Raw genomic sequence first — 115,343 nt, 5'->3', positions numbered from 1 at the left:
CTAATTTATCATACTTACACTGATGAAGTGTGATCAGGTTGTCGAGACGTTCAAAAAACTCAATAATTCTATTTTGTTCCGACTTAGAAGGAATAATGAGTGTTCGCTTTTTCCAATCGTCAATATTAAAAACCATCTTTTCAATATCAACGCCGTAAGAGCTAAGTAAGAACATTCTATACATGTCATGACGTTTTGATATGAGTGCCCAAAATTTGGAGGAAATAATATCATTACTAACTACCACTAAATATTCATTGGAAACTACTGATTTATCTAGGTGTTCGGGAACTAGTCCGTTTGCGCCATGTATCACTTGACGCTTCGATATAATATAATCACCAGTCCTGATCTCGAAATAGTTCTTTACTAGAATATCCCTACCTTTTAAAAATCCACGAGACACTACGCCTTCGTTGCGGCGTTTCACAGTAACCAACTGGTATACCTCGTCATCCTTCAATATGATAGGCCGTTCTACATCGGTCACGATCTCACCAACTTTACGTTGTTCCCAATCATTGAAAAAGCAAATGAAGCGAATCTCTGGTTTTTTATCTATTTCAGTCATATAATTCACCCTTTAACAGCCTCCGAAACTCGCTAAGACCTTTCATATCATACTCGTTGCCAACGAGTTCATCCATGAGTGCCGAGAGAGTAGACTTTGTTTCCTGTATCTCTGATACGACCGCTGAGTATGTAACAGCATATTTTTTAGAAATCGCTTTGATTTTTCCAACAAGTTCACCAATAACCGCATGGGGAAGTTGGTTAATGCTCTCGATAAGTGGAAGTATCCATTTCTGTTCGAGCAATTTAAGCGCTTGTTCATCAGAAAGCGATTCAATAGTTTCCTTTGTTTTCATATGCAGTGCCGCGGCATCAGCTTTTACTTGGGATTTTACTTCCTTTTCCTCGGTCATTAACTTACTCACTTTTACAATTTTTGCTTCAAAGGATTCTTCTGGAAATTCAATAGCGGACTGAAGCTTTTCTAAATAAGCATTTACTTCTGGTTTGCCATAAGTGCCATCTTTATTTGCTTCCATATTGGACCAAACTACATCATCATTTGCACTGATAAAGGAAAGTTTGTCTGCTTTTTTGGTTAGTTCGATATATGCTTTCAAGGCCCGAATTTCTTTGGTATCCACATCGGTATAAATTGCTTTGAGTATATTACTAACCTCTTTTGCGACAAAGGCATCGTTGTCATCGTTTGTTACTAAATTACGATCCTCCTCAGAAAGTGACTCGAGTATTTCATCATATTCTGCTGAGATTTCGGTAAGGCGGCCTTCTTTTTGTTTAAGTGCTTTATATTCTTCCGAAAGTAGCGTCCGCTGAACAAGCTCAAACGGAATAACACGACCGATCCAGCCATCCTGTACCTCTTCTTCCCTACCGTCCTTCTTCTTTATAACCATATTGGGATCAACTTTTTTTACTGCATTGAAACCCTCAGTCTGAATTATTTCAAGATCAACAGATGTTTTTATCCACTCATCGTTTAGCAATTGATATGCTTCATATTTATCAATGAGCGGAATTGAATTAAGACGGGCAAAAATGTCGTCACTTAAAACGGCCTCTTCCTTTGAAATATTGAGGTTAGACATTTTCGTTATAAGCTCGTTTTTCAAAAATTGATCGAAATCTCCGAAAGCACTCCTAAAGTTGGAGAAAAAGGACAATACAGCAGGATGTTCATTAACAGTCTGTTCAATATCTTCAGTTGCCAGTTCAGTGTAAGGTTCCGAAACTTTTTTAAATAATGCCTCTTGTAATCCTGGAAAAGAAATCCAGTACTCACGAAGTTCATCAATCTCTCTTACAGGAATACCTCCAAACATAGAAGCATAAATGTCCCATTTTTCTGCTCCTTCAGAGGAATCTATATATCTTGGGATATTTAAATTGTATTCATTTTTCCTGATATCATCGCGGCTGACTTTTTTTGAGAAATTGTCAATATCGTCTCTAGCAATAACGGCATCAACGATCTTTTTAATGTCAGAGGCTCTAAGTTTATTGTTCTTGTTAACTTTAATAAAACCTTTCGATGCATCTACAATCAACACATCAGTATTTTCTCGTTTTTGCCTCAGTACCATAATAATCGTCTGAATACCTGTCCCAAAAAAAATGTTAGCAGGGAGTCCAATGATTGCATCAATGTGATTACCTTCAATCAGATTTTTGCGTATCTCTCCCTCTTCACCGCCGCGGAATAAAACACCATGTGGAAGTACGATTGTCATAATACCATCTGGCTTAAGATGATATAAGTCATGAAGTAGGAAAGCATAATCAGCTTTTGATTTCGGAGCGAGACCAAAACGTGCATACCGAGGGTCTGTTGCTTTATCACCTGGGTCCCAATGCTGAGAGTACGGGGGATTAGATACAACCGCATCCACATAAAGTGGATTATACGTTTCCACCGGATTAGTTTCATCAAAGTAGGGCCAATCTTCTTCTAAAGTATCACCATTGCGAGTTACTATATTATCTGGGAGTATGCCACGCATAACTAAGTTCATACGAGTAAGATTGTATGTATTCTGCTTCAGTTCCTGTGCATAGTATTTGATGTTTTTTTCACCATCAATATGCTTTGAAACAGAACGACCAATATTGATTAAAAGAGAGCCTGAACCACTCGTAGGGTCGTATATTTTTATTTCCGTCCTGTCCTTTAAATGGTTTGCAATAATTTCGGACATAAGCAAAGATACTTCATGTGGAGTATAAAACTCCCCTGCTTTTTTCCCAGCGTTGGCAGCAAACATACTGATCAAATATTCATAAATAAAACCAAGGACATCATAGTCCTGTTTTCCATCCATAGGAATATCTTTAATCAGATGAATCAGATCGTTAATCGCTTTTGTTCGTGAGGCGGAGCTATCACCAAGCTTGCTTAAACCAGTCTGCAGAGTATCAAATATGCCTTCAAACACCTTCTTATGGGAAGCGTTAATCAGACGATTGAATGCCGATAGGGCATCCGTAACATTTGACACATCAAAATCTCTGCCCATATTAAGCCAAGTTGAGAATAAGTCCTTGTAGGCAATAAAGTATCCGATATTTTCTCGGACAAACTTCACTGTTTCTGCATCATCTTCAGAAAGTCCCTCGATATCTTCCTGAGTAAAGCTGTTGTCCTTTAAAAACTTTAACTCTTTGTCGGACAGGTATTTGTAAAAAATAAATCCTAATATATAATCTTTAAATTCGTTAGCCTCGATCTTTGAACGCATTTTATTAGCGGATTCCCATATTTTCTTTGCAAGTTGTTGCTTATTCATAAACTTTTATCCTCTCTACAAACATATTTAATAAATTACATTGTATCTTCTAGAAAAGTAAGGAATTCACAAACGATCATATCACCCTTTTATATCCACACATCATTTATTATACAAAATTTATTGACCGAATTCCGTAGAACAATCTGTCCGCCCCCCTTAATAAGAGGCCCAGCAATGATCAGTTTTGAACCTATAATCCAGTATATCTCAGCTTTTCAGTTCTATATTATACTCTTGAATGGGGCTGTCCAATAAGTCCCCAAAATAAAAAATGGGCGGAAAACCGAAAGGTTCCCGTCCATTTTTTAGTTCCTTCGTCTCTTTATTGATGAAGGCAGTCAGGCGGATGCTCGCCACCTTCAGTAGATTGTGGGCTAAAGCCACAATCCCAAACTCTGTATGAACCTTATCCAACCCTCGCAAGGAAAATCGGCGGAACGACCGATTGCCCTTGATGTGACCGAACACGCTTTCGACTTCGACTTTACGCCGAAAATAGATAGCGGACTTCTCGTCATCCTCAAGGGCTCCTTTGGCTTTTGCTTTCAACTCTTCCCAGATCGTATTCCAGTGTACCTGGCGGTTTCCTTTTGCTTTCGTACAGGCTGACTTGAGTGGGCAATCCCTGCAATCCTCACATTCATAAATCTTGAAGCTCTGTTCCAGACCAGAATGTGTTTTTTTCGTTTGATATTTCTTAAATGGAACATTTCGGCCGTTAGGGCAAATGAATCGATCATCCAACTCTTCGTACGTCCAATTCGATGCATGTCGTATATCTTTTTGGTAACTTCTCGTTTTCTCTTTCATGTAGTTGCTATAGGGAATGAGAAAATCAAAACGCGGCTCTTTTTCTTCTCCAACTGCATACAAATAGTTTTCCTCACTGCCATAGCCCGCATCGGCAATGACCGTTTTTGGCATCGGTAAAGAAGACGCAGCCAGTCGTTCCATATGTGGAATGAAGCATCGCGTATCCGTTGGACGTTGATGAAGGCTGTAAGACAAAATAAACTGGTTTTCCGTGGCTATTTGCACGTTGTATCCCGGCTTTAACTGCCCATTTTTCATGTGGTCTTCCTTCATTCGCATAAACGTGGCATCCGGGTCTGTTTTGGAATAACTGTTGCGCTCACCGAAGATGACCTTTTGCTGTTCATACTTCGTCAGGCGGGGAAGAAAATCCTCACGGATTTGTTTTAGGGGTTGCTTCAGGGCACTACGCTCTTGGCGCAAGATTTTCCGTTCGGCACTCTCACTTGTGTTAGCGATTTGTTCCGTCAATTCTTCGACTTTTTCCTCCAATGCGGCGGCGGCTTCTTCGAGCTTGGCAGGGAGTTCCTCTGAATGGACAGCGACATACTCTCCAGCCTCTTGTCGGGTAAGGCTATGAATATGGGCAAGGGTCTCCTGGATCTTTTCCTTCAGCTTCTCTTCAAAGCGAAGTACGGACTTTTTCCATACAAAGGAATACTTGTTTGCATTGGCTTCGATCTTCGTGCCATCGAGAAAGTAGTTTTCCATCGTGATGTAATTGTCCGCAATCAGCTTTTGAATCATGGTTTCAAACAACTCGTCTATGAGAGCTTTCATGCGTACACCACGGAACTCGTTTATGGTCCGAAAGTCGGGCTGTTGCATCGCAGCCAGCCACATGGCAGGGATGTTCTCTTGCAACAGCTTTTCGATTCCACGGCAGGAATAGACTTTCTGCGAGTATCCGTAAAGAATGACTTTCAGCAGCATTTTCGGATGATAGGAGCTGCGACCGCCCCCTGTATAATGCGCGAACAACTGCTTGTCTGGAATGGCCTCGATCATCTCATCAATGACACGTGCCACATGATGGGGCGGGATATACAATTCCAAATCCAGAATCATTTGGATTTGCTTGTTGTCGTAAGATTTGAATGTAGGAGCAAGTTTTCGTTTGGCAATCCTATTCTTTTCTATATCCCCTAGAGGAAGTGAAAGTTCCGTGATATACTGTTCAGTAGTAGTCGTTCGATTACGCAAAAAAATCGCCCTTTCTGAGTTGGTGGTGTGGTAACTTCCATTCTACAGGATGTGGCGATTTTTTTGTGCCTAATTTTCACATTTCAAATAAAAACGGGGCCTCCAGCAGTCAGTTTACACTGACTTTCTGGACAGCCCCATTTTTATTTCCAGTAAAAACACGCTAATAGGCTGTTTTAATAAACCAATCATAAGGAGATGATTTCATGGCACACGAAGTTGAATCCATGTTCTACACAAGGGAAGCCCCATGGCATGGACTAGGTAATCGAGTCGACCATGCCCTAAGCTCTGAAGAAGCGTTATGCGCGGCTGGGCTAAATTAGGAAGTAATTCAAAAGTCAATTCAGACGGATGACGGTATTGAGATATCTGGTTTCAAAGCTAACATAAGGTCAATAGATGACCAAGTGCTTGGCATCGTAAGTAACCGCCGCTACTCCATCGTGAACAACCACGAAGCCTTTGCCTTCACTGATGATTTGCTCGGAGAAGGCGTTCGCTACGAAACAGCAGGAAGTCTGCAAAACGGAAGGAAAGTATGGCTGCTTGCCAAATTGCCTGATAACTACATTATCGCAGGAGATCACATCAGTCCATATCTAGTTTTCTCCAACAGCCATGACGGAAGTGGAAGCATCAAAGTAGCAATGACTCCAATTCGTGTGGTCTGCCAGAATACCTTAAATCTTGCTTTAAATAAAGCCAAAAGAATCTGGACAACTATTCATACCGGCGATATCAAATCTAAACTGAATGAAGCGAAAAAGACACTTCTGTTAGCTGAGTACTACATGGAAAAGCTAGGGTCTGAATTGGATCAGTTGCACCGTATCAAGATGCCCGATCACAAAGTCTTAGAATATATTGAACTTCTGCTACCTATGCCAGACAATGCGACAAAAATCCAGCAGAAGAATGTCGAATTTTTACGTTCCGATATGAAACTTCGGTATTTCGAGGCTCCTGATCTTGAACACGTTGGGAAGAATGGGTATCGCTTCATCTGCGCCTTATCTGACTTTGCTACCCATGTGAAGCCGTTAGTTAAACTCTGCTGGACATAGGTACTATTAAAAATTTTAGTTTTTTACCTTTGCAGCTTTAGCTTTAGAAAACGATTCAAATGCCTATGGTCTCTCCAAATTTCAAGTATATTCGACACCATTAGCGTTGCATAAAAAATGAATCCATCTATTGTCAAATTATTCTGAATGACATTTTCAACTTCACAACCAAAAACGAGAACAGCCAAGCAAAAGGTAGCCACTATCCATTTGGCAGTTTTATACATTTATTACAACATCGACAACAACAAACAACACTTACTTCCTTTTCTGTCGCCCTCTGGATGTTCGTTTGGATTGGTAATCCATTCTGCCTATCCATTGTTCAAAGGTCTGCCAGAGAAACACTTTGAGCCATCTACTGATTTGCAGCAGACTGTGCTGACTGTTTCTTTCCAGCTTTACAAGAAGCAACAAGCAGTAAGCAATGAGAGCGAGAAAAACTTGATTCCAGACCGCATTTTCACTTGTTCCATAGAACGTCTTGATCTTTGCGTGTTGTTTCATCCATTTGAAAAACAGTTCTATTTGCCAGCGCCAACGGTAGATGTCGCTCAATTCTTCTGCTTCTAAGTCGAACCTATTGGTGATGATTCGAATACGATTTCCTTTCGAATCATGCGTTTCAATCAGTCGTAACACATTATCCACCCGTTTTTGTGGCGTTCCAAGAAGGATCATGGAGTCGGATAAAACGGAGCTTTCTGGTGGTACTTTGAAAGTATACAAATGACGAGTTTCCGCGTTATCCTTGAGACGTGAAGCAAAAAAGATGCCCTGATCGGTATACTCATCGAACTTTTCATAATCCACGTACCCTCGATCAAAGACGTACATGGCTCCGATCTCATCAATCAGCGACTCCATTTGGGTGCGGTCATTGGATTTGGCACAAGTTAGGGAAATCTTTTCAGGATAGACATCCTCCTGGCTTGCGAAAACGAGACGAAGATGAATTTTGATTCCTGCCTTTGTTTCGCGAAAGGTTGCCCACTTATACTTTTGCAAACATAATCCAATTGTAGTGGAATCAATGATCTTTATGTGTTTTCGAAGAGAGCAGGCTTTTCCAGAAACGCGTTGAATTTGCTGGACAAGGTCGACAAAAACTTCTTCAAGCAAAGCAGGTTCTACCCGATTGTTTTTTCGACTAAGCTGTGCGGGGCTGATCGATGACAGTCCTAATTCTTGCTGAAATTTCTTTGATAGAACATCGTCAGCAATGGCTCGAAGCCCTTCGCGTTGCTGAAGTTGGGCATGTAAAAATAGGAGAAGATACGCTTTTGTCGTCAGCTTCTTCACGTACTTGTCTTGATCCGTTTCGTCAATTCGTTGTTGAAGTTTCATAATATTGATGGGTGCAACCCATTTACCAAATGAAGAAAATAGGGTATTCTTGTCCATGAGCTATCCTTTGCGTTGGATTTGGACAGGAACTACCTGACCTTTCCAGTGTAAAGGATTTTTTTGTTCCCTAGACAACCAAATACCAAAGATTATGTGTATTTTGAATGATGGGAAAAGATTAATGCAACGCTAGTGATTCGACACTTACACATAAGAAAAAACAGGAAAAAGTTCGTGAGGACTTGGTATCTTTCTCATGATATTTTACTCTGGAGTTTCATGACTTTCGTCTTTTTGTTGTCATAAAGGGGGAAACGTAAATCTAAACCACTCATTCAAAGAAAAAGTCGGTACAAGGTCTTATATCCACTGATTTCGCGGCACTAAACTGCCGTATCCATATGTGTCTCGTAGCAGAGAGACATTTCCGTCTTAGTAGAGATGAAAAAACACAATGAGGATGAATTTGTCAGCAATTCAAACTAGGAGTACGAACGAGAACTAGATATTGCTCGAAAGGAAGTTTTAAGGATGAAAATTATCGGGATTTTACTTGTTATCATTGGAGTAGTCGGAATAGCAATGGGCAGCGTTATGTTCGGGGATATAGGAATTGCAGCGATGATTGGCGCCTCTTCCGCATTACTTTCCGGCATCGGTTTTCTTATAAGAACATCCAAAAATAAACAGACGTCATAATTGGAGGACTGAAATGAAAGTCATTGGTATTTTGCAAATTTTGATAGGCATTAGTGGTTTAATTTTTGGCAGTATGATGGTAGGAGATATCGGCATTGCAGCTTTGATCGGCGCGGTAACTTCCCTTTTGTCCGGTACAGGATTCTTGTTGCCAGAAAATGAACCACGCAAAATGGAGCAAAAAACGAAATTAGGACTAACTCTTTCAGGAGTAGCTGCATTGTTACTTTTAGTCATTGGATTAGCTGTAAGCAATGGGAACGATAATACGATGAGCCAAGAAACATTTTTAACTGAACAGCAATTTGACCAACTCTATACAGATGCGAAATCGTTTAAAGGCTATCAGATTGATTTTTACGGGCGAGTGTTCCAAATACCCGAAAAAACAGAAAGGTATCAATCCTTCCAAGTATACGCCCAAGACGACAATAACAAGAACACGATTATTCGTCTGGATGACACTACCTTTGACATTCAAAAAGGAGACATACTGCATATTGTAGGCGAAGTTCAAGATATGGTTCAGGGAAAAAATGCCTTTGGAGCCATATTGAGAATTCCTTCCATTGTAGCCAAAAAGGTAGAAAAAACGGATTACGCTACAGCGTTTGCCCCTGCCATAAGGACGATTCAAGTGAATCAGGAACAAAATCAAAACGGAAACGTCATGTCAGTAACCAAAGTTGAACTGGCAAAACAGGAAACTCGTGTACACCTCAAAATAAAGAACGAATCGGCAGATACAATTGATTTTCATACCTACTCATCCTCATTGATTCAGAGTGACAAGCAATACGAGAGAATCACTAACTTTCATGCAAATTATCCTGAAATAAACAGCGACAATATCCGTTCAGGCGTTACTACTGAAGGAGTACTTGTTTTTCAAGCTATTGACCTCAACGGTGATAATTTTACTGTTATATTCGAGGGCAGTAGCGATAACTGGAAAGTGAATATCGAGCCGTTTATGTTTGAAATCCCATTGAAGCACGAAATCCCTGCTACAAAGGATAAAAATGCATCTGCTGAATTGAATCAATCGAAAGGTAAGAAAACTACGGACAAACTACTTTCTTCCGTTCAATTACAAGATCATGATAACAGTCTTTCAGCATCTGAAACTTCAAAAAGAGCGTTGCCTAGCAGTTTATATGGCGGAAGAATCCCAGGAATTCCGTCCGGCATTGGTGACAGTACGATCACTTTAAGCGATTTAAACGGTGAAATGGAAGAAGAAATCGATACAGGAACTGGATTTGCATTTGTTTTTTCCAATGCCATTTACTATACAACTTCGCAACTGAACATAAATGGAAACATTACAGAAGGTGAAATTACAGCCATTCGTTTTGTAAACGGTCATTCCGTGCTTGGAATTACAATTGGAGATCTACCTGAAAGTATTATTAAAAAACTTGGAGAGCCGGATTATAGAGGGTACGATAATCTTGAAGGTTGCTATGTCATCCAATATTCCATGGGCGACTATAATCTTGACTTTTTTTCCGCGGATGAAAACTCACCGACTGTATATGCTTTATATTATTCAATTTTATAATTTTCTGCTCTGCAGCAAACGACGCCATACACAAATATAACAGTGAAAGTCGAAAAATCACAGCAACCCATTGGGCGAATTAAAAGAAACTGGCTAAAACATCTATCACTCTAACAATGAAAAATGAGATAATTTAACCTTGGCATGTTTCAAAGCAGTCATTCTGTGAAGGCTATACCGATCACCAAACGGTCAATTGACCTGGACTTAACAAATCTTGCATCAAACGAGCTCTTTCTCAGATTCATGCCCAAGGAAAAACTTATAAATAACTATAAAAAAAGGGGTTCTCTCGATGAGGAAAACGATTCTCAGCTTGATTTTCATCATTACTCTGTCCCTCACCATGAATCAATCAGCATTTGCAGCAGAAATAGCTATAAAACTAGTCGGTCAAAATGAAGGATGGATACATGCTCCAATTGAACGAAATGGAGTAGAAATTTTCCCTATTGGCCAAATCCTAAATTTCCTTGATATAAGCGGAACAGAGACAGTCTATTACAACGAATCCCCTGCTTATTCTTTTGTCACATTTCAAGGTCAATGCTTCAAAATTACACACGGAAAACCCGAAGTGCAAGAATATGAGCTTGATGAGTCTGGAAGCTGTTTAGTACAAACCGGCGATAGTTACCGAATGGAAGTTGAAGCAGGATATTTGGACTCTTACAATCTCGGCATTTTTGTACCGCTTAGCTTTATTAGCGATATTCTCCAGAATCCGAAATTTGGAAATAAATTTACCACACATTATAATCCAAAGGGACACACCCTAGAGTTCACGATGGTTAATAATAATGGATCTGGAAAAATAGAAGCAGTTAATCCGGTCACACTAGCCATGAAAATCAATAGCCCTTGGTTGCTTACTAAGGACGACGGTAACTTATTCGACGAAAACGACCATAGCGTTACACCGATCATTCGAAACAGTAGCACTTTACTTCCAATCGCCCCCATTATTAAACAGATGGGAGGAACTGTTCACTGGAACGGAACCGAAAGAAAAGTAACAATAACATTAAATCAGAATTCAATTGACCTTTGGATAGATAGTAAATCAGCACTTGTGAATGGCGTTATCAAAAAACTCGAAGTCCCTCCAACTATAATTAAAGGGAAAACGATGCTTCCTGTGCGCTTTGTAACAGAAAATCTCGGAGCAAAATTGCTTTGGGATGGAAATTCACAAATGATCCTAATTTATTATGGCGGAGCAGAACCTCAACAAATGGATTTGTTAGAATACAACTATAAAATCTCCATGCTTGATGCTTTTCAAAAACAGGAAGACAATCGCCAAACCCTTGCGGATGTTGTAGAACAAAATAAGAAAAAACATGAACAAGTGCAATACAACAATACTGATCCATTAGACTATTATGGAAAATGGATTCATATTGGAGATCGAGTTGCATTAGGTACATTTAGCGGATATGTAAAAGATATTCGTGGAACGAAAGTACTCGTATACTGGGACACTGCATCATTCCTAGTTGATCCAGGTAAAGAGCGAGAAATGTCTAAAATTTATGGCATTACATGGCTAGCAGATCAGTGGATGGATGCTAAAGCAGTTGTACTATCCGAATAATTATCCAAAGAAAGGCATGAGGTTATCAGATAATTCAATCCTCCTGCCTTTCTTTATTTTGGCCTCAAAATACACCCACATGTTTCTTTGATTTATATCACTAGCGTTGCATTAATATAACCAGAACAAACATAATATTCAGTATTTTTATGTTGAATATGGAAGACACAAAAAAATCCTTTACAATGGAATGGTCAGGTAGTTTCTGTCCAAATCCACTGAAAGGATTACATGTATGGACAAGAATACCTTATTTTCGTCATTTGGTAAATGGGTTTCGCCTATTTTTTCGAAACGTTTTTTTGAAGATTTGGCTTCTAGTGATCACGACAAGTACGTCAAAAAGCTGACGACCTCCGCCTATCTCCTGTTGTTTCTGCATGCTCACCTTCAGCAGCGAGAAGGATTACGGGCGATTGCAGATGACGCGTTAGGAAGGAAATTTCAACAAGAACTTGGCTTTACCTCGATCAGTCCTTCCCAACTTTCACGCAAGCATCAGCAGTCTCATTCCAACCTGTTACAACGTGTGTTCAGGGACTTGGTTCAACGGATTCGGCTATGCTCTCTTCCCCCAGCGATGAAACGTGATTTTCGCATCGTAGATGCGACCACGATCCCTTTGTGCCTCCATACATACAAGTGGGCGACCTTTCGTGAGACAAAAGCGGGAGTAAAACTTCACTTCCGGGTCGCATTTGCTTCTTCAGAAGACGTTTATCCGGAAAGGGTACAACTGACGCCAGCACGTGTTCATGACCGGACTCAACTCGATACGCTCGTAGACCATCCGGGTACAACGTATGTGTTTGATCGAGGATTTGTAGACTACGCCAAGTTTGACGCGTTCTGCGAACGCCGGATCTTCTTCGTTACGCGAGTAAAGAAGAAGGCAGCTATCCGGTATCTGTTTGATCGTCCGGTTTCCGAAGGGAGTTCCATCAAAAGAGATGGTTATGTACAAATGGGGACACAGCAAAAGCGAATGAAACATGTCCTTCGCCTCATAGAGACAACCGATTCACAGGGAAATCCCCTCCTGCTGATCACGAATCGATGGGAGTTATCTGCCGAAGAAATCAGCGAGATGTATCGGAGTCGCTGGGCCATTGAAATCTTCTTTAAATGGTTGAAGCAACACGTGAAAATCACTTCGTTTTACGGAAAAAGCCAAGAAGCGGTTCTGAACCAAGTGTTCATTGCCCTGATCGCCTTTTGCTTACTTCTCTTGGCCAAAATCTTCTCTGCTTGCCAAGAAAGCTTGTTGCAAATCTATCGGTGGTTACGTGTGATGCTCTGGGAGGATAGCCGAATCTGGTGGGAGCGATTAACCTCGAAACGAAGAAAGCCTGATCCATAAGCAGGAAGGAAACGGTTGTGTAGCATCTGGTTTAAGTGTATATAAATGCCAAATGGACGGAACTACCTTTGTGGGTCACTCCGTTCTTTAGCCATTTGGAAGTGGAATTCAGTTCAGAAAAATCAGTTTATTAATCCTGGCGATTTTTATGCAACGCTAGTGAGATTTATGTCAGTTCATTCATGATCATGTCCTATAAGATTGAACTCAAGAAGCACTTCAATAAAGAAAAGGAGTTGGAAAAAATGTTTAAAAACGAATTCCTCGAAAATCTTTCCGAAAAGGAGCGGAAGCTTCTTCACTCCCTGACAAAGAAAAGAAAGGACATACAGCTCTTAGGTTGTAGTGCGGATGATTCAGGTGTCATAATCGACCATACTAATTTAGAGCCATACAACCTCGTCATGGGAGTAATCCGAAATGATGAGAAGTTGTGCATGGGCCGATACGGTAACAAACATTTTTCTTTCCCTAACAATCAATCCTCCAACATCACAAGAGTTTGGATAGATCATAAGGGACAGGACAACATTACATTTCATATTAACTGCTGCGGTCAGTATTACGAACTTTCTGATGATGACGAAAGCAGTAACGAAATTTTGATTATTCTTCTTCATTGTCCGGATTTCACTCAATTTTCACTCTACGACGGACGATTACCTTATAGGAAGTTTAGTCATATCTTTACTACATCAAAGACTGCCAGTGAAAATATCGTAGCCATTGCTTACAGTATGATGATCCAGTACTTCCCAAATCTTTCAAAACATCTGATCCAGCTGGAAGGTATAGAAAATGAAGATGAATAAACCAATACCACCCCACGAAATAGATGCCGATGACATTTTTTCAAAAACTCTGGATCAGTTAACAGCTGGTAAACTGAGTAAAAAAGGTCTTGAATCAAGAAACATGAATTTTGAATCAGTAGAATGCTCAAGCTTTAAACCCATGAAGAGTATAAACAAGTCTTATATTCAAAATTACGAAACAGTTATCGATGAAATAAGCATTCCATCTTCCCTTAATCAAGGACGAATACAGCCAAATTACTTGAAACAACATTCTCTACCTATTGATGTTCCCATGACAAAAAAAGTTAAGGGTTCTCCAGACCAACTTAACCATGAAGAAGAAAGTAGTGTATCTAAAATACCTATCGATGTTCAAGTCAAGATGGAATTCCTAGATAAAAATATAGTTCGATGCTGCGGAACAACGGTATTCATATACAATTCTGAGTTCGGTTACTTTGAGGAACAGACCGAAACGAGTCTATATGTAGCAATACGTAAAAGTATTAGTTCGGAATTGGATCTAAGACTCGGGAAGCAAAAGATTGCTGAGGTCGTACACCGTATTGTCAGTAGCCCTGATCTCCAAACATCCTATACTGAGTTCGACAAACATACTCACTTAATTAACTTCAGAAATGGAGTATTTGATATCCGCAACAATAATTGGTATCCGCACAATCCAGTTTTTTATTCACTAGCTACATTGATGCCAATTATGGGACCCCCCCCTCTCGTGTTCAAGTCTATAACCATCGCAGAATGGGGGAACCATCTAATCAAGGATACTTTTTCAGAAAATTTCTTGAAGAATGCACTGAAGGAGATGTTCAAAAAAAGAAGTCTTTGCAGCAACTGACAGGCTACATTATTAGCAATGAATGGCGAGCAAAAAAATTCTTCGTTTTGATCGGGTTACCGCATACAGGAAAAAGTGTATGGCTATCACTCTGGCGTTCGCTAGTTGGTTCCAAACATACGACTGCTATGACGTTGAAGCAATTGAGCGAAATAAGATTCATGACTGCCGAATTGTATAAATCTAAGCTAAACATTAGCTCTGAGATGGACGAGACCGGAACAATAAAAGGCACTGATATCATTAAAGCTCTCACTGGCGGAGACTTAATCACAGCTGAGAAAAAAGGAAAAGACCCTTTCCAATTTTACGGAAAGACGAAACTCGTCGCTTGCGGTAATCATATGCCTTTACTAAGTAAGTTAGATGGAACAACGGCTTTTACCGACAGAATCCACTTCATTATTTTCAACAACACCATACCTGAGGGACGAAGAGATAAATCTCTACTGGATAAATTAATCGAAGAGAAAGATTACATTGTAACTTGGGCAATCGAAGGTCTTCGTGAACTAATCGACAATAATCTGATTTTTACTGAGAGTAACGATGCCCATACTTTCAAATCACGCTATATCTCAGAGCTAAACAATGTAACCGGATTTGTACGAGACCGTTGTTTAATCGAGATCGACAACGAAGAATGCAAAGTTCATCGTAAGGAGCTCTTCTCTGCATATGCAAAATATTGCAGAGAAAACGATTACAAAAAACTAAGTAAACGAGAGTTTTTCGCCGAAATTGCTAAATTAAATGTAAGACCAGGAAAAATGAGAATCAATGGTTCTACCCCGTTGGAAGGATTTGGGAATGTAAATTTTTTTGTGTAACAGGTGAATGGCTACTTCAACGGCTTTACATGGAGGGGCGGGCATGATAGGCTCGTCAGCCATGCGATGCATGATTTACAGGCATCGCCCAATCGCAAAGAATCATGCCCGCAGAGGCTCCATGTCAAGCCGACCCAACAGCCCCTTTATGCGGACAGTTCCCCTTGCAAGCGGTCTCCAAAATGGATGGCCAGTTGCGATATACATTCTTTCCAACTTCGAAGGGGCATGGTCCATTTCTTTGAAGCCTCCATGGTTGCCAGATAGATGATTTTCCGTAAGGCATCGTCGGTTGGATACGCCGTTTTTGTTTTGGTGACCTTACGAAGTTGCCGATGATACCCCTCAATAATATTCGTTGTATAAATCATCTTACGGATTTCTGGGGGATAGCTGAAATAGGCGGTCAATTCAAGCCAGTTGCTTTCCCAGGAGCGAATAATGATGGGATACTTCTTCCCCCACTTGTCTTTGAACATAGCAAATGCTGATTCGGCCTCTTCCAGCGTAAGAGCTTGATAGACTTTTTTTAAATCTGCCAAAACGGCCTTTTCTTCCTTGAACGGTACATATTTCATCGAGTTGCGAATCTGGTGAATGACGCACAATTGAATCTGGGTTCTTGGGAACGCTGCGTTGATTGCTTCGGAGAAGCCCGCCAGTCCATCCTTGCAGGCAATCAAGATATCTTCTACACCACGACTTTTCAGATCTGTGCACACATTGAGCCAGAAGCTCGCACTTTCGTGCTCGCCGATCCAGATGCCCAAAATGTCCTTATGACCAGACATCGAAATGCCGAGAACGCTGTAAGCTGCTTTGTTGACGATTCGATTTTCTTGACGGACTTTAAAATGGATGGCATCCAGAAACACGATGGGGTAAACCCGATCCAGCGGTCTGCATTGCCATTCTGCCACCATTGGCATAATCTTGTCGGTCACCTTGCTAACCATCGCAGGAGATACATCGATTCCGTACAGATCCTTCATGTGTTCCTCAATGTCTCGTGTAGACATTCCTTTAGCATAGAGTGCGATAATTTGCTCCTCCAAGCCATTTGTGGTAGTTTCATGCTTCTTCACAATGTGAGGTTCAAATTCGCCGTTACGGTCACGAGGCACACGAATTTCTGTGTTCCCGAACTTTGTCTTTAGCGTCTTTTTACTATACCCATTCCGACTATTTCCTGAATGATCCCCATCGGTACTATGTTTGGTATAGCCCAAATGGGCATCCATTTCAGCTTCAAACAACTGCTGGATGGTGTCACGGAACAAATCTTTCAGCATGGTGTGCACGTCTTCGATGGTACGGCAATCCTTCGCTAACTCCTTGATCGTCATGTCTCTTTTGTCTTGCATAAATGATCATCTCCTTAATGGGAAGTTTAACCATTTACACAAAACTTTTTACGCTCTCAAGAATTCAAAACGAAAGGTTGCCCTTCCTCCTTCCGTACTTGCTGAATTGCGAGATTACTACATTTATCGCATGAAAGAACGAGATATGATCGGTGATCGATGGCAAGGCGGTGAATACTTCTTTGTCTTCTCCCATGCGGACGGTAAAGCATTTCATCATGAAAGCCCCTACCTGTGGTTTCGGCAATTTATCAAGAAAAACGGTTTCCGGTATATCCGCTTCCATGATCTACGCCACACATCCGCTACACTTCTCATCAATCAAGGCGTTCATGCTAAATTGATTTCGGAACGGCTTGGACATGGCAGCATTACCACCACCATGAACATATACGGACATGCCCTGCGTTCCGCTGATCAATCGGCTGCTGAAAAATTTGAAAATCTGCTCACTTTTGATGCTACGAAGCATACAAGCAAAAAGACTGTCACCGCCGGGATATAATTGACCCAGGTTCGCCGGAAAGAAAATGACCCACTTTTAGCGAATATATCCCCTTCGGTATTAACGGCCAAGTTAATTTTCGGAGGGAGACACATGCTAAGGAGTGGGATAGTGATATCGTTACATACCATGAGGGCAGAAGGCAAGAGTATTCGTGAAATTGCCCGTCTAACTGGGCATTCTCGAAATACAGTTCGCCGATATCTCCGGGGTGAATTCATTCCCGAAAAGGGAACCCGTAAATCTCGTGGTTCCAAGCTTGATCCATTCAAACCGTTCCTGCAGGAACGTCTTCAAGAAGGTATCTATAACTGCGAGGTTTTATTCGATCTTCTACAAGAAAAGGGCTATACCGGGGGACGTACCATCTTGAAAGACTATGTGAAGGATTTCCGTCCTCCCAAACAAGTTCCCGCTGTTCTTCGTTACGAGACAAAACCCGGTGAATATGCACAGGTCGACTGGGGACTGTGTGATTACGTAGATTTGGACGGTACCGTCCGAAAAGTGCCGGTATTTGTCATGGTACTGGGGTACTCTCGTTCCACCTATATCGAGTTCACAAAGCGTTGTGACATTCACAGTTTTCTTCGTTGCTTGATTCATGCCTTTGAATATTTTGGAGGTATCCCAAAAGTCATGCTGACCGACCAGATGAAAACCGTCGTACTGGGCATGGGAGATGATCGAAAACCTCGCTGGCACCCGCTTTTTGCTGACTTTGCCGCAGCGATTGGGCTTGTTCCAAAAGTATGCAAAGTTCGTCGCCCCGAAACAAAGGGAAAAGTGGAACGAGGCGTTCAATACGTAAAAAACAACTTTCTTCCTGGCAAACGCTTCGTTGATTTACAGGATCTCAATCAACAAGCCCTACACTGGTGCGAGCGGATTAACCGCCGTATTCATGGAACAACTGGCGACCGCCCCTTTGACCGACTCCGTGAGGAAAATCTGTCGCCCATCCCTTCAACTGAACGGTGGGAAAAATACTTACATGAACCAAGAAAGGTCAGCCGAGACGGATTTGTTAGCTACGATGGTGTACGATATGGCGTTCCATGGAGGTACAGTGGACGTGAGAGTACCGTTCGCGAAGTGAATGGGTGGGTGGAAATCTGGGCCGACGGCACATGTATTGCTCGACATCAAAAGGTCTATCGATCCCGCACCACTGTTTTTTGCGAAAACCAGTACGCAGGTCTTTCGACCGCTCAAGGATATGCCTATCCACGTCCACAAGCCCGACAGATTTCACCGCAACAAGTGGAAGTACGTTCGCTGGACGTCTATGAGCAGCTGACGGAGGTGGGAGCATGATTGAACTGGAACAGGCGCGACTACGCCTCGAGGAACTTGGGCTTCAACAAGCGGCTCTCCTTTTGGATGCTCACTTGGAAGCGGCAAGTCATGGACAGCCCACTTATCTGTCCTTTCTCAACACGCTCCTTGATGCCGAGATAGCGGAACGTCAAAAGCGGAATATGGAGGTACGCACCAAACTTGCCCATTTGCCTTACCGCAAAACACTAGAGGAGTTCGATTTTGCTTTCCAACCTAGTATTGACGAACGATTGATTCGAGAGCTGGCCACGATGACTTTTGTAACCCGACACGAGAATGTCTTGTTCTTAGGACCTCCCGGAGTAGGAAAAAGTCATTTGGCGGTGGCGTTGGCTGTAGAAGCCATCTCGCAAGGGATATCCGTTTACTTTGTCAGTCTGTCGCATCTCATCGAGGATCTGCGAAAAGCTTACATGGAGAACAGACTGGATAAACGCATCCGTATCTATATTCGACCTAAGCTCCTCGTGATTGACGAGATTGGCTACTTACCGTTTGACAGTTTGGCAGCTAACCTCTTTTTCCAGGTAGTAAGTGCAAGATACGAGAGAGGGAGTATTCTGTTGACCAGCAACAAGAGCTTCGGTGAATGGGGGGAATTGATGGGCGATCCGATACTTGCTACAGCTATTCTGGATCGACTCTTACACCATTCCCACATCGTTAACATTAGGGGGAATAGTTACCGACTTCGTGAAAAAATGAGGACTGGAGCCTACGGCTCTCCCTCTACCACCTAACCAACAAAATCGCCGGGTGGGTCAGTTCTAAACCGGCGAGGGTGGGTCAAAATAAAGTCGGCGTTGACAAAGACATTGGGATAACACTCCCAACGTCTTTTTTTCGTTCATTTCAAGAAAATATAGCTTCAATTTTATACTGAAACCTTCCTTAATAATCCCAAAAATTGCACTATAATCTTATAACAAAACCTGAATGAGGTGTATATAAATGGATCATTACTTTAGGATTGAAGGTTGCAGGGAGACTGGCACTTACTTTGTTTACGAAATTACTAATGGTATAGCCAAAGAAATTTCTGAACCAGTCGTTGGTATGCGTACTGGTGGTTTGAAGAAGGCCAGACAAACAATTGGGCAATATTTATTGAAAAATGGCCATAGTTTAAGTTCATCATTTACCCATTATTGCATTAAACCCAGTAGGAAGAAAAATTATGTTCATAATTGGACAGTAGAGCAATATTTAGTCGGTGTTCCTATAGTTAATTCAATGGATTAACTGATTCTTTGCCCAATAAACTAGCGGTAGTATAGGACTTGGTTTTCCATCCTAATCTACCGCTGATTCGTTAATACTTGTTGCTTTATGCTCTGTTATTTTTATTTAACACACATTTTTACGGCAAATTTACGGCAACGTGTTAAACCCCTTTTGTTATACCAAAAATGAAGGTTCTGTATCAGTCTGCAACCCCATATAAATCATCACTTACAGACAGCTGTTTCTTTCTGCACCAACAACCCCACACACTCCACATGCACCGTATGCGGAAACATATCCACCGGCTGCACTTCCTTCACCTCATACCTCTCCGCCAGCACTTTCAAATCCCTTGCCAACGTAGACGGATTACACGACACGTACACCACGCGCTCCGGCTGCATCTCCAAAATCGTCGTCAACAGCGCCTCGTCGCAGCCCTTGCGCGGCGGGTCGACCACAATCACATCGGCGCGGATGCCCCGCTCCTTCCACGCCGGAATCACGACCTCTGCCGGGCCAGCCTCAAACGTCGCGTTGTCCACGTCGTTCAACTTGGCGTTGCGGTTCGCATCCGCAATCGCTTCCGGAACGATCTCCACGCCGTACACATGCTTCGACTTCTGCGCCAAAAACAGCGAGATGGTGCCGATGCCGCAGTAGGCGTCGATGACCGTTTCCGTGCCTGTTGCCCCGGCGTATTCCAGCGTTTTGTTGTACAGCACTTCCGTCTGTGCAGGGTTGACCTGGTAAAACGACCGCGCCGAGATCGCGAATTTGATCGGGCCGATGTAATCGTAAATGACGTCGCTGCCCCAGAGTGTCACGGTCTTTTTGCCGAAAATGACGTTAGTCTTGTCCGGATTGATGTTTTGCACGATGCTGGTGACGCCTGCCACCTCCGTGCGGATCGCTTCCACGAGCTTGTCCCGCTGCGGAATGGCTTCCTCTGTCGTCACAAGCACGACCATGACTTCCCCCGTCTTAACCCCTACCTTGACGACCACATGGCGCAGCAGACCTGTGCCGCGCACCTCGTCGTATGGCTTAATGCCAAGGGGAGCAGCGGCTCGCTTCACGGTGGCGACTGCCTCGTCGTTCTTTTGGTGCTGGATGAGGCACTCATTCATGTCGATGATGGAGTGGGATTTTTCCGCGTAAAAGCCGCCGACCAAGGCGCCGTTTTCCTCGCCGATTGGCACCTGTGCCTTGTTGCGGTAGCGCCATGGATCGGTCATGCCGAGCGTCGGGTGCACCGTAATGGCCCCTTCTCCCTCCACCTGAAAGCCGCCGATACGGCGGAGATTGTCGCGGACGATCTGCTGCTTGTGCCGCAGTTGTTCCTCGTAGGCGAGGTGCTGCAGCGAACAGCCGCCGCAACGGTCGTACAGCGGACAGGGTGGCTGTGCGCGGTGGGTGCTTGCTTCCAGCACTTTCGTCAGCTTCGCGAAGCCAAAGTTCTTTTTGACATGGTCGACACGCGCAAGGACTCGCTCGCCTGCGAGTGCGCCGTCTACAAACAGCGTATATCCTTCAACCCGGCCGACTCCAGCGCCCTCGTGGTTCAGTCCGGTTATCTCCACTTCCACGGTTTGACCGACACGTACCGGGACGTCCAGCTCCACCTTGGCGGTCTGCTGCGGTCCGCGCCGCTTTTTTGTTGTTTTTGCCACGATTCTTTTGCTCCTTTTGTCTTGCGCTCTTGCTTCCCGGCTGCTTTTGGCTTTTGGCCAAAAGGAAGCAGGCAGGGATGCACAGCGAACGCGGCATCCCTACAGCTATTGCTATTCATTTTACTATCTTCCTACGGGACGAACAACTCGATATGTCCCGGCAAGGCCTCGACGACACAAGGCAACTGTCCGCCAAGCTCGCCGTCCAGATTGAGCTGGACCACCTCGCCTGTGGGAGAGGTCGCTTTGATGTAATCTGCCTGGAAATACAGAATGTTGGGGTCGCGCAGATGCTCGCCGCGAACCGCCTGTGCGGCGAGGCGAATGAATTCGGCGATATTCGTCTTTTTCACGACGATGACGTCCAGCTTGCCGTCTGACAAATCTGCTTCCGGGGCGAGCTTGTCGAAGCCGCCGACAGCATGGCTGTTGGCAATGAGAAAAACCATGATCTCCTCATCCAGCAGCACTTCCTTGCGATTTTCCAGGCGGACGCGGATCGGGTGCAGAGAGGGCAGCTTCTCCAGCCCTTTGACGTAGTACGCCATTTGTCCGAGCAGCGTCTTCAGCTTGCTCGGGACTTCGTAGGTCAGGTTGGTGAGGGAGCCGCCTCCCGCAATATTCATAAAATACCGGTTGTTGATCCGGCCCAGGTCGATGCGCTTCTTCTTGCCTTTGGTGATGATCTCTGTAGCGCGTGTGATTGACTTCGGTATGCCTAGCGCCCGGGCAAAATCGTTGCTGGTTCCGCAGGGGATGATTCCAAGGGTGGGGCGTGCTTTTTGCTCCGCCATCCCGTTCACTACTTCGTATATGGTTCCGTCTCCGCCAGCAGCCACGATGACATCGAAGCCGCGGGCCACGGCGCGGGCCGCTTCCTCGGTTGCATCGTCTTCCCCTCTGGTTGCATGGCAGGAGGTCTCGTATCCGGCCGATTCCAGCAAATCGAGAATATCCGGCAATCGCCGCCGTACGATCTCCCGGCCGGAGCTCGGATTGTAGATCAATCTGGCTCGTTTCAAGGCAGATCCCTTCTTCCTTCCCTCGCTCACGGGTATACTTCCTTCCATCATATCCTGTATAGCCATTTTTGGGAATCGCTATGCAGGAGACAGCGTGATAATATAGAAAAAGATGGCAAAATGGAGAGCGAGGGGAAGAATGATGAAAAAAATCATCGTTGGTGTTGATGTAGGTGGAACAGCAATCAAAATGGCGTTGATTACCCCGGATGGCGAGCTGGTGGCTAAAACTCATGAGCCTACACCAGTCGCAGATGGGGAGGATGGCGTCCTGCAAAAAATCGCGGAGATGACCCGCGTCCTGCTACACAAGCATGGCTATGCGCTGGAGCAAGTAAGCGGGATCGGCGTAGGCATCCCCGGACCTATCGATGCAAAAGACGGCATTGTCATGCAAGCAGTCAACCTGCACTGGACCAAGCCTGTCTTTTTGAAGCAAAAATTGGAAGCACTTACAGGGCGGCCTGTCGCTGTCGAGAACGACGCCAATGCGGCGGCACTGGGCGAAATGTGGCAGGGCGCAGGCAAAGGCGCACAAGACCTCGTGCTGGTGACAATCGGAACGGGAGTCGGCGGCGGCGTCATCCTGGATGGAAAGATCGTTCACGGCATGAACGGGGTCGGCGGGGAAATCGGGCACATCACCATAACGCCAGACAGCGGCGCACTCTGCAATTGCGGCAAAAAAGGCTGTCTGGAGACGTACGCCTCCGCCACCGCAATTATCCGTGAAGGGCGACTCGCTGCCGAAAACGGAACAAGCCCATACCTTGCTTCCGTGCTGGCCGAAAACGGCAAGCTCGGGGCAAAGGACGTATTCGAAGCAGCCGTAGCAGGCGACGCCGCTGCTCTTTCTATCACCGATCAGGTGGCGCTCTACTTGGGACTTGCCCTCTCCCATCTGGCGATTGCGCTGAATCCGGCCAAGTTTGTCATCGGAGGCGGCGTGGCGGCGGCAGGCGATTTCCTCTTTTCCCGCATTCGCGATTCCTTCGCCCGCTTCGTGCCCTTTACGTACGTCGTGGAAGCAACCGGGATTGTCCCTGCCACGCTGGGCAACGACGCCGGCGTATACGGAGCGGGCTGGCTGATCCGCTCGCAGATGGAAGAGTAGCTGGCATTTTCGTGCGTAAACGATTTGTTTATCCTGAAAATTTCCACTTTTCCCATCCGTAAAAAAAGCGCTTCTGCCAGCAGCATAACTGCCTCGCAGAAGCGCTTTTTCCCTTGGATTACCATTCAATCGTCCGCGCAGTCGCTTTCCCTTCCTCCGCCCGCCCAGGTTTCGGCTCCTTCCCCGCGACAATCAGCGCTGCTCCTGCCAGCACCGCACAGCCGCCAAGCAGTTGAAGCAGGCTGAATGCTTCCCCAAACAGCAACGCCGAACACCCAATCGTCACGACTGGTTCGAACGTGCTGAGCACGGAAGCTTTGGTCGAACCGATCAGTTGCAGACCACGGAAGAAAAAGCTGATCGCCAGGACCGTAGAAAAAACGACGATTCCGCCCAACGCCAACCAGCCTGCCGGAGCAAAGGACAGATCGACGCCGCCTTCTTTTTGCGCGATCAAAAAGGTCGTCGCAGCCGCGAACAGCGCGATATAACCCGACGTTACGTACGAGGACAGACCTTTTACAACCCGGTTGCCCACGATGATGTACACCGAGTAGAACAGCGCAGCCGCGAGCGCCAGCACGACTCCGAACGGCTGAATACCGTCAAACGACAGCCCAAGCACCAGCCCCAATCCCAGCAGTGACAGCAGCATCGCGAAAACGGTCTTTTTCGTCAGCGGCTCTTTCTCCACAACATAGCTCAGAACCGCCACAAACACGGGAAACGTGTACAAGAGCAGAGCGGCCAGCGAGGTCGAAATGTACTGAACCGCGGAAAAAAAGCTGAGCGATTGCAGCGTGTACAAAACTCCCCCCAGACAAAACAGGGCGAGCACCTGCCGCCGATTGAGCCGCAACGACTCCTTGCGCCAGGCCAGCAGCCCGAAAAACAGCACAGCCGCGAACAAAAAGCGTAAAAACAAGAGCGTCGATACAGAAACACCTGCGCCATAGGCGTACACGGCAAAAATGGACATCACGCCAAAGCCGGCAGCCGAAGCAAGCACGTACAGCACTCCGATGGACAACGGATTCACGATATTCACCAGCCCTTTTCAAATGACAGCGATACAGAGACAAATCAGTTTTTCAATCCAGCCCCTTCTCTGCGGAACAGTCGCGAGGCGAAAAATATCGTGATCGCCACGTACACCAGCGAAGAACCGATGCCGACCAGCGCATGCAGCGGGTCAACCTTGCCGTAGAAGACTTCCTTGCAGAGCGCCACGCCATTGAACACAGGCAGCGCGTAGTAATGCTCCGCGATGTCCACCGGGCTTTGCGGCATCAGCATGTACGACGGCACCATCGCCAGGAAGATGACCCCACTCATGTACGTCTGCCCTTCTTTGAAAGTCTTCGCGATGGTGCTGAGCATCAGCTCCAGTCCGGCAAAAGTCGCCGCCATGAGCAGGATAACGACAATCAGCACGAGCAAGGTTGCAGGCGAGAAAAACGCGAGCGAAAAATGGTCGCCCGCCCCTCCAAACGGCCCCACACTCATCACCAGCGAAACCGAGATGAACGAGGCTCCCGCACTCATGATACTCATGACCATGACCGCCAAAAGTTTCGCCGTGAGAATGTGGTTGGCGGCAATCGGTGCCGTCAGAAGCGACTCCAGCGTCCCTCGCTCTTTTTCCCCTGCGACAAGGTCGTTGGCGGAAGCGATTCCTCCAGAGGCGAGCGACACGACGAGCATGAGCGGAATGAAGCCTGCGAGCATCCCGCCCGACTGCCTTTCCTCCGACGCTACGTTTTGAAAGTCAGGGGTGATCGGCTGAATCGCCTGCTCGGACAGGCCTGCCTGCCTGAGCCGCTTCGCCACAATCTCCTTGCTGTACCTCTCAACGGTCTGCTCGATCAGATCGCGGGCGTAGACCGACTTGGAATTGGTCGAGTCAAATGCAACATGCAGTTTGGCCGTTTTCCCCGCCTGAATCTGCTCGTCAAACGATTCCGAAATCGTAATGATGGCGCGCAGTTGCCCCGCTTGCAGCGCTTGCTCCGGGTCGGCCGGCTGGAGCAGCTTGACCCCCGGATTTTCTTGCAAAAGCGCAATCAGCCTGGAGGAGCCATGAACAGCCAGCGGCACGTATTCCCGCGCTTCCTTTTCCACGTTACTGTAAGAGTTGCCCAACAGGAAAAACACAAAAGGAATAATGACCAAAGGCACCAGAAACGTCCCCAGCCACGCCTTCCGGTCGCGAAACAGGTCGAGCAGCTCCTTTTTCAAAACGATCCAGATGACTTGCCAGCCCATCAGAGCTTGCCTCCTTCCACGACCGCCATGAAGATGTCGTCCAGATCGTCTGTCCCGAACTGCTTGCGCAAGGCGTCCAATCCTCCTGAAAAGCGCAGCTTGCCTTTGTGGATCAGCGCAACCCGCTTGCACAGCTTGTTGATCTCGCCCATGTTGTGGCTGGAAAACAGGATCGTCTTTCCTTCCTCCTGCAGTCTTGCCACCATCCGGCGAAAAATGGTCGCAGCCGTTACATCCAGCCCCGTCGTCGGCTCATCCAGCAAAATGACGTCAGGATCATGGACCAGCGTGCGGGCAATCGCCACTTTTTGCTTCATTCCCCGGGAAAAAGCGACGACGCGCCTGTCGATAAACGATTCCATCTCCAGAATGCGGCTCAAGCTGTCGATTCTCTGCTGCACCCGCGACGCCGTCAAGCCGTAGAGACTGCCGAAGTAGGCGATATTTTCCCTGGCTGTCAGCCGACTGTACAATCCGACTTCCCCGCCAAACAGGATGCCGATCCTGCGTCGCACCTCCAGCGGCTCGTGCCGTACCGAAAAACCGCTGATCTCGATGTCTCCCGAAGTCGGAGTGAGAATCGTCGCCATCATGCGCATCGTCGTCGTCTTCCCTGCGCCGTTTTCGCCCAAAAGGCCGTACACCTCGCCCTCTTCCACGCGAAACGTCAAATCGCGAACCGCTGTGATCGTCCCGAACTGCTTGCTGACTTCTTTTACCTCAATCAACAGCAGCCCTCCTCTCCTAATCCTTCCCAGCCGGATGGCCACCTTTTTTCCATAGCCATCCAGACAACAGATGGCGTCCTGCCGTCAAAATTGCACCTTGAGCAAATAGGAAGCTCTTTTCTCTCCGGAAAACGTCACCTGTACGACTCCTGTGCGGCCTTGCAGCACGCGCGGGATCGCCGCCGCCACGCGGAACTGCCTGTGCCTGTCATCGACTCGCGCGACATGCACCGTCCCTGGCGGAGAGTAGATCCTCTCTCCGTCCAGCGAGTAAAACACGAGCGAGATTTCCCCTGCGGCACCGTGCGCCTCTCCGGAAAAAATGATCGTATTCACAGCTCCGGCAACACCGCCCGATACCCGCGTAAGGTCAAACAGCGGATGGCGAAGCGAGGCAAGCGCAAGCCCGCCTCTCCAATCCTGCAAAAAGGCGTCGAACTCCTGAACCGCTGCTGGCGCAAACATCGCGGTGGCATGCGACCATGCTGCGCCAGGCGGGCTTGCCGGACTGGCAGAAGTCATCAGCAAAAGCATCATCCAAACAGAAAGCATGCTAATCATCTCCAGGTAATGGTTGTCCTTAGCATGCCCTTTTGCAACGTTTGCGCGATGTTCCGGCGGCAGATCAGAATCTTTCGACTTTTACACACAGGCGCTGTCGCGGCGCTCTTTTCATACCAAGGTCAGGGCACTCGCGTAGCGTTCCTTCCATTTGGACAGGGAAAAGCCGTCAAACAGCGCCACAAATTTTTCGGTGTCATTAATGTAGTGACGCGTTTCTTTTTGTCCGGGGTACTTTTCTTCAAACAGCGGAGCGACCAGATGCGTGACCGGAACCCCTTCCGCCTCCTGGTCGTAAATGCCCCGCTCGGCCAGCACCTTGCCGAAGTAGCGACAGTAGGTCACAGTCACCGTTTTTTGCTGCCCGTTGTCTTCCCACGTCGCAATCGAACGGTCAAATGTATCGGATGGCGAGCCGCCCTTGCCCGGCGCTACACTCTCTCCTTTGACAGAAATCAGCTTCATGTACTTTCCTTCCCCCTTTTTGTTCGTGTAAGTTCATTATAGGGGAGAGCGGAATTACTTACAAATCCGGCCAACCCGCAGCAAGTTCAGCAGACGTTTTTTTAAAAAAGTTTTTGCGCATCTGTCAGAAAATCCTGCATCCGGTAGTCTATGCAGTAAGTCAACGAACAACGGGGAGTTTTGGTAATCAAGCCGGTCAGTCAAAGAGAAAAGGAGCAGGACGAGGCGTTTGGCGGGCTGGTCGACAGCCGCCGAGAGCAACGGTACCCCCGAGGAAGTCTTGATGCGCCGCGAGCTGTTTACGACGATCAAAAGCTTGTGTACTGCCTCAGCCCGCATGAACAACGGCGCATCGTAGAAGTGCACGGTGCAGCGAAGCGCGCTATCCAGCCCGTCCGTGTAAAAAAACAAGCAGCACTCTCCCCAAGCGGAAAGTGCTGCTTCTTTTTATGCCTTACAGGCTGTTCAATACTTCCTGGATCAGCTTGTTGACCATTGGCGGGTTTGCTTTGCCTTTGGTTTGCTTCATGACCTGACCGACGAAGAAAGCGGCTGCTTTTTCGTTTCCGGCCTTGTAGTCGGCGACTGCCTGCGGGTTGGAGTTGATGGCGTCGACGACGATTTGACGCAGGGCGCCCTCGTCGCTGATTTGCACCAGTCCTTTTTCCTCGACGATCTTCTTCGGATCTTTTCCGGTCTCCACCATCTCCTTGAAGACGGTTTTGGCGATTTTCGAGGAGATCGTGCCGTCTGCGATCAGCTTAATCATGTCGCCCAAGCCCTGCGGCGTCATTTTCACATCGGCAAACGTCAGGTTGTTGGCGTTCAGGTGAGCGAGCAAGTCCACCATCAGCCAGTTGGCGACTGCTTTCGGGTCTGCGCCTGTCTTGACGGTTGCGTCGAAGAAATCGGCTGTTTCCTTGGAAATGGTGATGACCTCGGCATCTGCTTGCGACAGGCCGAACTCGTTTACGTAGCGAGCCTTGCGGGCATCCGGCAACTCCGGAATCGTCGCGCGGACAGCCTCAATCCATTCCTCGGAAATTTGCATGCGCACAAGGTCAGGGTCCGGGAAGTAACGATAGTCGTGCGCCTCTTCTTTGGAACGCATGCTGACCGTCTTTTTGTTCGCCTCGTCCCAGCGGCGGGTTTCCTGCACGATGGTACCGCCGGAGTTCAGCACCTCTGTCTGCCGCTGCACTTCGTATTCCAGCCCCATTTGCACGTTGCGGAAGGAGTTCATGTTTTTCAGCTCGGTCTTGGTGCCGAACTCTTTTTGCCCATACGGACGAATGGAGACGTTGGCATCGCAGCGCAGCGAGCCTTGCTCCATGCGCACGTCGGACACCTCTGTGTACTGGATGATCGCTTTCAGCTTTTCCAGATAGGCGCGCGCTTCTTCGGGTGAGCGAATGTCCGGCTCGGAAACGATCTCGATGAGCGGTACGCCTACGCGGTTGAAGTCTACCAGCGATTCGCCGCCGAAGTCGCTGTGCGTCAGCTTGCCCGCGTCTTCTTCCAGATGGAGGCGGGTGATGCCGATGCGCTTCGTCTCTCCGTTCACTTCAATGTCGATCCAGCCGTTGTAGCCGATTGGCTGATCGTACTGGGAGATTTGGTACGCTTTCGGGGAATCCGGGTAAAAGTAGTTTTTGCGGTCGAACTTGGTCTCGCGGGAAATTTCGCAGTTGAGCGCGAGCGCCGCTTTCATCGCAAACTCTACCGCTTGCTTGTTCGTTACGGGAAGCACGCCCGGATGTCCCAGACAAATCGGGCATGTATGTGTATTCGGCGGCGCGCCGAACTCAGTCGGGCAGCCGCAGAAAATTTTGCTCTTGGTCGAAAGTTCGGCGTGGACCTCCAGGCCGATGACGGTTTCGTACTTGCTCATGCCTCTTACCCCCTCACCCATTCCGGCTTGCGCTCGCTGTAGCCTGCTGCCTGCTCGTACGCATGTGCTACGCGCAATACGGTGGATTCGTCAAACGCGCGACCGACGATCTGCATACCGATCGGCAGACCGTTTTGGGCGAATCCGCACGGTACGCTGATCGCTGGCAGTCCTGCCAGATTGACAGGAACGGTGCAAATATCTTCCAGATACATTTTGACCGGATCGTTGACGTTTTCGCCGATTTTGAAAGCGGTCGATGGCGTTGTCGGATGCAAAATCACATCGAAGTCGGCGAAAATGTTGTTGAAGTCCTGGATAATCAGCGTGCGCACCTGCTGCGCCTTTTTGTAGTAGGCGTCGTAGTAGCCGGACGAAAGCGCATAGGTTCCGAGCATGATCCGGCGTTTTACTTCCTGGCCGAAGCCTTGGCTGCGGGATTCCTTGTACAGCTCGATCAGGTTGGACGCATTGTCTGCGCGCACGCCGTAGCGCACGCCGTCAAAGCGCGCCAGGTTGGACGACGCTTCCGAGGAAGACAGCAGGTAGTAGGCTGGAACCGCGTATTCGGTATGCGGCATGGAGACTTCGCTCCAGGTTGCGCCCATGCTCTCCAACTGCTTCAAGGCAGCGAGCACAGCCTCGCGCACCTCGGCATCAATGCCCTCGCCGATCAGCTCTTTTGGCACACCGATGCGCAGACCTTTGACATCGCCAGTGAGCGCGGACAGGTAGTCCGGCACTTCCACATTCGCAGAGGTGGAATCGTACTCGTCATGTCCGGCAATCGCTTGCAGCACGTATGCCGCGTCTTCTACGTTCTTGGTCAGAGGTCCGATCTGGTCGAGAGAAGAAGCGAAAGCCACCAGACCGAAGCGGGACACGCGGCCGTATGTCGGCTTCAGGCCAACGACACCGCAAAAAGCGGCTGGCTGGCGAATGGAGCCGCCTGTATCCGAGCCGAGTGTGAAATAGAAGTGGCGGGCAGCCATCGCCGCGGCAGAACCGCCAGAAGAGCCGCCTGGCACGTAATCGGTGTTCCACGGGTTTTTCGCCGGGAAGAACCCGGAGTTTTCATTGGAGCCGCCCATGGCGAACTCGTCCATGTTCAGCTTCGCCACGATTACGGCGTCTGCTTCCTTCACCTTTTTGGAGACAGTTCCGTCATGGACAGGATCGTAGTTCGCCAAAAATTTGCTGGCGCAGGTTGTCCGTACGTCTTTTGTAATCATGTTGTCCTTGAGTCCCGCCGGCAGGCCGAACAGGAGTCCAAGCTCCCCGTTTTCCTTGACCAAACGCTCGTCCAACTGGCGAGCATGGGCGAGCGCCCCTTCCTCATCCACGTGCAGGACGGACTTGATTTTTTCATCATGCTCCTTGATGCTGGCGATGGAAGCCTGCACCAGGTCTGTGACCGAAAGCTCTTTTGCGCGCAAGGCACTATGTATTTCCGACAATCGCTTGTCAAACAGCGACACAGTGGGTTCCTCCCTTCTCGTTCTCCTGACAGATTATTCGAATACAGCCGGTACTTTGAATTGCCCGTCCTCGTGATCGGGTGCGTTTTTCAGCACGTCCTCGCGCGGCAGCGACGGTCTGTTCACGTCCTCGCGCATCACGTTTTTCACATCCGTAGCGTGACTGGTCGGCTCAACGTTGGACGTGTCAAGCTCGTTCAGCTTCGCGGCAAACTCCAGGATGGCGTTCAAGTCCTTTGTGTATTGCAAAGCCTCGTCTTCCGTCAACTGCAAGCGGGCCAGATTGGCTACATGCTCTACTTCTTTGCGAGTGATGGCACTCATCTCTTCCACCTCCGAATCGTCTCACATAACTTTGATCTTACTTGAAAACAGCAGGTTCAGTCAATTTTCGCGCGGATTCGGCCGTGTAGAAACAAAAATTTTTCGAGTGAAAATGCTTTACAGGCGAGGCAATAGGCGGGACGCGGTCCCAGTGTTAATCGCAGCTTTTTATTAGAAAACATCCAAATATTCCATAGAAAAAAGGAATCCCTGTTTCCAGCGGGACTCCTTTTTCATTCGGCTTTTATTTTTCTGGCAACGAGCCGCTAAGCTTGTTCCTTTTCTACCTTCGCCAGCACCTGCCCCATGAGCAGTGACTTGCCTTTTTCCACACCCTCTGCCCATTTTATCTGCGACGATTCCAGCAGCAAAATGACGGTAGATCCAAACTCAAACCAGCCCAGTTCGTCGCCTTTTTCGTAGTGTGGAATGCCTTCGATTGGCTCGGTGGTTTGCCGGCCGTGTTTGATATTGGTCGTGGCCGTATTGTACACGACCTTGACGCTGCCGACGAACAGTGCGCCAACCTTGACCAATGCCATGTCTCCCAGGCCTTTCGTCTTGATGTAGGTGACTAGCCGTTCGTTGCGGGCAAACAGTCGGTCCACATTTTCAATCCCGAGCCGGTTCACCGGATAGAGACGCCCCGGCAAATAGCTGTAGCGGACCAAATTTCCCGCCACTGGCATGTGGATGCGGTGATAGTCGCGCGGGCTCAAATAGATCGTGATGAACTTTCCGCCGTAGTAGCGCTTCGCTTCTTCCTCCGAGCCGCCCAATAGCTCTGTCACGCTGAACTCTTTGCCTTTTGCCTGAATCAGCGTGCCCTCACAGATGTCGCCAAGCTGGGAGACGGTCCCGTCCACCGGGCTTACGATCACATCGTGTCCGGGAGCGATTGGCCTTGCTCCTGCCTTCAGACGGCGGGTAAAAAATTCCTTGAGCGTCCGGTATTCCGTTACCGGCTTTTCTATGATGGAGGCATCAATTTTATAGTGACGAATGTATCGTTGGATCGCTAATCGACTGAATCGAGAAGCGGTGATTTTCCCCATGGTCCGCGACATTGCATTTTGCGGAAGTCGATGAATCAGACCTGGCAACAGCTTTTTACGCATAAGTGGAACTCCTTAATCGTTTTCGATTAGACAGCAAGTAGCGAATACCCTTACTTTACCACTTCCACTTACAGCCAGTAAACCCTGCACTATTACCAACGCCTCATCATTTCCTTGACTGGGCTTGCTATACTATAATAATGGGACAAGCCTACAATCAGGAGACTACACATATGGCTAAGCTTGATATTACAACAATCATCAGTCAGCACAGCAACATTTTGACCAGCTTATTTCATCACATGTCGGACATGTTTTTCCTCATGGCGGTAGAAAAAAACGCCAATGGGGATTATCAGTTCCGGTATGTCTTAATGAATCCAGCCGCTATGAAGGGAGCAAATCTGGGTGAGGACACCTACGGAAAATTGATAGAAGAAGTATATCCTCCGGACAAAGCGGACCTGCTCAACAGCATGTACAGACAGACAGTGGAAGACGCAAGCCCCACCCACTTCACAACAAAAGGCGACATGATCGGAGAGTCGATTCTCTCTCCCGTCTTCAACTCCGATGGGGTATGCACTCACGTTTTTTCCGTGACCAGGGATATTACCGAGCGCAAAAAACTGGAATGGCAATTGGAATACATGGCCTACCACGATGTGCTTACCGGCTTGCCAAACAGACGTCTGCTGTACGAAAATCTCCAGCAATCTTTGGAAAAGGCCAAGGAATCTGGCGAAATGGTCGCCGCCCTCTATCTCGATTGTGACCATTTCAAGCAAATTAACGATACGTTGGGGCATGATGCCGGGGATACTTTTCTGCAAATGCTCGCCCAGCGCCTTCAGGCTTGTGTCCGCGAACAGGATATGGTCGCTCGCTTGGGGGGAGACGAATTCGTCGTCATTCTGACAGGCATCCAGAACGAGCGTCAGGCGGAAAAAGTCGCAACCCGGATTTTGCATTCGCTGCAACAGCCGTGGAGCTTTCGGGGCCAGACTTTCTCCGTTACGTCCAGCATCGGTATCGCGCTTTACCCTGTTTCCGCAAGCGAAGCGGACCAGTTGCTGAGCAATGCGGACAAGGCTTTGTACAAAGCGAAAGAGACGGGACGCAACCAGTTCTTTTTCTTCGATCCCGCACAAAACTGAGCCGTTCGCCGTTTTATGAATCGTTTTCGGCTGCGCCAATTCATTGGCGGCCGCTCTTTTGCCAAAGGCTTCATCACGTTAAGGCAATAGCAATCTACCCGTATAAAAACAGAAATACGGACAGAATGGAAAATAGCAAGCTCACCAGGTACAGGACGACGACCGTCTGTTTGGCCGACAGGCCAAACGACATCAGCCGATGGTGAACGTGCCTGCGATCTGCCTGGTACATCGGTGAACCGGCCAGCAGCCGGCTAATTATCACCTGAAGCGTGTCCACGACGGGCAAGCCAAGCGCCAGCACCGTCACGACCAGCGAGATGAGCGTCGCGCCTTTCATTGTGCCCTCCAACGAGATTACCCCCAGCGCAAACCCCAGAAACATAGCCCCTGCATCCCCCATGAAAATTTTCGCGGGATAAAAATTAAACCGTAAAAAAGCAAGTGCAGCTCCCGCCAGCGCAACCGCAAGCAGAGCAGTCACTTCCTGCCCCTTTGCCATGGACAGGAAAAACAAGGTGATTGCGGAAAAGGATGTCGCCCCGGCCGCAAGCCCGTCCACCCCATCCAAAAAGTTCACCATGTTGATAAGTCCCACAATCCACAGCACCGTCGCCAGCAAGGAAACCAGTACAGGAAACGAAACGTATGTCCCTTCCTCCGCTCCGAGCCAGGTCAAGCTGATCCCGCGAAACCGGATATCGAAGAGAAAAGCCAGAACGGCAACCGCCAGCTGAACCAGCAGCTTCGGCAAGGCAGGAAAATCTTTTTGCCGGGCTTTGAAGGCGTCGTCCACCCAGCCGATTGCCACCAACAGCAGACCGCCAACTGCCAAAACTGCCACCGTTTTTTGCGCCCCTGCAAAAAAAGTTGTCACCATCAGCAGCCCAACAAACATCGCCAGCCCGCCGGACAAGGGCATAGGCCTGCTGTGTCCTTTCCTTCCTCTGGGAATATCCAGCAGCTTCGTTTTCCACGCCAAACGGTATGCTAGCGGCATCAGCAAGTAGACGAGAAAAAATGTCGAGAGCCCTGAAGCAATGTAAGTAAACAGCTGCGCTCACCTGCCCGAACATCATTTTCTACCCTTTAGTGTGGACAAAATGAGCGCAAAAAAGCCGCCCCCGTTTGGAGAGCACTGCAAAACACTTCCTTTATATGGAAAGTGAAGGCGTTTCTTTGCTTCGCTTCGTTGCCAGCCCACTATGGGGCTTATCTGTCCGTTCCGAGACGTTTCACGGGGCGGGGGCTCAACATCTGGGTTTCACAATGAAGTGAGACTAACGCCCCCTTCATCCCCGTGTCCACGTCTCTACGCTGGAAGGCTGGCAAAGGCGCTCCGCAAATAAAACGCCTCCTATTCCAAACTCCATCAGCTTTTTGGCTTTGAATGATTGCCAGCACCTCGCGGTGCTGGTTTTTCGCTATAATCAATATTAAGAAAATGTTCAAAGGACATGTTGCCATGCTATCTGCTGACAGACAATTGAAAGCCTCATTTCATTCAGAACTTTACAATTTAATTCCCGAAGACCATCTTCTTCGAAAAATCAACGAAGCTGTGGACTTTTCGTTCATTTACGAGTTAGTTCGTCCATCTTATTGTGAATATTACGGAAGACCAGCGAATGAACCGGAACTTCTGTTTCGTCTTTTATTTCTGCAGTATCTTTATGGCTTATCCGATGAGCGAATGATTCAAGAAGCACAAGTAAACCTCGCGTATAAATGGTTCTTGGGGTTGAATCCTGAGGATACTTTGCCCGATCCGTCACAATTATCCCGATTTCGGAATCATCGCTTAGGTGCAAGCCAGATTAACGAAATCTTACAAGTGCTTGTAAAACAGTGCGTAGAAGAAGGCTTGATTAAGTCAAAAACACTCATTGTCGATGCAACACATACTGTTGCTTCCACTCAAAAGAAACGGCCTTTGGACGTGTTGCAGGAAGCCGCCAAACGGCTCGTACGAGCCGTACTTAAAAAGCATCCAAAGCTGGAGAAGAAACTTCCTCGTCCTCCGAAGTGTATGCAAGGCGATGTCGATGCGGCAAAAGTGATGCTACATTACCTCGCTGAACTGGGAGAAACGGTAGAAAATCTCCTTCCTGATCATGAAGGGGCCATCTCCGAAAAACTCAAGCACGCAAAGCAAATCGTGGAAGATGAACGGTTACTAGCAAACAAAGGCATCATGTCTGCGATTGACCCAGACGCGCGTTTTGGCTGGAAAAGCAATACCCTCTCCTTTTTTGGCTACAAAGAGCATGTAGCGATGACAGAAGAAGAGATCATCACTGCGATTGAAGTTACGGGTGGAAGTGAAGATGATGGCAAACAACTGCCAAAGCTATTAGAGCAAACAGAAAAGACAGGTATGAAGATTGAGGAAGTCATCGGAGACACTGCTTACTCTGGAAAAGACAATTTAAATCTCCTTGCCTCAAAAGACATTCAACCGATAGTCCCCTTAAACCCAATTGTCCATTCCGGAGGAATGAAACAGGAAGGCTTTACATACAACAAAGACGCCGACTTTGTCATTTGCCCAACCGGAGAGCACAGTATACGAAAAGCGGTACAAGGGAAGAAAAAATCCGGGCGCAGCCGTTCTCTTGTCTTTTACTTTGATGTGGAGAAGTGCAAGACATGTCCACTTCGCGAAGGATGCTACAAGCCTGGTGCCAAAGCAAAGACTTATTCCATTCGTATGGTGGCGGAGCACTATCAAGAGCACATGAGGTTTGAGGCAAGCACCACCTTCAAAGAGCGATCGAAGCGTCGCCGGATCATTGAGCACAAAAATGCTGAATTAAAAAGATTTCATGGATTGACCAGGGCAAAATACCGTGGTTTATTTGGTATGCGGATACAAGCATACTTAACGGCATTCGTTGTAAACGTAAAGCGAATGGTAAAGCTAATAAAGCAAATGCAGCCAGCTTCGTAAGAAGTAAGGCTGCATTCTTTTTGATGCCGTCGGCATCAATTATTGACATGAACCCATTATTAAAAACCGAGAGAGCACTTTTGCAGTGCTCTCCGTTTGGAGGCAGCTTTGCGGTGCGTTTTTTTACAGTTTTTCCGAAACCAGTTTTGCCTGGGTGAACAGCAGCAGGTAGTCTGGGCCGCCCGCTTTGGAGTCGGTACCGGACATGTTGAAGCCGCCGAACGGATGCACGCCAACGAGTGCGCCTGTGCACTTGCGGTTGAAGTACAGGTTGCCCACGTGGAACTCTTCACGAGCGCGCTCCAGGTTTGCACGGTTGCGGCTGATCACTGCGCCAGTCAAGCCGTACTCGGTGTTGTTCGCGATTTCCAGTGCATGGTCAAAATCGTCGGCTTTGCAGAATGCTACTACCGGGCCAAAAATTTCTTCCTGCATGATGCGCGCTTGCGGATCTACGTCAGCAAATACGGTTGGCATGATGAAGTAGCCTGTTTCTGGACCTTTTTCGCCACCTGCAACCAGTTTGCCTTCTGTTTTTCCGATCTCGATGTATTCGAGAATTTTGTTGTACGCTTTCTCATCCACAACCGGACCTGTGTAGAAATCGTTTGTTCTCACATCGCCTACAGTCAGTTGCTTGGTCAGCTCTACTACGCGGTTCAGCACTTGATCGTACACGTCCTGGTGAACGATTGCGCGAGAGCAAGCGGAACATTTTTGACCGGAGAAGCCGAATGCGGAAGTAACGATGGATTGGGCAGCCAACTCGATGTCGCAGTCGCTGTCAACGATGATGGAGTCTTTACCGCCCATTTCCGCTACCAGACGCTTCATCCATTTTTGGCCTGGGCGATGTTTCGCAGCCAGCTCGTTGATGCGCAGACCTACGTCACGGGAGCCTGTGAAGCTGATGAAGCGAGTCAGCGTGTGCTCTACGAGGAAGTCGCCGATTTCGCTGCCGGAGCCTGGAACGAAGTTCACAACACCGGCTGGTACGCCAGCATCTTCGAGAATTTCCATGAATTTCGCTGCAATAACCGGTGTAGTGGAAGCAGGCTTCAGCACGACGGTATTACCCGCTACGAGCGCTGCTGTTGTCATACCGACCATGATCGCCAGAGGGAAGTTCCATGGCGGGATGACTACGCCTACGCCGAGTGGAACGTAGTACAGCTCGTTGTCCTCATCCGGAATGCGTGTCAGTTCATGGCGTTGGGACAGTTTATCCATTTGACGGCCGTAGTATTCCATGAAGTCGATAGCTTCTGCTGTGTCCGCGTCAGCTTCTGCCCAGCTTTTTCCGGCTTCTTTTACCAGCCAGGCAGAGAATTCATGCTTGCGGCGGCGCAAGATGGCTGCTGCTTTATAGAGATAGCGGGAACGCGCTTGCGCAGGAACCTTTTTCCAGGTTTCGAAAGTGCTGGCTGCGGTTTGGATCGCTTTTTCAGCCAACGCCTGGTCTGCCTGGGAAACAACGCCCACTACTTGTTCTTTGTTGGAAGGGTTGATGGATTTGGATTTTTTCTCGGTTGTGATGCGCTCTCCACCAATGATGAGAGGGTACTCGCGGCCAAGCTCGCTTTCTACTTTGGCGAGTGCTTCTTCAAATGCCTTTTTATTTTCCGGCAGGCTAAAATTGGTAAACGCCTCGTTTTTGAATTCAACTTGCATTTGGTGACGCCTCCTTATCAATTTCTTCCTGAGATCACTCATAAAACATATGCAAGGATCATACCAACCTCAAACTGAATAGCTCGACTTCGATAGTGTTTGCTTTTTTCGCGAAAAACAACAGCCAAGTTCAGAAAGCGATAATCGACACTTTTGTTTACAATCTGCTCAAATCATATACACTTTTGTTCACATCTTGCACAAAAAGCCCGATTCGCACTTGGTTGGTGCAAATCGGGCTTCTCTCCCTCTATTGGCGATAAAGATGCATATACGGATCGCCGGATGTCGGGCGAATATAGATCGCCAGCGGTTTGTTCATCGACTGGACGTACAGGTTGACGTGAACACTTTTGTCGAACAGTTGGTTGATACTTCCGGCGGCATACTGCGTAAACTGGAGAACCTCCGTCCGCGAGTCGTACTCCGCCGTGGCCGTAATCGTCAGCTCGGTCAGTCTGCCGTCCATAAAGCGTCCAACGCCTGTCATGCCGACGTACTCCCCGAAATAAGCCTGCGCTTGCCGCATCAGCTTGTCGTACTGCAACGATTGCTGAGCGTATTTTTTTTCGACATCCGCGCTCGGAAACAGGAAAAATTCCTCGTTGATCGGCTGCCACTTCGATACAGCCGACTCGTTGGCCGCCACCGTTCCCGACATGATGAAATGACCCGGCACGAGCGATGAATTGGCCTCTGGCACCTGATACAGCAAAATCAGCATCGGCACATTCGGCGCGCTCACCCGCAACGCCGAAACGATGGTGGAAGCAAGCTGCTGGCCTTTTGCTTGCAGTTCCTGCTGGGTGTACACCATTTCTTTGCCCGTCGCGTCCTGATAGTTCGGCGAGACAGACAAGCCCAGCACCATCCCGGCCAACTGTTTGTCTTTTTTGTTCAGGTAGTCATGCTCCAGTACGTGTACGAGGATGCCGTTTTTCTGCTGCCCGTTTGTGCCGCTCGCTTTTTCCTGGGCAATCCATTGTGTCACCTGTTCTTTTTTCACCACTTGACCTTCCTGGAAATAATACTCGGAGGTCGGGAACGTATCGCGGGCAAACTCCATCAAGCCCAGTTCCAGGTGGCTGAAATCAATCCGGTATCTCGTACTGTTGAGCATGCCGCGCGTCAAATTCTGTTTGTACGGCGTGATGCTGCCGTAGTAATCCTCGGATACTTCCACTACTTCAGACAAGGATGGCGCGGTAGGCTCGGGCGATTGAACCTTGCCCCCTGGCAACAACGAACAGCCAGCGGTCGCAATCGCGAGCACAATCGCAGCTATGTACCTGCATCCTGTCGAAAACTTCGCTTTCATACGCTACTCCTTTTGTCTTGAAAAAATGGGACTAGTTCCATTTGGTCCAGCGATTGTCGCTGAGCTTGTAGATCAGCGCCGATTCGCCGATTCCCACCCATTTTGTATCGCCGCCGCCTGAGGCGATGACGATCAGCTTTTCCGGTGAGCGCGCATCAAGCAAACGCCACTCTCCGCCGATTTTTTCATAGACGCCTTTTTCCGTTGCGACAGCGAGAACGCCAGTGCGTCTGTTCACAGAGAGCGAATAGATTTGCTCTGCTTCCGGAATCTCCTCTGTCTTCCACTGCCCCTCTTCATTATAGAGCAAGCTGAATTGTGCGGCTACATAGAGACGGTTCTCGTTCGGGTCGAAATCCATGGCATATACTTCCTGGTCCATCGGCTGCCAGAGACTCCATGTCTCTCCCTTGTCCGTCGACTGGTAGATGCCTTCGCCCGATACAAAAGCGAACAGGCGAACTTTTTCCCCCTGACGCGTTCCGGCAAAGCTGCGAATCTGGGCAGGCTCAGGCAATCCGTTGCTCGCCGCAGTCCAGTTTTTGCCGCCGTCAAAAGAGCGCCGCACTCCTTCGTTTCCGCCGACATAAATGTGCTCGGAATCTTCCGGGTCCACAAACCAGCCGACGACGTCAAACTGCTCCAACTGCGGAGAAAGCAGGCCCCACAAGCCTCCGCCAGTGGAGCTGTACAGTCCCGCATGCGTGCCCACCCATACGTATGCAGCATCCGGGGTCATCGCCAGCGTGTGAATCGTCTCTCCCTTTTCCAAAACGTCCTGATAGGTCAAGTCACCTTGCAGAGCAGCCGCCATAACCGAAGAGGGAACCGGCTTTTCCTGCACGTTGTCGACGTCGCTGCAGCCGCCCAACAGCAGCACTGCCAATGCTCCTATTCCCCATCGCTTAAAGCTATCCATGCTCCTCACGTCCCTTCCCTCGCTCATCCGTCTGTCGCCACTGTTTTCTCTACAGGCGCTTGTTATTTGAGAATCTCCAAAAATCCGGCTTCGTCCATGACAGGAACGCCCAGTTTTTCAGCCTTCTCCAGCTTCGAGCCGGCTTTTTCTCCCGCAATGACCAAATCGGTCTTTTTGCTGACGCTGCTCGTCACCTTGCCGCCCAGTCGGACAATCGCTTCCTCTGCCTCCTGACGAGACATTTGCGAAAGCGTTCCTGTGAGGACGATCGTCTTTCCGGAAAACGGCAAATCTGCGCCGGCTTCAACGCGCACGCCTTTGTACTCCATGTTCACTCCGGCCGCCTTGAGCCGCTCGATAACCGCCTGTGCCTGCGGCTGGGCGAAGTAGTTGATGAGACTTGCCGCCATTTTCGGCCCGATCTCGTTAATTTGCGTCAGCTCTTCCTCGGAAGCTTGCATGATCGCGTCGATATGGCCAAAATGCTCGGCCAGCACACGCGCTGCCTTGGCTCCGACCAGGCGAATGCCAAGTCCGAACAGTACGCGTTCCAGCGAGTTTTGCTTGCTCGCTTCAATCGCCGCCAGCAGGTTGTCTACCGACTTCTCGCCCATGCGCTCCATGGAAAGCAGGACATCGCGCTTTTGATGCAGGTAGTACAGGTCTGCCACGCTGTGAATGATGCCGTCGCGATACAGCTGCGCCACCACTTTTTCACCCAGTCCGTCGATGTTCATCGCGGCACGGGACACAAAGTGGATCATGCCTTCGCGGATCAGCGCCGGACACATCGGATTGATGCAGCGCAAGGCGACCTCTTCCTCCAGCCGCACCAGCTCGCTGCCGCACTCCGGACAATGCGTCGGCATGGCAAACGGCGTCTCGTTCCCGGTTCGGCGTTCCGGCAGCACTGCTATGATTTCGGGAATGATGTCGCCCGCTTTTTTCACGACGACGTGGTCGCCAATCAGCAAGCCTTTTTCCCGGATGATGTCCTCGTTGTGCAAAGAAGCGCGCTTGACCGTCGTGCCCGCCAGACTGACCGGCTTCAAAAGGGCAGTCGGTGTCACGCTCCCGGTTCGTCCTACCGACACTTCAATGCCTTCGAGAATCGTGATCGCTTCCTCCGCAGGAAACTTGTAGGCAATCGCCCAGCGCGGGCTTTTGGCTGTGTAGCCCAGTTCCTCCTGCTGTGCGTAGCTGTCTACCTTGATGACCATGCCGTCGATTTCGTAAGGCAGGCTTGGGCGCTTTTGCGTCCAGCTGTCGATAAAAGCGAGCAGCTCCTCGATGTCGTCGAAGACGCGGCGCTCCTTGTTCACCTTGAATCCAAGCGATTCGAGCAGGTCAAGCCCCTCGCTGTGGGACTCGACAGTCTCGCCTTGCAGCTCGCCGATGCTGTAAATGAAAGTGTCGAGCTGACGGGAGGCGGCAATTTTCGGGTCGAGCTGGCGCAGTGAGCCTGCCGCCGAGTTGCGCGGATTGGCAAACAGCGGCTCCCCGCGCTCTTCCCGCTCCCGGTTCAGCTTTTCAAAAGCAGCCTTGGGCATGTACGCCTCGCCGCGCACTTCCAATGTCAGCGGCCTGGTCAGTTTGAGCGGAATCGAGCGGATCGTTTTCAGGTTTTGCGTAATGTCCTCGCCTGTCGTCCCGTCTCCGCGAGTCGCTCCGCGGACAAACATCCCGTTTTCGTAGTGAAGGGAAACAGCCAGCCCATCGATTTTCAGCTCCGCCACGTAGCGCACAGGCTGGTTGCCTACTGCCTGGCGGACGCGGCGGTCGAAATCTCTAATATCCGCTTCGCCAAAGGCGTTGCCAAGACTGAGCATCGGCGTCTTGTGCACGACCTTTTCAAAGAATGGCAAAGGCTCCCCTCCCACGCGCTGGGTAGGAGAATCCGGGGAAGCCAGCTCCGGGAACCGGGTTTCCAGCTCGATCAGCTCCCGCATCAATTGATCGTATTCCTGGTCGGTAATCTCAGGCCGATCTTCTTCATAGTAAAGACGATTATGCCGTTCAATTCGTTTCGCCAATTCCTTGATTTTTGTTTCCGCCGTCAATCGATCCATCTTGTTCATCCTTTACTTTAGCGATAGTTCTCCCTTATGCCCGCTGTATCGGTGCGAATTTTGCAAGCAGCTTCTTGATGCCAGTCGGGCTTGGAAACGCGATGTCAAGCTCCATGTCGTCGCCTGTCCCTTTGACCTTGACGACAGTGCCTGTGCCCCATTTGCCGTGCTGCACCCTGTCTCCGACCTTCCAATCCACTCCGGCACCCTGGCCGTGGCCAGGCAGCTTGTCGCCAGCCTGCATGCCCGGACGGGAAAACGTTGCCTGTGAGCCTCCGGCAAAGCGCTGCGCCATGCCCGGCTTTGTCATGCCGAAGCTGCCGCCGCCCCCTCGCGAAGTCGCAGAGCCAAATGCTCTCGCCCCTGAATCGCGTTGCCCGAAAGCCCCGCCGCGACTGCCGGCAAAGCTCTGATCGGCGCTTGCAGGATTTCCTTCCAAAAGCTCCGATGGAATTTCCTGTAAAAAGCGCGACGGCACGCTCACATTCGTCCGGCCGAACAGCGTCCGCATCCGTGCGCACGTCAAATACAGCCGCTCCTCTGCCCGGGTAATGCCCACATACGCGAGGCGGCGCTCCTCCTCCATCTCGACGTCGTCAAACAACGCACGGCTGTGCGGGAATACGCCTTCCTCCATACCGACGAGGAACACGACAGGAAACTCCAAACCTTTGGCGCTATGCAGCGTCATCAGGACAACCTGCCCGTTTTCCGCTGCTTCTTCTTTTTCCCCGTCTTCCCCAAGCGAGTCGATGTCCGCGACCAGTGCCAGATCGGTCAAAAACGCAAGCAAGCTCTTGTCTTCGTTTTTGCGCTCAAACTCCTGCGTCACCGAAAGAAACTCCTCGATGTTCTCCAGTCTCGCCTGCGCTTCGAGCGTTTTATCCTCTTTGAGCGAATCGCGGTACCCGGAGCGCGTCAGCACTTCCTCTACCAGCTCTGTCACGCTCAGGTAGTCGGTCATCTGCATCAGGTTGGTAATCAGGTCGTTAAACGCCAAAATGGCATTCGTCGTACGCGCCGGCAGCCCCATGTAGGCAACCTCCTGAATCGCCTGATAAAGTGACTGGCCGTTTGCATTGGCGTAGGCTTGCAGCTTCTCGACCGTCGTGTCCCCGATATTGCGCTTGGGCACGTTGATGATCCGCTGCAGGCTGATGTCGTCATCCGGATTGGAAATGAGGCGCAGGTACGCCAGGATGTCCTTGATCTCTTTGCGGTCGTAGAACTTCGTTCCGCCGACGATGGTGTACGGAATGTTCGACTTGATGAACACATCCTCCACCACGCGGGACTGGGCGTTCGTCCGGTACAGGACGGCAAACTTGTCGTAGCGCTTGTACGTCGGCAACTGCTTGCGGATCGTATCGACGATGAAGTACGCCTCGTCGTGCTCGGATTCGCCCTGGAAGCACGTGATTTTGTCTCCGCCCGGATTTTCCGTCCACAGCTTCTTTTCCTTGCGCAGCTTGTTGTTGGCGATCACCTGGTTGGCTGCCTGCAAAATCGTTTTCGTCGAGCGGTAGTTTTGCTCCAGCTTGATGAGCTTCGCTTCCGGATAGTCTTTTTCAAAGTTGAGGATGATGGAAATATCCGCTCCCCGCCATTTGTAGATACTCTGGTCGGCGTCCCCCACGCAGCATACGTTGCGGTATTTGTCCGCGAGCATGGAGATCAGCATGTACTGGGCGCGGTTCGTATCCTGGTACTCGTCGACGTGAATGTAGCGGAATTTTTTCTGGTAAAATTCCAGCACTTCCGGCACTTCCTTGAACAGGCGAACGGTCGTCATAATCAAGTCGTCGAAGTCCAGCGACTGGTTGCTTTTCAGCTTTTTCTGGTACGCCTCGTACACCTTCGCCACGACCTGCGCAAACGGATCGCCTGCGAGTCTGGCATAAGTGGCCGGGTCTGTCAGCTCGTTTTTCGCTCCGCTGATGGCCGCCAAAATCGAGCGAGGCTCATACTGCTTCGGATCGATGTTCAGCTCCTTCAGGCACTGCTTGACGACAGACAGCTGATCGCCCGCGTCAAGAATGGTAAAGTTGCGGCTGATGCCCATTCGGTCAATGTCCCTGCGCAAAATTCGCACACACAGGGAGTGAAACGTCGACAGCCACGTATCCTGCGCTGCCACGCCGCCAATAATTGCCGCCACGCGATTTTGCATCTCCCGCGCCGCCTTGTTCGTGAAGGTAATGGCAAGAATGCTCCATGGCGCCACCTGTTTTACGCTGATGAGATACGCAATGCGCTGCGTCAGCACCTTGGTCTTGCCGCTGCCCGCTCCGGCCAGAATCAGGACAGGGCCTTCTGTCGTCAGTACGGCTTCCCGCTGCTGCGGGTTCAAGCCTGCTGTAATTCGCTCTGCTAAAGACATATGTATAAGTCCACCTTTCCACGTTCCCTAGACGAGTGCATATGTTCCTATTTTCGCACAGAATGGAGTCGAGTGCCAGTTGGGATCGTGTACAGGAAACATCATCCTCCCGACTTTTGTCCGTCCGCAGCAGATGGGCCTTCCTGCAGCAGAGGCTCATACATCATCATCGCGCGATTATCCGCTACCCATTCCTCGCCGATCCACTCCCCCTCCAGCGTGTATACGTGGCGGTACAGCCGATTGGAGCGCTCGTATCCTCCCCAGATGGCAGGCTGGATGGCGTGATCTTTTTCCACGATCTCATACTTTCGTGTCGGCGGCATGTCGGATCGCCACTCTCCGACCAGATGCGTGTCCGTCACTCGCACATGAAGAGAAAAGGTCTGCTTGGTCTCGTTTGCGATCTGCAGGTCGAGGTAATTGTAAAAGCAGGTCGCTCCGCTCCCGAACGGCTGTGTGCGCCCGGCGTCGGGAAAGACGTCGTAGCTGTGGCGGTGCCGCTCGATCACTGTAAGCGGGGTGTGCAGTGTCATCCAGTAGAGCAGATTGGACAACTGGCAAAGCCCGCCGCCGACGCCAGCAGTCACCCGGCCGTGCGACAGCACCATTCCGTCCACGTATCCTTTGCGCCGGGTCGGCTTGCCAATCGTCCGCCAATAGGAAAAAGTCTCGCCTGGCAGAATCTTCAGGCCGTCCAGACGGCGGACCGCCAGCCGCAGATTGGTCACTTTGTTGTGCTGCATCCACATCTCCACATCTTTCAACTCACGCAGCAGGATCGTCTGGTGGCGCATGTGGACATACGGCAGCGGCTCACTGCACCTCTTCTTCGCATAGCGCCTGCCCCCAAACCACCACTCGCACCACCGCTTCAGCCGGTAATAGCTGATGCCTGCCGCGAGCCTCCATTTGCCTCGTGTTTTCGGTCTCATTGGGTTCCTTCCTTGCTTTCCTAGAGATTTGTTTGCTCCATTGTAACCGGAGTTGCGACACTTTTCCATCCACTGGAAAACAGCGTATCCAGACTTCGCGGCACATGTCATGCCCGCCCGATAAAAGGCTGGTGCCCCGCCACGCAAAACGCCCCCGACTCCGCCATAGCGCGGACGGATCGGGGGCTTTGAACGTTATTTTTTCGCCAAATATTTGCGGATGTCAAAAGCGACGGCCGCCACGATAATCAACCCTTTGATAATCAGCTGCCAGTACGGATTGACGCCGATGAACGTCAGGCCGTAGTTGATGACCCCAAAGATGAGGACACCTGCCAGGACGCCGGGAACGGTACCGATCCCGCCCGAGGTGGACACGCCGCCCACCACGCACGCCGCGATGGCGTCAAGCTCGTACATGTTGCCGTAGTTGTTGGTCGCGCCACCTGTGCGCGCCGCCTCCAGCACGCCGCCCAGACCGTAGAGGCCCCCGGCGATAGCGTAGATGATTATCAGATTCAACCCTACGTTGATTCCTGACACCGTCGCCGCCTGAATGTTTCCGCCGATGGCGTACATGTTTTTGCCGAGCCGCGTCTTGTTGAAGACGACCCAGACGAGTATGGAGACGACGATCGCGATGATGACGATGTACGGGATCGAATACGGGCCGCTCGGTCCAATAAAGCCGGTGCCCAGTTGCCCGAAGTCCTGGCGCAGCCCGCCTATCGGCTGGGACTGGTTCGGCTCCATGTCAAAGTAGATGGAGTTGACCCCGTAGACGATGACCATCATACCCAGCGTGGCGATGAACGGAGGGACGCTGAAACGAGAGACGATGATTCCGTTGATGAGCCCGACAAGCAGGCCAGCCGCGATGGCGATCAGGATCGGCACCAGCAGCGGCAGGTCCGGCAAATCCGGGAAGAAGCGACGCGGGTAATTGGGGTCCTGCAGCAGGGAGGCTGAGATAACGGCGGTCAACCCGACGACGCGCCCTGCAGACAGGTCTGTTCCTCCTGTAATCAAAACAAATGCCGCTCCCAAAGCGATGATTGCCCGCGTCGACGACTGCAGCAAAATATCCCGCAGCGTCGTGATCGAAAGAAAATTGGTGTCGTAGATGGCAATCCCCGCGATGAGTACGACCAGAACGATATAGATGGCATTCTGTGTCACGAAGCTCTGTATTTTCTTTTGTGTAGTAGCGTTCATATGAGTCCTCCCTCTCCGGTCATCCCAAATGCATGGTAGCCAGTCTCATGATTTCTTCTTCGGTCGCTTCCGCTCCATCAATGACCCCGGAGAGCTGCCCGTTGCTCATGACCATGATGCGATCAGACATTCCGAGCAACTCCGGCATCTCGGAAGAAATCATGATAATGCTTTTGCCTTGCTTGGCGAGGTCCGCAATGATGGTGTAAATCTCGTACTTGGCCCCGACGTCTACGCCGCGGGTCGGCTCGTCCAGCAGCAAAATATCCGGCTCCGTCAAAAGCCACCTGGCAAGCAGCACCTTTTGCTGGTTGCCGCCGGACAGGTTTTTGATGAGCGCCTTCATCGACGGCGTCTTTACCCGGAGCTTCTCGATGCTCTGGCTCACGTCCTCCCGCCGCTTGCGTTCGTCAAGCAGAAAAAAGCGATTCTCGTACTTGGCCAGATTGGCAATGACGGTGTTTTCCAAAACGGGCAGCACGGGGATGATACCCGTCACCCGCCGCTCCTCTGTCAGCAAGGCCATTTTGTGATTTTTGGCCTCCCTGGGCGAACGGATTCGCACTTCCTTGCCGTGCAAATACACCTTCCCCGCGCTGATTGAGCGCAGCCCGAACAACGCCTCGATCAGCTCTGTCCGTTGCGCCCCGACCAACCCGCCGACGCCGAGAATTTCCCCCTTGCGCAGCTCGAAGGAGACGTTGCGGAACGAATTAGCGAATGCCGACGTCAGACCCTCGACCTTCAGCAATACATCCCCTGGTGTATTGCTCCGCTGCGGGTACCGCTGCGTCAGATCGCGCCCGACCATTCTTGAGATAATCAGATCGGTCGTCAGTTCGGCCGCTCGCCAGGTGCCGATCAGCTTGCCGTCGCGCATGATGGTCACGTCATCGGAAATTCGCAATATTTCTTCCATTTTGTGCGAAATGTAGATGATCGCGACGCCCCTGCTCTTCAGTTCGTGGATGATGGTGAACAGCTGCTCCACTTCATTTCCGGTCAGCGAGGAGGTAGGTTCGTCCATCACAATGACCTTGGATTGATACGAGACAGCCTTGGCGATCTCGATCGACTGTACCTTGGATACCGAGAGATTGCGCACGATTTCATACGGATCCAGATCCATCCCCAGATCGGCAAACAGCTTTTTCGTATCGCTTGCCATTTTCTTTTCATCCACAAACGGAAAAGGACCAATCTTTTTGACGGGAAACCGGCCGAGCCAGATGTTTTCCATCACATTGCGAAAAGGAACGGGATGCAGCTCCTGGTGGATCATGGAGATGCCGTGCAGCAGCGCTTCCTTGGAGCTGTTCAGCGTCACACGCTCGCCGTTGAGCTTGATTTCGCCGCCGTCCGGCTTGTAGATGCCAAACAGGCATTTCATCAACGTAGACTTGCCTGCCCCGTTTTCTCCCATCAAGGCGTGCACCGTTCCTGGCCGCACTTTCAACGTGACGTTGTCGAGTGCCTTCACGCCGGGAAATTCTTTGGATATGTTGTTCATCTCTAGCAAATAAGCGCTTTGAACCATGCCGATGCCTCCTCGCTTACGGAAAGTCGAACCCTCAAAGCCTCCTCACTCCGGCAGGATGCGGGTGCGGCCCTGTAAGCAGGAAAAAGCAAGAGAGACAGATCGATTTCGTTCATCAACCGACTCTCTCGCTTTTTCTCGTCCCCTGCTGCCAGCTGAAAGCTCTATTTCGCGTCGTTTATGTTTTCTTTGGTGATTTTTTTGTACGGCACCCAAACGTACTTGCCGTCCGTAATGTCGAAGCCGATCATTTCCTTGCTCGGCGTTTCGCCTTTCGCCAAGGCTGCCGCGATGTTCAGCGTCGCCCGGCCCTGGCTGTTCGCATCGTTGAGCACCGTTCCGAGCAGCGTGCCTGCTTCCAGCTCCTTGAGCGCCGGAGCCGTAGCATCTACGCCGACGACCGGTATGTACTTGCCGTTCGTGAAGTATCCGGCTGCCTTCAGCGCTTCGATCGCGCCAAGCGCCATGTCGTCATTGTTGGCCAGCACAGCTTCGATCTTGTCACCCGCTGCCGCGAGGAACGCCGCCATCTTTTCCTGCCCTTTCACGCGGTCCCACATCGCGGTATCTTCCGCCACTTTCTCCACCTTGATGCCTGCGTCCTCGATCGCCTTGACGGAGAATTTCGTCCGCAGTTCCGCATCCTGGTGTCCGGGCTCGCCTTTCAGCATGACGTACTGCATCACGCCGTCCTTGTTTTTGTCCGCTTCCGGATGAGAGTTCCAGTAGTCGACCAATAGCTGGCCCGAGATCGTACCGGACTCTTCGGCCTTCGCTCCCACGTAGTACACTTTGTCCCATTTTTGCATATCCTCTGGCATCGGCTCGCGGTTGAAGAAGACGATCGGAATGTTCGCCTGTTTCGCCTTGTCGATGATAACCCCTGCCGCCGTCCGGTCTACCGGGTTGATGGCGAGAGCGCTTACTTTTTTGTTGATGAACAGATCGACCTTGTCGTTTTGCGTAGGCTGGGCATTCTGGCTGTCGACAATGTCCACCTCGGCCTTGCCCTCCGCCGCTTTGGAAATGGCATTGCGCACACCTGTCATAAAGGTGTCGTCAAACTTGTAGATGGCAACACCGATTTTCGGATTGCCCTCGGAAGCTGCGGGCGCCTGGGCAGCCGGTGCAGTGGAACTGCCATCTCCCCCGGAGGCAGGCTGCGAACCGCCTGTCGATTGGGAACAACCGACTACCGAGAGAGTCATCGCGGCGACCAGCGTACTAGCAACTAGCTTTCTCATGAAAACTTCCCCCTTTATTCCCTATGTGTACATCTTATATATACAGAATGTAAACGTTTTCCATTTCGGATTCCATCGAAAATCCTGCGCATTTTTATGAAAATTCTCATCATTTTTCCTTCGTTATTTGACGAAAGGAAACAGGAGCTTCTGGTTTTCGGACCAGAACATGTTTTCCCGGTCGATGACTTTCGTACCCGTATCCACCCGGCTCGGCACCGGGCGTCCTTCGCTTGCGTCCAGCGCGTATTTGACCCCAAGGTAGCCCATGGAAAACGGCTTCTGGATGATCGTCGCGGAAATGACCCCTTCCTGCAAATATTCCAGCACCTCTGACGGGTTGTCGATCGCCACGATCTTGATCTTTTCCTGCAAGCCCATTTTCTCGATCTCTTCCGCCACGTCGACTGCCGTGCTCGCATCCAGCGCAATGATGCCCTGGATCTCGGGATAGTGCTGGAACAAGTCGCGGGTCAGCTCGCCAACCAGCTTTTTGTCCAGCTTGCCGTATTCGGCGGACACCAGCTCCACGTGCTTTTCGCCTGCGATCACATCGCGCACGCCCCTTTCCCGGCTCACGGCATTCGCCGTGCTCCTGCCTGTGCCCATCAAGGCGATCTGACCGCTTTTTCCGATCAACTGAATCATCTTTTCGCACGCCTTTTTGCCCATATCGTAGTTGTCGGTGCCGATGTAGCTCTTCACGGCTGTCTGCTGCCCCTCCGTGTCGAGCGTGATGATCGGGACGCGCGGATTGGTCAGCGCGATCGCCTCCTGCAGCACCCTGTCTCCGCTCGGCGCCACCACCAGGGCGTCGTAACCGTCGAGCGCCGCCTGCCTGAGCAGCTCCATCTGGGTCTGCGTGTCTTCCTCGTAGTCCGGCGCGTAAAAGTTGAGGTTGAGATCGTACTCCTTGGCCGCCGTCTCCGCCCCCAGCTTCACGGTCCGCCAGTAGTCGCCATGCTTCATGCGCACGATCAGCGCCACGGTCTTTTTCCGGCCCGGATGCGCCTCGTCCAGCCGGGAATCGCAGAAGGTAAAGGCCGCGACTGCGACGGCCAGCAACAGCGTGTATATGACATAACGTTTGATTGTCTCCATATGGTCAGCCCTCTTGTTCGTCATCGCGCAGGTACGGCAGCCATACCTTGACTGTCGTCCCGACTTCCAGCTCGCTCTCGATCTCAAGTCCGTACTCTTCGCCGAAGGTCAGTCGGATGCGCTCGTTAACGTTTTGAATGCCTACTCCTGATCCGCCCTCGCTTTTATACCCTCCCGCCAGAACCTGTTCGCGCACATGCGGCGGCATCCCAAGGCCGTTGTCCTGGACCACAAAGAGCAGCTTGCCTTCGCACAGGGAAGCGGATATTCGGATATGCCCCGGATCAGCCATCGGCTCGATTCCGTGGTAGATCGCGTTCTCCACGATTGGCTGCAGAAGCAGCTTCAACGTTTTACAGGCGAGCACTTCCTCCCGGGCTTCGATCTCGTACTCGAACTTTTGCTTGTAGCGCATTTTTTGAATGATGAGATAATTTCTGACGTGTTCGATCTCCTCCTGTACCGTGATGATGCTCTTGCCTCGGCTCAGGCTGATGCGGAACAGCTTGGACAAGGACGTAATCGTCGTGATGACGTCTTCATTTTTCCCGATGCCGACCATGCGCACGACGGAGTTCAGCGTATTGTACAAAAAATGCGGATGGATTTGCGCCTGCAGCACCTCCAGCTCGCTCTTGCGCTTGGCTTCCTGCTCCCGGATGATCTGGTTCATCAGCTCCCGAACCTTGGCCATCATCAGGTGAAAGCGCGCAGACAGCTGCTCGACCTCATGACACCCGCGGATCGGCTCGTTGACGGTAAAGTCGCCTTGCTCCACCCGTTCCATCGACCGCTCCAGCAGCTTGATCGGCCGCGAGATTTTCGCCGAAATGTAGGAGAGCAAAAGCAGCACGATGACGAACACAAAGCACAGCAGCCAGATCAAAAAGCGGCTGATCTCGCTTTTCATCGTCGCAATCTCGTCCATGTAGGAGACGCCGATAATTTTCCAGCCCAGCTGATCGACGGTCTTGATCGTAATCAGGCGCTGCTCTCCCCCGGAATCATCCACGTAGCTGCCGTAGGAATAGCGAAGCGGCAGCGAGCGATTTTCGTTCTTCAGGCCTACGAAAATAAGCTGCTGCTGCGGATGGTACACGATGTTGCCGACCAGGTCGATGATGTAGACGTACCCCTTTTTGCCCAGTCCGACCCGCTGGCACAGGTCGTCGATCTCCTTGAAGTTCACGTCGACCAGCAGCACGGCGGGGATGTCTCCTCTGTCCCCCTTGATCGTGATGCCCCTGCTCATGGAGACGACCCAGGTGTACTCGCCCTTGAACAGGTTTTGAATGTGCGGCAAGGAAAAGGACAGGTTGTTCGGATCAGCGACAGCCGACTGAAACCAGCTCTGCTCCGCAAGCTCGCTGTTTTTGCGCAGCGGCTTGGCAGGCGTTCCGATCAACAGCTCGCCCGTGCGGCTGAACACGGCAATCGAGACGATGTCCTTGCGTGTCTCTACGATGGCTTCCAACTGCTCAGTCAGCTTCTCCAAGGCTACGCCCTGGCTGCGCCTGATCTTGTCGTCCACCAGCTCGAAAATTTGCGTCGTTCCGTTCAAATAGCTGTCCAAATTGTATTTGACCTGCTCCAGAATCTGCTGCGTATTCAGGTAGGCATTTTGCTCCGCCGTCTCTGTAAATTTGCTGTACAGCATCACGCCGACAAACAGCACCACGAGCACCGTGACGAGAGTGAAGGACGTCGTGATGATAAACTGGATGCTCTTGGCCTTGATCGCGTCTACCACGCCCGACAGAAGCCTTTTCATGGCGCTTCCTCTTTTCCGCTATTTCCTCTGCTGTTGCGGTATTCTTTGGCCGACAGCCCGACGTGCTTGCGGAAGCAGAAGCTGAAGTAGTTGGCATCCGAATAGCCGACCCGCTCGGCGATCTCGAAGGTCTTCAGATCGGTCGTGAGAAGCAGTTCCTTTGCCTTTTCCATGCGCAGTTGCAGAAGATAGGACACGAAGGTCATCTTGGTTTCCCGTTTGAAAATGCTGCTGAAATAGCCGGGGCTGATGTGCAGCTCGGCGCACACCTTGTGGATGGAAATGTCCGGTGACTGGTAATGCTGGTGCGTGTAGGCGATCGCCTGGTCGACGAGCCGCTTGTATGTATTGTTGCGCCCGCTGGCGATGCTGTTCATGATTTTCCGGCATATGTCGATGATCCAGCTTTTCGCCTCCTGCACGCTCGTAAACGTCGTGATCTCCGCAAGCAGGTGCGTCTGTCCGCCAAGCAACCGATCCATATCCAGTTCAGCGCGCTGGGCAGTTTTCAGAATCGTCGTCATGATCTCCAGCAAATAAATGCGGTAATCGTGAATCGAGACATTCCCTTCGATGACGTCGGCGAACAGTTCGTCGACCACCGCGTGCAGTTCGGTCTTTGTCCCCATCTTGATGCAGCGGACCAGATCGTGCTCCTTGCGTTCATCGAAGCGCACGCTGGCTCGCGGCTGCGATTCGACGTCATCAATAAAAATGAGCCGGTTGTTGCCGAGAATTCCGCGATAATCGAGCGCAAGGCCGGCGTCCTCGTAAGAATAGGATAGCTGTGTCACATCAGGGACGACCGTTCCAACCCCGACCGTCACGGTCACGCTCAAATATTTTTCGACCAGGCGTCGGATTTCCTCTGCCAGCCCTTGCATGAGGTGCTCCAGCCGCTCTTGTTCGCCCGTTTCCTTGCGCAGAAGCAGCACGACCAGATCGTTGTGCAAAAAGACGAGCCCCGCATACGATCCGAGCTGAAGCTGCTCCTGGGCGATGTTTTTCACGGCGAACTGGAGAATCTCTGCTTCCTCTTTTTTCTTCAGGTCCAGCGAGATGACCGCCACGAGAAATTCGCTGCCTTGCAGGGCCACACCGTATTCCGCTGCCTTTGCCCAAATGGCCTCGCGCGTCAGCCGGCGAGTCAACAGCGAGGACAAAAAAACTTCCCGCAAGACCGGCAAGCTTTTTCGGTAGCGCTCCCGCAGCAGCTGATTGTTCTCCCGTTGCGCTGCTTCCTCGTCCATCCGGTTCTTCACCTTGACCAGCGCGTCGATCAACTCGACGGCGGAAAACGGCTTGAGCACGTATTCATCAATGTAGAGCTTGACGGCCTTCTGGGCGTATTCAAACTCGTCAAAGCCCGTGAGAATGATAATGCGGGTCGCGGGAAACTGTCTGCGCACGGTTTCCGCCAGCTGCAGGCCGTCCATAAACGGCATCCGGATATCGGTCACGACTACATCCGGCCTAAGTCGCTCCACGAGGTCGAGCGCTTCTTTGCCGTTCTCGGCCTTTGCCAGCACTTCAAATCCGTATGCGTGCCAGTCAATCTCCTGACTGACCCCTTCTCTTACATCTTCTTCGTCATCTACCAAAATCAATTTGTACATAAGCACCCCCCGCTGATTTACATGTACAACGAGGGCCGAGGGAACTCCTGCCGGTCAGGGCTTGTCGAAGCTGGTTGCGTAGGTAAAATTTCCCTTATCGTCCACCTTCAATCTCGATACGTGGAGGGAAAGATCCACCCGGGATTGCCCAAATTGAGGACGAGGGGGAGCAAATACGAATAAAAGCCCGGCATCACGGCATCGAGCGAGGAAATCTCCAGGACGGTCGGGACTGCATAGCAGCGAATGTGGGGCATCAGCTCCAGCGCATTGTCAAATGTGACACCGTAAGTGCTTCTGACGATTGTCTGTGCCCGATTTGGCAAATTACTTTCAACTCCTCGTCGTCAACGATTTTGTCCGGGGCCAGTTTAAACGCGAAAAATAGGGGCTTGTCTTGTGCCTATCTCTTGCGTGGCATTCAGGTCTGAGAGCCTCTTCCATCGTCTGAAATAGATACGCTCTATTCAATAAACTTGTCTTAATACGACAGAGGTTAAAAATGCCAACAACTATAAATTCTTTTTTTATATTAACTATTATTTGACATATATCCAGATTTCATTTATTTTGATTATATGGAATTAAAATACAAAAATACAAATAGGAGGGATTTTGGTATGTTTGGATTAAGAAAAAATTTCATGAAGATTGCTTCAACGGCTGTTATTACCACTTTTACTTTTACTGCCATGCTCGCTCCGATAACCGCAGCTAAGCAAGCAAACCTAGAATATGTGAAGACACTGAACGAAGAACTCCAAAAGCTGGATGGGTTTGCTGATGAGAATGTTCAAATCGAGTATATTACAGAAGATGAGCGTGTCAGGGAGACGAAAGTTACAACAGATAATGAAGTGGTAATCACCCGACTACACAAAGAAACCAATGTATTAGAAATCGAAACAAATGGCGATATTACAAGCATCGATATAGACGATTACGCCGAAAAGAAAAGGTCTGTAAAAGCATTGGCTATTTCCCCAGATGTCGAAAACAGTGTAGCATCTTACGAGGGAAGCTATGAAATTTACTACGATTATTATAAAAATCAAGATTTTTGGGCTCTCCAATGGGAGGGTGAAACTATGACAACATTTGAAAATAACAGTAATGATGATGATTTGGGGGATTTTGCTGAAGCTATCGACAATCTAAGAAATCTTGAAGAAAATTTAGCAACTGCAATTGCTTGGGGTGTTCCTGGCGTTGGGTTTTCTGCCGTAATCGCAGCGATATGTGTAAATCCCCCTCTAGCACTTACCGTTGGTATTATGGCAGGTATTGCTGCTGCCTTCGCTTTGACAAGTGTATGCTTAAATATCATGAATGACATGATTCCTCATGAGAAAAAAGCCGCTCGAGCATTTAATAGTATTGACCCTTCCGAACCTTCAAAGTGAATTTTAAAAAAAACGAGCAATCCATACTTTTGATGGATTGCTCGTTTCACATATATCAGATATCCTAAATAAACGAGGTGAAGATAATGACAATTTTGGAAGTCTTCTACATGCCTGTAATAGTGGCTCTTCTGCTAGCTGTTGCGTTTAATTTAAGGAGCATAGTCAAACAAAACGACAAAATCATTAAGTTGCTAGAGGATTTAAAAAAATAAGAATAAGCAGCCTAAACCGCCAGAATATATACAAATTCGGCGGTTTCTTTTCGACCATCATCCCTTCATTGTCGCCGTCGCCGGTTCGCACACGAAGCTGCGGTCCAACCCAGTTTTCCAAACCGTGTCCCCACAAAAAAGAGAGAGCCTCCCCTCATTGGTGGCTCTCGTCTTCTGTCTGCTATTGTTAACCCTTCACGGCAGCCACCGTCGCCAAAGCTGCTTGCAAATCATCATAAATCACGTTCCCCACAACGACCGTGTCGGCAATCGCCGCCATTTCCGCCGCTTGCTGCGGAGTGCGAATGCCGCCCCCGTAAAAGACATGGGCTTCGTCCGCTCCAGCCTTGCACGCCTTGACGATCGCAGGATCGCCGTACGTGCCGCTGTACTCCAAATAAACGACAGGCAGACGGCAGATTTTGGTCGCGACTTGCGCGTATGCTTTCGCTTCTGCGGCGTCCGCAATCGGCCGCGCGCACGTCAGCTTGGCCGCACCTGCTGCGGGATTGGCGATGAGATAACCTTCCGTAATAATCTCGTCCCAGTGAATATAGGCGCCATATGTTTTCAATCCGGTGACATGCGGCGTAAACATCCAGTCGGGATCACCCGCATTCAGCACGAGCGGAATCAGATAGGCATCAAAACCGGGGACAACTGCGTCGAGCGAAGAAATCTCCAGCACAGCCGGAACGGCGTAGCGGCGGATGCGGGACATCAGGTCGAGCGTGTTGTCGAATGTCACGCCGTACGTACCGCCGACAATAATCGCGTCTGTACCGGACTCGCAAACAAGCTCCAGCGCCTCGTCGTCAATGGTTTTGTCCGGGTCCAGCTTAAACGTATGGCGCCAACTGCGATAGTCAATCAACGTTGCCTGCCTCCTAGCTATTTTCCAATGCGCTCCAGCGCCATCTGATAACCGTCGTTGCCGTAGTTCAGGCAGCGCTTGACGCGGGAGATGGTGGCTGTGCTGGCCCCTGTCTCCGCCTCGATCTGGTTGTAAGTAAAGCCCTTGCGGAGCATGCGCGCTACCTCCAGCCGCTGCGCCAGCGACTGCATTTCGTTTACCGTGCACAAATCGTCAAAAAATTGATAGCATTCTTCAATGGTTTCCAGAGACAGAATCGCTTCAAAAAGCTGTTCAATCCCTTTCCCCTTCAGTTTTTCCAGTTGCATGTTCGTCACCCCGATTATGATCTCCGCCTTTTGGACGGTTTCTCGCTGTACAATTTTCAAGCACTAAAGCTTTCTCATTAATCTTAGAAGAAACCGCCTTCATCCGCAAGACCCAATCCCTACTGGAACTTCAACGTTTGCGACAGATCCGGGGTAGTCGGGAGAATTTCCACCCATGTATTTCCTGGCAAAAGCGGCACCTCCTGCGTCAGTGCAGCATCCTCGTAGGCGCGAATGACGCCGTTGCTGCGCTTCCACTTGATTTTTCGTGCTTTGCCCTGCTGAAACAAATAACCGTCTCCAGGACCGACTACATCGACCTGCCTGCGGCCCTCGCTGTCGAGGACGCGGTGTTTGGCCGAGATGACCAGCAAATTCGTCGTCGAAAGCTGCCTGTTGTCGCTCAGGTCGACATGCGGCTTGCCAGCCGTGTAGCGCATGTATTTCTTTTGTTCGGCATCGTATGTAAAGGCAGCCTTGTTCAACGAGTGAAACGTCAAATCCACCTGTGTCGCCGGCTCGCCTTCCTTGATCTCCGCATCTGCGGGCAAGAAGGTGAAGCGAGGCACTTCAGCGGTTGTACGCATGCCTTTGTCCTGCATCGCCTGCTGAATCAGCTCTGGCTTCGTGTATAGGTTGTGCGGCATTTTGCGGGTTTTGTCCCGCCAAAAGTATCGGCCGTTCGGGATTTCATCCAGATGGCTGTAGTTGGACCGCGCCAGCGTCTCCAGCGCTTCCTGGCTGCCGCCTGCATGGACGAGCACAGCATCAAAGCCGATGCCTAGCTGAATGAAATACGGGCGAATACTGCGTACAGGCCCGATGACCTCTGGCTGCTGGCTTTGGTAAATTGTCAAAAAGCGGGTCATCTCCCCTTCTGCCAGCACTTCGTAGATGATGTCTGCCTTGTTCAGTCCAGTCTGTGGCCGGGCAGGCGGCGCATTGTTAATCATGACCATGATCGGACGCTTGCTGTCCAGTTGTTCCTGACTGCCAAGTCCCGTCAACGGGGCGGTATACGGATATTGGACCGGTTGGTTCGTCTCCGTCGGCGTTTGCACAATAGGAGCGGTCGGCTGCTCTGGAGCCGGAGTGGGCTGCGTGTCCACCTGCTGCGTGGTGCAGGCTGTAACAAACAGCAGCAAGGATAGTAGCATGAGTGACGTTTTCGTCTGTCGTTTCATGAAATCGCTCCTTTCCATCTGTCAGTGACGTGTTTCCCCTACTTCTTTTTCGTGAGACTGGAGGGGATTCCTGCTTCCACACGTTTTCCACGATTCTCTTACGCGGCTCCCACACATCCCGTTTTTGGCTATGCTACAATAATGGAAAACAGATGCAAAGCGAGGGCGAAACCATGAACACCCCCTACCTTGTCTATCTGGTGGACGATGAAACCAACCTGCTAGAATTGCTGCAATCGTACCTGGAAAGCGCCGGATTGCAGGTCAAGGCATTTTCCAGCGGTGCCGAGGTGCTGTCACTGCTTGATGAAGATACACAGCCCCATTTGTGGATATTGGACATCATGATGCCAGACATCGACGGCTACGAGCTGCTCCGGCTCATCCGCCAAAAATCGAACGTTCCGATTATTTTCATCTCGGCCCGCGACCAGGATGTCGATAAAATCATCGGGCTGGAGTTGGGCAGCGACGACTATCTCGCCAAGCCGTTTTTGCCTCGCGAGCTGGTCATTCGCGCGCAAAAGCTGTTGCAGCGCACGTACGAAAAGCCAGGCGTTGCTGTCGGGGCGCCGCAGACTTTCCAGGACTGGGTAACAGTTGGTCCTTATATGATCTCGGAAAAAGGGCGGCAAGTAAAAGAAGGCGACGAGCTGATTGAGCTTACGACCAAAGAGTTCGAGCTGATCGTCTACCTTTTGCACAACCAGGGACTGGCGCTGAATCGCGAGCAAATTTTGACCTCGATCTGGGGCGAGGACTACATCGGCTCCGACCGTGCCGTCGATGACCTGGTGAAGCGGATCCGCAAAAAAATGCCCAAGTTCCCACTCGAAACCGTCTATGGCTTCGGCTACCGGATGACGCGCGTATGAGCAAATTCCGACTGAAAAACTTGCCGCTCTCCCGGCAAATTCTCATTTTGTTCATGCTGTTGACGAGTGTGCTGGGCATTGGACTGGGCATCGTTTATCCGCTGGCCGTCAAACAGTATCTCGTCTCCAACACGTATGCGCTGTTGGAGGATGAATTTTACACGCTGTCCGAGCATATTTCCTTCAATGAACACAACGAGCTTTTGCCCGTTCCGGCTGCGGCCCCCTACTTTTTGCAATTGCTGCTTTCCCGCTACGAATACTCGTTTGACATGATCGTCTACGCCGAAAACGGGCGAGAGCTGGGCAGCCGCAGCAGCAGCGGGCGGATTCCGTATGAGGAAGCGCGGGAGTTGTTCCGCAAGGCTGCCGCGCACCCGAACGACCAACTGCAACACGGCACGTTGAGCCGCGGCGACGAAAACTACCTGTTCGTCAGCAAGCGCATGGACTATCACGGCTTTCCGTACTACATGGTGCTGTTCTCCAAGGAAAAAGAGCTGAATCAGATCAACGCGATCCTCACCCGCCAGTTTTTGCTGATTTTCAGCCTGCTTTTGCTCGTAAGCTGGCTGCTCGCCGTCTGGTTCAGCGGATATTTGAGCAGGCCGCTGCGCAGTCTGGAAGAGCTGTGCAAAAAAATCGCCCGCCGCCAGTTCGACATTCCACTCGTGATGGATCGCGGCGACGAGATCGGCCAGCTTGCCCGCTCATTTGACACGATGAAAAACCAGTTGAAGGAATACGACGAATCACAGCGCCATTTTGTGCAAAACATTTCCCATGAGCTGAAAACGCCGATCATGGCCATTCAAGGCTATACGCAAGGCTTGATCGAGGGCGTCTTCCAGGGACCGCAAGCGGAAAAAGGGCTCGCGATCATCATGGAAGAGAGCAAACGGCTGGAAAAAGTCGTCGGACAGCTTCTGTATTTGACCAAAATCGAATCCGTCTCCCAGATGATGCAGGTAGGACGCGTCGATCTGTCGGAAATGATGCATATGCTCAGGCAACGGCTCTCCGTGTTAAACCCGCAGGTGGAATGGGAAGTAAACGTACCGCCCGAGTTAATCGTGGAAGGCGACGGCGAGCAACTCAGCACTGCTTTTGTCAACATCATGGAAAACCAGCTCCGCTACGCCAAAAGCCGATTGACTGTCACTGGCCGACAGCTTGGGCAAAACGTAGTCGTGAGCATCTCCAACGACGGTCCGCCCATCGAAGAGGCGTTGCTGCCGAACCTGTTCCAGCGCTTCCGCAAAGGCAAATCCGGCAAGCACGGTCTTGGACTGGCGATTGCCCGCGCCGTCTTCGAAGCCCACAAAGGCACGATTGACGCCCGCAATGACGCAGACGGACCTTGCTTCACCATGACGATTCCCGTCTCATTCAAAGGCTGACAGAGCCAGTAATAAAAAGAGCGATTTCGCCCAATGCAACCAATGATTGTAGCGGAATCGCTCTTTTTCGCGCCTTTTACAAAGCAAACTCGACAAAAGCATAGCGGGACACTGTCTCGTAACCGAGCTTTTCATAGACCCGAATCGCTTGCGGATTGTCGGCAAACACCATCAAATAGACGTTGGGCGACTTTTTCAGGCCCAGTCGGCTGATGTCAGACGTAATCTGCGTCCCCAGCCCTTTTTGCCGATGCTTTTCGCTCGTTCCGATATTCCCGATCTCCACAAATGCCTCTTCGTACACGTGAAAGCCTGCCATGGCCAGCGGCTTGTCCTGCTCGGAAAAAAGCGCGATATGCGGCATCTCGGCCACTTCTTCTGCGCGAAAGCTAATCATGCCAATCTGCTGCGCCAGCCCAACAGCTACCTCGGCCTCAGACGCCGCGAGCAGGCGAGAGTCTCCTTGTGCAAGCAGCTTCTCTGACCGGACCAGCTTCATCAGCAGCATCTCCCTTTGCGACAGCGTCCCCGGAATCGTCATCCGCCTGAGACAGTCGTGCGGCACCGCGCACACCCCCTTCTGACCGACAGCCAAATTGAGGGCAGGGTGCTGACGAAAATAGTTCAGCATCTCCGTCACGTCGTAGTCTTCTTCTGCGGAAAAAAGCTGCATGGAAAACGCATGGAACGGCATCCCCTGCAAATACGAGCCAACTGCCAGCAACTCTCCTTCCTCCACATCAGCCGCAAACAAACTTCGCTCTGCCCGCAGCGTCACATTGCCGTACAAAATGTAGGATTGCTCCAACGAAATAGGCGCAAGTGCGCTGACTTGCTCATGATTCATCGGTAAAATCAAGGCGAAAACACCTCTTCTTCTGATTCCCTATTGACGTTCTTACGCCTGGCGGTTAACATGATAAAAATTTCCCAAATTTAAGATCATTCCAGGAGGAGAGTCTTGTGGCAATTTATTACACAGAACCATCTCGGACGTTTAATGAGTTTTTGCTGCTTCCGAACCTGACCACAAAAGAATGCACCCCGAACAATGTGGACTTGTCCACCCCGATTACCAAGTTTAAAAAAGGGGAAAAACCAGCGATCAAGCTCAACATACCGTTCTCATCCGCAGTCATGCAAGCAGTTTCCGACCATCACATGGCGGTCGCATTGGCTAGATGTGGCGGTATTTCCTTTATTTTCGGCTCCCAATCCATCGAGAGCCAGGCGAACATGGTTCGCAAAGTGAAAACCCACAAGGCAGGTTTCGTCGTAAGCCGCTCCAACCTGACACCAAGCCACACATTGAAAGACATTTTAGAGCTGAAAGAACAGACAGGCCACTCTACCGTAGCAGTGACCGAAGATGGCTCCGCCAAAGGCAAGCTGCTCGGAATCGTTACCGGACGCGACTACCGCATCAGCCGCGATTCGCTGGACAAGCCTGTGAGCGAGATTATGACGCCGTTCTCCTCCCTGATCTACGGCAAATCCGGCATCACGCTCTCGGAAGCGAACGACCTCATCTGGGAGCACAAGCTCAACTGCCTCCCGATTGTGGACGACAATCAACATCTCGACTTCCTCGTTTTCCGCAAGGACTACGACTCCCGCAAAAACAACCCGCTGTCGCTTTTGGACGCCAATAAAAGCTATATCGTAGGCGCGGGCATCAATACAAAAGACTATCAGGAGCGCGTTCCTGCCCTGGTGGAAGCAGGCGTCGACGTCCTCGTGATCGACTCCTCCGACGGCTTCTCCGAATGGCAGCGCGACACCGTTCAGTATGTCAAACAAAACTTCAACGTGCCAATCGGCGCCGGCAACGTCGTCGACAAGGAAGGCTTCCGCTACCTCGTCGAAGCAGGCGCAGATTTCGTAAAAGTCGGCATCGGCGGCGGCTCGATCTGCATTACCCGCGAGCAAAAAGGGATTGGTCGCGGCCAGGCTTCCGCTGTCATTGAAGTGGCGGCAGCCCGCGACGAATACTTCAAGGAAACCGGCATTTACGTACCGATCTGCTCCGACGGCGGCATCGTGCACGACTACCATGTGACGCTCGCTCTGGCAATGGGCGCAGACTTCGTCATGCTGGGCCGCTACTTCGCCCGCTTCGACGAAAGCCCAACCAAAAAAGTGAAGATCGGCAACAACTTTGTAAAAGAATATTGGGGAGAAGGCTCCAACCGCGCCCGCAACTGGCAGCGCTACGACACAGGCGGCAAAAGCAGCCTCGTCTTTGAAGAAGGCGTGGACTCCTACGTGCCATATGCGGGCAGCCTGCGCGAAAACCTGGACCGCACGCTGAGCAAAATCAAGTCGACCATGTGCAACTGCGGCTCGCTGTCCATCTCCGAACTGCAGCAAAAAGCGCGCATCACGCTCATCTCCGCTACCAGCCTCGTCGAAGGCGGGGCGCACGACGTCATCCTCAAGGAAAGCACCATGGCAGCCGAATAGAACAGCATATCGGCAGGAAAAAGGGGGGCTGTCTCAAAAGTCGTATTTTGACTTCGAGACGCCCCTTTTGTCTGCCAGAAACGTTCATATAGCCATGTTTCTGCTTGGGAAACTGTCTTCTTGGACAGGCCCTTTTTCTGTTTCAGACAAGCTACGACAGACGGTACACCGCAAACGGCTCTCCGTGACGGAACGGTTCGCTCAGACGGTCCAGCTTCTTCATCGTCTCCGCATCGAGCACAAGCGAAGCGCTCTGCACGTTATCCGTGAGCTGGTCTACGCTGGTCGCCCCCACGATCACAGTCGAGACAGCCGGCTTGTGCATCAGCCAGGCGAGCGACAGCACGCTCGGAGATACGCCCAGTTCGGCTGCTACCGCACTTACCCGCTGCCCGAGCGCCACATTTCCCACACTCAGCCGCTGGACGAAGCGCGGCTCTTTATCGGCGCGAGATCCTGCCGGAGCTTGGTCCACGCTCGTATATTTTCCAGTCAAAATGCCCCCCGCCAGCGGGAAGTACGGGATGATGCCCACGCCCTGGTCGAGACACATCGGCACCAGTTCGCGCTCCGGCGTGCGGTCCGCGAGCGAATAGCTGACCTGTGTCGAGACATAGCGGTTCAGCCCTTCCTTTTCGCTGATCCCGATTGCCTTCATCAGCTCCCACGCCGCGTAGTTCGACGCCCCGATATAGCGTACTTTTCCAGAACGCACCATGTCATCCAGGGCACGCAACGTCTCTTCCAACGGCGTCTCCGGGTCGAAGGTATGGATCTGGTACAAGTCCACGTAGTCTGTCCGCATCCGTTTCAGGCTGTCTTCCAGCTCGCGCATCAGATGATAGCGCGACGAGCCTCGCTCGTTTGGCCCGTCCCCTTTGACCAGACCAGCCTTCGTCGCCAACACCACCTCATGCCGTTTGCCCTCCAGCGCAAGCCCGATGATCCGCTCGGATTCGGTTTGCGTGTAAATATTGGCCGTATCAATGAACGTGATTCCGTTGTCGATTGCGGTATGAATAATCTCTACGGATGTCTTTTCATCGGCGCGTCCTCCAAACGAATTGGTTCCCAGGCCCAGCGCTGAAACCTTCAGGCCGCTTTTTCCCAAACGGTAGTATTTCATGATGGCAGACCTCCTCTTTTCATTGAAATGGCTTGTGTAAAGACTCTTCTATTATCTCGTATTTGTTTTGTAATTTCATGTGTGGACCAAAAAAACAGAGCACATTACTGTTCGCCATTTCAATGAAGAACCAATGGGTCATGGTCAGGCAACATATTTAGTCAGAATATTCCGAATCTTTTTCATGGTTCTGGAAACGCTCATTTGGGATACTTTTAAAAAATCTGCTGCTTGTGTTTGATTCAAGCCTGACATGCGTAGCTGAACCACTTGCCATTCTTTGGCTGTCAGTTGGCTTTTCAGTTCCCCCAGCAAACTATCAACATACAGCTTGTCCAGTACATACGCTTCCACATCATTCGCTTCGTCCTTCAAAACGTCCATTATCGTAGAATCTTGCTCTGATGGCGAGTACGTAAGCAACGGCTCCTGCAGATATTTGACTGGCCTTCCCACATCCAGTGCCTTTATAATCTGTTGCGGATCTTCGCCTAATAATAGGGATAGTTCTTCAACTGCCGGAATGTATCCCAAATCCGCTTCTATTTTGCTGATGTTCTGAAGAATATTGGTCGCAGTTCGCGTAGGTCGTACGATGTGCCCCGTGTCTCGTAAAAAGCAATTGATCTCCCTTACAATCGTAATCACAGCGAACGAGGAAAACTTCACACCTCTTGACACATCAAACGCTTTCATCGCCTTGATGATGCCCAATCGTCCTAGTTGCAAAATATCCCCTTTCTCCAAACAATACTGCTTAACGAGGGCTTCCGGTTTCCCGATATACTTATGCACGGAGTGCCAAATCAGATCCTCATTGGCAAGAATCACTTCTCCCATAAAATCACTATCTTCCTTGCAGCGGATAATATTGTCCATGTTATACAAGGAGTATTGTTCTTTTCGAGTTGCCATTCGCTCACTCAATTACCTCCCCTCCAATCTTCACTCATTTTTTAATCAAGTTGCTCATTTTTCGGTAATGGTGCATGACTCGGGTGTAATAGTCAGCCCGGTATCGTTTTTGATCGACATTTCCTTCTCCTTGGTTGTAAGCAATGATGCTAATCCGCATATCTCCGTATTTTTTTCGCAGCATGCTCAAATACGCTACTCCCGTCCGCATGTTTACAACGGGATCAAAAAGCTTGTCTGGATTGACTTGCATTCCTTTTGCAGTACGAGGCATGACTTGCATTAAGCCTCTCGCACCCTTCGTAGACACAGCATCATAGCGGAAACGGCTTTCCTGCCAAATGATTGCTGCAACCAGGACAGGATCTATATCGAATTGAACAGCTTGCTCGTAAATCGTGGTCGCGTAAAGTTCAATTGTCTGCCTGCTTAAACTCGGAACATAGTGCTCAATGACTCTGGCAAATTCCCTTGATCTTTGAAACTGCTCTTCCTTTTCCCAAGTCAGCTCCACCACTTTCCTCCCTTCCGTCACTCCCTCCTCTAAGGCAGGAGATACAGGGTAGAGAGGCAACGCCATGGCGACCAGTGCGCCGATCAAATTTGTTAGCATCTTTCTCGCTTCTTCACGTGCAAATCGTGGACAAATAACAAAATACTGGCCTGCAAAAGCTCTGTGCCTTTATCCACGTCAAGCGTGTATACCGAGCGACGTGAGGCATGTCCCAAAGATTGATAAGCCTCCTGAACTTTCAGCAGCATGGCATTGCCCTCATTCATCGGGCTGCGCAAATAAAAAGTAGCATCTGGTCTTCTCGACAAGTCATTCATCGTCAGCCGCCAGGAAAGCGGGGCGTCTTTCACATAGAAGTAGTAATAATTGGATAGTTCATAATGATCGATGATGATAAAATCGATGTTTTCTTTTGACATTCTTGAGAGTTCTCGCTGGAAGTCGAGAAAATCAGCTTCGAACAGCTTCCCCACTGCACTCTCTTCCAATTCGATTTCGCAGCGAAGCCACATACCGATGACAGCACCGATTGGAGTATTGAGTCGCGGAAACGTAATTCTCTGCACTTTGTAGCCGAGTCGCCCCAGATTTTCTGCAAGCAACTCAGCCTGGGTTTCCTTGGCATTGGCATCTATGCCTTCAAAAGCTACAATGGTAGGCATTCTCATCATTCCATCTCCTCTGCCGCTTTACGAATCTTCTTCTCCGCTTCCAGTTCTGCAGCTTGCGTAGCGAGATGATCTGCAAGCATTACCTCGAACTCTTCTTTTGTAATTTCAAATATTTCCGATTTGAGCCGATTCACCGTGTAGCCCATTCCGTCTGTCAGCAAAAAATTCGTGTACGTGATCGGCTCTTCGCGAAACTCTTGATTTTCATAATCGAAAGCAATGACTGCCTCTTCGATTCCGGCAACACATCCGCAGAACCAAATATTTACCTCTTCTTCCGTGTTAGGCGACTTGTGCAAGTTGGTTGGAACGTGTACATATTTGCCAATGACTTGGCGGGAAAGCTCTTCTGTCAATTCTTCGTTCATTTTTTTTAGCAGGACTGCCATCTCGAACCATTCCTTTTCATCGTTTTTATTCATTCCGAAGCTGCGCTACAATTCTGCGTATTGCTTCAGGATGGACTTAATAATTTGGCACACTCTTTCTTTGCTGATATTGAACCGCTGTCCAATCTCCTCGTGAAAATACCCTTCGCGCCTCATTCTGATGATTTCTTTGTCCCGTACGGAGAGCTGCATATACTCCATCAGGTCGATCATCATTTCCACTTCCTCGTACCGCGCTTCTTCACTTGGAGCAGCAATGCTGCCCAATAACGCCTCTTCTTCTTTTTCCTCTCGGGAAGCCATAACCGCATTAATATTGACCAGATTTTTTTGCGCACCCGCTTTTCGCAGGCAGTCACGGATTTTATTTGTAATCACGTGATCGACATACGTCGTTACTCTGGCTTTTTCATGGTCGTAATCTTTCATGGTGCGGTAAACTTTCAAAAGCACTTCCTGAACGACGTCGTCACGGCTCATCCCGGCAAACGTCATCCCGGCTAGCTTGGCCTCGCAGTTTTCTTTTGCCTTTTGCAAAAAGTCGTCTACTTTTCCGGCAAAAAATAATTCGTCCATTTGGTGAAGTCGGTTTGTCATACGCTCTGTCCCTCCCATGCATCTATCTCACTGTTTTTTGTCAAACAGGATTTTTACAAACAGCAGATCTACCACTCTAGGTAAGCGGAGGAGGGAAATAGCAACCGATTCAACAGATTTTTTTCGGACAAGTTTGCAGGCTACCAGATGCGAACTTTTTTCCGTTTAACATCTTCCATGAAGCACATTGCCGGGTGATGTACCTCTTGCAGTCACGGCAAATATCTTGCACGACGCATTGACAATGCATCGCAGCGAAATTTTGTTCTTTCGCATACACCTGTTGTTCGTTGACTACCAGCTTTTTTTGGCACGCTGGTTCATAATCGCATCCACGACAAGTCATCCTATCCACCTATCCTTACAATTCCGATTCCTTTCAGAGACGCGAGGTCGATTTTCATCTGAGCAAAAAACTCTAGCAATACTGCGATGGGTGTATCTTGTGTGGAAGTGTATTTCATAACCTGTACTTGCTCTCCATCAAGAGAGAAACTAATCTGATACAACACGGGCTCTTCCCTCCTTTCGCCACTTGTTGGATCTATACGAGGTAGTTACCAAAGCATTAAGCGGCGTGTGAAAAAAAAAAAGAAAAACAGCCGCTCATAACGGCTGCTCTTCTTCCAATCGTTCCATTTGCAATTGTTCTGCTATATTTATCTTTCCGAATTCCCTGCACACTTTCTGTAGCCCCAGCAAAACCGATTGGTCCTTTTCGAACACATCGGCAACCTCAAGCCCTGCCATACTCAGTGCCTCTACTAACTCGTCCCACTCTTCCCGCTCGATTTCCCCTCCTAACACAAACTCAGCAAGCACGGAAATAATCGCTACATACAAAATAAGCTTTTGCCATTCCGGCATGGTGCAATCCTCCTTGACAGTTTTTTAATTAGAGTAGACAGCATATAAAAAAACCCGTCATGCATGAACGGGTCTTAGTTTGCTTCCTCTATGATTTTCCGGATGAAATCTTCATCAATTAGCTGACTACTGACGGCTAGTGCTTTTGCCAGTCTCTCTCGATCTCCCTCAAAAATTTGCTGAAGAACATAAGTTACCGTTTCCTCACCAAGTGAATAATTTTTGGCCATTGCCATAATACCGACGATGATCTCGTGATCTTGAAACTGCCGGGCTGCCATCTTTTCCTTCGCTCGGTTGATGAGAATCTCCACCATATCGTTAGACACTGTATTCATCTCCTTATTTGAAAGCGCATGAGGTTCATCTTTTTCTATAGTAATCTTTTTGATCTCCCTACCCTATGAAACAGGACAACTCCATTGTTAGATTTCGCATAAACTCGTCTATTCTATGTCCAGTTGCTCACGATTCGCTTGCGAACCTGACCAACAAATCCCCCTGAAGGAGTGGCTATTTATGTCCAAAAAAATGATTATCAAAGGCGTCGGGCAATTTCTCGCCAAACGCGCTTCCAAAGATGGTAAAGGCGTCGAAGTCATTACCCTTGGAAACATGCAAGACCTTAAAATCAGCTTGAACGTTGAGATGGAGGATATTTTTGGCGGCGATGGCTTGTTCGCCATTGATACCCTCGTAAAATCCAAGAGCATCGATATTACAGCGACCGACGCCAAATTCGACCTGGCTGCCTTGCAACTCATGATGGGCTCCAACATGCAGGAACAAAAGAACGATTACGTACATGTACTGGGAGAGCAAAAGACAGCAATCCCTGGCAGCCTGAACCGAAGTGCTTCTGGTGGCAATGACGCTGCTATTTGCGAAGTTGAATTTGGCGGCACACTTTACAACGGCGGTAACTTCCATGTTCGTCAAAAAAATACCAATCGTCTTTTGAAACAGGTTCCTCTGAGCACCTCAACCGCCCCTCAAGACGATGAGTTCATGGTTGATACATTCACAGAAGGCGGTGAAACGAAAACCCGTCTTATTTTCTCCCCAAGCCTCCAAAATGAAGAGATGGTCTTCAACTATCAGCGTATCGAGTTGGTCGACGTAGTCGATATTTTGGTAGATGAGGTTCCTTTCCCTGTGCATGTCGTCCACCACGGTTCCTTCCTCCAAAAAGATGGCACCTATGCCGGAATCGAAACCGAACTGTACTCTTGCATCGCCAAAGGAAGCTTTAGCATTGATGCCGCCCGTGCGACAGCAAGTACCTCGGCACTCTCGCTGTCGGTTATCGATCCTGAGCGCGCAGACGGCAAGCTGGGAAGCGTGAAACGGTTTACTTCCAGCAAAAAAGTTTAATTTCCCCCGCATCTGACTACATCTGGTTTGGGTGAGGAGCTTATTGCTCTTCACTCTTTCCTTGCTTGTCCTCGCATAACTCAACCTGAACTATAGCGCCGCCCTCTTTATACATCAAGTGGGTATATTTTACTCAAACAGGTAAGCCAAAACAATTATTCGACCAGGAGGTGCTGTTCCATGCTTACTGGAAAAGAAGAGCTGGAAAAAAGACACGCCGAGCAAATGAACAAAGAAGCAGTTGAACTCAGGAAGAAACAAGCAGAAGCTGAAACCGTCGAGCGCATTTTCTTTGAAGATGATGCCCAAATTATGCTCCGCGATGGCAAAACTTATCGAATCCCGCCCGTCAGCTTGAAGGATGCGCGGATCCTCATGAACAAGTTGGGGACGATCCACATTGATGCCATCATCCTGAATTTTCTCCCCTATGAGAACAAAGCTGACGATTTGTTTTCAATCTTGCTTCTCGGCTTCCGCAACTATCCAGAGGTAACACGCGAGTATTTGGATGAACATTGCGATGTGGACACGGCAAAAAAACTGATCGAGATCCTCATTGGCCTAAATGGCCTAAAAAAGTAGAAAGTGGCCAGGGTGACAGTTCCGCGATCCGAGATATGGAATCTGGTGAGCCACTGGACTGGGGCGATATTTTTTTCCATCTGCACAAAGACTGCGGATTGAAAAAATGGGATATTTGGGAGTACACCCTTCCCCAAGTAGCAGAACTCATGAAGCGAATTAACAAGTACATTCAATTCGAAGTAGAGACACGCATGGCCCTGCCGTTCCGGCGAGCCCAAGGAGTCCCGCATGCCAGTTCTTCTACTGAGACGTATGCCTCGCAAGACTACCAGGAAATTTCTGAAGATGATGTAGCCATGCTTGGCAAAATACTAGGTGGTCTGTGACCCGTTTCGGTCTATTCTAAGACCAGACGGGATTTTTCTTTTGAGGAAGGTGATTCTTGATGCCAAACGACACCCAGCGCTTGACAGACGCACTCCGCTCTCTTTTTGCACCGGGAGACTCTCCTCGTCAATCGGTTTCTATTTTGCAAAATCAGCGCACCACTCAGGCTCTGCAATATCTGCAAGTGCTCAATCAGCAAATTCTTGCACTGCGTCGCGTCATCGACGACATTCAATCGAAACCATCCAGCATCTCAGGCAGCCGCAACACATATGCTGCTGGCGATTTTCCCTCTCTTCCTGCACCTTTGCAGTATGCAAGTGCAGGAGCACGGATTACTCCTTACAGCTTTGTTCCCTCTCTCTCCACTCCTGTGCGTCGGTCTGATAAAGTCTATGCCAGCTCGACCGTAAATCAGGCAGCGTGGGAAGCCTCAGCTATCAACGTCTTGCAAAAGGCCATGAGCAGCTCACTCCATACCATGCTTGCCTCTATGTACGCTGAAAATTGGCGAACTGCCAAAGCTTTTGACATTATGCTCAAAAAAGCAGAGCGAATGTTTCTGCTTACCGTTCCGAACTGGGCGCCGCCTGCCCTGGAAAAAAGCTCACTACCGTTTAAAGACGGTTCTCAAGATCGTAGCGTCACAAACGCCCCCCATGGTCATGTCCAAGCGCACGAACCACTTTTGCGCAAAAATGAGCTTAACTTGCGTGACCTTTTCCAGAAAGAACTAAAAAAAGACTTGTTGTCCGTATCCATCCCTGCCAACAGCCATATCCAAGCGGTCTGGCAAGCAGCTTCGCTTGAGGCTTACGAGCTTCTCAAGAACCAATCCGGCAATTTCACTCCCATTTTGACAAGCTTGTTAAATCGTTTGCAAAAACAATCCGCTCAGACTGCTCTTACACTCTCGATGTTGAAAACAGCCAGGGAAACTTATGGCGGCAGCACCGCTTTTGCGAAAGCTCTGCATAGTATTCGTACGGGAAGCAATCAGAGGCAACAGCAACGCTATGCACAGCTAGTTGACCAAACCGCTTCACCGTTTATCCAGGAAACGCTCTCTCTTCATTCCTGGCAGATGCAAAACCTTTCCTCTTACAGTACAGCTCGTAGTCGTCTGATCCAAAATAGACTTGAACAGAAAAAAGCGAAAAAAACGGCACCACTTGATTCTACATTATTGCAGGCTCTAATCGAGGAAGAAAAGAAGCTGCTTGCCCAATTGAACCAGCTCAAAGCACAAATGCGTGCTATCGAGCGCCAAGCCAGCCTGCTTACTAGCAGAATCAGGCTAAACCAACGTGTATGGGCAGGCTTGCAGACTAGTATTGCGGCAGTTCTTCCTCCTCTCTCTGCTCTTGATAAGCGCCTCGACTCTCTCGCCCAAACCTCAGATAAAGCAAACGATCAAGTAACAACCATGACCACTGAGTTGCAAAAACAGGAGCACCAGCTCCATCGGACGTCTGAAGCCTTGCAACGTTTGACACAAACACTGTCGATGCTTGTACCGAACTCCCCCTATGGAGCTTATCCGTCAGCCTCAAATACCGCAGCATTTGGCAGCTCTGGCAGCTTATCGACCGGCGCTGGCATGCTCGCCTCCTTTGTTCCCCTGCTCGTCGATGACATTTATCCGAGTGCAAAACGCGGCGTTTTGGAGAGATATGCTGCAAACACCAGCGACAGCAGCGGTTCTTCTAACAGCAAACCAAAAGGCTTGGTAGAGCACATCAAGGATGGCATTAAAAACGCCAAAAAGCCCGAAGCCCCCTCACTCACACAAGAAGAACAAGACGCCGAAAACAATCTCCCCTTCACGAAAAGAAAGCTTAAGCAAGCCACACGAAGCTTAAAGCATATGGCCAAAACTGTTCCGTATGTAGGTGCTGCCATGATGCTGATGGATTTAAAAAGCGAGCTTTGGGACCCTTTGTTTATGACAGAATCCGAAAGAAAGAGCAAAATCGCGGAAAACCAGTCCGCCCTTGCGTCAGATATTATGCTGGCTGACAAGCTACCGCACGGTTTGAAAGAGGCAATGTATGCTGGTCTTGCATTGAATGCAATACAGGATGGTGTAATCAACCTTTTAGGGGGAACCACCCCTTCCTTTACAGACTATCTCAACGCATTTGAAGATGCCTACAACTACGATGGCGACCAGCTCAAAGCGAAGTTAAACGAAACGCTGCAAATTAACAAACGAAACGATGAAGTCGAGATTGAAAAAATTAGAGCGAACAACAAAAAAATCGAGGAAAAAGAGAAGTATTCCTCTCTGATCGATATTGATGGAGACGGCTACAAGCTGAACAATACACCCATCACCGACTGGAAAGAGATCAAGTCGCTCAGTCACGGCCAGGAAATCGTTGCTTATGCCCAGTCCAAATGGGGACTTACCCAGTCTACTATCGAAGCTGACTTCCAAAAAGAACGAGCTGCTTTGCTACTTCGCGGGGAACGTGAAGATTCCCAAGCCATGAGAAACTTGCAGCACAACTACTTCACGAAAAACGCAGCTGCCCTTGATGAATTGATTTCCTTTTTGAAAGAGCGGCAGTCTCACATTGTGAATAAAGATAGCGATGCCTACCAGTTCGTTACGGCAAGTATCGCAGAAGCAGAAGCCAGCAAACAAAATATCCTGGTTGCGCAGCGGACCAATCAAGCGAGAGAAATTGAGAAGGCCATGAGCGAGCTAAGCCTTGGTCTGCAAAATATCGACACGGCTGCATCCATTGAAAAGAACAAAGCCATTCTGGCTGGACATCCTCCCACCTCCGAAGTGTTCCGCAAGCTGAACGAAGATCTGTTGCTCAAGAAAAACAATCTGATTGCCTCGACCGAAGCTCAGATGGAAGGTTTTCTGTCCAAATATAAAGGGGACGACTTGGAAAGATTTATTAAAAACAATCTGGCGCTGCTGGAAAAAGCCAGGTACGACAACCTTGTCGCCATTAAGCTTGCCACGCAATCCTCTGCAAAAGGTACCTTCAACATGCCTGATGGCTTGCGGCCACTTACTTACTGGGACATGCGTGCTGCCAATGCGACGCATAGCACTTACGACTTCACGTATCACGGGGGGAATGTGAACATCACCATTGACAAGATGAGCGGAAGCGAGGCAGACCTTCAACGTCTTGGTTCCACTGTAAGCGAAGCCATTCGTCAGACACAAATGAAGCTGTCCACCGAATTGAGCCAACAAGTTCGGTCCGGAATTGCCGCGAGTTACACGAGATTGTAAGGAGGTACTCCATGTCACAACAATATGTTTTTGGCTCAGCCAATCAGCGTTACAAGAAAAAGCTGTTTCTCGATAACGGGTTTGAATTCATCGAAGTAAACGCTCGCCTAATCGAGCCCTATTCTCCTCCCAGTCCCCAGCCTTCATTGCGCGAGATCAAGATCATTAACGCTCCCTCGCATATCCACCATTCTGGTTTCAGCAGCTACCAATGCACGCTAACTTTGCTGTTTCCTGACAAGAATGCTTATAACGACTACTTGAGCTACGCCGGCTGGACTCACAAATTTTACGATGAAAAGGGCAGCATTTTTTTGGGAAGTGCAGAGTCTATCAAGCCTAGAGTCGTTGAAGGTGGACGCCGCTACACCGCAACAATCAACCTTATTCTCATCAAAAAAGATACCCTTGGACATAAGTCCCGCTTCCGGTTCCAGGATATAGACGGCCATTGGGCACAAAAAAATATCGAAGAAATGGCCGATCTCGGACTCATTACCGTGATTACACGCGATGGGAAACCCGTGATCTATTTCCGCCCAAACGATTTCGTCACCCGAGCAGAATTTATTACCTTTTTAAATCGGACGCGACGACTGGTGGAGCGAATGATTCGGGAATAGCCACGGCTATTCCTTTTTTCTGTCTATTCTATATATGAGGTGATAAAAATGATAAGTTGGGCTGATGTCAGTGAAAAAGACTGGTTTTATAACGAGGTAATGGAAGCGAGCAACTACCTGATGGGGGACGGCGAGCCGTTCATTCAGGGCATTGCTTACGGCTCCTTTGAAAGCAACGCCCCTTATTTGTACGAGGAGCAGAATGGTGCCGCTGGACAAAAAGTATTTACCGTCCAAGGCAAAATTACTCCGAGCGCAGACAATCCGCTCTTTGTTTTCGTCGACGGGACGCAAACCTTGTACAAAGAGATCCGCGTCAATCCAAACGATCCCAACAAGACAGACATTGAACTGTATTACGCTCCTCCCGCCGGTTCGGTTGTCGCCTTTTCCAGTCTGGGAAAACCTGCTCTGGACCGCTTCGGCAAGCCGATTCCCCCCAATTCATCCTCCTTTGCCTATCCCAACAAACGCCTGGACCACGGAGACACCTATTACTACAATCCGTTCAGCCGTCAATTCAACGAATACTTGTACGCATATGGCCGAGCTCTGCATCGAATCGATGTTCCTGAAGAGGAATGGCAATCGGCATCCGGCCAGGAGCTCGCCCGCAAATACATCGGTCTGAAACAGGACGTTTATATAGTCAGCCCTGCCCCTGGGGCTACTATTTACCTCCCTTACAACCTGAACGGCGTACAGGTACGCTTCATCTACAACAGCTATGAAAATGGAACACTCTTCATGCGCGGTGGCTATTTTTCTGTAAAAAGTCCTGGCGTATGGAGAAATGATCGTTTTTTTCCGAACGCTTACATTAATCGTGCAGAAGCTTTTGTACTCATTGACAGATTGCGGCGCTCTTTTTACCAACGCTTTACCGATTCCCAACCGCCTACTCATCAGTTGGATGAAACCTATACTGCCTATGAGGGGCAACGCGTGTTCCGCTTGAACGGAACGTATCCTGCCGGAAAGCAGATGCTCTCTGTCCATATTGATGGGAACGAGATCGATCAAGCAAATTATCAAGAGTTTGACGACCACACGGTACTGTTCAACGATCCTATAGAAGCGGGTAGAGAAGTCCATTTCTTTTACAGAAAGGAAGTCAGTACCCGGTTTGAAGATGTGGGCCGTGAGAAGTACATGTACAACAGCAGCACGGGAGAAAAAATCCCTTTGCAGGGAGGACTAACCGGAAATACGCCATCGTGGTGGGCTCCTTCCGTCCTTTCCATGGAAGACGAGCGTTTTGAAAATGGGGACTATCTGATTGAAGGGATCGAGATCAACAACTTCGTCGATGGAGCAGCAGTCGTCAATCATATGTACGAAGTGTCCTCCTCCACCGCCGAGGACAAAGAAAGATGGTTCATGCCCTACACGCTGCTTACACGAGCTCAAGCCGTTACTTTTTTGAATCGCTTTCGAAAATGGTCGCTGGAACGTTTTAAATAGGAGGTGTTAAGATGGCAGTCATGTCCAAGGAGTTAAGCAAAATACTCGCAGAGCGGCTCAAACTAGGAGAGTTGGCAAAGCCTGCATGCCGCGTTGAAATTGATCGGCTTGTTTTCGTCCCAGGACGTACTGAAGAGATCGATTTTATCAAAAGCGACCCACGTTCTGAGAAAACATTGACGCGAAGCTTCATTGAACCCGATGCAGACGACAGCAGTACCGTCCCGTCAGCCATTGCCTTTGTCTTTCCGGTGGATGGGAAAGGTCTCAAAGATATTACGGCTTACATGGGAGACAACCGCAACCATAAAGGAATCGACATCGGGTGCCCTGTAGGTACCGGAATTAAAGCTGCTTGGGCCGGCAAGGTCAGAAAAGTAGCGATGACAGAAAAATATACTAGCTACGGCTATTATGTGGAAATTCAACATGATGACGGCATTTGGACCCGCTATGCCCACATGAGCGAAATATTCGTCAAACCAGGCGAGTACGTCACCCAGGGTACCGTCATCGGGAAAAGTGGAAATACGGGGGATGTCCGTTCAGCCGGCGTTACCTCCATGGGCACTTACGACGATCCGAACTCTCCGCGCTCCAAAGGAAAGGGAGCCCATCTGCACTTTGAAGTCTGGAAAGATAAAACGGTGCTCGACCCGCTGCCTTACATGAAAGGGACTAAACAAATGTTCGCTGCGTCCACAAACTCAGGCAAGGGCGTAGTGACCGATTCCACTTTTGTCGGTACACCAGGAGCAACGCTTTTCCACGAACGTTTTACTGATCGAGCGTGGTATACCAAGTCTCTCTACAAAATTGACGAATTGACCAAAAAAATATCCATGATCGAACGCAGTTCTACCGAAAACAGCAACCTTGTCTTTACCTTCGATCCAAAAGGACATCCTGCGGTTTTTCCTTCCCCAACAGTCACAACCGGCTTCAACCTCAAATTGACATCTGTTCATCCTGCCATTTTCAGCATAGGCTTTGCCACTGACTTTGGGGATGGGGCAGGTGAGCTTCGGGTCTTTTTCAACGGAAAACTGCAAATCAAAGTAAACAAGTTCACTAGTACCGAAAAAGTTGAGATTCGAGATATTCCTTTTCCCAATGGCGAGATGGAAATCAGAATTGAACTGTTCTGGAATGGTAAACAGGTGAACCGCTTTTCCTTGCAATATATTCAAATCCAGGAATTGCAGGGTCGTCCCGATTTATACGGGAATCAGGACAAAATGGACCCGACCGTGCGCCGGGAGTTTTTTGAGGAACGTGAAATCACGAGCGTCATCATGCCCGGCCAGCCACAAAAAGTCTCTCTGCAGGTCGGTAAATTTGTTTATATGGACACCCTTACTCTGGATAATGTCAGCTATATCGAAATTGACGATCAGTTTGAAATGGATTCACGGGAAGCTCGCATCACCATCTCCAATCCTGGCGGGTATTACAGCCCTGATTACAATCCGTTCTACTTCCCGGAATCGTATCAGGAGACTCCTTGGTCTTATTTTGTGAACGGGTTCCACGTCGGTGTCCTCTCCGAAAATACGCCTGTACGCATCTATATGGGATATGGTCTCAACCTGATGCGCGTGTTCACCGGCTTAATCGACAAGATTGATATGAATGGCGAAGAGGCGACCATGACCATTTACTGCCGGGATATGTACAAAAAGATATTGAATAAAACTTTGACAGAGACTAAACAATATCCGCCCAATATCGGGCATGCCGAAGCCCACGATACGAATCAGTTCTCTGCCATGTCCCGACGTGACAAGATCATTTCGATAGCCAAAAAGCAATGCAAACAGCAAGGGCCTGAGCTGGATTATAAATTTCTGCTGGCCATTGCCCAGCATGAGACAAAAATGGGTACAGTGGGACAAGGTCTTCCCCCTGGCGATTTTATTCTCGGCTACGGCTGCTACGACAACCAAAAATGCGACCCGCAATACCAAGGGATCGAACGACAGTTGTATCGTGGAGCTGTACGCTATCGGGAAGCGATGGCTAGCAGAGGCTGGCGCTTCTCTTCCGTTGACGATGTCAAATACTTCTGGCAAGGCGGCGATAAAGGCGCCTACCAATGGGCATCCGATCCAAACTGGTATAACAGCGTCTGGCAAATTTATCAGCAGTTTCGCTCCAGCACCGAGTTTGACTCCATACCTGAATGGGAGGATACCCAATCTCCCCCTCCGACAACCTCTCCTTCACAAGGCGCATATCTAAAATCGGCAATCGTTCAGGACCTGATTGCTCACGCCGGAATGTACGGCTGGCGCAGTAATCCGCAAGACATTTACTACCCTTATGCCATTATTCAAGAGACGAGTTATACGCACGCTATGCAGGCGACAGGAAAAGTCTATAAGGCCGTGCCTGATAAAGAAGGCGAATTCATGGAAGTTGAGGCGGAATCCATTTTAACGCCAAAAGGCTGGAAGAATCCATTTGTCGAGCCGCCTGGACGCATCTTTGAGTCGTATAAGTACAAGGTCAGCGAAGCAATAGCTGAGGTCATGAAAGATACCAACTTCCGCTCCTATTGCGATCGTTACGGAACCTATCGTCTGGAAGAGATCGATATGAATCGCCCGGTGGTCGCTACCTATACGGAACATGAAAATTTAATCACTATCCACAAAACCATTGATTTCTCCCGCGGCAGGAGTCACCTCGTTATTCGAGACGAAAACGGAAACTCCGGCCATTTTGTCGACACCGAAATTTTAATGGAGCTCAAGGGAGAGATTCGTACCGGCGTCAAAGAAGTTCCTTTTGCAAAAACCGAGGAGCAAAAGCGACTGGCCGCCCAGCGAATTTTCTTTGACCTCAAGCGCCTGTGCCGCACGCTGCAAATTTCCATTCCTGGCAACCCGGCGCTTGATGTCCTTGACCGCATATACATTATCGACTCCAACACCACCACTCGCGAAATTTATACGATCAAAGGAATCCGCACCATGTTTGATGTGGAAAATGGCTATTTGCAAATTCTCGACTTATTCTGGAGCAACAACGAGGGGGCGCTGCTGTAGTGGCTGGCATAGCAAATGATTACCTAATCTATCCCATTCTCGACTTAATCAGGGATGAAGTTCAGCGGACAACCATGAGCCCTGCCGACCCTTTTGCCGAGGAACCTTCTGTCCGGCTTATTCGCGATCACCCGCTTGATCCAGAGAAAGTCACAGGCGCGAAAATGTTCTATGAGTCGGGCTATATGCTGGATATTTCCCTCACATACGGATCTACAAACACGTCTACGTTTCCCCTTGAAGTCGACCAACAGCATCCTGACTGGGAGTACTACTCTCTCTGGCGCCTGACGAGCATTACAGTTGCCGGGTATGCCTCCGATGGAAAAGTGGTAGGTTCCTACATGATCCGTCTACTCTATGATACAAGGGGCCTCTTAACAGGAACCGATGTCCTACGTGTAGAGAAAGAGAGGTGAGAGTAAGTGGGCTTTTCCGTTGTATATTCGGGAGGCGGCGTGCTCGACAAGGTGCGAGAGCTTCCCTACCCCCATTTCTCCAAATTCACAGAACCATTCATTCGCGGACGCATGCTGGACGTCACTGCATCCAAGCAGGTCTTCTCCGATACCTATACCCTCCCTTATCCAACCGAGTTTTTATCTGTGGCTTTTGCTACCAACAACTACTGCGTGGGCGATTATTGGGAGTTAAGCCTGGACGGGGTCAAAGTCTGCGAAACGATTTACACAAAAGAGCTCCCGGAATCCGTCTCCATGGGAAACAGCTTTGGAATCGTGTACCCGCTGAAGCCGAATGCCATCGTCCGCTTTGACTTTCACAACATCTCAGGCACGGAAAAAAAAGTCTGGTACAATGTAAAATTTTTGCGCAAGAAACTGTAAAGGAGGCGTATCCATGCCGAGTAAACAAGTTGCCTGGATTGAAGGCGAGACCACAGCCGATATGCTTATCAACAAGCTGGCTGATGAGATCGTCAACGCGCAAATCCCGGACACCACCAACCGCTGGGAAAAAGTGTTCGAAGTAAATGAAGACAAGTGGGTAACGTATAAGAAGACTACGGTTGGAAATACACAAGGGACCTACAAGCACACTGACGGGAAGACATATCCGGTTTACAAGTTGCCTGATTTGCGCAATCTCAATGCGGAAAACTCTGGAAAACTACTGGTTGATGAAGAAGGTTACATTTATGAGACAAGTGGTTCCAGCAATGTGCGGACAGGCAAAAAAATTCAGGTTCAGCAATTTACCTACACACAGGCAGATGGGAGCGAAGCAACCTTATTGATTCCAGGCCTGTTGGTGGTCAACATCGATGAACCTGATGAAAACAATCCTATAGGCAAGAAATGCTATGTGGTCCAGCAAGGAAAATACGAGCTGGATGGGGTTACTTTTACACCGGGAACAGAGTGGAACGAATATCAAATTGTTACGGAGCTTCCATCAGATTGGAACGATCTTCTGCTGAAATCGAAGTGGACAGTCTACTATTCAGGAGGTTACACCACCTATGTAACCCCCCCTCTCTACAAATTCAACATGGTCCAATATGTCGCCAATCCCGTCCATTTCTATGATCGGACTGTCGTATTAAAAGCCGTTCCAGACGTTCCTCCAGATGAATCCCCGTATGACTACTTCGTCATGCTGAAGCACCCAACAGGCCAATACAACTATATTGATCTCTACTACGGCAAAGGCTTCTCTGGCAAAAATCCAAGTGGAAACTCCGTCGATACGTATCTGCTTGCTTGCGACGTAAGCACTGTTCTCCCCGGCAAAGTCCCGGTCGTGATCGATCAAAAACAAGCGGAACTGCAATATAACAAATGGAATGATCCGACTGATACGGACAAATACATTCCTCCCCACGAGGCATGGGCAGTCGACTATGACGAAAAAGTCGAGATCAAAAGCCCTGGCTCCCACTTTTTCTACGGTGCCGATTCTGTCGTCTCCTGGGTCCCGAACAAAAAGCGCCGACCTGATTATTGGGTCGAATACAATCTCTCCGTCAGCAATGATCGCGTAGCCATTGTCATTGTAGGCGACCCTTCTCCAGATATGGATGCTTACTACAGCAGCTTTGCCTATATCGGGAAGACAATCCCGTTCGCCGAGTACGATCACAAAGGCAATTTTGGGATCACAGTCGGCATGGGGGATTTGACCAAAGAAAAAACGGGCTTCCTGCCATCTGACATCAAACAAGACACCAATCCCGCCTATTCTGGCTGGGGACGCTATACGTCCAACGGCATGTACTCCTTCTCGATGCTGCAAACGCGCAGCTCCGTCTACTTCCAAGCCTATTATGCTGCTTTCATTACCCAACTTCCGAAATACCAGGGGGTAGGCACCATCCCTCCCGAACTGTCCAAAATGGTACTCGAAGCAAATGGATTCCAAAGCTCCAAATGGACGAAAAAATATCACGCTTCCCCCATTTATCTTGTACACCAGTTCGAAGGATACCGCAGCTACCTCGACAGTGTCGTAGCCATCACGGACCACAATCTCATCAACAAGGACGAGCTTGTAGTAGATACAGAAGAGCCAAAAGACCCAGATGATCCAACAGCCGGAACGTGGACAGAAGTATACAAGTTTTTCAAAATCAACACTCCCGTCAACTTCTTCAAGCACTCTCCGAACCCTACCGATTGCACGATCGCCATTTTAAAAGAAGTATATTAGAGGAGGAATCTCGACATGGCTAATTTCAAATACATTGAAAAAATCACCACTTCGAAAGAATTGCTGGAGACGATTAAAACCGAAATTGAGCAACTTACAAACTACCCTCATAACGCTACTGCAGGAGAGACCCAGGAACAATCGACCTGGACGGTTGTATCCGATTTGACCAAAAAAGATTCGGCTTCCGGCAAAACTTCCGAGCTCGTTTTGAAAGGTATCTCCAAAATTAACAACGTGACCAAAGAGTTTTATGTCAAGTTCACCAACCCCGGATTTACTGATCCAAAAGAACATAGCTCACTCAATGTCCAGGTTCTGGAAGGCTACAATCCAACGTCAAAGACCTTTGCCACGGAAGGACACCCGGTCAATTTTGAATGGGCCGATGAAAAATTTACTGTGAATGGCAAGCCGACTGACCGCACGATTGACAAACCTGTATACCTGTATATGAATGTGATGAACAATCGCATTGCACTGGTAGCTGTGGGCGATCCGGCTGTTCATTTTGAAGACTATCGCAAGAGCTTTCTGTACGTAGGCGCTCTCAAACCGTTTAAATACAACATGGATGATGTGGCTGGCAACATCATGCTGACTGCTGGAGCTGTCGCTGCAGAGCCTACCGTTCCTGTTTCCTCTCACGATTACGGACAATATACGTCGTTTGGCAACAACACGATGCAAATGCTTGCAACCAAATCGGGCATTCGCTTCCAACGACACTATCCGGCGTTTATTACCCAGGCTCCACAGCCAGGCAAAGCATACTCTGATGCCAAGCTCGGCGATACTGGACTGCTTCTGGAGCCACAAGGCTTCAACGCATCTGCTTGGACTCGCCGTTACCATCTGAGTCCGATTTATGTCGTACACGGTTATGACGGTTATCGTGGCAGCCTTGAAAATTGCATTGCCGTCTCGAAAAACAACATCCTCCATTTGGATGAGCTGATTGTCGATGTCGACCCGAGCGATACGACCAAAAAACACAAACAGGAAGTCTACCGTTATTTCGACCATAATACCGAGCAGAACTTCATGAATTACTCCGCCAACGTAAAGATGGGGATTGCCTTCTTGAAAGAAGTTCGCTACTAAACGCAGTCCCTCAAAAACTGTATAGCAATCAAAAGGGGGAAACTAGAAATCAGCACTGGTATTCCCCCTTCTTTTCGGGAGGTGAACCTTTTGACTGGAATCTCTTCTACCGCAGTCTATCAATTCAGGTTGGCAGATGAATATACTTCGATCCGTAACTATATAGGAAAAGTAACGTTTACTACTTCGCCTTCCCGCCACTATTCTTTTGTCTATATCCCATACGGAAGAAATACCAGCATCCTTATGCTGGACTACCTGCTCGCCCATCGCAAAAGCGTTTTGGCATCTGTTCAGGATTCCTTGCAAGACATGATTCGTGAAGACACACGCACGGCCAGTCCAACCGATCTCATCGTGATAGCAAATCGCACTGATCGAAGTAAGGGCCTGATTTTTGATGAGGCTTCATGCGCAGACCGTATTATCAGGCAACCGCTTCAGGTAGTCCGTCGCGTACATGTATCTGATCGCTTGAAAGCAGCTTTGGGGGACAAACTCCCGCCTTCTCACTTGTCTGTCAGATTGCAGAAGAATGCACTTCATATTGATTTGCCTCCAGCTGCGGGCAATCGTTCCAAGGCTGCGAAATCCAGCGTATGCAAAAATCATTTGGATGGAATCCGCACTAACCGTCTGTTGGGCAACAAATTCAACCATTGGCTACGTGGAGAGCGGACTTCCTCTTTTCCCTTATGGCTAGACACCGAGAGAAGTATAGCCAACAGGCATTTTTTAGACTTCCTCTTTTTGCAGATGGAGAGTGAACTCGGCTCAAGAGCGTCTGCGCGGAAACTCGCAATCGCAAATGAAGCGTTTCCGGCCAGACGAAGCTCCGCGCACGCGCTGTTTACAGCACCTTCCTATTTGTTAGGAAAACGTCATTATCGCTTCGAAATGACACAGCACCTCATTCTCGCATTCAGCCGTTGGAAAGAAAAACATACCGAGATGCTTCGGAAAATGGCCTGGGCACATCTAAAAGCGCGACAATACGATTCCGTATTACATTTCCTAACGACGGCAAATAGAATCGGAACGCAAGATCTGATTGTCCACGAAGTCTTAGCCTCTCTTCGCCGCTCTTCCCAGCAAAATGCTTCTGTATTGCAGCAATACCAAATAGGGAACCGCACCTTCATGCGTAAACTCTCCCTCGATCCTCTTTTTCTTACAAGCTATCGTGCTGGCAGACGCGACTTGTTTCTCAATAACTGCGCGCTGGAAGCTCTCCGCTCCTATCAGAACTCAGCGGGAGCCTTGTTGGATGATTACGAACTCAGCAAGCGAATCTCGAAATTTGCTTTGGAGACCCTCTATTCCATGTTCACGGGGGACCGACAGCTCATCTCGTCTGCTTCCTTGCTGAACATTATGGGGCTAGGCGATCGCCACAACCTCCGGACACTCTTGGTCGATGCCCCCGTTTTGTCCTCTCTACGCAGTACAAGCACTCAGCTTTGGATTCCCGAGCAGACGACCTATGCACAGAAACAGCTTTTGCGGCCTGCAACATCACTGAAAAATAATGTGAGTGCAGTGCGTGAGCAACTGCATGACATGTATCTTGGGGAATCCAAGCAAGCCATTGATTTGAGTGGTGGCAAGGCAGCTAAGCCATCCATCCTGTCTGCCGAAGAGGATATTTTCGCCCTCTGGGAACAACTTCGACCAAGTACACTCCATGATTGGCTTGCCGCAAAACCCCAATCGCGTCATGCATACAGCGAAGAAGCTTCGCTCTCCTTGCCTAATTTCAAAAGAGATGGATTTATTTCTCAGAATAGTTTCTTGGCTGCCCTTTGGCGCGTATTACCGGCGCATATTTTGGAAGATATTCTCGCATCCAAAGAGTTCCCTTCGCATCTGATGGACGACATGTTGTTTGCCTCGCGCCTTACAGATGGTCAAAGCATTTTGGAAGCTTTGGTGGAGTGGGCTCTCAGTAGAAACAACCTTGTGGCACAAATAGACGAACAATTTTTGAATGGTGTACGAACAAGAATCCAGGCACTACTGGATACGAATATCATTTCCAGTAAATCCACACATGAGAAAGCAGGAATTCTCTGCTTTGGAGCAGATGAGGCCACTCGTCTTTCGGAAAATCTCTCTCGACTGGAGTCTGAGGAACTTACTGGCAACAGAGCGCAATCCAATCAGGCTGTGGTCGATGAGGAAAGCATCGTCGGCGAAGAAATTTTCCGCCCTGCCGAACTGAAAATCGGACATCCTTTTGGCTATCTGACCCCTGATCCTTCCTTTTTGCTCGATGATTCCACAGCCGACAAAGCTTCTCTCCCAAGTGAACTCGATGATCGGAGTAGCGACGCTTTATTGCGCAATAGAATCACTGAACTGTGTAGTGGTTTCCTCTTCGCGTCCTCTGTCCATGAACGAGTCAGTTGCATCCTTGAGCTGTATGAAATCGGTGAAAAAAGTGTACGTGCTGGCGAACTCCCGGAAGATGCCTGGCAAAACTACGCAAAGCTTGCTCTGGAACAATGCTTTGTGCATGAGCAAATGTTTGCTTCCCAACCTGAAGCTGCCTCTACACTGCTCGAATCCATCCTTGGCTTCAAGCAGCCCGATAAAGCCATCATCAACGCAGATTGGATCGCCAATCATCAGGAGCGCTCTGTTGACCTCCTCTCTCCCTTGTTAGGGCAAAAAGAGTTGGCTGAAGCAATCATCACGCAATATTTGGCTGCTCAAGAAGAACGCCGACATGGCCATATTGAAAAACCACTTTTTTCTGTGCGGGATTTCAAAAAAGCTTGGTCAGATCGTATAGAAGAAGTAGGACAAGGATTCGTCTACGATTACTCCAAAGAAGTGCTCGAAGCCGGGCACGACCCTGAGCATTGGTCAGGCGGTTTTGCGGTACCGGACACGTACGATCCTCATGATCCTTTCAATGAGTATTACCCATGGACAACGAATCTGAACGCTCTTGAATTGGGACAAGATGACTGGACTCGTTTCGGTTCAGGCACATGGGTGCAAGATCGTGACCAAGGGAAGTTCATCAGCAAATCCTCCTCAGGAAACATGAGTGGCTTCATCCGAAATGATTTCACCTATTCGGATTACCAGTTTGAAGTCGATTTCAAAGTGGACAACCCCGCTGATGGCGATAGTGCTGGCATCGTATTCAAATACTTCAATGACAAAAACTACTGGATGTTTGTCGCAAGCGGCGGGGACGCCAGCGGTATGCCACGTCCGATGCAGCTTTTCAAGGTAGAGAACGGCATTTCTACCCTGTACTCTACCCCGATGAATCCTTTTGCCTGGGAAAAAGAAAAATGGTACACCCTGCGTGTCTCTGTTGTAGGCAACCGCATTCGACTTTGGGTAGACAACAGCTTGCAATACGATTTTACGGAATAGAGGTGATAAATGTGGGTCATACGTTTGGCATTTTTTCCAAATCGGCGGGAAATGTGACTTTCGGGAAAATGCGTTCCTCTCTGGTAGAGGGCGCTTTTCATCCGAATCATCCGGAAAACCCGGAAAGTCCCAATCGTCCTCGGGCAGAACGCTACGCCGGCTATCAAAACCCGTTGTTGGGTGATCCGGGCAAGGGGCAAATTGGACGCTGGCAAACAGTAAATCTCGACTCACTTGAGAGTCTGATCGATCAAATGATTGAGCAGTTTATCCGGGACAAAAGCTGGTATGCTGCGGTCCGCTGCCGTGAAGCGCTGTGGAATATGTATCGCCGCCTGGAATGGTGGGTCAATCAGCAAATTGATCCGCAAAAAAACGATTACCAACGTGCGCTGCTGATGGTGCGCGATTGCATTTACAAAATCCTGAAGAACGCCGAGCAGCCGGATGGAACCCACCAGGGCATATCGCTTCCTGTCTGTCCGGCTCCCTATTACCATCACTTCAGCAGCTACTATCTCAACCATTACGATGCCATCGACAAAGAGGTTACAACGTTTGATATGCGCAAGCTTCCGTTTTCAGACAAATTTCACGGCCTGTTCCGCTACGTCTCCTCTACCGAAGATCAGGAATGGCAAATCGTCCACTCCACTGGTAGCAATGAAATGGCCGGAAATGAAATGATTATGAAGCTGAATGTATCAACCCTCAAGCACGGAAACTCCAGCAAAGTCTCCTTTCAATGGCGATTTAAAAAACAAGGCTTCATTCGTTTCAAATATATGGCCAGCACAGCTCCTGGCGACGGTCTACTCTTTTTCATCAACAACAACCAGGTCGGTGGAGAATGGAACCAGAATACTTCCTGGCAGGAGGCAAAGTTTCATGTAAAACCGGGACAAACGTACAAGTTTGACTGGTTTGTGCGGCGGATGAGCGATCGGCAGTTCGGAAAAAATGCGGTTTACATTAAAGATGTAGAATGCGTCGAGGTAATACAGAGCCTGGATGAGCAAACGCCGCCAGATGTGGACACTTTGGGAAGAGAAGCGTTTGCAGATCCAAAATGGGAATGGATAACCCGATCCAGCGATAGCATCATGACCACGTATTACAACGGAGAAGTTACTGATGCGATCAATGGCCGGGAAGTATCCATCATCCTGGACAATGAATGCGACGGTATTTTTTCCTGGAGCCATAAAATGGGGAGGGTCGATCCCCCTTACCAGTTTGATATTAATACTTTTTTTGCGGATGAACTTCGCGATTACACCATGACTAGAATCGCTCCTCATGGCAGCCAAGCCACTTCCCATCACGGTCGGCCTTGGTCGCTCCATCCTTACGAGCATTACGCCCAAACAGAAAGCGATCAGGCAAAAACTACTTACGATCTTAAAGTCGGCAATAAAGCCAAGGTTGATGTGCAAGGCGCAGTTGAGCTTATTTGCCCTCCCCTTTCCATTGACCACTATGAACCGCAGATCCTATCCGATCTGGATGCGGATACCGCTCATTTTACTTTTTCCGGGGTCAACATTTGGAAGAAATGGTCCCATCCAGACCTCAAGAGGAAAGCATTGCTTATGGAAGACCCTATTATCCAAGGCACCGGAGATGCTTCCACTACCATTACCCTTCAGGATGACGGTTGGTTCGAGTTTGACTACGCCTGCAACTTTCGAGGCTCTGAAATATTCGAAGTGCTCGTCGATGGAGAGCAAGTGCTTGTTTCTTCATCGACCTCCCAAATACAATCAGCGAAGATTTCTCTCTCCAAAGGCACCCATACCATTATTTTCAGAGTGACTGACAGCTTCACGGAGCAACCGTTTCGATATTCTACAGAGGCAGATTTTGCTTATGATGACGACATTGAAAAAATACGCGGTCGATTCGGCAGCTATATTACTGTAGATCGCTCTTCTGATTGGGAAGAAAGCAAGAAACAAAGAAAAGCGTCTACCTCAGAAAATCGGGCAGAAATCGATTATCACGTGAAGCTGATGCCGGGAGCATCGTTGCAATTCTCGGAAAAGGCTTTGCTGGAACCAGTGGTGGACGTATCGGATTTTGACCCGGACCGTACCGAGTATACACAGGTTTTCTCTGAAGCCTTCAATGAAGGCGATGGGCGTTGGAGTTCCGATCTGGACGTTCGCGATAACTGGAAGTGGGTTGATCTCTATCAGCTCTACCACCCTGAATCTGCTACCGGGGACATTGATGATGGCGTATTGATGGTAAAAGATCAGGATGGAACGATAAACCGCGTTTATTTGCGTGAGATCAAATTGTCAAACCCGGGTTTCGTCCGCTTTGAATATGGAGGAAAATTCAGCCCCTATGAGTCGTTAAAGCTTTACGACAACGGCAAATTGATCTGGGAAGGGAATCAAGACCATGAAGCTGCGGTTGGCTTATACGTTGAAGTGCCTATTCCTGCTGGCAAACATACGCTGAAGTGGGTCTACGAGGATCTGGATGAAGTTGAGATCACAGAAGGTTCCGGCTCTGGAAGCGGAGGATCTGGCAGAGCGATCGGCACTCCGGGTTCTGACCTCACTCCTGAAGAGGGCGGCCAAAGGTGCTTTAAAGCTGGCACCCTAAACCATCCCTTTGATTATTCCATCCTTGACGGAGGATTCCCCAGTCACATCAGGGGAAAAATGCTGTGGAAGGGACACACGCAAAGCCAAAAGGACGGAGTAGTCACACGTGAAATCCACGCCCCCAGTTACGGCTCTTATATTTACAATGAGACGCTGGAAGTGTTTAGCGGAACAGGTGTCCCATCTACCTCTGAAGCAAAAGCTGTTCTCAATTATATTTCCATTCCCGAGAATAAAAATAAAATTTCTTGGTATGATGACTATTTTGCTTTTTTCCCTAAAAATATACCTGCAAAAAAAAATCGTAGATTAACCTACTCGTTTACTGGCGGCGGTATCATGACTTTCCGGTTCAAGTGCGCCTCTCTCTTTAGGGGGAAGTACAGTGGAACAAGTAAAGGTCTCGGATATGAGTATGATGGCCATCGCGCATCATTTCAGATGAGGCTATCCCGCACTTTCGAAGATAATGGAGAATTAATTTGGGAGACAAACAAAAATGAAGGAGTCTCCAGAAACTATGAAAATATCGATTGGTCCGAAGCAACTCCCGTATATAAAAAGATCGAGGAAAAACCGATAGGAACATGGTATTTGCATCTTATCCTCTTCGATGATTACACAGACAACGATACAGTAGATTACGACTGGCAATATGTGGCAATCAATGGGTTAGAAGTCACCACCACCCAAAAAGGAATTAGCGGAAACGGTGTTCTCGATGCAACACAAGTGAAAATGGAAGTAATCGATAAATCTACTGGTAAACTTGTCAGCACGAAATATTACAAGGGAGGCACTTCCTCTGCCCAACCTTTCGCATCGTATCCTATAAGCATAACCATTCCTCCGGGAAAGACTTATCAGATCAAGTACACCTTGCTGAAAGGCGCTGGAACGAAAGGAGGAATAAGCGGAAAAGGCGGATCATTTCAGCTGACAGGCGGTAATTTCAAAGAATCGTGGGTCGATTATTGCTACGATAGGCACGGAAATTACTACAAAAAAACGGACTCCCCTTATACTGGAACACCTCCGCAACCTCCGAAATCGAAATGGGTAATCCCGCCTGATTCCTGGTGCTGGCTGGATGCTATCGAGGTTTGGGAAAGCCCCGATCCCATCCACCTCTGCAAAGATACCAGGCTGCGTGTCAGGGTCTACGATGAGGAAACAGATGAATTGATCTCGGAAGAAGTATACGAGGGCGAAGACGAGCACTTGATTGAGGTAGCGCTAAATAACACTTCTACAGACGAAAAAACATACAGGGTAAACATAAGATTTTTGACACAGTGCGACGACATGGTTACCTTGTATGACGCTCATGTGCAATTGGAAGATGTAAAGCCACTCGAAAAATCATCTTGCGTCGTCCTCGGCTACAAGGTAACGGAGAACACGGCTATCTGGATGGGGGGATGCAACGGCAGCAAAATGAAGCTAAACGTATATGCGCAAGACGGCAACCTGATCCATTCCCAAACATTCGTGGAAGAAGGCGAGCAAACCTTTGCCCTCAGTTCACTTCTCCCAACCCCTTCGCCCTCTTATCGCTTCGAATTTATTACTGAACAAAAAGGCACAACCAGCGAAGTCACAGGCAAGGAATACAAAACGACGTTTCGCATCCTTGATTTTAAAGCTACTGAAACTTGGGAGCTGATTCCTGAACCATTTAACTCCAAGCTTGAATTTTTTATTGATGATGTATTAATGGACACGTTTCTCCAACAAGGTGGTTTCTTTGACCACGCTTATCCTGTGAAAGCGGGCAAGCATACGTACAAATGGAAGTTTACTGCCCTTGGCACTGGTCAAGTCTGGGATGCATGCGAAGTGGACTATATCAAACTAACCAATTGGATTTGCGATAAAGTCCTGGTCACACCTTACTGCGATCCCGGAAGTGGTGACAAGTGCGTTGAAGCTCTCATCAAATGCTTGCTGGCACTCTGGAAGCAACGTCCTGAAGCGTGCGTCATCGGCAAGCGAATATGGCTATTTACGTAAGGGGGTAAACTTTATGAGCGTTGTTGCTCTTCGCAAGTCGGGAGCTATTTATTCAGATGATTTTTCTTCTCCTTCTCTCGACTCCAGATGGAGCGTTTCACCGACGGATCCCTCGCGATGGTCCCTGACTGATGCTCCTGGCTCGCTCCGTTTGAAAAGCGGAGCACAGCCTCTTTATTTGTTCCTGGACGCTCTCTCGTCGATCAAACAATTCGTTTTTGATATGAAAAATACGTACAATCCGCAAACTTCCCAAAGCACAGGAGGAATCGCTGTTTTTGCGGATCATACTGACTTTTTCCGAGTAGAAGAGTATTATGATTCAGCTCTTGGGACTGTCAAAAGCTTTCCTTGGCTCCGACTGGTCCGTGACTACAATACGTACTCGGCTTATTGGTCTGAAGACGGGAACATCTGGCACATCATCGGTTCTGAAGAATTCAACCGCCTCGCTCCCAAAATCGGTATTTTTTTCGATAGCACGGCAGACGACTACCTGGACATCGAACAAATCCGGATTTTCTCCCACCCCGCCCTTACTGTATCTAACCTGTCTCCCGGCACACGAGTGGAGCTATTAGATTCTCAAGGCGAAGTAGTAGACTCCAAGACTTGTCGGGCTGGACAAACCACTGTTCAATTTGACATGCTCAAGCATCCGATTCCTTTTCATGGTTCCTTCCGCTTTTTTAAAGCAGACGATCAGGAACCTATCAGTTCAAGCGACCAATTGGAAATGTGGGGCGGAGATGAGTACGATTTCGCTCCTTCTCTCACTCTTTTTTTCATAGACGGAGAGGGAAATGAAGTCCTCTTGCAAGACAACACGGAACAATTTCTGGGCCATATGCTTCAAGGGCAGTACAAAGAAGTGAAAATGATTGCCCGAAATACGATGAACAGCGGCACGTTTACAAACATCCAGGCTATGCTCACCTCTTACGCGGGGACCGACCAGTTTAAAAGACTAGTTGAAGTAGCAGCCGATCAGAATGGCGTGCCTGGCACCTGGGGCGATTCGTTTACGCTTCCCGACACGGCAGCAGGCCATGAACAAATATTTTGGACGAGAATTTCGCGGGAAACTGATCCCTCCCTGATTGAAAAAACGACGCATGTTCATTTCGGGCTCAAACTGTCCTCTGTTTATATGAAATAAAAAAAGGAGTGAAGCAAATGGCGGTAAGGATAACCCGAACAGGAACCGGAGTCGTGCAAGACCACAATGACTTGGCCAACAAAGGTACGCGTACACACGCAGAAATTGACTCCTACCTTCAAGAACTGGATGACGCAAGAGGCAATAAGCCAAGCCTGAAGGATACACTGGATGAATTGCAGGCAAAAGACGACGATCAGACTCAGCAACTTGACACCTTGAAAAACAGTGTTTCAGCCGTTCAAGACAGTGTAAATACGGTAATGGCCAGGACCGTCACTCTGGAAAATAAAAATCAGACCCAGGATATCCGGCTTGCGCAAATCGAACAAAAAAATGCACAGCAGGATCAAGCCATTTTAAAGCTGCAAAGTGATGTCTCTTCCAACCCGAATGCAGAGGTAGTCGCAGCACGGATCGACCGCAACGGAAAGATTTTTCCAAATCTGAAATCACGTCTCGATGAGATGCAAGCAAAGATTGGCAGCGGGGGCGGGAACTCCGGAAATGGAGGCGAAACATCTCGCCAGCCGTTAGTAGATGTCGTATCCTTAACCAATATATTACGCAATGCTTACCGCACTTTGGAAAATGGCGCGCAAGGCGCTTCTGTCCGACACCATTTGTATGCTGACGCTTTTGTAGATGGCTCTGGAATTGACGTGGCGAAGTCGCTATCGTTTCAAGTTACCAATGGCAAATTCACCAAAGCATCTGGTGATGCTTACAACTGGGGTACTTTGGGGGTAGAGACAGCCTCTTCTGTAGGGGATTATAACAATAGCAACACTGCTTATAGACCTTATAAAGCACATGGTACGACCCCGATCTATTCAGTTGAAAAAATCGCAGATGACCGTATTACAGCCGTTCCGGGCGACTATAAAGATTACTGGCTGCAAGCTGGACCAACTGCTGATTTATTTATGAAATGGGAGTCACCCGTCTATGTTTCGAAAATTATCCTTTGGATGAACGGTACCCATTCAGGAAACGGACACCACTACTGCGACCATCAAATTTTTGTTAAAGAACCCTCTTCTGACCAATGGGTAGCTGTTACCCCCAGAATAAACCTGGCTACGCCAACCGATAAAGGAATCAACGGAGATGGATCATGGCACTATCCTGTCCACCTCGATTATCCCATCAATGAAGTCAAGGTCACTGTATGGAACAAAAGCACCTACATGACCCTGACCGAAGTACAAATTTTGCGAGCATCTAATGAAGAACCTGTTATGGTGTCCAAGCCAATCCTGTTGGAAAAATCTCCGACGCACCTGTTTCTTGATGCGGAGTACGAGGGCAGTATCAGCCTGGATCTTTCCCTGGACGGCGGGATTACGTTCAAGACCGGCATTCCGCTGAACCAACTGATCGACGTAAGCAGCTTATCTGAAGGTACCTCACTCGTACTTAGAGCCCATCTTGGTGAGAAAGCCGTGTTGGACAGCATCGGATGCATCTGGTACGACGAAGATACGCTGCCAACTTACACTGACACACGAGGCGAAGAGCATGAACCAGGCACCACGCCTTCTCTGATGCAAGTAGAAAAATTCGGAGTCAAAGCTTCCCCCGCCTCCCCTGCTCCAGTAAACATCACCATTCCCTACACCTCTGACTACAAATTGCCTCCTATCGAGGTTTTAAAATTCAGCCCTGGTCAAAAAAATTACACGGAAATACTGGCATCCTTCGATAGTGATGAGTCAGCAAATCTCGATCGTGACGATTATGTAGCAACCGATGGCAAGCTGCATCTGATAACCTCGTTTACGTTCGAACTGACCGAAGATACACTCCCCTCAGGCGACAATGTGTACTCGTTCACTATTGATGCCACTCAATTTGCAACTATTGAGAAAATCGAGGTGACATGACTTGGCAACCATCGGCGATCAACTTACTGCACCAGAAAACGGTTGGAGAAGATACGATAACTTGAACAACACTATCCGATACAACGGCTCGTTTTCAACTCAAAGCTACACCTCTGCTTACGCTGGTAACTACAAATACAGCACAAGCCCGGGGGCAAAAATTACCTTCACGATATTCGGGAGCAAACTGAGAATCATTGGCAGACAGTATCCATACTCTACGTTCCAATATTCAAGGAACACCCATGTATACATTGATGGCGTTCGAAAAGCCACATATAGCCACGACGGCACAGATCAAACTCAAACGATACTTGCGGAAATTGTCGGATTGCCGTGGGGACGGCATGAAATAGAGATCGTCGCCAGTGATGCAGACAGCATTCAGTTGGATGCCGTCGATATTGATGCAGAAGGAATTCTCGGCTACATTCCTGCAACGACTGGCACGCTCCGGACCAAGATCAGAGACATGCTCGTAGGTGACTACATTCCCTTTCACATCAACATTCAATCCCCCTGGCAATTTGGCTTCAATAACAGCTCTGTTACAGAAATCCCTTTGACAGGCTTGCCCAATACTGTTGGACAGAGCGGCTATCTGTTTCTGATTAAAGTAGCAAACGGATTGCTCATAGCTGATCGGGTCGGTGTGAACAATGTCTCGTGGGATGCGCTGAACACTGCGAGGCTGATTCAGGGCCAACCGTGGAGTTCTGCCGAAATGGACGGGATAGAGGGAACTCTTCGTTCGATTACAGGTGGGGTTGCTTATGCGAATGCTTATAGCAATGCTTCTCTGAATGACGAGAAGCTTGGTGCATTTCCAGTCCATAATGAGTGGGATAAATATATTGTCAATTTCCCTATTGATAAGATCGAATCAGGAAAAACAGTGGATGATGTCTTTCACTTTCGACAAAACCCTACATGGTGTCAAGACACGACTCTGACAGGGGTTGTTGGAACTGATGGAGTCATCGCAACATCAGGGTCAGACAAAAGAACAAGAAGAGGTTATGACAGCGACCCAAAATGGTTTTCAGGAATTGTGTCAAGTTTTACGTCAACAGCAACAGGGTTCCGCCCAGTTTTTGAATATAAGGAGGTGTAACAAATGGCTACGATTGGTCAACTTTTAACAGCGCCAGAAGCAGGATGGAAAAGATATGACGATACCGATCCTTCGTTCAAATATATAGGAACATATGCAATAGTTTCAAATAATGATAGATTTAAAGGTTCATCTAGGTATAGTTTGAATAAAGCAGCCCGTATTAAGTTCGATTTTATAGGTACGAAATTACGTATTGTGCATACTTTAGGGGATGATCGGGCAAATACTGTCGTAAAAATAGACGGAGTTGCTGAAGTTTATAATGCTAAATCGGAAACAATTTTAGGTGGTCAGTATTTAGTTTACGAAAAAACAGGTCTTACCCGCAGCAGGCATACTGTGGAGATTTATCATTCGAATGATGCAGTTGAAGGAGTTAATCCTCTCGTATTTGACGCCATTGACATTGATGATACAGGTCGTATTCTCCATCCTGATGAGGTTACGGATATAAGAAGCTTGGCAATTAATAAGAGAATTCGCTGCCATTATACCGCATCGTCTAACATGTTTGGTATATTTAGCGGACTGGGGAAAGAAACTTCACATTTTATACCTCTTACATCCTCTACCACTCCGAATGGAGATTTCTACTTTATCTGTGTTGATAAAGACTACTTAGGGCGTTTAATACTGGTTTCAGACAGAAACATCCAAAGCGGTATTTCTTGGGATGCATTGAACACTGCTGGCGTTGCTAGTGGAAGTGGTAAACCTTTGGGGTATAATCCAACGTCTTCGCTAGTTGCATGGTACACGTTCGATGCCAACGCCTCTACATTGACTAATAACGTAGATGGTACCAATGGTACGATTATTGGAACTACAGTTGTTGATGGGTTTAAAGGAAAAGCAAGGCAATTCAATGGAGTCAGTGATTACATTGTTGTGCCAGGACAAAAGGTTATCCCTGCTGGTAAGAAAAGTATTCGATTCAAGATCAAAGTGCCACGCAAACCATCAGATTACGGAATGATACTGGGAAACGGTTTTTCTACATCAGAACATGGGACAAGGGTGCAAGTTAACGCTAATGGCGACATTAATGTGGTTATGACTTACGGAACATCTAGTAACTCCTTTTCACTTACTGCTACAGGTTACGATGTCTGCGATGGACAATGGCACGATGTGTTCATTACATGGGATGGAACGACAAGCGCTGATTCTTACAAGATTTATATAGACGATATGACTGTACCTAAAAAAACTGGAAATCCTACATTCACGCAAACAGTTAATGGATCCAGAAATTTCACTATCGGTCGCCGTGCAGATGCTAACGATAGATTCTTTTTTGGAGTAATTGATGAAATAGAAATCTACAATGATGTAGTCGATCCATTGAATACTAGCCCATATCTCGACGGTTATGTCATCTCCCTCCGTCTTCCTACGGGCGGTATCGATAATACAGACACAGACAATGAATGGGACAAGTACATTGTCAACAGCACCCTCAATGGAACCATTACAGCAGGAGATGATACCGTCTGGAATTGGAGTGGTCTCTATACACTTTGTTCCACTACTTCTGGAGCATCCGGTCAGAGAACAATTCGGGGAAACTCCTCGGTAGCTGCTTTCTCTACTACTGCCACCTCACAAGGGGTTTCGTTCCGACCGGTTCTAGTCATCGAAGACTTACATCTTAAAAAATATCTCATAATGGATGGCACTGACATAAAAACATATATACAAGGTGTCTGGGAAACTATCGGCATTGCCCCTCCCACAAACGAAATGTTTAATGAAAAAGGCATGACAGACCTCTCCGCTTGCACCCCATACCTGATGGATTTGACAAATAAGTCCGCGCTCAAAATTCTCATCTCAAACCCCCAGCGACAGAAACTGACCTCCGTCAAGCTTACAGGTGTTCCAACACCAAGGATTGTGAAAATGAATGAGGACATGAGCTTCGCTCACACAGCGAAGATTCACTCTCTGAAATTATCTGGCCTTCCTGAAGGCGAAGTAAGAGTAGCGGTAAGCACTGACAGCGGAAAAATATGGAAAATAAAGACAGAAGATGGAGCGTGGACGGCGCTTGCGGTCGATGATCTAAGTGAATGGAAAGAAAAAGGCATGCGGCTGAGTGATTTCAACAACATTCGTGACTGGGATGAAATGATCGGCGCTGCTAAAAAACTGCGTCTTGTGTTCTATCTCGAACAATCCTACGCAACTGATGAAGCTGGTCTGCACTCTCTTATCATGGAGGCAGACTTGACAGGCTCCTGGGACATGGCCCTCCCTGGAGTAGAGTACAAATATGGATATAGCGGCAATACGAACCTGCGAGTTCTTTTACTTTCTGATGGCGACTATAAAATAAACATTTGCTCTGGAGGAAGCAGCCTTATTACCGAAGTAGATGGAGGCGTCTTCTAATGACTATCCCAATCAGATTCAAGCGAGGCCCAAAAGCAAATCTTCCCTCTTCCGCACCAGCGGGAGAGCCTCTTTTTACTCTGGATACGCATGAACTATTCATCGGCACAGGAGACAGCGTAGTACCCATCGCCGGCGTGGACCCGGCATTAACGGAGCGGATTGATGAGCTGGAGCTTCACAGAAGCACTGTGAGTAACACCTATTCTGAGGATTTTCATAGCCTGGAACATGTTGATTCCGAAAAGACGAGCGCAGGTGTTATTGGCGGACGAGTAATGCCTACAGTTACTCCCACCTTTACAGAGGACTTTAGCAACCTCAACTATTTTGACCAGGTAAACTCGCTGGGCGTGACCATAGATACAGCCCGCGGTTTGCTCAAAAACTCAGCCGGAACCAGAAACGGCATTTTCTGGGCCAAACAAATCACCATACCATCAACCGACAAAATCACCGTAAATGCTGTCGTCAATGAGCCAAGTACCTACGGCTTTTCCGAAGGAGCTCGCTTCTCTTATGCAGGGAGCATTTTTTCCCAACCCATGGGCTTTGCTGACCGAACGAATCGTACTTGGAAAGTGGCATTGGTGAATGGAGCCGGAATTTATGCAAAAGTAACCAACCCGGATGGCAGCCTGTCTTTTGAAGGAATCGTCCTGCCCTTTACGGGAGAAGCGCATACGATGCCGTTTCAGTCTATAGATTACGCAGTGGACCATAATAACCGTGTCTGGTTTGGAATCTCGCTTGCAACATCAGTAAGAGGTATGGTAGGAGCTGTCAACAGCGACGGAAGTACGTTCATGAATTGGTATAATATTTACTCCGGTTCATATACTACTACCGCCATTACGCTTACTGTAGATAAACAGAATCGAATTTGGGTCTTCCATTCCGTGTATACCTACACACGCCTGCATGTCTTTAACGGGGACGGCACGCTGTGCAAAGACCTGACCAATATTCTTACCAGTGGTACAACCACTTATTTGCAAGCTGTATTTGATCCTCTCAGAGATCAAGTCGTACTAGCGATACGAAACAATTGGGATGTTCACATTGTATTATTTGACAGTTCGTTTAATGTAATTCGAACAGAAATTATAACCAGGGGAGCGGGGTATAACACCCCCATCGCCCTCTCCTATGACCCAGTTCTCGACAAGTACATTTTTGTACAAGTACTGACTACCAATATGACAGGCACTTCTCCAGTTAAAATCAGCAGCCTTGATCCCGAAACATTGAATGGTACTGAGAATATCGTTGATCTCAATACAAACTGGGTATCCCGACTGGTAGCTGACGGTTCGCTGTATCACTTCGTCTATTCCTCAGGCATAGAGTTGAACAAGTATTATCTCACTACGTTTCAAGCTTCTGATCTGTCGCTTGTCGATACTTCTGTCGTGGTTTCAACCCAAACTGGCAAACACTACCCATTCAAGGACAGCAACGGAGTCCTGCGCTCACTGGCATTGACCAACAGATATGATGCAAAACAAGCCGTTGACGAATACACCTTCAGTGCGACTAAAGCCACAGTGAAAATCGAAGTGACAAATAATAACGGACTAGACTGGGTTCCCTGCCTCCCAGGGAAAGAAGTAACATTCCCCACTCCGTCGACTTCCCTGATTTTACGTGCCAGGTTGGACTCTCCCACGGCCACTCTGTCGCCAGAGCTCTATGGATACCAAGTGATTACAGGCTCCCTGACTGGAGAGTTACAGCAGGAGTTTGTCAGTACCAAGCTTCCATCCGTATCTCCCATCGCTCACGCTTCTCTGACAGTTGACCAGACGTTGCACGATGGAACGATAGACTGGTATTTATCCAATAATGGAGGGGCTACTTGGGAGCCTGCCACTCTCGGTGAGAAGCATACCTTCCAGAATCCGCTGTTTGCAGATTTACGAGTAAAAGCCGTCATTACAACACCAGCAGGCGCGGTGAAAACCCCTGCCATTTCTGGCTATACCATTACCAGTTCCAATCTGTTCCTTAACCCTGTCCTCTCTGACCCAACTATGCCGCAGCGATTGATTGATCTGGAAGTCAATCTGTTGAAAACCAATTTTAAGCTCTCAACCTACATGAGTGCATGGAAATACAATTACAAAAATGTTGTCATCGACACATTTACTGACTTCTCGGGAATTGACCTTCAAAAATCCTCCAATACCTTAACAATTGTAAATGGCTCCGTAACGTTTTCAGAGAGACAGCTTGATGCGCTTGAAGAAAATGAGTCCCATCTGCTCGACTCCGAAAAATATCATGTTGTCTCTCTGCCGGAAAAGCTGTCTACAGTGCCGACTCGTTTCTTAATGGAAGCAGAGTATACGGCCAACGCAGGCTCTGTATCATTTGAGGTTTCCAGAGATAATGGTGTCCACTTCACAGCCGTAACTCCCGGAGAAGAACTCAACCTGGCCGGATTGCCTGAGGGAACTGACCTGGTCTTGCGCGCCACATTGACAAATAATGCGGAGTTGCATGCGTGGGGTTACATGTGGCTGTGACGCTACTGTTCTAATCAGGCCTCTCACTAAAAAAGCGTTAACCCTGTGAGAAATCGAGCACAATTGTCTATTCTATGTACAGAGCTCATAACAGAAAGCAGGTGAACACAAATGTTCCAAGCACTAATCAACTCCTCCACTTTCCCAGCGATAATTACCAGTGCGCTGACGGCAATTGTTACCTACCTTGTTGCTCGTCACACCAACAAAAAAGAGTTGATAATTGCTGACAGACAACAAATTTCCCAGGAAAATCAGCAAATTCGTCAGGAGCTCCGGCAAGAAATGGACAAGCTCCGCGAAGAACTCCATGTATGGCGCAATCGTTGCATGGAGCTGGAAACGATCGTTCAGGAGTGGCGAGAAAAATATACAACCCTTGTCTTAGAAAGGCAGCAACTTGAATACCGTGTCAAAGAACTGGAGACGGAATTGAAAACGTACATGCTTGGGAGAACTGTGTAAATACTGCCGAGCCAGCCACATCTCCCAGGAAAGTTCACAACATCGGCCATGATAGCGACATTACCTTCCTTGGGGCGAAATCTCCCCCCATTACCTAATCCCCTCTCCTAACGCCAGCGGCTGGATGTTTGCCTCCAGCCATGAGCGCTCCCTTTTCCCTCGAAACATTCCCCGCATATTCAAAGGAGGAACAACTTTTGATTGACCAGTTTGTGCATCATGCAACTCTGCTTGCCTTTATGGCTATCTTGGTCGAAGCCGTAACAGAAATCACGAAAAACGCATTTCCCTCCCTAAAAGACCGCGCCACATACATCCTCTCTATTTTCATCGGCATCGCTTTATCCCTCGCCTTTCAAATCAACCCGTTTGGTCTTGCGGGTAACGGTTACTATGTCTCGGCTGTACTGGCTGGCCTTCTTACCAGTCGGGGAGCCAACTACCTCAACAGCTTGGTGAAAAAGCTTGCTACAACCTCGCAACGATAATCCCCCTTTCCTCCCGCTCAAGGACGCCTGTTACCAGACAGGCGTCTTTTCGCATGCGTCTCTCGCATAAGACTTTCAAACAATCACAACCTAACAGAAATATTTCACATTGCCAAACTATAACGTTTACGTTAAGGTTATAGTTATGAAAAAAACGACTCGTAAAATCAGCTACTATCAAATCAGAAAGGAACCGACGCGATGTACCGAATCGACGAAGTTGCGCAAAAAACGAATTTGACCAAGCGGGCGCTGCGCTATTACGAAGAACTGGGCTTGGTGTCTCCGTCCGGCAGGACCAAGGGGGGCTACCGGATGTACACGGACGAGGATGTCGAGCAGATTCTCCGCGTCAAAGACATCCGCGACTTGCTCGGCGCTTCGCTGGCCGAGATCAAGGAAATGATGGAGTTGGGACGCAAATACGAGGAGCAGCGCGAGTTTTACCACCAGCACTACATGGGACGCGAGCTTGAGGGCGAGGAATTGTTGAGACGAATTGAGACGTTGAAAACACTGGAAGAGACGCTCGGCACCCAGCGAGACATTTTGCTCGGGAAAATGACCAGAATGCAAGAGTTGCTGCAATCATACGAGGAAAAGCTGGAACGCATCGTCACAAAACGAATGGAATTGGAAAAAATAGCACCAAGGGGGTAACACATCTATGTCTTCTGACGCGCATTCATTACGCTCGATTTTACAGCAGCCAAAATCGGCTTACGCGGTAGCGTTTGCCTGTGTCGTGGCCTTTATGGGAATCGGGCTTGTCGACCCGATTTTGCCCGCGATTGCCGCGAAGCTGCAGGCGACACCGAGCCAGGTGTCTCTGCTGTTTACCAGCTACATGCTGATGACCGGAGTGACCATGCTCATTACCGGATGGCTGTCCAGCCGCATCGGTCCGAAACGAACCATGCTGTTCGGCTTGCTCGCTATTATCGTCTTTGCTTTTTTGGGCGGGATGGCCAACTCCGTCAACGGAATCGTCTGGTTCCGCGCCGGCTGGGGGATTGGCAATGCGTTCTTTATTTCGACGGCTTTGGCCGTCATCGTCAGCGTCGCGAGCGGCGGTACTGCCTCGGCGATTGTTCTGTACGAAGCAGCGATCGGGCTGGGAATGTCAGTCGGTCCGCTTCTCGGCGGCTTGCTCGGGGGGATTAGCTGGCGCGGTCCGTTTTTCGGCGTTTCCCTCTTGATGGCGATTGCTTTTCTCGCTGTCTTTGTTCTATTAAATGAAGTACCGAAGCCGAAAAAACGCACCTCTCTGCTCGATCCGTTCCGCGCCCTGCGCTTTCCCGGTCTTTTTACGATGGCGGTAACGGCGCTGCTTTACAACTTCGGCTTCTTCACCCTGCTCGCCTATTCGCCGTTTGTCCTGCACATGGATGAGCACAGCCTGGGACTGGTCTTCTTTTTCTGGGGCGTCCTGCTCGCGATTACGTCCGTGATCGTCGCGCCCAAGCTGACCGATCGCTTCGGCTCCGTCCCTACCTTGTACGTCATGCTGCTCTTGCTTGCCGTTGATCTAGCATACATGGGCTTCGCCGTCTCCTCGCAGACGGGATTGGTCGTCGCGATTGCTGTCGCCGGAGCGATTTTGGGGATTATCAATACAATTTTGACCACGGTCGTCATGGATGTCGCTCCGGTCGAGCGCGCTGTAGCCTCATCCGCGTACAGCTTCGTCCGCTTTGTCGGCGGGGCGATTGCGCCCTGGCTGGCAGGCAAACTCGCAGAATGGTATTCGTCCCAGGTACCGTTCTACGTCGGTGCACTCGTCGTACTGGTCAGTATTATGGCGCTGTCTCTCGGGCGCCGTCATTTGGCAAGCGTCCATTAAAACCAAGAAAGGGAAAGGCACCTGTACGCTGCGCACTTATGCACAGGGTCAGGTGCCCTTCCCTTTTTCCTGTCTTTCGCCAACCAGGTGCGCCCGCTCTTCCCCGCTCTTCGCTGGCCGATACGCCTTGTTGGTGGGTCTTCCCAGCGTGTGCGAGAATGCCGCGAACCGTCACCGCCTTGTGCAAGCTGCCGCGGCCTGTGCGAAAATGCCGCGAACCGCCACCGTCTTGCGCAAGCCGCCTCAGCGCTTCCGCAGATACGGCCCCCACACCTTTTGCAAAAGCCGGATGCCCGCGTCCATCTCTTCCGTCGTCAATCCGCCAAAGCCAAACTGGAAGGCAGGAAGTCCTTTGTACTGCGGTATCATCCATTTGTGCGAGGTGGGGTAGACACGCACTCCCGCCGCAGCCGCTATTTGGGCAAGCTCCAAAGCCGTACGGTTGCTGCTCACCTCGACCGTCACTGACAGGCCGGCATCCTGCCCTTTCAGCAAAATGTAAGGCCCGAGCTGCTCCTGCAAAATGTGCAGCATCGCGTCGTGTTTTTTGCGGTAGAGCGTGCGCATCTTGCGAATATGGCGCTCCCAGTCGCCGTTTTTCATGAACAAAGCCAGTGTCTCCTGGTGAATCCGCGATGCCGACTGCTCGTAATCCGCCATCTGCTCCCGGTATATGGCCAGCAACTCCTGCGGCAGTACCATGTAGCTGATGCGAATGGACGGCAGCAGCGCCTTGGAGAATGTCCCAAGGTAAATGACCCGTCCGTGTGTATCCAGCCCCTGGAGAGAAGGAATCGGTCGGCCGTGATAGCGAAACTCTCCGTCGTAGTCATCCTCGATAATATAGCCGCCTGTCTGGTTCGCCCATTGCAGCAGCTTCAACCGCTTTCCATACGGCATGACGATCCCCGAAGGGTCCTGATGAGAAGGGGTAATGTACACATATCTCGCCCCGCTTTTACCGAGCGCTTCAACGTCGATCCCGTCCTCCTCCAGCCGGATCGGACATATGTCAAAGCCAAGGCGAGCAAACACAAAACGAACCCCGTTGTAGCCAGGCTCCTCCATGGCGACAGCCTGTCCGCGCGGGCCGAACAAAAAGCCGAGCAAGCTAATCATGATTTGCGTACCCGCACCGATCACAATCTGCTCTGGCGTCGCCTGCACCCCGCGAGCGCGGCTCAAGTAGCGGGCAAGCTCCTCCCGCAAAAGCGGCTCCCCCTGCCTGTCGCCGTAATGCAGCACGTTGCGGTTCTCTTTTTGCATGCACTGGTTGGTATATTTGCGCCAGCGCTCATAAGGGAAGTGCTCCGCATCTACCCGAGCCTGGTGAAAGTCGTAGCGAATCGGGACGGGGTGCCCGTCTGGCTGTTCCGCAGCCTTTTGCCTGCATCCGCTTGCGACAGCCGAAGCGCCAACAGCACCCGTGGTCTGGGCTGGCTTTTTTCCCAAACGCTCCCCCAGCGGGCCGTCCCACTCCACATCTACGACATAAAAGCCGCTGCGCTCCCGGCTCTCAATGTACCCTTCTGCCAAAAGCTGGTGATAGGCGCACTCCACGGTTGTTTTGCTGACCTGCAAAAATCCGCTCAAGGCCCGTACAGATGGCAGCCGCGTCCCCGAAGACAGCTTGCCCGCCTGGATTTCTGCGCGAAAATACCGATAGAGCTGCAAATACAACGCTTCTTTGCCCTCAATCAGATGGGGACTGACGTCTAGCATATTCTGTTTTCTCCTCTCCTGCCAACTGACCTGCCTCCCTTTTTTCAATCTGCACATGTTCACGAAGGGCAAGTCGGTCTATGCTTGTTTATATCAGAAAATTTGTACATTTTAAACCAATTTGGCACATTTCTCTGCACGCAGACGCAACCAGCGCTTCTCCACGTCCAGTGGTCACGCTTTGATACGCTGCTTTTGGAAAAGAAAGGCCGACGGAGAATATTCTCCATCGGCCCCCGGCTTATCCGATTGTCTGTAGCAGGTCGCTTGTTACGCAAGATACGCTTCCCGAACCTGTGGATTTGCCAGCAGAGTCTGGGCGTCGTCCTTCAAGATGATTTCTCCTGTCTGGATCACATACCCGCGATGAGCTACAGAGAGGGCCTGGTTCGCGTTTTGCTCTACCAACAGGATCGTCATACCTTCCTTGTTCAGTTCTGTGACGATGTCAAAAATTTGTTCGACGAGGATCGGAGCCAAGCCCATTGACGGCTCATCGAGCATGAGAATTTTCGGCTTCATCATCAGTCCACGCGCGATCGCCAGCATTTGCTGCTCACCGCCGGACATCGTGCCGCCTTTTTGGTCGATCCGTTCCTTGAGACGCGGGAAGTAGGTAAAAGCACGTTCGATTCCTTCCTCGATCATCTTTTTATCCGATACGCCGAAGGCTCCCATTTCCAGATTTTCGCGTACAGTCAGCTTTGGAAAAATCCGGCGGCCTTCCGGCACATGGGCGATTCCCGCACTGGCAATATCGTGGGTACGCATCTGGGTGATATCCTTGCCGTTGAAGATCACTTTGCCTTCCCTGGCGCGAGTTTGGCCGCAGATCGTTTTCAGGGTGGTCGATTTTCCCGCCCCGTTGGAACCGATCAAGGTGACAACCTCGCCCTGGTTGACGGTAATGCTCAATCCCTTCAATGCGTGGATACCGCCGTAATAGGTATGAACGTTATTCAGCTCTAGCAATGCCATCGTTTTTCCTCCTTCTACGACACTTCCGACGCACTTTTTCCGAGGTAGGCTTCGATTACGTTCGGGTTGTTACGGATTTGCTCCGGCGTGCCCTCCGCAATTTTCCGGCCGTAGTCCAGTACGTGAATGTATTCGCTGAGTCCCATGACCAGCTTCATGTCATGCTCGATCAGGATAATCGTCAGGTCAAGCTCGCGTTTCAGCTTGCGGATAAAATCAGTCATCTCGACTGTCTCGCGCGGGTTCATCCCTGCCGCAGGCTCGTCGAGCAAAATGATCTGCGGATTCGTCGCCATCGCCCGCGCGATTTCCAGCCGACGCTGCAATCCGTATGGCAGGCTGCCAGCCGCTTCGTTGGCAATATGCTCAATGCCTACGTACTCCAGAAGCTGATACGCTTCTACGCGAGCCTTTTCTTCTTCCATCCGTACACGCTTGGTGTTGAACAAAATGCCGAGCAGCCCGGCTGACAAGCGGCTGTGAACGCCGACCATCACGTTTTCCAGCGCCGTCATTTCTTTGAACAGCCGGATATTTTGGAACGTCCGGGTAATCCCGCGGCTTGCGATCTGATCGGGACGCAGCCCTTTGATGCTTTTGCCGTCCAGGAGAATTTCTCCCTCATCCGGCTCGTAAAATCCGGTAATCATGTTGAAAAAGGTCGTTTTTCCGGCCCCGTTCGGACCGATAACAGCGGTAATGCTTCCTTTTTCTATGGAAATCGAGACATCCTGGTTGGCTACCAGTCCGCCAAAGCGCTTCGTCAAATTTTTTGCTTCCAACAATGCCATGCCTTTTTCCCTCCTCGTCCGCTATGACTGCTTGCCAGAAGCCAATTGGGACAGCTTGCCGAGAATTCCCAGCTTTTGCTTGCTGAATTCGCTCTCTTTGATCGCGTCGAGATCGCTCTTTTTCCGTTTGGCCGGAATCAGTCCGTTCGGACGATACAAGGCTACGAGAATCAGCATGATCCCGAAAACGAGCCGCTGGAACTTGGACGGGTCCAACTGGTTCGGCAGGTTGATAATTCCGGATTGCTGCAGGCTGTGCAGGAAGTTGGAGAACTCTTTCAGGAGCTGCACCTGCAAAATGGTAACAAAAGCTGCTCCAAGCACGACGCCCGGAATGCTTCCGCTGCCGCCGAGAATGACCATGACCAGAATCCCGATCGATTCCATCAGCGTAAAGGAAGTCGGATCGATAAAGGTCTGCTTGGCTGCGAAAATCACTCCGACCACACCTGCGAAGGAAGCGCCTGTCGCAAACGCAGCCAGCTTCGCATTCAACAGCGAGATCCCCATGGACTGCGCCGCCAGTTCATCCTCGCGCACCGCGATCCAGGCACGACCCAGACGGGAATGCTCAAAGCGGATATTCGCCAGGACGATAAAGGCGATCACGAACAGAACGATGAAGTAGAAGAAAAACGGCGTCCCCATCTTGATGCCGAACAGCTCCGGCGACGGAATGGGGGTAATCCCTTGCGGACCGTTTGTAATGTTGATGGGTTTGTCCAGGTTATTAAAAATAATCCGAATAATCTCACCAAAACCGAGCGTAACAATGGCGAGGTAGTCCCCTTTTACCCGCAACACCGGCAGACCGAGCAATATCCCGAAAATCGCTGCCACGATCAGGCCGACGATGAGGAACGGCCAGAACCATTCACCAGAGAGCGGGAACAGGTTCCCTGCGATAAACTCATTCGCTTGCGAGGTCGAGAAGATCGCGTAAGCATACGCACCGGCAGCGAAGAAGGCGACGTATCCCAAGTCAAGCAGACCCGCGAAACCGACTACGATGTTCAGTCCGAGCGCCATCGCCACGTAGATGCCTACCTGTGAAGCAACCTCCATGTAGTAGCGGTTTTCACCGGCAACGAGCGGAATGATGACGAGCAGGACGGCAGCCCCGATAACCAATTTGATCGTCTTGGACGTATTCGTGTAATAGACGAGCACAATCGAGGAGAGAATGCCGAGAAACGCGATAACGGATTTGTCCATGAAGTGCAACGCAGCCGCAAAGACGGCAATCCAAACCAACGTGAGCGCGAGCGGAATTCCTTTGAACGTTTTCCAGGCCAGATTTGCCATTGGTTTCACCTACACTTTCTCTTTCACAGCTTCGCCAAACAGCCCTTCCGGCTTGAAGAGAAGCACGAGGATTAGAATGCTGAACGCAAACACATCTTTGTACTCGGCACCGAATGCGCCGTTGGTCAGTGGCCCCATGAATGCACCGGAAAGCGATTCCAAAAGGCCGAGAAGCACGCCGCCCACCATTGCTCCGCGCAGGTTGCCGATCCCGCCGAGAACGGCTGCGGTAAATGCCTTCAAACCGAGAATAAAGCCGATATAAGGGTCGATTGTCCCGTAGTTTTGCGCAAACAGCACGCCTGTCGCTCCACCAAGGCTGGAACCGATCAAGAACGTAAGCATGATTACTTTGTCCACATTTATGGTCATCAGCGAAGCCGTGCTCTGATCCTGCGCTACGGCACGCATGGCGATTCCCCATTTTGTCTTGTTAACAAACAGCGTCAGCGCAATCATCATCACAACGGCGATCACAATGACGATCAAGCCCTTGGTTGGAATCGAAGCGAAACTGCCTAAAGAAATCGAACCAGTAAAAAGAGTGGGACTGTTCAGATAAAATTCGTTACGAGCCAGCGCTTCCGTAAAACGAACAAGGTCTTGCAGCAAGAAGGATACACCGATGGCAGAAATCAGTGGCACGAGACGCGGCGCTCCACGCAGCGGCCGATAGGCAATCCGCTCGATTCCCACTCCGAGCGCACCTGTAAGCACCATGGCAATTATCAGTGTCAAGAATAGTGCGACAAAAGGATTCATGCCTTCCAGAGCACCCAGGGAGTCAGAGATCAGCAATACCTCTGTACCGACAAATGCCCCGACCATGAAAATTTCCCCATGAGCAAAGTTGATGAATTCCAAAATACCGTAAACCATTGTGTAGCCCAGGGCCACAACCGCATACATGAATCCAAGTGTCAATCCGTCAACCAACACCTGAGGCAAAATGTTGAGCATGCCTTCCCATCCCTCACTTCTCAATAAACTTGTAAAAATTTTCTGCATTCATCCCTATGACTGGACGTGAGTTTCAGTAGAAAGGGGCGAACACAAGCGTGCCGCCCCGGACTGTATGAGGCAGGAAAGAGTGTACGGTGATGTTGGCTGTGATTACTCGGCCTTGCCTACAAAAGTGGACTTGTCCTTGTCATACTTGTAAATGAATACATCTGCGTTTACGTTGTCACCTTTTTCATCAAAGGTAACTTTTGTAAATTGCCCTTGGAAATCTTTTGTTTTGTGAACTGCTTCGAGTACTTGCTCACGCGTTGGTTTTTTGCCACCGTTTGCTTTGATTGCTTCCATGACGCCGTTGAGGATGACGTTCATGGAGTCGAAACCGTAGACGGAATAGGTTTCAAGAGGCTTGTTGGTCGCTTTCTTGTACTCTTCAGCCCACTTCTTGCCCTCTTCGGTTTGTGTCACGTCACCTGCCACTGATGTAAACACAACTCCTTCGACAGCATCGCCGGCTATTTTAATCATATCAGAAGAGTCCAAGCCGTCGCCACCCATAAAATATCCTTTGTAACCTTTTTCACGGGCTTGCTTGACGAGAATTCCACCTTCTGGATAAAGCCCTCCGAAAAAGATGATGTCAGGGTTCTTGGCCGTTACCTGGTTCAGTACGGCACTGTAATCTTTTTCACCTTGCGTGATCCCTTCGTAACCGAGGATTTGCACGCCGTCTTTTTCAAACTGCAGTTTGACCTGGTCGCTCAAACCTTGGCCGTACGCTGTCTTATCATGAATAATAAAAGCTGTTTTCACGCCGAGCGTGTTTTTCGCGTACATGGCCGCTTTTGGTCCTTGAGCGTCGTCACGGGCACAAATCCGGTGTACGGTTTTCTTGCCTTCTTCCGTAAGCTTGACCGCCGTATTGGCAGGAGACACCATGACCAGATTGCCTTCCTCGTATTTCACGGACGATGGAATCGCTACACCGGAGTTCAGATGGCCAACGACCCCGTACACATCAGGGTTGGAAATGAGCATTTCCGCGTTGGATACGCCGATTTTCGGGTCCGCCTGGTCGTCCTGCGGGAAGAGCTGGATGTCGAAGCCGAGCTTTTTGAACTCTTCTTTGCGAAGGTTCAGTGCGTATTCGGCTCCTGTCTTGATCGCGTCTCCAAGAGAGGACTGGTTCCCGGAGAGGGGAGTTTGGGTTGCGATTTTAATGACACCACCGTCTGTTGCTCCGCCGCCAGAAGCGCTGGACTGGTCGGTCGACTGCTGACCACCTCCACTTGTGTTAGATCCACCTGATGAATTGCTGGTTCCCGCGCAACCAGTGAGTGCCACACTCGTCGCCAATACCGCAGATAAAATACTGATGTGAGAGAGTTTTTTCATGCGGAATTGAATCCCCCTTTAATTATTCTTTATTTTTGTCCTCGCCAGACGATCTACCCTACCTACCAGGCTGCGACGATGCGATCACTCATTTTGTTCGGACAGAAGAATAGATGTGGCTTGGTTATTTTTTATTGTAAAATAAATCTGATAATTTACAAGAGGTAAAATATTTTTTACGATCATATATCTAATCCTTACATACTCGTGATTTCATTCCGGTCTATTGAAATCAAATAATTATATCTTTACTTTAACAAAGCAAAGCGTTAATGTTACCCATCAAATTTACCCTATCAAAAAAGCGCTCCCTTGTTACAGAGGGAGCGCCGGAACCAGGATTTGTCCCGTTTTTACGTCTACGATTCCATCCGCAGTAAGCCGCGCATATGGCAGGTGGGTGGCGGTGAAAAACAACAGCGAGTAGAGCGGATCGAGATGCACGTGTCCTTTTTCCCGCAGCCTGGCCGTCAAATTTTCCGCCATGGCAATCACTTCCTCCATGGGGGCCGGGGAAAATTTTCCCGCAAGCGGCAACGGGCACTCGCAGGCAATCCGCTCCTTGTCGATCAGCACGACACCGCCTCCGATTTCCCTGACCCGCGCAAGCGCTGCCGCCATCGCCTGCGGATCGCGCCCGATGACCAGCCAGTCCCCGGATGCCGTGTAGGAGCTGGCCAGGCCCTCGATATGCTCGCCATAGCCGCGCAGTACCGCTGCTGTGCGCCTTTTCCCGGAGGGATCGACGCTGACGATCAGGGCCAACTGCGGATCGTGCGCCAGGGAGACGAAGCCGCTCTCGTCTACAGGCAGTTTTTCCAGCGTCATACGGGTAATGACGGCGTTTTGCATGTTCAGCACAGGAGCCATCCCCTCTGTATCCGGGCGCAGCGTGAACCATTCGGCTTGCGTTCTTTCCTGCAGGGAATCGACGGGCGAAAACGAGTAGTCCGCCCAGCGCGGCTCGATTGTTGGCACGAGCAGCCTGCCTGCTTTTGCGGCCTTTTGTCCGTTGGCAAAAACCACGAGCGGCGCAGGCTCGTCCCTGGCTTGCAAAAGCAGCATATCTGCGATTCTGCCGGGCGCGATACTGCCCAACTCGGCGTCAACCCCGTAGTAGACAGCCGGATTCAGCGTCGCCATCACATAAGCTTCCTCCGGCGGCATGCCCGCTTCAATCGCGACGCGAATCGTCCCGTCCATGAAGCCGTTTCGGTGCATGGGCGGGGTGCTGCCATCCGACGTCAGCATCATCCGGGGCGACCACGGCAGCCCGAGCGCGAGCCATCCTCGCACCAGCTCCGGCAAATCAGGGCGAATCGAGGAATGGCGAAGGGTGGCGTACATACCAAGCCTGAGCCGCTGGAGCAAATCCTCCGCCGTAATTCCTTCGTGACAGGCAGTAATTCCCGCCGCTCCTGCGATGTTCAACGTTTCGTACGAGGCTCCGGGATGATGGCCCTCCATTCTTTTCCCCAGATCGCGCGCGTGCTTCAAACCAAACAACAGGGTCTCGTCCTCCTGCAGCACGCCGGACCAGTTCGTCAGCTCCCCGCCCTGGACGACGAGAGGATGCTCCAGCATGCGGGCCAGACCCTCTTTTGTGAATTGCGGATGCTCTTTGCCCGTTTGCGGATCGAGCCTCGCCCAGAAAAACTGTTTGACCGGATGGGCGGACAAAGACTCCATCAGCGCTGCCACTTGCCCAGGCGGCAAACTCATCAGCATCAAGGTGTCGGACACGAGCGTAGTCGTCCCCCGCTCCAGCGCGAAGTCCGCCAGTGTGAACGGATTGTACCATTGGAAAGGATGGGCGTGCGGCTCGATGTATCCGGGCACCGCATACTTTCCATTCGCTTCGACGATCACCGTATGCTCGTCCGTGAGCGGCTCTTTTTCCCCCACATAGGCAATCCGCTCGCCTGCCACGACGACATGGTGCTCCTGCCATTCTTTTGTAAACACGTTCAGGACGCTGGCCCCCTTGATCCACAGGCTGGCTGGCAGCTGTCTTTTGCTCACACGGAGCAGATTCCGGTACGCTTCCTCTGATAAAGCTCGAACTCGCATGCTTTTTCTCTCCTCTCGCTGTCCATTGTCGTCCGCCTCAACTGAACGGTCGCTCATTTCACTTAACTGCTTCGCCGCCCGCAAAGACTTCCCCTGCTTGCCGCGACACTTCGTCCTGCAATTTCCACGGGTTGTCCTTTTGCCTTTGTCACAGACTATGCGTAAAAGACGCGACAGGAGGCCTATACAAATGCAAAGAAACGTTGGAACCACGGATGCGATCATCCGCATAACCGGGGGGCTTTTGGGACTGGCTTACGGGATAGGCAAAATGAGCCGTCGCCCGCACAATGCCCCCTGGCTGCTGATGGCTTTTTCCGCGATGAAGGTTGCGGAAGGCGCCACCCGTTTTTGCCCGATGTACAAAGCGCTGGGCATCAACACGATCAAGGCAAAAGGCATGTCGGGCATGATGGACCAAATGAAGCAAAAAGGGATTCAAACCGTCATGAACCAGGTGACGGGCGCAATCAGCGGTTCTTCCGCCAAAGGCAAGGAGCACAACAAACAGGAGTCAAGCGCTATGAATACAGCCGCCGCAGACACACAAACTGCCAAGTCACAGGCTGCTTCTGCAAACACGAATACCGCGACGCAGCAAAACAAACCGGAAAAAGGCAAGCTGTCTGCCGAAGACCAGTTGATCGAACAAGCTGCCCGCGAGTTCATTTCCTACCGCTCCCAGGAAAAGGACGACAGCAGTACACACTACCCTACTTACTCGTAGAAAAGAGGAGACGCTGCACATGATCGTCGGAACTCCCCTCTATGAATGGCTGTCCCACAATCTGTTTGTCGCAGCCATGATCGTCGGTGCCATTGGCGTAGTGGGCTACTACGTTTTTTACGCCTCCAAGCGAAAAGGACGCTATCGGCAATAAGCTGACCGCTCCAAAGGAAACCAACCGCCTCGTCTTTTCGCAGGCGGTTTTTCCATTTACAAAATTAATTGCCAGACATATAATTGTCAAAGCAATTAATTTCGCAAACAAAGGAAGGTTCTCCGCATGATCGATCATTGGCAAAAGGAACCGATCGGCTTTCTGATCGGCAATACGTACAGGCGCATGATTCATTATGTGTCCTTGTTTTTGCGCGAATTTGACCTGACGACGGAGCAGTTTGCCGTCTTGTACCGGCTTCGGGAAGAGGACGGAATCAACCAGAAGGAGCTGGCTCTGCGCTCCGCCAAGGACCAGCCGACCATGACCCGCATTCTCGACAACCTGCAGAAAAAAGGATGGATTGAAAAAAAGCTGAGCGAACAGGATCGCCGCGCCTATCTCATCACGCTCACGCCGAATGGCAGGGAGCGGATTGAACAGGCCATTCCCGCAGAAGCCAAGGCGATCGCGGATGTATTTGCGGGTATTTCACCGGAAAAGCTCGCTTTTTTGCGGGAAATATTGCTTGCGATCAATGAGAACGTAAACCGCCATACACACGAATAGGAGATGACATCTTGGGAGAGAGTAGAGAGAAACTGTGGACGAAGGATTTCGTCCTTTTGACTTTATGCAACACGCTGTTGTTCCTGGCGATCCAGATGCAGACACCCACGTTTCCTGCCTACGTGAAGCAGACGTATCAGGCGAACGATTTTGTCGTCAGCCTGGTCATCAGCCTGTTTTGTCTGGCAGCGGTCGTCGCACGCGCCTTCACCGGGGAAGCCTTGCGGACGAAAAACAGCAAGGTGATCGCGCTATTGGCGCTGTGCACCGTCGGGATTTTCAGCGCGGGCTACTACTGGGCAGGACATATTGCCTTGTTTTTGTTTTTTCGCGTTCTCGTCGGCATCGGCTTTGGCATGGGCAGCACCGCGTTTCCGACGGTCGTGTCCAACGTCATTCCCGTCCGGCGAATCGGGGAAGGGATGGGCTACTTCGGCCTTTCCACCAGTCTGGCGATGGCGCTCGGCCCCCTGATTGGGCTTGGCATTCTGCAATCGTTCGGAATTGGCCCGATGCTGTTGACGCTCGTGCTGCTCGTGGCAGCGATTTTTCCGTTGGCGCACATGATCCGCTCTTACAACTTGCGCATGGCGCCAGCAACCCAGGCAGCACCCGTCAAAGGGGTTGCCCGCTATTTTGACAAAAAGCTGCTTTTGCCCGTCAGCCTGAATTTTTGCCTGTCCATCACGTATGGCGGGATTTTGAGCTTTTTGGCCTTGTACGGAAAAGAAGCGCACATAGCCAACGTAGGCTGGTTTTTCCTCGCCAATGCGCTCGCCATGATCTTGATCCGGCCTTTTTCCGGCAAGCTGTACGATCGCAAGGGGCATATGGCCGTTTTGCCGCCCGGCGCGATCTTCGTAGGCGTCAGCCTGCTGCTTCTGTCCGTGACGACCAGCGAATCGCTGCTGTTGCTCTCAGCCATCTTCTACGGACTGGGCTACGGCATGATTCAGCCGTCGATTCAAGCCTGGATGGTCAAGGTCGTCAGGCCAGAGCAGCGCGGCATGGCAAACGGCCTGTTCTTCAATTCCATCGATCTTGGCATCGCCGCTGGTTCCATGCTGCTTGGCATACTTGCGACACATTCCGGCTACTCGGTCATGTACCGGTGGTCAGCCGCCAGCATGCTGCTGTTCCTCGTCGTGTACGTGTTGTCGCAGCTTGTGGCAGCAAAAGGGAAGAAGACACAGCTGGCAGGCGAAAATATCGGCGTATAAGAGTGATACGCAAAAGGCAGTCCTCGTTCGATCCTCAGTGTCGAACGGGACTGCCTTTTTTTTATGAATGCCTAGTTTTTCTGCTGGTGCTTCATCGCTTTTGCCGCAATGTCTGTGCGGTATTGCGCTCCTTCAAACGAAATCGCCTTTACCGACGCATATGCGGCTTCACGCGCTTGTTCGAGGTCGGCTCCGGTTCCCACTACGCCGAGCACGCGGCCGCCGCTGGTCACGATGCCTTCGTCTGTCTGCTTGGTGCCGGCATGGAACACAGTAACGCCTTCTGTCGTTTTTTCCAGGCCGTCGATCCGTTTGCCCTTCGGATAATCGCCCGGATAGCCGGGAGCGGCCATGACGACGCAGACGGCGCTTCCTTCTTTCCAGGTCACGTCCAGACCGTCCAGCTCTCCGTTAACCGTCGCCACGAAAATATCGAGCAAATCCGTTTCCAGAAGCGGCAAAATGACTTGCGTCTCCGGATCGCCAAAGCGGGCGTTGAACTCGACCACTTTTGGCCCTTGCTCGGTAATCATCAGTCCGGTGTAGAGTACCCCTTTGAACGGAATACCGTCCTTGGCCATCCCGGACGCCATCGGCTGAACAATCGTTTTCACAATCGTATCGACCAGCTCGGCCGACATGTGCGGAACCGGGGCATACGTCCCCATGCCGCCTGTATTCGGACCGCGATCATCGTTGAAAATGCGCTTGTGATCCTGCGAAGTAACCATCGGCTTTACCGTTTCGCCGTCGACGAAGGAGAGCAGGGACAGCTCTTCGCCAAACATGCACTCCTCGATGACGACACGCGCACCCGCTTCGCCAAAAACGCTCTCCTGCATGATCTGGCGGAGCGCTTCTTCCGCTTCCTCGACCGTCTCGGCCACGACAACGCCTTTTCCTGCGGCAAGACCGTCAGCCTTGACGACAATCGG

96 protein-coding genes (2 of these 96 running past the window's edge) are annotated in these 115,343 nt (G+C 49.7%); 46 read left to right on the top strand and 50 right to left on the bottom strand.

The annotated features are described in order from the left end of the window. The 3 genes from AAFJ72_RS03495 to AAFJ72_RS03485 form a co-directional block, all read right to left on the bottom strand. On the bottom strand, window positions 1-571 hold the beginning of the coding sequence (locus tag AAFJ72_RS03495; protein ID WP_432777141.1) for a restriction endonuclease subunit S. 653 nt of this gene lie to the left of the window's left edge; 571 of the gene's 1,224 nt are visible here — the first part of the coding sequence; its start codon is at window positions 569-571; the stop codon falls past the left edge of the window. Further along, entirely contained in the window at window positions 564-3,317 is a 2,754-nt protein-coding gene (locus AAFJ72_RS03490; protein WP_432776068.1) for a type I restriction-modification system subunit M, read from the bottom strand. The genes AAFJ72_RS03495 and AAFJ72_RS03490 overlap by 8 nt, the downstream gene beginning before the upstream one ends. Window positions 3,318-3,527: 210 nt before the next feature. Then, entirely contained in the window at window positions 3,528-5,336 is a 1,809-nt protein-coding gene (locus AAFJ72_RS03485) for an IS1182 family transposase (protein ID WP_432776067.1), read from the bottom strand. A gap of 332 nt (window positions 5,337-5,668) precedes the next feature. Here AAFJ72_RS03485 and AAFJ72_RS03480 point away from each other — a divergent pair, with 332 nt between their 5' ends. Then, window positions 5,669-6,403, top strand: a complete 735-nt coding sequence (locus tag AAFJ72_RS03480; protein ID WP_432777140.1) for a DUF932 domain-containing protein — start codon at window positions 5,669-5,671, stop codon at window positions 6,401-6,403. Window positions 6,404-6,661: 258 nt separating this feature from the next. On the opposite strand, the gene AAFJ72_RS03475 is transcribed toward AAFJ72_RS03480, so the two are convergent. Further along, window positions 6,662-7,807 carry an IS4 family transposase gene (locus AAFJ72_RS03475; RefSeq protein WP_025845287.1) on the bottom strand — a complete coding sequence of 382 codons (1,146 nt, stop codon included), beginning with the start codon at window positions 7,805-7,807 and terminating at the stop codon, window positions 6,662-6,664. A gap of 474 nt (window positions 7,808-8,281) precedes the next feature. Here AAFJ72_RS03475 and AAFJ72_RS03470 point away from each other — a divergent pair, with 474 nt between their 5' ends. The 7 genes from AAFJ72_RS03470 to AAFJ72_RS03440 all read left to right on the top strand — a co-directional run bounded on the left by AAFJ72_RS03470 (window position 8,282) and on the right by AAFJ72_RS03440 (window position 15,456). Continuing rightward, on the top strand, window positions 8,282-8,449 hold the full coding sequence (locus AAFJ72_RS03470; protein WP_432776066.1) for a hypothetical protein: 168 nt from the start codon (window positions 8,282-8,284) through the stop codon (window positions 8,447-8,449). 13 nt (window positions 8,450-8,462) lie between these two features. Next, window positions 8,463-10,013 (top strand): hypothetical protein, encoded by a 1,551-nt coding sequence (locus tag AAFJ72_RS03465; protein ID WP_432776065.1) that lies wholly within the window; start codon window positions 8,463-8,465, stop codon window positions 10,011-10,013. Between the two features lie 295 nt (window positions 10,014-10,308). Continuing rightward, a complete protein-coding gene (locus AAFJ72_RS03460; RefSeq protein ID WP_432776064.1) occupies window positions 10,309-11,610 on the top strand; it encodes a copper amine oxidase N-terminal domain-containing protein in 1,302 nt (433 codons plus the stop codon). 235 nt (window positions 11,611-11,845) lie between these two features. After that, window positions 11,846-12,970 carry an IS4 family transposase gene (locus AAFJ72_RS03455; RefSeq protein WP_432774378.1) on the top strand — a complete coding sequence of 375 codons (1,125 nt, stop codon included), beginning with the start codon at window positions 11,846-11,848 and terminating at the stop codon, window positions 12,968-12,970. 245 nt (window positions 12,971-13,215) lie between these two features. Then, window positions 13,216-13,782 (top strand): hypothetical protein, encoded by a 567-nt coding sequence (locus tag AAFJ72_RS03450; RefSeq protein WP_432776063.1) that lies wholly within the window; start codon window positions 13,216-13,218, stop codon window positions 13,780-13,782. After that, a complete protein-coding gene (locus AAFJ72_RS03445; RefSeq protein ID WP_432776062.1) occupies window positions 13,769-14,626 on the top strand; it encodes a hypothetical protein in 858 nt (285 codons plus the stop codon). The genes AAFJ72_RS03450 and AAFJ72_RS03445 overlap by 14 nt, the downstream gene beginning before the upstream one ends. After that, window positions 14,614-15,456: a DNA primase family protein gene (locus tag AAFJ72_RS03440; protein ID WP_432776061.1), complete on the top strand. Its 843-nt coding sequence runs from the start codon at window positions 14,614-14,616 to the stop codon at window positions 15,454-15,456. Before AAFJ72_RS03445 ends, AAFJ72_RS03440 begins: the two co-directional genes overlap by 13 nt. A 146-nt stretch (window positions 15,457-15,602) precedes the next feature. On the opposite strand, the gene AAFJ72_RS03435 is transcribed toward AAFJ72_RS03440, so the two are convergent. After that, on the bottom strand, window positions 15,603-16,820 hold the full coding sequence (locus tag AAFJ72_RS03435; RefSeq protein WP_003842338.1) for an IS256 family transposase: 1,218 nt from the start codon (window positions 16,818-16,820) through the stop codon (window positions 15,603-15,605). On the opposite strand from AAFJ72_RS03435, the gene AAFJ72_RS03430 reads away from it, so the two are divergent. From AAFJ72_RS03430 to AAFJ72_RS03415, 4 genes are all read left to right on the top strand, one after another. Further along, window positions 16,720-17,325, top strand: a complete 606-nt coding sequence (locus tag AAFJ72_RS03430) for a site-specific integrase (protein ID WP_432776060.1) — start codon at window positions 16,720-16,722, stop codon at window positions 17,323-17,325. The genes AAFJ72_RS03435 and AAFJ72_RS03430 overlap by 101 nt on opposite strands. A 93-nt stretch (window positions 17,326-17,418) precedes the next feature. Then, complete coding sequence (gene istA, locus AAFJ72_RS03425) at window positions 17,419-18,642, top strand: IS21 family transposase (protein ID WP_432776059.1); 1,224 nt, start codon at window positions 17,419-17,421, stop codon at window positions 18,640-18,642. Next, complete coding sequence (gene istB, locus AAFJ72_RS03420; RefSeq protein ID WP_023559108.1) at window positions 18,639-19,406, top strand: IS21-like element helper ATPase IstB; 768 nt, start codon at window positions 18,639-18,641, stop codon at window positions 19,404-19,406. The genes istA and istB overlap by 4 nt, the downstream gene beginning before the upstream one ends. A gap of 211 nt (window positions 19,407-19,617) precedes the next feature. Next, complete coding sequence (locus AAFJ72_RS03415) at window positions 19,618-19,908, top strand: hypothetical protein (RefSeq protein ID WP_432776058.1); 291 nt, start codon at window positions 19,618-19,620, stop codon at window positions 19,906-19,908. Between the two features lie 206 nt (window positions 19,909-20,114). Here the strand turns inward: AAFJ72_RS03415 and rlmD are convergent, their stop codons facing one another. Continuing rightward, a complete protein-coding gene (gene rlmD / locus AAFJ72_RS03410) occupies window positions 20,115-21,563 on the bottom strand; it encodes a 23S rRNA (uracil(1939)-C(5))-methyltransferase RlmD (protein WP_432776057.1) in 1,449 nt (482 codons plus the stop codon). A 131-nt stretch (window positions 21,564-21,694) separates the two neighbouring features. Next, window positions 21,695-22,585: a diacylglycerol kinase gene (locus AAFJ72_RS03405; protein WP_122903018.1), complete on the bottom strand. Its 891-nt coding sequence runs from the start codon at window positions 22,583-22,585 to the stop codon at window positions 21,695-21,697. A gap of 142 nt (window positions 22,586-22,727) precedes the next feature. Here AAFJ72_RS03405 and AAFJ72_RS03400 point away from each other — a divergent pair, with 142 nt between their 5' ends. After that, entirely contained in the window at window positions 22,728-23,699 is a 972-nt protein-coding gene (locus tag AAFJ72_RS03400) for an ROK family glucokinase (RefSeq protein WP_432777139.1), read from the top strand. Between the two features lie 118 nt (window positions 23,700-23,817). On the opposite strand, the gene AAFJ72_RS03395 is transcribed toward AAFJ72_RS03400, so the two are convergent. The 5 genes from AAFJ72_RS03395 to AAFJ72_RS03375 form a co-directional block, all read right to left on the bottom strand. Continuing rightward, on the bottom strand, window positions 23,818-24,738 hold the full coding sequence (locus AAFJ72_RS03395; RefSeq protein WP_432776056.1) for a DMT family transporter: 921 nt from the start codon (window positions 24,736-24,738) through the stop codon (window positions 23,818-23,820). Between the two features lie 44 nt (window positions 24,739-24,782). Continuing rightward, window positions 24,783-25,964, bottom strand: a complete 1,182-nt coding sequence (locus AAFJ72_RS03390; protein WP_432776055.1) for an ABC transporter permease — start codon at window positions 25,962-25,964, stop codon at window positions 24,783-24,785. Next, entirely contained in the window at window positions 25,964-26,692 is a 729-nt protein-coding gene (locus AAFJ72_RS03385; RefSeq protein ID WP_432776054.1) for an ABC transporter ATP-binding protein, read from the bottom strand. Before AAFJ72_RS03385 ends, AAFJ72_RS03390 begins: the two co-directional genes overlap by 1 nt. A gap of 84 nt (window positions 26,693-26,776) precedes the next feature. Next, complete coding sequence (locus tag AAFJ72_RS03380) at window positions 26,777-27,244, bottom strand: hypothetical protein (protein ID WP_432776053.1); 468 nt, start codon at window positions 27,242-27,244, stop codon at window positions 26,777-26,779. A gap of 120 nt (window positions 27,245-27,364) precedes the next feature. Beyond that, window positions 27,365-27,718: a hypothetical protein gene (locus AAFJ72_RS03375; RefSeq protein WP_432776052.1), complete on the bottom strand. Its 354-nt coding sequence runs from the start codon at window positions 27,716-27,718 to the stop codon at window positions 27,365-27,367. Window positions 27,719-27,947: 229 nt separating this feature from the next. On the opposite strand from AAFJ72_RS03375, the gene AAFJ72_RS03370 reads away from it, so the two are divergent. Continuing rightward, a complete protein-coding gene (locus tag AAFJ72_RS03370; protein ID WP_432776051.1) occupies window positions 27,948-28,076 on the top strand; it encodes a hypothetical protein in 129 nt (42 codons plus the stop codon). 96 nt (window positions 28,077-28,172) lie between these two features. On the opposite strand, the gene gatB is transcribed toward AAFJ72_RS03370, so the two are convergent. The 4 genes from gatB to asd form a co-directional block, all read right to left on the bottom strand. After that, window positions 28,173-29,609, bottom strand: coding sequence for an Asp-tRNA(Asn)/Glu-tRNA(Gln) amidotransferase subunit GatB (gene gatB, locus AAFJ72_RS03365; RefSeq protein WP_432776049.1), 1,437 nt, complete (start codon window positions 29,607-29,609; stop codon window positions 28,173-28,175). Window positions 29,610-29,614: 5 nt separating this feature from the next. Next, complete coding sequence (gatA, locus tag AAFJ72_RS03360) at window positions 29,615-31,087, bottom strand: Asp-tRNA(Asn)/Glu-tRNA(Gln) amidotransferase subunit GatA (RefSeq protein WP_432776048.1); 1,473 nt, start codon at window positions 31,085-31,087, stop codon at window positions 29,615-29,617. A gap of 33 nt (window positions 31,088-31,120) precedes the next feature. After that, window positions 31,121-31,411 carry an Asp-tRNA(Asn)/Glu-tRNA(Gln) amidotransferase subunit GatC gene (gene gatC / locus AAFJ72_RS03355; RefSeq protein ID WP_432776047.1) on the bottom strand — a complete coding sequence of 97 codons (291 nt, stop codon included), beginning with the start codon at window positions 31,409-31,411 and terminating at the stop codon, window positions 31,121-31,123. 266 nt (window positions 31,412-31,677) lie between these two features. Further along, a complete protein-coding gene (asd, locus tag AAFJ72_RS03350) occupies window positions 31,678-32,529 on the bottom strand; it encodes an archaetidylserine decarboxylase (protein ID WP_432776046.1) in 852 nt (283 codons plus the stop codon). 173 nt (window positions 32,530-32,702) lie between these two features. Between asd and AAFJ72_RS03345 the strand changes: the two genes are divergently transcribed. Next, window positions 32,703-33,626: a sensor domain-containing diguanylate cyclase gene (locus tag AAFJ72_RS03345; RefSeq protein WP_122902966.1), complete on the top strand. Its 924-nt coding sequence runs from the start codon at window positions 32,703-32,705 to the stop codon at window positions 33,624-33,626. A 94-nt stretch (window positions 33,627-33,720) separates the two neighbouring features. On the opposite strand, the gene AAFJ72_RS03340 is transcribed toward AAFJ72_RS03345, so the two are convergent. Next, a complete protein-coding gene (locus tag AAFJ72_RS03340) occupies window positions 33,721-34,548 on the bottom strand; it encodes an MraY family glycosyltransferase (RefSeq protein ID WP_432776045.1) in 828 nt (275 codons plus the stop codon). A 543-nt stretch (window positions 34,549-35,091) separates the two neighbouring features. Between AAFJ72_RS03340 and AAFJ72_RS03335 the strand changes: the two genes are divergently transcribed. Further along, entirely contained in the window at window positions 35,092-36,576 is a 1,485-nt protein-coding gene (locus AAFJ72_RS03335) for an IS1182 family transposase (protein WP_432774196.1), read from the top strand. A 123-nt stretch (window positions 36,577-36,699) separates the two neighbouring features. Here AAFJ72_RS03335 and pruA read toward each other — a convergent pair whose 3' ends face one another. The 13 genes from pruA to AAFJ72_RS03270 all read right to left on the bottom strand — a co-directional run bounded on the left by pruA (window position 36,700) and on the right by AAFJ72_RS03270 (window position 54,678). Further along, entirely contained in the window at window positions 36,700-38,247 is a 1,548-nt protein-coding gene (gene pruA / locus AAFJ72_RS03330; protein WP_432776044.1) for an L-glutamate gamma-semialdehyde dehydrogenase, read from the bottom strand. A gap of 250 nt (window positions 38,248-38,497) precedes the next feature. Further along, a complete protein-coding gene (locus AAFJ72_RS03325) occupies window positions 38,498-39,565 on the bottom strand; it encodes a CamS family sex pheromone protein (protein WP_432776043.1) in 1,068 nt (355 codons plus the stop codon). Between the two features lie 31 nt (window positions 39,566-39,596). Continuing rightward, window positions 39,597-40,484 carry a WD40/YVTN/BNR-like repeat-containing protein gene (locus tag AAFJ72_RS03320; RefSeq protein ID WP_432776042.1) on the bottom strand — a complete coding sequence of 296 codons (888 nt, stop codon included), beginning with the start codon at window positions 40,482-40,484 and terminating at the stop codon, window positions 39,597-39,599. Window positions 40,485-40,546: 62 nt separating this feature from the next. After that, entirely contained in the window at window positions 40,547-42,553 is a 2,007-nt protein-coding gene (gene ligA / locus AAFJ72_RS03315) for an NAD-dependent DNA ligase LigA (RefSeq protein WP_432776041.1), read from the bottom strand. Between the two features lie 34 nt (window positions 42,554-42,587). Next, window positions 42,588-44,933 (bottom strand): DNA helicase PcrA, encoded by a 2,346-nt coding sequence (gene pcrA, locus AAFJ72_RS03310; RefSeq protein ID WP_432776040.1) that lies wholly within the window; start codon window positions 44,931-44,933, stop codon window positions 42,588-42,590. A gap of 101 nt (window positions 44,934-45,034) precedes the next feature. Next, window positions 45,035-45,868: a VanW family protein gene (locus tag AAFJ72_RS03305; protein WP_122902960.1), complete on the bottom strand. Its 834-nt coding sequence runs from the start codon at window positions 45,866-45,868 to the stop codon at window positions 45,035-45,037. Between the two features lie 195 nt (window positions 45,869-46,063). After that, complete coding sequence (gene mglC / locus AAFJ72_RS03300; RefSeq protein WP_432776039.1) at window positions 46,064-47,083, bottom strand: galactose/methyl galactoside ABC transporter permease MglC; 1,020 nt, start codon at window positions 47,081-47,083, stop codon at window positions 46,064-46,066. A 19-nt stretch (window positions 47,084-47,102) separates the two neighbouring features. Continuing rightward, window positions 47,103-48,620, bottom strand: coding sequence for a sugar ABC transporter ATP-binding protein (locus tag AAFJ72_RS03295; RefSeq protein ID WP_432776038.1), 1,518 nt, complete (start codon window positions 48,618-48,620; stop codon window positions 47,103-47,105). Window positions 48,621-48,784: 164 nt separating this feature from the next. Then, window positions 48,785-49,864 carry a galactose ABC transporter substrate-binding protein gene (locus tag AAFJ72_RS03290; protein ID WP_432776037.1) on the bottom strand — a complete coding sequence of 360 codons (1,080 nt, stop codon included), beginning with the start codon at window positions 49,862-49,864 and terminating at the stop codon, window positions 48,785-48,787. A gap of 123 nt (window positions 49,865-49,987) precedes the next feature. Beyond that, window positions 49,988-50,965 carry a substrate-binding domain-containing protein gene (locus AAFJ72_RS03285; protein ID WP_122902956.1) on the bottom strand — a complete coding sequence of 326 codons (978 nt, stop codon included), beginning with the start codon at window positions 50,963-50,965 and terminating at the stop codon, window positions 49,988-49,990. Between the two features lie 4 nt (window positions 50,966-50,969). Continuing rightward, window positions 50,970-52,736 (bottom strand): sensor histidine kinase, encoded by a 1,767-nt coding sequence (locus AAFJ72_RS03280; RefSeq protein WP_432776036.1) that lies wholly within the window; start codon window positions 52,734-52,736, stop codon window positions 50,970-50,972. Further along, window positions 52,733-54,352, bottom strand: a complete 1,620-nt coding sequence (locus AAFJ72_RS03275) for a response regulator (RefSeq protein ID WP_432776035.1) — start codon at window positions 54,350-54,352, stop codon at window positions 52,733-52,735. The genes AAFJ72_RS03280 and AAFJ72_RS03275 overlap by 4 nt, the downstream gene beginning before the upstream one ends. A gap of 107 nt (window positions 54,353-54,459) precedes the next feature. Next, on the bottom strand, window positions 54,460-54,678 hold the full coding sequence (locus AAFJ72_RS03270; protein ID WP_246005703.1) for a geranylgeranylglyceryl/heptaprenylglyceryl phosphate synthase: 219 nt from the start codon (window positions 54,676-54,678) through the stop codon (window positions 54,460-54,462). A 294-nt stretch (window positions 54,679-54,972) separates the two neighbouring features. On the opposite strand from AAFJ72_RS03270, the gene AAFJ72_RS03265 reads away from it, so the two are divergent. Beyond that, window positions 54,973-55,755, top strand: coding sequence for a geobacillin-26 family protein (locus AAFJ72_RS03265; protein WP_432776034.1), 783 nt, complete (start codon window positions 54,973-54,975; stop codon window positions 55,753-55,755). Between the two features lie 402 nt (window positions 55,756-56,157). Here AAFJ72_RS03265 and AAFJ72_RS03260 read toward each other — a convergent pair whose 3' ends face one another. From AAFJ72_RS03260 to AAFJ72_RS03250, 3 genes are all read right to left on the bottom strand, one after another. Next, window positions 56,158-56,844 (bottom strand): heptaprenylglyceryl phosphate synthase, encoded by a 687-nt coding sequence (locus AAFJ72_RS03260; RefSeq protein WP_432776033.1) that lies wholly within the window; start codon window positions 56,842-56,844, stop codon window positions 56,158-56,160. A 17-nt stretch (window positions 56,845-56,861) separates the two neighbouring features. Beyond that, on the bottom strand, window positions 56,862-57,152 hold the full coding sequence (locus AAFJ72_RS03255; RefSeq protein WP_122903015.1) for a YerC/YecD family TrpR-related protein: 291 nt from the start codon (window positions 57,150-57,152) through the stop codon (window positions 56,862-56,864). Window positions 57,153-57,271: 119 nt separating this feature from the next. Continuing rightward, window positions 57,272-58,336: a DUF3048 domain-containing protein gene (locus tag AAFJ72_RS03250; protein WP_432776032.1), complete on the bottom strand. Its 1,065-nt coding sequence runs from the start codon at window positions 58,334-58,336 to the stop codon at window positions 57,272-57,274. Window positions 58,337-58,509: 173 nt separating this feature from the next. On the opposite strand from AAFJ72_RS03250, the gene AAFJ72_RS03245 reads away from it, so the two are divergent. Next, complete coding sequence (locus tag AAFJ72_RS03245) at window positions 58,510-59,211, top strand: response regulator transcription factor (protein ID WP_122906898.1); 702 nt, start codon at window positions 58,510-58,512, stop codon at window positions 59,209-59,211. Next, complete coding sequence (locus AAFJ72_RS03240; RefSeq protein ID WP_432776031.1) at window positions 59,208-60,611, top strand: HAMP domain-containing sensor histidine kinase; 1,404 nt, start codon at window positions 59,208-59,210, stop codon at window positions 60,609-60,611. The genes AAFJ72_RS03245 and AAFJ72_RS03240 overlap by 4 nt, the downstream gene beginning before the upstream one ends. Window positions 60,612-60,687: 76 nt before the next feature. Here the strand turns inward: AAFJ72_RS03240 and AAFJ72_RS03235 are convergent, their stop codons facing one another. Further along, a complete protein-coding gene (locus AAFJ72_RS03235) occupies window positions 60,688-61,470 on the bottom strand; it encodes a GNAT family N-acetyltransferase (protein WP_432776030.1) in 783 nt (260 codons plus the stop codon). Between the two features lie 104 nt (window positions 61,471-61,574). Here AAFJ72_RS03235 and AAFJ72_RS03230 point away from each other — a divergent pair, with 104 nt between their 5' ends. Further along, entirely contained in the window at window positions 61,575-63,074 is a 1,500-nt protein-coding gene (locus AAFJ72_RS03230) for an IMP dehydrogenase (protein WP_432776029.1), read from the top strand. A 151-nt stretch (window positions 63,075-63,225) separates the two neighbouring features. On the opposite strand, the gene AAFJ72_RS03225 is transcribed toward AAFJ72_RS03230, so the two are convergent. The 8 genes from AAFJ72_RS03225 to AAFJ72_RS03190 all read right to left on the bottom strand — a co-directional run bounded on the left by AAFJ72_RS03225 (window position 63,226) and on the right by AAFJ72_RS03190 (window position 68,491). Next, complete coding sequence (locus tag AAFJ72_RS03225) at window positions 63,226-64,200, bottom strand: aldo/keto reductase (RefSeq protein ID WP_432776028.1); 975 nt, start codon at window positions 64,198-64,200, stop codon at window positions 63,226-63,228. Window positions 64,201-64,344: 144 nt separating this feature from the next. Further along, entirely contained in the window at window positions 64,345-65,127 is a 783-nt protein-coding gene (locus AAFJ72_RS03220) for a sigma-70 family RNA polymerase sigma factor (RefSeq protein ID WP_432776027.1), read from the bottom strand. 22 nt (window positions 65,128-65,149) lie between these two features. Beyond that, on the bottom strand, window positions 65,150-65,716 hold the full coding sequence (locus AAFJ72_RS03215) for a lytic transglycosylase domain-containing protein (RefSeq protein WP_432776026.1): 567 nt from the start codon (window positions 65,714-65,716) through the stop codon (window positions 65,150-65,152). Between the two features lie 5 nt (window positions 65,717-65,721). Further along, the gene (locus AAFJ72_RS03210) at window positions 65,722-66,291 is read right to left on the bottom strand and encodes a dTMP kinase (protein ID WP_432776025.1); all 570 of its coding nucleotides are present in this window, start codon (window positions 66,289-66,291) and stop codon (window positions 65,722-65,724) included. Between the two features lie 5 nt (window positions 66,292-66,296). Beyond that, entirely contained in the window at window positions 66,297-66,689 is a 393-nt protein-coding gene (locus AAFJ72_RS03205; RefSeq protein ID WP_432776024.1) for a hypothetical protein, read from the bottom strand. A gap of 45 nt (window positions 66,690-66,734) precedes the next feature. Beyond that, window positions 66,735-67,286 carry an RNA polymerase sigma factor gene (locus AAFJ72_RS03200; protein WP_432776023.1) on the bottom strand — a complete coding sequence of 184 codons (552 nt, stop codon included), beginning with the start codon at window positions 67,284-67,286 and terminating at the stop codon, window positions 66,735-66,737. Between the two features lie 606 nt (window positions 67,287-67,892). After that, entirely contained in the window at window positions 67,893-68,153 is a 261-nt protein-coding gene (locus AAFJ72_RS03195) for a hypothetical protein (protein ID WP_432776022.1), read from the bottom strand. Window positions 68,154-68,227: 74 nt separating this feature from the next. Then, window positions 68,228-68,491, bottom strand: a complete 264-nt coding sequence (locus AAFJ72_RS03190; RefSeq protein ID WP_432776021.1) for a hypothetical protein — start codon at window positions 68,489-68,491, stop codon at window positions 68,228-68,230. Between the two features lie 181 nt (window positions 68,492-68,672). Between AAFJ72_RS03190 and AAFJ72_RS03185 the strand changes: the two genes are divergently transcribed. The 22 genes from AAFJ72_RS03185 to AAFJ72_RS03080 all read left to right on the top strand — a co-directional run bounded on the left by AAFJ72_RS03185 (window position 68,673) and on the right by AAFJ72_RS03080 (window position 102,516). Then, window positions 68,673-69,527 (top strand): hypothetical protein, encoded by an 855-nt coding sequence (locus tag AAFJ72_RS03185; RefSeq protein WP_432776020.1) that lies wholly within the window; start codon window positions 68,673-68,675, stop codon window positions 69,525-69,527. A gap of 180 nt (window positions 69,528-69,707) precedes the next feature. After that, entirely contained in the window at window positions 69,708-70,112 is a 405-nt protein-coding gene (locus tag AAFJ72_RS03180; RefSeq protein ID WP_432776019.1) for a hypothetical protein, read from the top strand. Between the two features lie 35 nt (window positions 70,113-70,147). After that, window positions 70,148-70,441, top strand: coding sequence for a hypothetical protein (locus tag AAFJ72_RS03175; protein ID WP_432776018.1), 294 nt, complete (start codon window positions 70,148-70,150; stop codon window positions 70,439-70,441). Between the two features lie 59 nt (window positions 70,442-70,500). Next, window positions 70,501-73,704 carry a hypothetical protein gene (locus AAFJ72_RS03170; RefSeq protein ID WP_432777138.1) on the top strand — a complete coding sequence of 1,068 codons (3,204 nt, stop codon included), beginning with the start codon at window positions 70,501-70,503 and terminating at the stop codon, window positions 73,702-73,704. Between the two features lie 11 nt (window positions 73,705-73,715). Then, window positions 73,716-74,327 carry an S-layer homology domain-containing protein gene (locus tag AAFJ72_RS03165; protein ID WP_432776017.1) on the top strand — a complete coding sequence of 204 codons (612 nt, stop codon included), beginning with the start codon at window positions 73,716-73,718 and terminating at the stop codon, window positions 74,325-74,327. A 48-nt stretch (window positions 74,328-74,375) separates the two neighbouring features. Continuing rightward, entirely contained in the window at window positions 74,376-75,791 is a 1,416-nt protein-coding gene (locus AAFJ72_RS03160; protein WP_432776016.1) for a hypothetical protein, read from the top strand. A gap of 11 nt (window positions 75,792-75,802) precedes the next feature. After that, window positions 75,803-78,841: a M23 family metallopeptidase gene (locus AAFJ72_RS03155; protein ID WP_432776015.1), complete on the top strand. Its 3,039-nt coding sequence runs from the start codon at window positions 75,803-75,805 to the stop codon at window positions 78,839-78,841. Next, a complete protein-coding gene (locus tag AAFJ72_RS03150) occupies window positions 78,841-79,260 on the top strand; it encodes a hypothetical protein (RefSeq protein ID WP_432776014.1) in 420 nt (139 codons plus the stop codon). The genes AAFJ72_RS03155 and AAFJ72_RS03150 overlap by 1 nt, the downstream gene beginning before the upstream one ends. A gap of 6 nt (window positions 79,261-79,266) precedes the next feature. Further along, window positions 79,267-79,686 (top strand): hypothetical protein, encoded by a 420-nt coding sequence (locus tag AAFJ72_RS03145; protein WP_432776013.1) that lies wholly within the window; start codon window positions 79,267-79,269, stop codon window positions 79,684-79,686. 13 nt (window positions 79,687-79,699) lie between these two features. Beyond that, window positions 79,700-81,508, top strand: coding sequence for a hypothetical protein (locus tag AAFJ72_RS03140; protein WP_432776012.1), 1,809 nt, complete (start codon window positions 79,700-79,702; stop codon window positions 81,506-81,508). Window positions 81,509-81,523: 15 nt separating this feature from the next. Continuing rightward, window positions 81,524-82,612 (top strand): hypothetical protein, encoded by a 1,089-nt coding sequence (locus AAFJ72_RS03135; RefSeq protein ID WP_432776011.1) that lies wholly within the window; start codon window positions 81,524-81,526, stop codon window positions 82,610-82,612. An 81-nt stretch (window positions 82,613-82,693) separates the two neighbouring features. Then, window positions 82,694-86,005: a family 16 glycoside hydrolase gene (locus AAFJ72_RS03130; RefSeq protein ID WP_432776010.1), complete on the top strand. Its 3,312-nt coding sequence runs from the start codon at window positions 82,694-82,696 to the stop codon at window positions 86,003-86,005. An 11-nt stretch (window positions 86,006-86,016) separates the two neighbouring features. After that, window positions 86,017-90,636 (top strand): hypothetical protein, encoded by a 4,620-nt coding sequence (locus AAFJ72_RS03125; RefSeq protein ID WP_432776009.1) that lies wholly within the window; start codon window positions 86,017-86,019, stop codon window positions 90,634-90,636. Window positions 90,637-90,649: 13 nt separating this feature from the next. Next, on the top strand, window positions 90,650-91,795 hold the full coding sequence (locus tag AAFJ72_RS03120) for a hypothetical protein (RefSeq protein WP_432776008.1): 1,146 nt from the start codon (window positions 90,650-90,652) through the stop codon (window positions 91,793-91,795). A gap of 17 nt (window positions 91,796-91,812) precedes the next feature. Then, complete coding sequence (locus tag AAFJ72_RS03115) at window positions 91,813-93,681, top strand: hypothetical protein (RefSeq protein ID WP_432776007.1); 1,869 nt, start codon at window positions 91,813-91,815, stop codon at window positions 93,679-93,681. Window position 93,682: 1 nt separating this feature from the next. Then, window positions 93,683-94,795 (top strand): hypothetical protein, encoded by a 1,113-nt coding sequence (locus AAFJ72_RS03110; RefSeq protein WP_432776006.1) that lies wholly within the window; start codon window positions 93,683-93,685, stop codon window positions 94,793-94,795. A 3-nt stretch (window positions 94,796-94,798) separates the two neighbouring features. Continuing rightward, entirely contained in the window at window positions 94,799-97,192 is a 2,394-nt protein-coding gene (locus AAFJ72_RS03105; RefSeq protein WP_432776005.1) for a LamG-like jellyroll fold domain-containing protein, read from the top strand. Next, a complete protein-coding gene (locus AAFJ72_RS03100; RefSeq protein ID WP_432776004.1) occupies window positions 97,192-99,720 on the top strand; it encodes a hypothetical protein in 2,529 nt (842 codons plus the stop codon). The genes AAFJ72_RS03105 and AAFJ72_RS03100 overlap by 1 nt, the downstream gene beginning before the upstream one ends. 111 nt (window positions 99,721-99,831) lie before the next feature. Next, on the top strand, window positions 99,832-100,185 hold the full coding sequence (locus AAFJ72_RS03095) for a hypothetical protein (protein WP_432776003.1): 354 nt from the start codon (window positions 99,832-99,834) through the stop codon (window positions 100,183-100,185). A gap of 197 nt (window positions 100,186-100,382) precedes the next feature. Beyond that, the gene (locus tag AAFJ72_RS03090) at window positions 100,383-100,673 is read left to right on the top strand and encodes a hypothetical protein (RefSeq protein WP_432776002.1); all 291 of its coding nucleotides are present in this window, start codon (window positions 100,383-100,385) and stop codon (window positions 100,671-100,673) included. Window positions 100,674-100,874: 201 nt separating this feature from the next. Further along, the gene (locus AAFJ72_RS03085) at window positions 100,875-101,333 is read left to right on the top strand and encodes a MerR family transcriptional regulator (RefSeq protein WP_432776001.1); all 459 of its coding nucleotides are present in this window, start codon (window positions 100,875-100,877) and stop codon (window positions 101,331-101,333) included. Between the two features lie 7 nt (window positions 101,334-101,340). After that, window positions 101,341-102,516, top strand: a complete 1,176-nt coding sequence (locus AAFJ72_RS03080; RefSeq protein WP_122904449.1) for an MFS transporter — start codon at window positions 101,341-101,343, stop codon at window positions 102,514-102,516. A gap of 243 nt (window positions 102,517-102,759) precedes the next feature. On the opposite strand, the gene AAFJ72_RS03075 is transcribed toward AAFJ72_RS03080, so the two are convergent. The 7 genes from AAFJ72_RS03075 to AAFJ72_RS03045 form a co-directional block, all read right to left on the bottom strand. After that, window positions 102,760-104,238 carry a PLP-dependent aminotransferase family protein gene (locus AAFJ72_RS03075; RefSeq protein WP_432776000.1) on the bottom strand — a complete coding sequence of 493 codons (1,479 nt, stop codon included), beginning with the start codon at window positions 104,236-104,238 and terminating at the stop codon, window positions 102,760-102,762. A 270-nt stretch (window positions 104,239-104,508) separates the two neighbouring features. Further along, entirely contained in the window at window positions 104,509-105,216 is a 708-nt protein-coding gene (locus AAFJ72_RS03070) for an ABC transporter ATP-binding protein (protein WP_122904451.1), read from the bottom strand. A gap of 14 nt (window positions 105,217-105,230) precedes the next feature. After that, complete coding sequence (locus AAFJ72_RS03065) at window positions 105,231-106,007, bottom strand: ABC transporter ATP-binding protein (protein WP_432775999.1); 777 nt, start codon at window positions 106,005-106,007, stop codon at window positions 105,231-105,233. 21 nt (window positions 106,008-106,028) lie between these two features. Beyond that, complete coding sequence (locus tag AAFJ72_RS03060; protein ID WP_122904453.1) at window positions 106,029-107,312, bottom strand: branched-chain amino acid ABC transporter permease; 1,284 nt, start codon at window positions 107,310-107,312, stop codon at window positions 106,029-106,031. Window positions 107,313-107,321: 9 nt separating this feature from the next. Beyond that, on the bottom strand, window positions 107,322-108,272 hold the full coding sequence (locus AAFJ72_RS03055; protein WP_432775998.1) for a branched-chain amino acid ABC transporter permease: 951 nt from the start codon (window positions 108,270-108,272) through the stop codon (window positions 107,322-107,324). Window positions 108,273-108,425: 153 nt separating this feature from the next. Continuing rightward, window positions 108,426-109,667: a branched-chain amino acid ABC transporter substrate-binding protein gene (locus AAFJ72_RS03050; protein ID WP_122904455.1), complete on the bottom strand. Its 1,242-nt coding sequence runs from the start codon at window positions 109,665-109,667 to the stop codon at window positions 108,426-108,428. A 315-nt stretch (window positions 109,668-109,982) separates the two neighbouring features. Then, a complete protein-coding gene (locus AAFJ72_RS03045; protein ID WP_432775997.1) occupies window positions 109,983-111,737 on the bottom strand; it encodes an adenine deaminase C-terminal domain-containing protein in 1,755 nt (584 codons plus the stop codon). Between the two features lie 190 nt (window positions 111,738-111,927). On the opposite strand from AAFJ72_RS03045, the gene AAFJ72_RS03040 reads away from it, so the two are divergent. The 4 genes from AAFJ72_RS03040 (at window position 111,928) to AAFJ72_RS03025 (ending at window position 114,408) form a co-directional block, all read left to right on the top strand. After that, window positions 111,928-112,464 (top strand): YgaP family membrane protein, encoded by a 537-nt coding sequence (locus tag AAFJ72_RS03040; RefSeq protein WP_432775996.1) that lies wholly within the window; start codon window positions 111,928-111,930, stop codon window positions 112,462-112,464. Window positions 112,465-112,483: 19 nt separating this feature from the next. Continuing rightward, window positions 112,484-112,618 (top strand): EYxxD motif small membrane protein, encoded by a 135-nt coding sequence (locus AAFJ72_RS03035; protein ID WP_281274228.1) that lies wholly within the window; start codon window positions 112,484-112,486, stop codon window positions 112,616-112,618. 186 nt (window positions 112,619-112,804) lie between these two features. Then, window positions 112,805-113,188: a MarR family winged helix-turn-helix transcriptional regulator gene (locus AAFJ72_RS03030; RefSeq protein ID WP_432777137.1), complete on the top strand. Its 384-nt coding sequence runs from the start codon at window positions 112,805-112,807 to the stop codon at window positions 113,186-113,188. A gap of 11 nt (window positions 113,189-113,199) precedes the next feature. Further along, complete coding sequence (locus AAFJ72_RS03025; RefSeq protein WP_432775995.1) at window positions 113,200-114,408, top strand: MFS transporter; 1,209 nt, start codon at window positions 113,200-113,202, stop codon at window positions 114,406-114,408. Window positions 114,409-114,479: 71 nt separating this feature from the next. Here AAFJ72_RS03025 and purD read toward each other — a convergent pair whose 3' ends face one another. Next, window positions 114,480-115,343 carry the 3' portion of a phosphoribosylamine--glycine ligase gene (gene purD, locus AAFJ72_RS03020; protein ID WP_432775994.1) on the bottom strand. It continues 414 nt past the right edge of the window, so 864 of the gene's 1,278 nt are visible here — the last part of the coding sequence; its start codon lies beyond the right edge, outside the window — the gene reads right to left on this strand; the stop codon is at window positions 114,480-114,482.

The sequence above is a fragment of the Brevibacillus gelatini genome (genome assembly GCF_050920745.1).
Classification (GTDB): Bacteria; Bacillota; Bacilli; order Brevibacillales; family Brevibacillaceae; genus Brevibacillus; species Brevibacillus gelatini.
Note: the sequence above shows the minus strand (reverse complement) of the source record. Positions and strands in the feature narration are given on the sequence as shown.

What these genes read in the sequence shown, in the direction of transcription:
- AAFJ72_RS03200 (WP_432776023.1), bottom strand. Translation starts at nt 67,286, where the DNA reads ATGACAAACCGACTTCACCAAATGGACGAATTATTTTTTGCCGGAAAA.
- gatB (WP_432776049.1), bottom strand. Translation starts at nt 29,609, where the DNA reads ATGAGCAAGTACGAAACCGTCATCGGCCTGGAGGTCCACGCCGAACTT.
- AAFJ72_RS03160 (WP_432776016.1), top strand. Translation starts at nt 74,376, where the DNA reads ATGATAAGTTGGGCTGATGTCAGTGAAAAAGACTGGTTTTATAACGAG.
- AAFJ72_RS03245 (WP_122906898.1), top strand. Translation starts at nt 58,510, where the DNA reads ATGAACACCCCCTACCTTGTCTATCTGGTGGACGATGAAACCAACCTG.
- AAFJ72_RS03390 (WP_432776055.1), bottom strand. Translation starts at nt 25,964, where the DNA reads ATGGGCTGGCAAGTCATCTGGATCGTTTTGAAAAAGGAGCTGCTCGAC.
- AAFJ72_RS03095 (WP_432776003.1), top strand. Translation starts at nt 99,832, where the DNA reads ATGTTCCAAGCACTAATCAACTCCTCCACTTTCCCAGCGATAATTACC.
- AAFJ72_RS03030 (WP_432777137.1), top strand. Translation starts at nt 112,805, where the DNA reads ATGATTCATTATGTGTCCTTGTTTTTGCGCGAATTTGACCTGACGACG.
- AAFJ72_RS03035 (WP_281274228.1), top strand. Translation starts at nt 112,484, where the DNA reads ATGATCGTCGGAACTCCCCTCTATGAATGGCTGTCCCACAATCTGTTT.
- AAFJ72_RS03255 (WP_122903015.1), bottom strand. Translation starts at nt 57,152, where the DNA reads ATGCAACTGGAAAAACTGAAGGGGAAAGGGATTGAACAGCTTTTTGAA.
- AAFJ72_RS03195 (WP_432776022.1), bottom strand. Translation starts at nt 68,153, where the DNA reads ATGCCGGAATGGCAAAAGCTTATTTTGTATGTAGCGATTATTTCCGTG.
- ligA (WP_432776041.1), bottom strand. Translation starts at nt 42,553, where the DNA reads ATGGATCGATTGACGGCGGAAACAAAAATCAAGGAATTGGCGAAACGA.
- AAFJ72_RS03465 (WP_432776065.1), top strand. Translation starts at nt 8,463, where the DNA reads ATGAAAGTCATTGGTATTTTGCAAATTTTGATAGGCATTAGTGGTTTA.
- AAFJ72_RS03340 (WP_432776045.1), bottom strand. Translation starts at nt 34,548, where the DNA reads ATGCCCTTGTCCGGCGGGCTGGCGATGTTTGTTGGGCTGCTGATGGTG.
- AAFJ72_RS03140 (WP_432776012.1), top strand. Translation starts at nt 79,700, where the DNA reads ATGCCGAGTAAACAAGTTGCCTGGATTGAAGGCGAGACCACAGCCGAT.
- AAFJ72_RS03190 (WP_432776021.1), bottom strand. Translation starts at nt 68,491, where the DNA reads ATGAATACAGTGTCTAACGATATGGTGGAGATTCTCATCAACCGAGCG.
- AAFJ72_RS03325 (WP_432776043.1), bottom strand. Translation starts at nt 39,565, where the DNA reads ATGAAAGCGAAGTTTTCGACAGGATGCAGGTACATAGCTGCGATTGTG.
- AAFJ72_RS03380 (WP_432776053.1), bottom strand. Translation starts at nt 27,244, where the DNA reads ATGCTTTCTGTTTGGATGATGCTTTTGCTGATGACTTCTGCCAGTCCG.
- AAFJ72_RS03045 (WP_432775997.1), bottom strand. Translation starts at nt 111,737, where the DNA reads ATGCGAGTTCGAGCTTTATCAGAGGAAGCGTACCGGAATCTGCTCCGT.
- AAFJ72_RS03225 (WP_432776028.1), bottom strand. Translation starts at nt 64,200, where the DNA reads ATGAAATACTACCGTTTGGGAAAAAGCGGCCTGAAGGTTTCAGCGCTG.
- AAFJ72_RS03120 (WP_432776008.1), top strand. Translation starts at nt 90,650, where the DNA reads ATGAGCGTTGTTGCTCTTCGCAAGTCGGGAGCTATTTATTCAGATGAT.
- AAFJ72_RS03065 (WP_432775999.1), bottom strand. Translation starts at nt 106,007, where the DNA reads ATGGCATTGTTGGAAGCAAAAAATTTGACGAAGCGCTTTGGCGGACTG.
- AAFJ72_RS03290 (WP_432776037.1), bottom strand. Translation starts at nt 49,864, where the DNA reads ATGAGAAAGCTAGTTGCTAGTACGCTGGTCGCCGCGATGACTCTCTCG.
- AAFJ72_RS03445 (WP_432776062.1), top strand. Translation starts at nt 13,769, where the DNA reads ATGAAGATGAATAAACCAATACCACCCCACGAAATAGATGCCGATGAC.
- AAFJ72_RS03335 (WP_432774196.1), top strand. Translation starts at nt 35,092, where the DNA reads ATGCTATCTGCTGACAGACAATTGAAAGCCTCATTTCATTCAGAACTT.
- AAFJ72_RS03375 (WP_432776052.1), bottom strand. Translation starts at nt 27,718, where the DNA reads ATGAAGCTGATTTCTGTCAAAGGAGAGAGTGTAGCGCCGGGCAAGGGC.
- AAFJ72_RS03460 (WP_432776064.1), top strand. Translation starts at nt 10,309, where the DNA reads ATGAGGAAAACGATTCTCAGCTTGATTTTCATCATTACTCTGTCCCTC.
- AAFJ72_RS03470 (WP_432776066.1), top strand. Translation starts at nt 8,282, where the DNA reads ATGAAAATTATCGGGATTTTACTTGTTATCATTGGAGTAGTCGGAATA.
- AAFJ72_RS03060 (WP_122904453.1), bottom strand. Translation starts at nt 107,312, where the DNA reads ATGGCAAATCTGGCCTGGAAAACGTTCAAAGGAATTCCGCTCGCGCTC.
- pruA (WP_432776044.1), bottom strand. Translation starts at nt 38,247, where the DNA reads ATGCAAGTTGAATTCAAAAACGAGGCGTTTACCAATTTTAGCCTGCCG.
- AAFJ72_RS03320 (WP_432776042.1), bottom strand. Translation starts at nt 40,484, where the DNA reads ATGGATAGCTTTAAGCGATGGGGAATAGGAGCATTGGCAGTGCTGCTG.
- AAFJ72_RS03490 (WP_432776068.1), bottom strand. Translation starts at nt 3,317, where the DNA reads ATGAATAAGCAACAACTTGCAAAGAAAATATGGGAATCCGCTAATAAA.
- AAFJ72_RS03070 (WP_122904451.1), bottom strand. Translation starts at nt 105,216, where the DNA reads ATGGCATTGCTAGAGCTGAATAACGTTCATACCTATTACGGCGGTATC.
- AAFJ72_RS03280 (WP_432776036.1), bottom strand. Translation starts at nt 52,736, where the DNA reads ATGAAAAGGCTTCTGTCGGGCGTGGTAGACGCGATCAAGGCCAAGAGC.
- AAFJ72_RS03075 (WP_432776000.1), bottom strand. Translation starts at nt 104,238, where the DNA reads ATGCTAGACGTCAGTCCCCATCTGATTGAGGGCAAAGAAGCGTTGTAT.
- AAFJ72_RS03240 (WP_432776031.1), top strand. Translation starts at nt 59,208, where the DNA reads ATGAGCAAATTCCGACTGAAAAACTTGCCGCTCTCCCGGCAAATTCTC.
- AAFJ72_RS03345 (WP_122902966.1), top strand. Translation starts at nt 32,703, where the DNA reads ATGGCTAAGCTTGATATTACAACAATCATCAGTCAGCACAGCAACATT.
- AAFJ72_RS03285 (WP_122902956.1), bottom strand. Translation starts at nt 50,965, where the DNA reads ATGGAGACAATCAAACGTTATGTCATATACACGCTGTTGCTGGCCGTC.
- gatC (WP_432776047.1), bottom strand. Translation starts at nt 31,411, where the DNA reads ATGAGTGCCATCACTCGCAAAGAAGTAGAGCATGTAGCCAATCTGGCC.
- AAFJ72_RS03305 (WP_122902960.1), bottom strand. Translation starts at nt 45,868, where the DNA reads ATGAGACCGAAAACACGAGGCAAATGGAGGCTCGCGGCAGGCATCAGC.
- AAFJ72_RS03250 (WP_432776032.1), bottom strand. Translation starts at nt 58,336, where the DNA reads ATGAAACGACAGACGAAAACGTCACTCATGCTACTATCCTTGCTGCTG.
- istB (WP_023559108.1), top strand. Translation starts at nt 18,639, where the DNA reads ATGATTGAACTGGAACAGGCGCGACTACGCCTCGAGGAACTTGGGCTT.
- mglC (WP_432776039.1), bottom strand. Translation starts at nt 47,083, where the DNA reads ATGAACGCTACTACACAAAAGAAAATACAGAGCTTCGTGACACAGAAT.
- AAFJ72_RS03435 (WP_003842338.1), bottom strand. Translation starts at nt 16,820, where the DNA reads ATGCAAGACAAAAGAGACATGACGATCAAGGAGTTAGCGAAGGATTGC.
- AAFJ72_RS03185 (WP_432776020.1), top strand. Translation starts at nt 68,673, where the DNA reads ATGTCCAAAAAAATGATTATCAAAGGCGTCGGGCAATTTCTCGCCAAA.
- AAFJ72_RS03415 (WP_432776058.1), top strand. Translation starts at nt 19,618, where the DNA reads ATGGATCATTACTTTAGGATTGAAGGTTGCAGGGAGACTGGCACTTAC.
- AAFJ72_RS03295 (WP_432776038.1), bottom strand. Translation starts at nt 48,620, where the DNA reads ATGGTTCAAAGCGCTTATTTGCTAGAGATGAACAACATATCCAAAGAA.
- AAFJ72_RS03115 (WP_432776007.1), top strand. Translation starts at nt 91,813, where the DNA reads ATGGCGGTAAGGATAACCCGAACAGGAACCGGAGTCGTGCAAGACCAC.
- istA (WP_432776059.1), top strand. Translation starts at nt 17,419, where the DNA reads ATGCTAAGGAGTGGGATAGTGATATCGTTACATACCATGAGGGCAGAA.
- AAFJ72_RS03080 (WP_122904449.1), top strand. Translation starts at nt 101,341, where the DNA reads ATGTCTTCTGACGCGCATTCATTACGCTCGATTTTACAGCAGCCAAAA.
- AAFJ72_RS03430 (WP_432776060.1), top strand. Translation starts at nt 16,720, where the DNA reads ATGGTGTCACGGAACAAATCTTTCAGCATGGTGTGCACGTCTTCGATG.
- AAFJ72_RS03400 (WP_432777139.1), top strand. Translation starts at nt 22,728, where the DNA reads ATGAAAAAAATCATCGTTGGTGTTGATGTAGGTGGAACAGCAATCAAA.
- pcrA (WP_432776040.1), bottom strand. Translation starts at nt 44,933, where the DNA reads ATGTCTTTAGCAGAGCGAATTACAGCAGGCTTGAACCCGCAGCAGCGG.
- AAFJ72_RS03475 (WP_025845287.1), bottom strand. Translation starts at nt 7,807, where the DNA reads ATGGACAAGAATACCCTATTTTCTTCATTTGGTAAATGGGTTGCACCC.
- AAFJ72_RS03210 (WP_432776025.1), bottom strand. Translation starts at nt 66,291, where the DNA reads ATGCCTACCATTGTAGCTTTTGAAGGCATAGATGCCAATGCCAAGGAA.
- AAFJ72_RS03170 (WP_432777138.1), top strand. Translation starts at nt 70,501, where the DNA reads ATGCCAAACGACACCCAGCGCTTGACAGACGCACTCCGCTCTCTTTTT.
- AAFJ72_RS03275 (WP_432776035.1), bottom strand. Translation starts at nt 54,352, where the DNA reads ATGTACAAATTGATTTTGGTAGATGACGAAGAAGATGTAAGAGAAGGG.
- AAFJ72_RS03175 (WP_432776018.1), top strand. Translation starts at nt 70,148, where the DNA reads ATGGAATCTGGTGAGCCACTGGACTGGGGCGATATTTTTTTCCATCTG.
- AAFJ72_RS03055 (WP_432775998.1), bottom strand. Translation starts at nt 108,272, where the DNA reads ATGCTCAACATTTTGCCTCAGGTGTTGGTTGACGGATTGACACTTGGA.
- AAFJ72_RS03155 (WP_432776015.1), top strand. Translation starts at nt 75,803, where the DNA reads ATGGCAGTCATGTCCAAGGAGTTAAGCAAAATACTCGCAGAGCGGCTC.
- AAFJ72_RS03265 (WP_432776034.1), top strand. Translation starts at nt 54,973, where the DNA reads ATGTTTGGATTAAGAAAAAATTTCATGAAGATTGCTTCAACGGCTGTT.
- AAFJ72_RS03180 (WP_432776019.1), top strand. Translation starts at nt 69,708, where the DNA reads ATGCTTACTGGAAAAGAAGAGCTGGAAAAAAGACACGCCGAGCAAATG.
- AAFJ72_RS03165 (WP_432776017.1), top strand. Translation starts at nt 73,716, where the DNA reads ATGTCACAACAATATGTTTTTGGCTCAGCCAATCAGCGTTACAAGAAA.
- asd (WP_432776046.1), bottom strand. Translation starts at nt 32,529, where the DNA reads ATGCGTAAAAAGCTGTTGCCAGGTCTGATTCATCGACTTCCGCAAAAT.
- AAFJ72_RS03205 (WP_432776024.1), bottom strand. Translation starts at nt 66,689, where the DNA reads ATGGCAGTCCTGCTAAAAAAAATGAACGAAGAATTGACAGAAGAGCTT.
- AAFJ72_RS03100 (WP_432776004.1), top strand. Translation starts at nt 97,192, where the DNA reads ATGACTATCCCAATCAGATTCAAGCGAGGCCCAAAAGCAAATCTTCCC.
- AAFJ72_RS03040 (WP_432775996.1), top strand. Translation starts at nt 111,928, where the DNA reads ATGCAAAGAAACGTTGGAACCACGGATGCGATCATCCGCATAACCGGG.
- AAFJ72_RS03455 (WP_432774378.1), top strand. Translation starts at nt 11,846, where the DNA reads ATGGACAAGAATACCTTATTTTCGTCATTTGGTAAATGGGTTTCGCCT.
- AAFJ72_RS03135 (WP_432776011.1), top strand. Translation starts at nt 81,524, where the DNA reads ATGGCTAATTTCAAATACATTGAAAAAATCACCACTTCGAAAGAATTG.
- AAFJ72_RS03050 (WP_122904455.1), bottom strand. Translation starts at nt 109,667, where the DNA reads ATGAAAAAACTCTCTCACATCAGTATTTTATCTGCGGTATTGGCGACG.
- AAFJ72_RS03105 (WP_432776005.1), top strand. Translation starts at nt 94,799, where the DNA reads ATGGCTACGATTGGTCAACTTTTAACAGCGCCAGAAGCAGGATGGAAA.
- AAFJ72_RS03450 (WP_432776063.1), top strand. Translation starts at nt 13,216, where the DNA reads ATGTTTAAAAACGAATTCCTCGAAAATCTTTCCGAAAAGGAGCGGAAG.
- AAFJ72_RS03085 (WP_432776001.1), top strand. Translation starts at nt 100,875, where the DNA reads ATGTACCGAATCGACGAAGTTGCGCAAAAAACGAATTTGACCAAGCGG.